This is a genomic window from Halostagnicola bangensis, from assembly GCF_054653435.1.
On the sequence record NZ_BAAIGG010000002.1, the window covers coordinates 1,689,902 to 1,801,978 of the forward strand.

109 protein-coding genes and 3 pseudogenes (1 of these 112 running past the window's edge) are annotated in these 112,077 nt (G+C 61.2%); 55 read left to right on the forward strand and 57 right to left on the reverse strand.

All coding sequences use genetic code 11. From position 1 onward, the window contains the following. Nucleotides 1-461 precede the first annotated feature (461 nt). On the forward strand, nt 462-2,453 hold the full coding sequence (locus ACYQ14_RS10035) for a Cdc6/Cdc18 family protein (protein ID WP_459887645.1): 1,992 nt from the start codon (nt 462-464) through the stop codon (nt 2,451-2,453). 52 nt (nt 2,454-2,505) lie between these two features. Then, on the forward strand, nt 2,506-2,664 hold the full coding sequence (locus ACYQ14_RS10040; protein WP_459887648.1) for a hypothetical protein: 159 nt from the start codon (nt 2,506-2,508) through the stop codon (nt 2,662-2,664). Between the two features lie 42 nt (nt 2,665-2,706). Here the strand turns inward: ACYQ14_RS10040 and ACYQ14_RS10045 are convergent, their stop codons facing one another. Beyond that, entirely contained in the window at nt 2,707-3,807 is a 1,101-nt protein-coding gene (locus tag ACYQ14_RS10045; RefSeq protein ID WP_459887650.1) for a S24/S26 family peptidase, read from the reverse strand. Between the two features lie 105 nt (nt 3,808-3,912). On the opposite strand from ACYQ14_RS10045, the gene ACYQ14_RS10050 reads away from it, so the two are divergent. Further along, the gene (locus ACYQ14_RS10050) at nt 3,913-5,553 is read left to right on the forward strand and encodes a DNA-directed DNA polymerase II small subunit (RefSeq protein ID WP_459887653.1); all 1,641 of its coding nucleotides are present in this window, start codon (nt 3,913-3,915) and stop codon (nt 5,551-5,553) included. A gap of 98 nt (nt 5,554-5,651) precedes the next feature. Here ACYQ14_RS10050 and ACYQ14_RS10055 read toward each other — a convergent pair whose 3' ends face one another. Continuing rightward, the gene (locus ACYQ14_RS10055; RefSeq protein WP_283836584.1) at nt 5,652-6,095 is read right to left on the reverse strand and encodes a hypothetical protein; all 444 of its coding nucleotides are present in this window, start codon (nt 6,093-6,095) and stop codon (nt 5,652-5,654) included. 371 nt (nt 6,096-6,466) lie between these two features. On the opposite strand from ACYQ14_RS10055, the gene ACYQ14_RS10060 reads away from it, so the two are divergent. Continuing rightward, nucleotides 6,467-7,645 (forward strand): aspartate kinase, encoded by a 1,179-nt coding sequence (locus tag ACYQ14_RS10060; protein ID WP_283836583.1) that lies wholly within the window; start codon nt 6,467-6,469, stop codon nt 7,643-7,645. Between the two features lie 115 nt (nt 7,646-7,760). Here the strand turns inward: ACYQ14_RS10060 and ACYQ14_RS10065 are convergent, their stop codons facing one another. Both ACYQ14_RS10065 and ACYQ14_RS10070 read right to left on the reverse strand, forming a co-directional pair. Then, the gene (locus ACYQ14_RS10065) at nt 7,761-7,916 is read right to left on the reverse strand and encodes a hypothetical protein (protein WP_459887657.1); all 156 of its coding nucleotides are present in this window, start codon (nt 7,914-7,916) and stop codon (nt 7,761-7,763) included. 97 nt (nt 7,917-8,013) lie between these two features. Next, nucleotides 8,014-8,775, reverse strand: a complete 762-nt coding sequence (locus ACYQ14_RS10070; RefSeq protein ID WP_459887660.1) for a hypothetical protein — start codon at nt 8,773-8,775, stop codon at nt 8,014-8,016. Nucleotides 8,776-8,928: 153 nt separating this feature from the next. Between ACYQ14_RS10070 and ACYQ14_RS10075 the strand changes: the two genes are divergently transcribed. Then, a complete protein-coding gene (locus ACYQ14_RS10075; protein WP_459887663.1) occupies nt 8,929-9,075 on the forward strand; it encodes a DUF1328 domain-containing protein in 147 nt (48 codons plus the stop codon). A gap of 37 nt (nt 9,076-9,112) precedes the next feature. Here ACYQ14_RS10075 and ACYQ14_RS10080 read toward each other — a convergent pair whose 3' ends face one another. The 4 genes from ACYQ14_RS10080 to ACYQ14_RS10095 form a co-directional block, all read right to left on the reverse strand. Continuing rightward, nucleotides 9,113-9,478: a DUF7521 family protein gene (locus ACYQ14_RS10080; RefSeq protein ID WP_459887666.1), complete on the reverse strand. Its 366-nt coding sequence runs from the start codon at nt 9,476-9,478 to the stop codon at nt 9,113-9,115. Then, the gene (locus ACYQ14_RS10085; RefSeq protein WP_283836576.1) at nt 9,478-9,849 is read right to left on the reverse strand and encodes a winged helix-turn-helix domain-containing protein; all 372 of its coding nucleotides are present in this window, start codon (nt 9,847-9,849) and stop codon (nt 9,478-9,480) included. The genes ACYQ14_RS10080 and ACYQ14_RS10085 overlap by 1 nt, the downstream gene beginning before the upstream one ends. 237 nt (nt 9,850-10,086) lie before the next feature. Next, nucleotides 10,087-10,470, reverse strand: coding sequence for a hypothetical protein (locus ACYQ14_RS10090; protein WP_459887669.1), 384 nt, complete (start codon nt 10,468-10,470; stop codon nt 10,087-10,089). Between the two features lie 77 nt (nt 10,471-10,547). Then, nucleotides 10,548-12,182 carry a long-chain fatty acid--CoA ligase gene (locus ACYQ14_RS10095; protein WP_459887671.1) on the reverse strand — a complete coding sequence of 545 codons (1,635 nt, stop codon included), beginning with the start codon at nt 12,180-12,182 and terminating at the stop codon, nt 10,548-10,550. A gap of 198 nt (nt 12,183-12,380) precedes the next feature. Here ACYQ14_RS10095 and ACYQ14_RS10100 point away from each other — a divergent pair, with 198 nt between their 5' ends. After that, on the forward strand, nt 12,381-13,727 hold the full coding sequence (locus ACYQ14_RS10100; RefSeq protein WP_459887674.1) for a tryptophanase: 1,347 nt from the start codon (nt 12,381-12,383) through the stop codon (nt 13,725-13,727). 110 nt (nt 13,728-13,837) lie between these two features. Here the strand turns inward: ACYQ14_RS10100 and ACYQ14_RS10105 are convergent, their stop codons facing one another. The 3 genes from ACYQ14_RS10105 to ACYQ14_RS10115 all read right to left on the reverse strand — a co-directional run bounded on the left by ACYQ14_RS10105 (nt 13,838) and on the right by ACYQ14_RS10115 (nt 14,842). Next, nucleotides 13,838-14,203 carry a hypothetical protein gene (locus ACYQ14_RS10105; RefSeq protein WP_459887677.1) on the reverse strand — a complete coding sequence of 122 codons (366 nt, stop codon included), beginning with the start codon at nt 14,201-14,203 and terminating at the stop codon, nt 13,838-13,840. Nucleotides 14,204-14,276: 73 nt separating this feature from the next. Further along, on the reverse strand, nt 14,277-14,714 hold the full coding sequence (locus tag ACYQ14_RS10110; RefSeq protein WP_459887680.1) for a GNAT family N-acetyltransferase: 438 nt from the start codon (nt 14,712-14,714) through the stop codon (nt 14,277-14,279). Then, complete coding sequence (locus tag ACYQ14_RS10115; RefSeq protein WP_459887683.1) at nt 14,714-14,842, reverse strand: hypothetical protein; 129 nt, start codon at nt 14,840-14,842, stop codon at nt 14,714-14,716. The genes ACYQ14_RS10110 and ACYQ14_RS10115 overlap by 1 nt, the downstream gene beginning before the upstream one ends. 265 nt (nt 14,843-15,107) lie before the next feature. On the opposite strand from ACYQ14_RS10115, the gene ACYQ14_RS10120 reads away from it, so the two are divergent. Then, on the forward strand, nt 15,108-15,767 hold the full coding sequence (locus tag ACYQ14_RS10120) for a helix-turn-helix domain-containing protein (RefSeq protein WP_459887686.1): 660 nt from the start codon (nt 15,108-15,110) through the stop codon (nt 15,765-15,767). Nucleotides 15,768-16,102: 335 nt separating this feature from the next. Here the strand turns inward: ACYQ14_RS10120 and ACYQ14_RS10125 are convergent, their stop codons facing one another. After that, nucleotides 16,103-16,486 (reverse strand): hypothetical protein, encoded by a 384-nt coding sequence (locus tag ACYQ14_RS10125; protein WP_459887688.1) that lies wholly within the window; start codon nt 16,484-16,486, stop codon nt 16,103-16,105. A 13-nt stretch (nt 16,487-16,499) separates the two neighbouring features. Beyond that, nucleotides 16,500-17,009 (reverse strand): annotated as a pseudogene (locus ACYQ14_RS10130) (SRPBCC family protein); the annotation flags it as partial. Between the two features lie 2 nt (nt 17,010-17,011). Between ACYQ14_RS10130 and ACYQ14_RS10135 the strand changes: the two are divergent. Beyond that, nucleotides 17,012-17,155, forward strand: a pseudogene (locus tag ACYQ14_RS10135) (N-methyl-L-tryptophan oxidase); the annotation flags it as partial. Between the two features lie 47 nt (nt 17,156-17,202). Here the strand turns inward: ACYQ14_RS10135 and ACYQ14_RS10140 are convergent. Then, on the reverse strand, nt 17,203-17,643 hold the full coding sequence (locus tag ACYQ14_RS10140; RefSeq protein ID WP_459887690.1) for a DUF1467 domain-containing protein: 441 nt from the start codon (nt 17,641-17,643) through the stop codon (nt 17,203-17,205). 212 nt (nt 17,644-17,855) lie between these two features. On the opposite strand from ACYQ14_RS10140, the gene ACYQ14_RS10145 reads away from it, so the two are divergent. Next, a complete protein-coding gene (locus ACYQ14_RS10145) occupies nt 17,856-18,281 on the forward strand; it encodes a hypothetical protein (protein WP_459887692.1) in 426 nt (141 codons plus the stop codon). A 6-nt stretch (nt 18,282-18,287) separates the two neighbouring features. Here ACYQ14_RS10145 and ACYQ14_RS10150 read toward each other — a convergent pair whose 3' ends face one another. Further along, on the reverse strand, nt 18,288-19,079 hold the full coding sequence (locus tag ACYQ14_RS10150; protein ID WP_283836563.1) for a mechanosensitive ion channel family protein: 792 nt from the start codon (nt 19,077-19,079) through the stop codon (nt 18,288-18,290). A 586-nt stretch (nt 19,080-19,665) separates the two neighbouring features. Here ACYQ14_RS10150 and ACYQ14_RS10155 point away from each other — a divergent pair. Next, a pseudogene (locus tag ACYQ14_RS10155) lies at nt 19,666-19,887 on the forward strand (RidA family protein); the annotation flags it as partial. Nucleotides 19,888-19,952: 65 nt separating this feature from the next. On the opposite strand, the gene samp2 reads toward ACYQ14_RS10155, so the two are convergent. Both samp2 and ACYQ14_RS10165 read right to left on the reverse strand, forming a co-directional pair. Beyond that, complete coding sequence (samp2, locus tag ACYQ14_RS10160; protein ID WP_283836561.1) at nt 19,953-20,186, reverse strand: ubiquitin-like small modifier protein SAMP2; 234 nt, start codon at nt 20,184-20,186, stop codon at nt 19,953-19,955. 112 nt (nt 20,187-20,298) lie between these two features. Beyond that, a complete protein-coding gene (locus ACYQ14_RS10165; protein WP_283836559.1) occupies nt 20,299-20,496 on the reverse strand; it encodes a hypothetical protein in 198 nt (65 codons plus the stop codon). A gap of 182 nt (nt 20,497-20,678) precedes the next feature. Between ACYQ14_RS10165 and tnpA the strand changes: the two genes are divergently transcribed. Continuing rightward, entirely contained in the window at nt 20,679-21,053 is a 375-nt protein-coding gene (gene tnpA / locus ACYQ14_RS10170) for an IS200/IS605 family transposase (RefSeq protein ID WP_459887697.1), read from the forward strand. After that, nucleotides 21,050-22,324, forward strand: coding sequence for an RNA-guided endonuclease InsQ/TnpB family protein (locus ACYQ14_RS10175; protein WP_459887699.1), 1,275 nt, complete (start codon nt 21,050-21,052; stop codon nt 22,322-22,324). Before tnpA ends, ACYQ14_RS10175 begins: the two co-directional genes overlap by 4 nt. 113 nt (nt 22,325-22,437) lie before the next feature. On the opposite strand, the gene ACYQ14_RS10180 is transcribed toward ACYQ14_RS10175, so the two are convergent. Next, on the reverse strand, nt 22,438-23,616 hold the full coding sequence (locus ACYQ14_RS10180) for a bactofilin family protein (RefSeq protein ID WP_459887702.1): 1,179 nt from the start codon (nt 23,614-23,616) through the stop codon (nt 22,438-22,440). 138 nt (nt 23,617-23,754) lie between these two features. Here ACYQ14_RS10180 and ACYQ14_RS10185 point away from each other — a divergent pair, with 138 nt between their 5' ends. Further along, on the forward strand, nt 23,755-24,747 hold the full coding sequence (locus tag ACYQ14_RS10185) for a replication factor C small subunit (RefSeq protein WP_459887705.1): 993 nt from the start codon (nt 23,755-23,757) through the stop codon (nt 24,745-24,747). 41 nt (nt 24,748-24,788) lie between these two features. Here ACYQ14_RS10185 and ACYQ14_RS10190 read toward each other — a convergent pair whose 3' ends face one another. Then, nucleotides 24,789-25,685, reverse strand: a complete 897-nt coding sequence (locus tag ACYQ14_RS10190; protein ID WP_459887708.1) for a phosphatase PAP2 family protein — start codon at nt 25,683-25,685, stop codon at nt 24,789-24,791. A 322-nt stretch (nt 25,686-26,007) separates the two neighbouring features. Here ACYQ14_RS10190 and alaS point away from each other — a divergent pair, with 322 nt between their 5' ends. Further along, nucleotides 26,008-28,788: an alanine--tRNA ligase gene (alaS, locus tag ACYQ14_RS10195; RefSeq protein WP_459887710.1), complete on the forward strand. Its 2,781-nt coding sequence runs from the start codon at nt 26,008-26,010 to the stop codon at nt 28,786-28,788. A 24-nt stretch (nt 28,789-28,812) separates the two neighbouring features. Here the strand turns inward: alaS and ACYQ14_RS10200 are convergent, their stop codons facing one another. Further along, nucleotides 28,813-29,976: an HD domain-containing protein gene (locus ACYQ14_RS10200; RefSeq protein ID WP_459887713.1), complete on the reverse strand. Its 1,164-nt coding sequence runs from the start codon at nt 29,974-29,976 to the stop codon at nt 28,813-28,815. Nucleotides 29,977-30,128: 152 nt separating this feature from the next. Here ACYQ14_RS10200 and rio1 point away from each other — a divergent pair, with 152 nt between their 5' ends. Next, nucleotides 30,129-30,992 (forward strand): serine/threonine-protein kinase Rio1, encoded by an 864-nt coding sequence (rio1, locus tag ACYQ14_RS10205; protein ID WP_459887715.1) that lies wholly within the window; start codon nt 30,129-30,131, stop codon nt 30,990-30,992. A gap of 61 nt (nt 30,993-31,053) precedes the next feature. Here rio1 and ACYQ14_RS10210 read toward each other — a convergent pair whose 3' ends face one another. Together ACYQ14_RS10210 and ACYQ14_RS10215 are read right to left on the reverse strand one after the other, a co-directional pair. After that, the gene (locus ACYQ14_RS10210; protein ID WP_459887718.1) at nt 31,054-31,350 is read right to left on the reverse strand and encodes a hypothetical protein; all 297 of its coding nucleotides are present in this window, start codon (nt 31,348-31,350) and stop codon (nt 31,054-31,056) included. Continuing rightward, a complete protein-coding gene (locus tag ACYQ14_RS10215; protein ID WP_459887721.1) occupies nt 31,347-32,156 on the reverse strand; it encodes a succinylglutamate desuccinylase/aspartoacylase family protein in 810 nt (269 codons plus the stop codon). The genes ACYQ14_RS10210 and ACYQ14_RS10215 overlap by 4 nt, the downstream gene beginning before the upstream one ends. A 411-nt stretch (nt 32,157-32,567) precedes the next feature. On the opposite strand from ACYQ14_RS10215, the gene ACYQ14_RS10220 reads away from it, so the two are divergent. Further along, the gene (locus ACYQ14_RS10220; protein WP_459887724.1) at nt 32,568-33,776 is read left to right on the forward strand and encodes a tryptophan--tRNA ligase; all 1,209 of its coding nucleotides are present in this window, start codon (nt 32,568-32,570) and stop codon (nt 33,774-33,776) included. A gap of 116 nt (nt 33,777-33,892) precedes the next feature. Here ACYQ14_RS10220 and ACYQ14_RS10225 read toward each other — a convergent pair whose 3' ends face one another. After that, nucleotides 33,893-34,297, reverse strand: a complete 405-nt coding sequence (locus ACYQ14_RS10225) for a hypothetical protein (RefSeq protein ID WP_459887726.1) — start codon at nt 34,295-34,297, stop codon at nt 33,893-33,895. 291 nt (nt 34,298-34,588) lie between these two features. On the opposite strand from ACYQ14_RS10225, the gene ACYQ14_RS10230 reads away from it, so the two are divergent. Both ACYQ14_RS10230 and ACYQ14_RS10235 read left to right on the forward strand, forming a co-directional pair. After that, nucleotides 34,589-35,092, forward strand: a complete 504-nt coding sequence (locus tag ACYQ14_RS10230; protein ID WP_459887729.1) for a metallophosphoesterase family protein — start codon at nt 34,589-34,591, stop codon at nt 35,090-35,092. Nucleotides 35,093-35,178: 86 nt separating this feature from the next. After that, nucleotides 35,179-35,439 (forward strand): bacteriophage holin, encoded by a 261-nt coding sequence (locus tag ACYQ14_RS10235; RefSeq protein WP_459887732.1) that lies wholly within the window; start codon nt 35,179-35,181, stop codon nt 35,437-35,439. A gap of 37 nt (nt 35,440-35,476) precedes the next feature. Here the strand turns inward: ACYQ14_RS10235 and ACYQ14_RS10240 are convergent, their stop codons facing one another. Further along, nucleotides 35,477-36,127 (reverse strand): HAD family hydrolase, encoded by a 651-nt coding sequence (locus ACYQ14_RS10240; protein WP_459887735.1) that lies wholly within the window; start codon nt 36,125-36,127, stop codon nt 35,477-35,479. A gap of 64 nt (nt 36,128-36,191) precedes the next feature. Beyond that, on the reverse strand, nt 36,192-36,800 hold the full coding sequence (locus ACYQ14_RS10245) for a DJ-1/PfpI family protein (protein WP_459887738.1): 609 nt from the start codon (nt 36,798-36,800) through the stop codon (nt 36,192-36,194). A gap of 352 nt (nt 36,801-37,152) precedes the next feature. On the opposite strand from ACYQ14_RS10245, the gene ACYQ14_RS10250 reads away from it, so the two are divergent. After that, entirely contained in the window at nt 37,153-38,607 is a 1,455-nt protein-coding gene (locus tag ACYQ14_RS10250) for a sodium/proline symporter (RefSeq protein ID WP_459887741.1), read from the forward strand. Nucleotides 38,608-38,658: 51 nt separating this feature from the next. On the opposite strand, the gene ACYQ14_RS10255 is transcribed toward ACYQ14_RS10250, so the two are convergent. Further along, nucleotides 38,659-39,396: a helix-turn-helix domain-containing protein gene (locus ACYQ14_RS10255; protein ID WP_459887744.1), complete on the reverse strand. Its 738-nt coding sequence runs from the start codon at nt 39,394-39,396 to the stop codon at nt 38,659-38,661. A gap of 248 nt (nt 39,397-39,644) precedes the next feature. Here ACYQ14_RS10255 and ACYQ14_RS10260 point away from each other — a divergent pair, with 248 nt between their 5' ends. From ACYQ14_RS10260 to ACYQ14_RS10310, 11 genes are all read left to right on the forward strand, one after another. Next, entirely contained in the window at nt 39,645-40,673 is a 1,029-nt protein-coding gene (locus ACYQ14_RS10260; protein ID WP_459890040.1) for a thiamine pyrophosphate-dependent dehydrogenase E1 component subunit alpha, read from the forward strand. Further along, nucleotides 40,673-41,701, forward strand: a complete 1,029-nt coding sequence (locus ACYQ14_RS10265; protein ID WP_459887747.1) for an alpha-ketoacid dehydrogenase subunit beta — start codon at nt 40,673-40,675, stop codon at nt 41,699-41,701. Before ACYQ14_RS10260 ends, ACYQ14_RS10265 begins: the two co-directional genes overlap by 1 nt. A 2-nt stretch (nt 41,702-41,703) precedes the next feature. Beyond that, the gene (locus ACYQ14_RS10270; RefSeq protein ID WP_459887750.1) at nt 41,704-41,964 is read left to right on the forward strand and encodes a lipoyl domain-containing protein; all 261 of its coding nucleotides are present in this window, start codon (nt 41,704-41,706) and stop codon (nt 41,962-41,964) included. A 36-nt stretch (nt 41,965-42,000) separates the two neighbouring features. Continuing rightward, nucleotides 42,001-42,780, forward strand: coding sequence for a 2-oxo acid dehydrogenase subunit E2 (locus ACYQ14_RS10275; protein WP_459887752.1), 780 nt, complete (start codon nt 42,001-42,003; stop codon nt 42,778-42,780). A 75-nt stretch (nt 42,781-42,855) separates the two neighbouring features. Further along, nucleotides 42,856-43,620 (forward strand): DUF91 domain-containing protein, encoded by a 765-nt coding sequence (locus tag ACYQ14_RS10280; protein ID WP_459887755.1) that lies wholly within the window; start codon nt 42,856-42,858, stop codon nt 43,618-43,620. A 99-nt stretch (nt 43,621-43,719) separates the two neighbouring features. Further along, entirely contained in the window at nt 43,720-44,769 is a 1,050-nt protein-coding gene (gene endA / locus ACYQ14_RS10285) for a tRNA-intron lyase (RefSeq protein WP_459887758.1), read from the forward strand. Nucleotides 44,770-45,063: 294 nt separating this feature from the next. Beyond that, nucleotides 45,064-46,668, forward strand: coding sequence for a tryptophan--tRNA ligase (locus tag ACYQ14_RS10290; RefSeq protein ID WP_459887760.1), 1,605 nt, complete (start codon nt 45,064-45,066; stop codon nt 46,666-46,668). Nucleotides 46,669-46,815: 147 nt separating this feature from the next. Continuing rightward, a complete protein-coding gene (locus tag ACYQ14_RS10295) occupies nt 46,816-48,312 on the forward strand; it encodes a hypothetical protein (RefSeq protein WP_459887762.1) in 1,497 nt (498 codons plus the stop codon). Nucleotides 48,313-48,604: 292 nt separating this feature from the next. Next, entirely contained in the window at nt 48,605-50,182 is a 1,578-nt protein-coding gene (gene pheS / locus ACYQ14_RS10300; RefSeq protein WP_459887765.1) for a phenylalanine--tRNA ligase subunit alpha, read from the forward strand. After that, nucleotides 50,182-51,963 carry a phenylalanine--tRNA ligase subunit beta gene (gene pheT, locus ACYQ14_RS10305; RefSeq protein WP_459887768.1) on the forward strand — a complete coding sequence of 594 codons (1,782 nt, stop codon included), beginning with the start codon at nt 50,182-50,184 and terminating at the stop codon, nt 51,961-51,963. Before pheS ends, pheT begins: the two co-directional genes overlap by 1 nt. A 260-nt stretch (nt 51,964-52,223) precedes the next feature. Continuing rightward, a complete protein-coding gene (locus ACYQ14_RS10310; protein ID WP_459887771.1) occupies nt 52,224-53,327 on the forward strand; it encodes an IS630 family transposase in 1,104 nt (367 codons plus the stop codon). Nucleotides 53,328-53,443: 116 nt separating this feature from the next. On the opposite strand, the gene ACYQ14_RS10315 is transcribed toward ACYQ14_RS10310, so the two are convergent. Next, nucleotides 53,444-53,641: a SymE family type I addiction module toxin gene (locus ACYQ14_RS10315; protein WP_459887774.1), complete on the reverse strand. Its 198-nt coding sequence runs from the start codon at nt 53,639-53,641 to the stop codon at nt 53,444-53,446. A gap of 240 nt (nt 53,642-53,881) precedes the next feature. On the opposite strand from ACYQ14_RS10315, the gene ACYQ14_RS10320 reads away from it, so the two are divergent. The 8 genes from ACYQ14_RS10320 to ACYQ14_RS10355 all read left to right on the forward strand — a co-directional run bounded on the left by ACYQ14_RS10320 (nt 53,882) and on the right by ACYQ14_RS10355 (nt 63,183). Beyond that, on the forward strand, nt 53,882-54,190 hold the full coding sequence (locus ACYQ14_RS10320; RefSeq protein ID WP_459887776.1) for a non-histone chromosomal MC1 family protein: 309 nt from the start codon (nt 53,882-53,884) through the stop codon (nt 54,188-54,190). 350 nt (nt 54,191-54,540) lie between these two features. Then, nucleotides 54,541-55,866 carry an MFS transporter gene (locus ACYQ14_RS10325; RefSeq protein WP_459887779.1) on the forward strand — a complete coding sequence of 442 codons (1,326 nt, stop codon included), beginning with the start codon at nt 54,541-54,543 and terminating at the stop codon, nt 55,864-55,866. Between the two features lie 51 nt (nt 55,867-55,917). Then, nucleotides 55,918-56,724: a prephenate dehydratase gene (gene pheA / locus ACYQ14_RS10330; RefSeq protein ID WP_283836516.1), complete on the forward strand. Its 807-nt coding sequence runs from the start codon at nt 55,918-55,920 to the stop codon at nt 56,722-56,724. 54 nt (nt 56,725-56,778) lie between these two features. Then, entirely contained in the window at nt 56,779-57,234 is a 456-nt protein-coding gene (locus tag ACYQ14_RS10335) for a peroxiredoxin (RefSeq protein ID WP_459887782.1), read from the forward strand. Nucleotides 57,235-57,344: 110 nt separating this feature from the next. Next, complete coding sequence (locus ACYQ14_RS10340) at nt 57,345-57,773, forward strand: Hsp20/alpha crystallin family protein (protein WP_459887785.1); 429 nt, start codon at nt 57,345-57,347, stop codon at nt 57,771-57,773. Nucleotides 57,774-57,989: 216 nt separating this feature from the next. After that, entirely contained in the window at nt 57,990-60,689 is a 2,700-nt protein-coding gene (gene leuS / locus ACYQ14_RS10345) for a leucine--tRNA ligase (RefSeq protein ID WP_459887788.1), read from the forward strand. A 128-nt stretch (nt 60,690-60,817) separates the two neighbouring features. Further along, entirely contained in the window at nt 60,818-61,636 is an 819-nt protein-coding gene (locus ACYQ14_RS10350) for a YqjF family protein (protein WP_459887791.1), read from the forward strand. A gap of 104 nt (nt 61,637-61,740) precedes the next feature. After that, a complete protein-coding gene (locus ACYQ14_RS10355) occupies nt 61,741-63,183 on the forward strand; it encodes a sugar porter family MFS transporter (RefSeq protein WP_459887794.1) in 1,443 nt (480 codons plus the stop codon). A 17-nt stretch (nt 63,184-63,200) separates the two neighbouring features. Here the strand turns inward: ACYQ14_RS10355 and ACYQ14_RS10360 are convergent, their stop codons facing one another. Next, nucleotides 63,201-64,217: an ornithine cyclodeaminase family protein gene (locus ACYQ14_RS10360; protein ID WP_459887797.1), complete on the reverse strand. Its 1,017-nt coding sequence runs from the start codon at nt 64,215-64,217 to the stop codon at nt 63,201-63,203. A gap of 149 nt (nt 64,218-64,366) precedes the next feature. Here ACYQ14_RS10360 and ACYQ14_RS10365 point away from each other — a divergent pair, with 149 nt between their 5' ends. Beyond that, nucleotides 64,367-64,849 (forward strand): DoxX family protein, encoded by a 483-nt coding sequence (locus ACYQ14_RS10365; RefSeq protein ID WP_459887799.1) that lies wholly within the window; start codon nt 64,367-64,369, stop codon nt 64,847-64,849. A gap of 354 nt (nt 64,850-65,203) precedes the next feature. Here the strand turns inward: ACYQ14_RS10365 and ACYQ14_RS10370 are convergent, their stop codons facing one another. The 6 genes from ACYQ14_RS10370 to ACYQ14_RS10395 all read right to left on the reverse strand — a co-directional run bounded on the left by ACYQ14_RS10370 (nt 65,204) and on the right by ACYQ14_RS10395 (nt 72,913). Continuing rightward, nucleotides 65,204-65,602 (reverse strand): hypothetical protein, encoded by a 399-nt coding sequence (locus ACYQ14_RS10370; RefSeq protein ID WP_459887802.1) that lies wholly within the window; start codon nt 65,600-65,602, stop codon nt 65,204-65,206. 54 nt (nt 65,603-65,656) lie between these two features. Then, nucleotides 65,657-66,544 carry a hypothetical protein gene (locus ACYQ14_RS10375; RefSeq protein WP_459887805.1) on the reverse strand — a complete coding sequence of 296 codons (888 nt, stop codon included), beginning with the start codon at nt 66,542-66,544 and terminating at the stop codon, nt 65,657-65,659. Nucleotides 66,545-67,105: 561 nt separating this feature from the next. Continuing rightward, nucleotides 67,106-68,785, reverse strand: a complete 1,680-nt coding sequence (gene thsA / locus ACYQ14_RS10380) for a thermosome subunit alpha (RefSeq protein WP_459890042.1) — start codon at nt 68,783-68,785, stop codon at nt 67,106-67,108. A 367-nt stretch (nt 68,786-69,152) separates the two neighbouring features. After that, a complete protein-coding gene (locus ACYQ14_RS10385; protein WP_283836507.1) occupies nt 69,153-69,710 on the reverse strand; it encodes a KH domain-containing protein in 558 nt (185 codons plus the stop codon). 115 nt (nt 69,711-69,825) lie between these two features. Further along, entirely contained in the window at nt 69,826-72,168 is a 2,343-nt protein-coding gene (locus tag ACYQ14_RS10390) for a DEAD/DEAH box helicase (protein ID WP_459887808.1), read from the reverse strand. Between the two features lie 214 nt (nt 72,169-72,382). Then, entirely contained in the window at nt 72,383-72,913 is a 531-nt protein-coding gene (locus ACYQ14_RS10395) for a PH domain-containing protein (RefSeq protein WP_459887811.1), read from the reverse strand. 120 nt (nt 72,914-73,033) lie between these two features. On the opposite strand from ACYQ14_RS10395, the gene larE reads away from it, so the two are divergent. Beyond that, complete coding sequence (gene larE, locus ACYQ14_RS10400) at nt 73,034-73,885, forward strand: ATP-dependent sacrificial sulfur transferase LarE (RefSeq protein ID WP_459887814.1); 852 nt, start codon at nt 73,034-73,036, stop codon at nt 73,883-73,885. Between the two features lie 193 nt (nt 73,886-74,078). Beyond that, nucleotides 74,079-74,435 carry a hypothetical protein gene (locus ACYQ14_RS10405; RefSeq protein WP_459887816.1) on the forward strand — a complete coding sequence of 119 codons (357 nt, stop codon included), beginning with the start codon at nt 74,079-74,081 and terminating at the stop codon, nt 74,433-74,435. Nucleotides 74,436-74,656: 221 nt separating this feature from the next. Here ACYQ14_RS10405 and ACYQ14_RS10410 read toward each other — a convergent pair whose 3' ends face one another. Both ACYQ14_RS10410 and ACYQ14_RS10415 read right to left on the reverse strand, forming a co-directional pair. Next, nucleotides 74,657-74,800, reverse strand: a complete 144-nt coding sequence (locus ACYQ14_RS10410) for a hypothetical protein (protein WP_459887819.1) — start codon at nt 74,798-74,800, stop codon at nt 74,657-74,659. Between the two features lies 1 nt (nt 74,801). Next, nucleotides 74,802-76,562, reverse strand: coding sequence for a nitrite/sulfite reductase (locus ACYQ14_RS10415; RefSeq protein ID WP_459887820.1), 1,761 nt, complete (start codon nt 76,560-76,562; stop codon nt 74,802-74,804). A gap of 465 nt (nt 76,563-77,027) precedes the next feature. Between ACYQ14_RS10415 and ACYQ14_RS10420 the strand changes: the two genes are divergently transcribed. From ACYQ14_RS10420 to hjc, 5 genes are all read left to right on the forward strand, one after another. Continuing rightward, nucleotides 77,028-78,311 carry an adenosylhomocysteinase gene (locus tag ACYQ14_RS10420; RefSeq protein WP_459887823.1) on the forward strand — a complete coding sequence of 428 codons (1,284 nt, stop codon included), beginning with the start codon at nt 77,028-77,030 and terminating at the stop codon, nt 78,309-78,311. A 209-nt stretch (nt 78,312-78,520) separates the two neighbouring features. Further along, nucleotides 78,521-79,054 (forward strand): DoxX family protein, encoded by a 534-nt coding sequence (locus tag ACYQ14_RS10425; RefSeq protein ID WP_459887826.1) that lies wholly within the window; start codon nt 78,521-78,523, stop codon nt 79,052-79,054. Between the two features lie 252 nt (nt 79,055-79,306). Further along, nucleotides 79,307-79,519, forward strand: a complete 213-nt coding sequence (locus ACYQ14_RS10430; RefSeq protein WP_459887828.1) for a DUF7511 domain-containing protein — start codon at nt 79,307-79,309, stop codon at nt 79,517-79,519. Between the two features lie 158 nt (nt 79,520-79,677). After that, entirely contained in the window at nt 79,678-80,487 is an 810-nt protein-coding gene (locus ACYQ14_RS10435; protein WP_459887831.1) for a CPBP family intramembrane glutamic endopeptidase, read from the forward strand. Nucleotides 80,488-80,590: 103 nt separating this feature from the next. Then, nucleotides 80,591-81,115, forward strand: a complete 525-nt coding sequence (gene hjc / locus ACYQ14_RS10440) for a Holliday junction resolvase Hjc (RefSeq protein ID WP_459887834.1) — start codon at nt 80,591-80,593, stop codon at nt 81,113-81,115. 45 nt (nt 81,116-81,160) lie between these two features. On the opposite strand, the gene ACYQ14_RS10445 is transcribed toward hjc, so the two are convergent. The 3 genes from ACYQ14_RS10445 to ACYQ14_RS10455 form a co-directional block, all read right to left on the reverse strand. Continuing rightward, on the reverse strand, nt 81,161-83,044 hold the full coding sequence (locus tag ACYQ14_RS10445; protein ID WP_459887837.1) for an acyl-CoA dehydrogenase family protein: 1,884 nt from the start codon (nt 83,042-83,044) through the stop codon (nt 81,161-81,163). 115 nt (nt 83,045-83,159) lie between these two features. After that, entirely contained in the window at nt 83,160-83,303 is a 144-nt protein-coding gene (locus ACYQ14_RS10450; RefSeq protein ID WP_459887840.1) for a hypothetical protein, read from the reverse strand. Nucleotides 83,304-83,442: 139 nt separating this feature from the next. Beyond that, complete coding sequence (locus ACYQ14_RS10455; protein WP_459887843.1) at nt 83,443-84,075, reverse strand: SWIM zinc finger family protein; 633 nt, start codon at nt 84,073-84,075, stop codon at nt 83,443-83,445. Nucleotides 84,076-84,330: 255 nt separating this feature from the next. Between ACYQ14_RS10455 and ACYQ14_RS10460 the strand changes: the two genes are divergently transcribed. Both ACYQ14_RS10460 and ACYQ14_RS10465 read left to right on the forward strand, forming a co-directional pair. After that, complete coding sequence (locus ACYQ14_RS10460) at nt 84,331-84,588, forward strand: DUF7472 family protein (RefSeq protein WP_283836487.1); 258 nt, start codon at nt 84,331-84,333, stop codon at nt 84,586-84,588. Between the two features lie 82 nt (nt 84,589-84,670). After that, nucleotides 84,671-85,057: a hypothetical protein gene (locus ACYQ14_RS10465; protein WP_459887846.1), complete on the forward strand. Its 387-nt coding sequence runs from the start codon at nt 84,671-84,673 to the stop codon at nt 85,055-85,057. Between the two features lie 261 nt (nt 85,058-85,318). Here the strand turns inward: ACYQ14_RS10465 and priL are convergent, their stop codons facing one another. Next, nucleotides 85,319-86,392: a DNA primase regulatory subunit PriL gene (gene priL / locus ACYQ14_RS10470; protein WP_283836484.1), complete on the reverse strand. Its 1,074-nt coding sequence runs from the start codon at nt 86,390-86,392 to the stop codon at nt 85,319-85,321. A 208-nt stretch (nt 86,393-86,600) separates the two neighbouring features. Between priL and ACYQ14_RS10475 the strand changes: the two genes are divergently transcribed. After that, nucleotides 86,601-87,473, forward strand: a complete 873-nt coding sequence (locus ACYQ14_RS10475; protein WP_459887849.1) for an alpha/beta fold hydrolase — start codon at nt 86,601-86,603, stop codon at nt 87,471-87,473. A 180-nt stretch (nt 87,474-87,653) separates the two neighbouring features. On the opposite strand, the gene ACYQ14_RS10480 is transcribed toward ACYQ14_RS10475, so the two are convergent. Next, nucleotides 87,654-87,968, reverse strand: a complete 315-nt coding sequence (locus ACYQ14_RS10480; RefSeq protein WP_459887852.1) for a HalOD1 output domain-containing protein — start codon at nt 87,966-87,968, stop codon at nt 87,654-87,656. Nucleotides 87,969-88,189: 221 nt separating this feature from the next. After that, nucleotides 88,190-88,933, reverse strand: a complete 744-nt coding sequence (locus ACYQ14_RS10485) for a DNA polymerase sliding clamp (RefSeq protein WP_283836481.1) — start codon at nt 88,931-88,933, stop codon at nt 88,190-88,192. A 187-nt stretch (nt 88,934-89,120) separates the two neighbouring features. On the opposite strand from ACYQ14_RS10485, the gene ACYQ14_RS10490 reads away from it, so the two are divergent. After that, a complete protein-coding gene (locus tag ACYQ14_RS10490) occupies nt 89,121-89,897 on the forward strand; it encodes a 23S rRNA (uridine(2552)-2'-O)-methyltransferase (protein WP_459887856.1) in 777 nt (258 codons plus the stop codon). A gap of 52 nt (nt 89,898-89,949) precedes the next feature. On the opposite strand, the gene ACYQ14_RS10495 is transcribed toward ACYQ14_RS10490, so the two are convergent. From ACYQ14_RS10495 to ACYQ14_RS10505, 3 genes are all read right to left on the reverse strand, one after another. Beyond that, nucleotides 89,950-90,174: a hypothetical protein gene (locus ACYQ14_RS10495; protein ID WP_283836477.1), complete on the reverse strand. Its 225-nt coding sequence runs from the start codon at nt 90,172-90,174 to the stop codon at nt 89,950-89,952. 227 nt (nt 90,175-90,401) lie between these two features. Then, complete coding sequence (locus tag ACYQ14_RS10500; protein WP_459887860.1) at nt 90,402-90,578, reverse strand: ribbon-helix-helix domain-containing protein; 177 nt, start codon at nt 90,576-90,578, stop codon at nt 90,402-90,404. 131 nt (nt 90,579-90,709) lie between these two features. After that, on the reverse strand, nt 90,710-93,058 hold the full coding sequence (locus ACYQ14_RS10505; protein WP_459887863.1) for a twin-arginine translocase subunit TatC: 2,349 nt from the start codon (nt 93,056-93,058) through the stop codon (nt 90,710-90,712). A gap of 257 nt (nt 93,059-93,315) precedes the next feature. Here ACYQ14_RS10505 and tatC point away from each other — a divergent pair, with 257 nt between their 5' ends. Together tatC and nasA are read left to right on the forward strand one after the other, a co-directional pair. Next, nucleotides 93,316-94,233: a twin-arginine translocase subunit TatC gene (tatC, locus tag ACYQ14_RS10510; RefSeq protein ID WP_459887865.1), complete on the forward strand. Its 918-nt coding sequence runs from the start codon at nt 93,316-93,318 to the stop codon at nt 94,231-94,233. A gap of 355 nt (nt 94,234-94,588) precedes the next feature. After that, nucleotides 94,589-96,679, forward strand: a complete 2,091-nt coding sequence (gene nasA / locus ACYQ14_RS10515; RefSeq protein WP_459887867.1) for an assimilatory nitrate reductase NasA — start codon at nt 94,589-94,591, stop codon at nt 96,677-96,679. 563 nt (nt 96,680-97,242) lie between these two features. Here nasA and ACYQ14_RS10520 read toward each other — a convergent pair. Next, entirely contained in the window at nt 97,243-98,541 is a 1,299-nt protein-coding gene (locus tag ACYQ14_RS10520) for an amidohydrolase (RefSeq protein WP_459887871.1), read from the reverse strand. Nucleotides 98,542-98,655: 114 nt separating this feature from the next. Between ACYQ14_RS10520 and ACYQ14_RS10525 the strand changes: the two genes are divergently transcribed. Beyond that, on the forward strand, nt 98,656-99,675 hold the full coding sequence (locus ACYQ14_RS10525) for a stage II sporulation protein M (protein ID WP_459887874.1): 1,020 nt from the start codon (nt 98,656-98,658) through the stop codon (nt 99,673-99,675). Nucleotides 99,676-99,715: 40 nt separating this feature from the next. Here the strand turns inward: ACYQ14_RS10525 and ACYQ14_RS10530 are convergent, their stop codons facing one another. Both ACYQ14_RS10530 and ACYQ14_RS10535 read right to left on the reverse strand, forming a co-directional pair. Then, complete coding sequence (locus ACYQ14_RS10530; RefSeq protein ID WP_459887875.1) at nt 99,716-102,379, reverse strand: heavy metal translocating P-type ATPase; 2,664 nt, start codon at nt 102,377-102,379, stop codon at nt 99,716-99,718. A 137-nt stretch (nt 102,380-102,516) separates the two neighbouring features. Beyond that, complete coding sequence (locus ACYQ14_RS10535) at nt 102,517-103,845, reverse strand: FAD-dependent oxidoreductase (protein ID WP_459887877.1); 1,329 nt, start codon at nt 103,843-103,845, stop codon at nt 102,517-102,519. 160 nt (nt 103,846-104,005) lie between these two features. On the opposite strand from ACYQ14_RS10535, the gene hisG reads away from it, so the two are divergent. Then, nucleotides 104,006-104,860 carry an ATP phosphoribosyltransferase gene (hisG, locus tag ACYQ14_RS10540; RefSeq protein WP_459887879.1) on the forward strand — a complete coding sequence of 285 codons (855 nt, stop codon included), beginning with the start codon at nt 104,006-104,008 and terminating at the stop codon, nt 104,858-104,860. Between the two features lie 22 nt (nt 104,861-104,882). On the opposite strand, the gene ACYQ14_RS10545 is transcribed toward hisG, so the two are convergent. From ACYQ14_RS10545 to ACYQ14_RS10560, 4 genes are all read right to left on the reverse strand, one after another. Further along, nucleotides 104,883-105,491, reverse strand: coding sequence for a hypothetical protein (locus ACYQ14_RS10545; protein WP_459887881.1), 609 nt, complete (start codon nt 105,489-105,491; stop codon nt 104,883-104,885). Between the two features lie 3 nt (nt 105,492-105,494). Next, on the reverse strand, nt 105,495-106,355 hold the full coding sequence (locus ACYQ14_RS10550) for a hypothetical protein (RefSeq protein ID WP_459887882.1): 861 nt from the start codon (nt 106,353-106,355) through the stop codon (nt 105,495-105,497). A 169-nt stretch (nt 106,356-106,524) separates the two neighbouring features. After that, nucleotides 106,525-106,887, reverse strand: coding sequence for a DUF7344 domain-containing protein (locus tag ACYQ14_RS10555; protein WP_459887884.1), 363 nt, complete (start codon nt 106,885-106,887; stop codon nt 106,525-106,527). Between the two features lie 394 nt (nt 106,888-107,281). Continuing rightward, entirely contained in the window at nt 107,282-107,842 is a 561-nt protein-coding gene (locus ACYQ14_RS10560) for a TATA-box-binding protein (RefSeq protein WP_049953801.1), read from the reverse strand. Nucleotides 107,843-108,046: 204 nt separating this feature from the next. Between ACYQ14_RS10560 and ACYQ14_RS10565 the strand changes: the two genes are divergently transcribed. Beyond that, complete coding sequence (locus tag ACYQ14_RS10565) at nt 108,047-109,159, forward strand: methyltransferase domain-containing protein (RefSeq protein ID WP_459887886.1); 1,113 nt, start codon at nt 108,047-108,049, stop codon at nt 109,157-109,159. 48 nt (nt 109,160-109,207) lie between these two features. On the opposite strand, the gene ACYQ14_RS10570 is transcribed toward ACYQ14_RS10565, so the two are convergent. The 5 genes from ACYQ14_RS10570 to ACYQ14_RS10590 all read right to left on the reverse strand — a co-directional run. Further along, nucleotides 109,208-109,507, reverse strand: a complete 300-nt coding sequence (locus ACYQ14_RS10570) for an AbrB/MazE/SpoVT family DNA-binding domain-containing protein (protein WP_459887889.1) — start codon at nt 109,505-109,507, stop codon at nt 109,208-109,210. An 80-nt stretch (nt 109,508-109,587) separates the two neighbouring features. Further along, a complete protein-coding gene (locus ACYQ14_RS10575; protein WP_459887891.1) occupies nt 109,588-110,025 on the reverse strand; it encodes an acyl-CoA thioesterase in 438 nt (145 codons plus the stop codon). Between the two features lie 88 nt (nt 110,026-110,113). Continuing rightward, on the reverse strand, nt 110,114-110,500 hold the full coding sequence (locus tag ACYQ14_RS10580; RefSeq protein WP_459887894.1) for a hypothetical protein: 387 nt from the start codon (nt 110,498-110,500) through the stop codon (nt 110,114-110,116). Beyond that, on the reverse strand, nt 110,493-111,500 hold the full coding sequence (locus ACYQ14_RS10585) for an AAA family ATPase (RefSeq protein WP_283836456.1): 1,008 nt from the start codon (nt 111,498-111,500) through the stop codon (nt 110,493-110,495). The genes ACYQ14_RS10580 and ACYQ14_RS10585 overlap by 8 nt, the downstream gene beginning before the upstream one ends. Before the next feature lie 210 nt (nt 111,501-111,710). After that, nucleotides 111,711-112,077 carry the end of a DUF7282 domain-containing protein gene (locus tag ACYQ14_RS10590; protein ID WP_459887898.1) on the reverse strand. It continues 779 nt past the right edge of the window, so 367 of the gene's 1,146 nt are visible here — the last part of the coding sequence; its start codon lies beyond the right edge, outside the window; it ends in the stop codon at nt 111,711-111,713.

Consider the following 112,077-nt stretch of genomic DNA (forward strand, 5'->3'; position numbering starts at 1 on the left):
GTTCACACTCTTCCGGTTTTTCTGGTCCTTCCTGATCTTTCTCTCTGTAATCATTTCTCTCTGTGGAGTCACTACGGCGGATGAAATCGCTACAGGGATCGGACCACGGCCAATTGTAGTACACCCAAATCACAAGTCGCTACATTCGTGCGGAACTTCCAGCTACTCCGCTCTGATCAGCGATGCTGATTTGGTCCGCCCATCCCCGATTCTGACGACTTATTTCGCTCCATATCCTCACTCCATATATATTATTTATGCGTATAATGTATCTATAATGACCTCTTTAGGGATCCGAAGGGAAGAATTTAATATCTAGGTGTTCCTTTGGTTCGTTTGCATCAACTGGACTCCGATCGCGAACTCGTACGCTTGAATGGGTTCTTTCAGGGCCGTACGAGGCACAATAGATCGCGCTCGGGTTACTTTCCACTCGAAATGATGGGGTGTACGAACGACGAATGTCTGACGATGAATTGGATATGACGGATTCGGATCGGGACGTCGAACTGGGAGGCCCAGACGGGTTCTCCACGGAACTGAAAGGCTCCGATCTCGGCGACGAAGAGCCGAATCAAGGGCTGTTCGACGACCTGTTGAGCGGTGAACCGATCTTCGAAAACAAGGAGGTTCTTCGACCGTCGTACACCCCCCACGAACTTCCCCATCGAAGCGACCAGATCAACAAAATGGCGACGATTCTCGTCGCCGCACTTCGTGGTGAAACGCCCTCGAACATTCTCATCTACGGGAAGACCGGTACCGGGAAAACTGCGAGTGCCAAGTTCGTTAGTAAGGAACTCGAGAGTACATCGACGAAATACAGCGTTCCGTGCGATGTCGAGTACATTAACTGCGAAGTAACCGACACGCAGTATCGAGTACTTGCACAGCTCGCGAACAAGTTTATCGAAGAGAACGAACGTCGAATCGACACCCGACTCGAGGAACTTCGATCACTCGTGGATTCGGTCGAGGAGTTCGACGCGACGAACGAGCGAACCTCGAGTCTCGATCGCGAGCAAGATTCCGCGACAGCCTCGAACTGGAAACAACTTACGGAGGGCCGGTCGAACGACGAGGAAAAGCCGACGACTGAGTCGGGGTCATCGGTGAACAGTGACTCGTCAGGAAATCGTTCTTCGAAGAATCCTGAGACCGACACCGCTGTCGACCAGACCAGTATTACCCCCGTAGAAAGTCCCGATTCGGATTCCGTTGGCTCTTCAGGGGACGAGACGAGCCCACACGCACAAGACACCCGTCCGGATTCTTCTAGCTCCCGTTCGGATTCTTCTGACCCGCACTCAGACGCGACTGGTTCCAACCCTTCGACAACAGACTCACATTCTGAGACGCCTGGCGCTCCAAACTCGCACACCGCAGACTCGGATATCGATCTCACTTCGGGCGATTCTCCAGTCGAAACGAAGGGGTCATCGGACGGCGACGATACGGCGTCGTCAGCAGTCGAACCTCCTTCACATCCGCTCGAGTCGACCCCGTTCGATTCAATCAAGGCTATCGAGGATCGAATAGCGGAGCTTGAGGAGGACAAAGAGTCCTTCGAGGAGGTTCCGATGACAGGGTGGCCGACAGATCGCGTGTACAGCGTCTTCTTCGACGCGGTCGATTACTCCGAGCGGGTCGTTGTCATCATGCTCGACGAAATTGACAAACTCGTCGAGAAAAGCGGCGACGATACGCTCTATAATCTTTCGCGAATGAATTCCGAACTCGAGAACTCGCGCGTCTCGATCATCGGGATTTCGAACGACCTGAAGTTCACCGACTTTCTGGACCCGCGCGTGAAGTCGAGCCTTGGCGAAGAGGAGATCGTGTTTCCGCCCTACGACGCGAATCAGTTACGCGACATCCTTCAGCACCGATCGGAGGTCGCGTTCAAGGGCGGTGCGCTGTCGGGCGACGTGATCCCGCTCTGTGCGGCCTTCGCCGCGCAGGAACACGGGGACGCACGGCGGGCGCTCGATCTCCTTCGGACTGCTGGCGAGCTCGCCGAGCGCTCCCAGTCCGAAACCATCGTCGAGGAACACGTCCGGCAAGCACAGGACAAGATCGAACTCGATCGTGTCGTCGAAGTCGTCCGAACACTCCCGACCCAGAGCAAACTCGTCCTCTTCTCGATCATCTCCCTCGAGAAAAACGGCGTCCAGAGCATCAATACGGGGGAAGTGTTCAACATTTACAAGCGTCTCTGTGAGGAGATCGACGCCGACGTTCTCACCCAACGGCGCGTTACCGATCTCATCAGCGAGCTCGATATGCTCGGAATCGTCAACGCCGTCGTCGTCTCGAAGGGGCGATACGGCCGGACGAAAGAGATCAGTCTCTCGGTTCCACTCGAAGAGACGGAGGCTGTCTTGCTCTCGGACTCACGGCTAAGCGACATTGACGACATTCAACCGTTTGTACAGGCCAGATTCGAGAACTAAGCCGTTCGAACTGCCTAATCGGTGTGTTGTCTTTTTGTTCGAGCTGTTTATAGTGAGCAACGAGACGTCCACGGGTCACCTGCCCCGCGGTTTCACGCCGTGGATTACCGACCACTATCTCGAGTTGTCGGCACTCGAACGGAGGTACGGTCCCCGACTCAAGACCGACTCGAGAGATATCAAGACCGACTCGAGAGATAATTCGTTCTGACGCGCGAACTAACTCGGAGACTGGACGGCGAGGGAAGGCGAGTTAATAACGCTCGAACTGCCGTCTTCCGGCGATTGCAACGGCCCCTCCTGCCCCGCTCGCGCCGATCGAAACTGCGCCGACCGCTTCAGGTGTAATCGGTGACGACCCGCTCGCAATTCCGAGCAGGTAGTCGTCGAACAGCAGACGGATGTTGCCGAGCCACGGAATCCGGAAGGAGGCTTTTCCGGTGACCCATTCGGGGTGGACGATGCTGTCCGATCGCGTTCCGGCGTTTGCCTGCTGATCGTAGCCAGCGTTGTTGTCACCTTTCGTGATGAACCCCTCGTGTTCTGCCGGACATGTTTGAACGTCATCGCAGGTTACGTCTTCGCCGATGATATCCGGATCCGCCTGTGCGACCCAGTCGTCGCCTTCGTCGACCCAGAAGTGCGCCCTGTGTATCACCGGTGTTTCGGTCGTGCTTCCACCCGGTTGGAACACGACGACGTCGCCGTGCATTCCGAACTTGTCGTGTCCGCTTTCCTGCCCGTTCTCGAGCGTGACGACGCCGGTTCCGTCGACCGGATTGTCACCCACGAATCGATCGTCGTCGACGACGAAGACAAGATCTCCTTCCTTCATGTTCGGATCCATGCTTCCGCTCTCGACGGCGACCAGTGGTGGCCAGATACCACTGATACCGAACAGAATGAGTCCGATGATGGCGACGATTGCGACACTCGTCAGAACGTCCCTGACGATCAGGACCGTCCCGTCGTCCGTCTTGAGAAACCAGCGGACGATCCCATCATTCTCGATCGTCACCTGGTTTTCAGATTCGTCTCGAGGGTTCGACTTGTCTCGAGGATTCGATCCATCTCGACCGTTCGAGGACAGCGTCGAATCGCGCGCTGGACGGCGTTCGGAAGGCTCGGATTCGTACTGCGGTCCGGACGTTTTCTGGTCGGACGCAGAATCGTCCTTGTGATCGGTTCGAGCGTCTTCGGCGGTACCCGCTTCAATATTTTCACCCGGCTGTTGATCGTTTTCATCCAGCTGTTGATCGTTTTCACCCGGCTGTAGATCGGTCTCATCTGAGTCGGACGACGAACCGGTTCGGTCTCGGTCGCCGTACGCATCGCTGCCGTCACCATCGCCCATTGAATTTCACTTTGTGAGGACCGTGCATCAACTTTCCCCTCCACATCAACTCCGTTCAACGACCGATTCGTCATCCTTTTCTCACCGCTCGCGAATGCGAATTGTGTGCCACTCGAGGGCCCCGCTCGGATCGTCAGCGAGTTGACCACCCGCGGGTACAACGCAGAACGCGAAGCTGTGACGCTCATTGCGGCCGCAGAACGACCACAGCCGACCCTCGAGCGCGTCGTCGACGAGTTACCCGAGGGGACGCTGGTCGTCCGTTCGGATCACGTTCGATCGGTCCTCGAGGACTCGCAATCTTCTTCGGCCGGTTCGACATCGGAACCTCCCTCGAATAACTCACCACCAGGAACCGCGTCGTCCGATTCCACATCGGAATTCGATACGTCCGATGCCGTCGACACGGATCAGCCCGACCGACAACACCCCTCAGTTTCAACTGGAAACTCGCATCCCGTCTCCTCGCCTCGTGGCGGGAAGTCTCCAGTTGAAACGGAGGGGTCTCCCGGCCGGATAGAACGGTCGGGCGACGTTTCCGAGCGATCGCTCGAGATCGCAAACGACATGACCGGAGAGAGTACCGGTACGGGCGAGTATAAGGACTTCGTCGCCGTTTTTCGGGATCGCCTCGAGCGACTGGGATCGAAACTTCGGGGTCGGTTCAATCACCGGCCCGCCTCCGCGATTCAGAGTATGCCCGGCGGAAGCGAGGCGGCGATGGTTGGTCTCGTCAACGATATTCGTTCGACCGCGAGCGGCCACTGGTTGGTCGAACTCGAGGACGCGACCGGGACGTTTCCGTGGCTGGTGATGAAAGACAGGGAGTACGCCGATCTCGTCGAGGAACTCCTCTGTGACGAGGTGTTGGCGATGGAGGGGACGCTGGCGGACGATTCGGGGATTGCGTTCGTCGATTCGATGTCGTTTCCGGACGTTCCGCGAACGTACGAACCATCTACCGCGGATCGCCACGTTCAGGCGGCGCTCATCAGCGACGTTCACGTGGGGAGCCAGGAGTTCATGCACGATGCGTGGAATCGATTTGCCGACTGGCTTCACACGGAAGAGGCCCAACACGTCGAGTACCTCCTAATCGCCGGAGACATGGTCGAGGGCGTCGGCGTCTATCCCGACCAGGACGAGGAACTCGATGTCGTCGATATCTACGAGCAGTACGAAGTGTTCAACGAGTACCTCAAACAGGTTCCCGGGGACCTCGATATCGTCATGATTCCGGGGAACCACGACGCGGTTCGGCTCGCGGAACCGCAACCCGGTTTCGACGAGAACCTCCGGAATATCATGTCGGCACACGATCCCAGGATCGTGAGCAATCCCTCGACGGTCACGCTCGAGGGCGTTTCAGTCCTGATGTACCACGGTGTCAGCCTCGACGAAGTCATCGCCGAACTTCCCGAGGAGAAGGCGAACTACGACGAGCCGCACAAAGCGATGTATCACCTCCTCAAAAAGCGCCACGTCGCGCCGCAGTTCGGCGGCCACACGAGACTCGCCCCCGAAAAGGAGGATTATCTGATCATCGAAGACGTCCCGGATATTTTCCACACCGGTCACGTTCACAAACTCGGCTTCGGCAAGTATCACAACGTCCTCGCGATCAATTCGGGTTGCTGGCAGTCACAGACGGATTTTCAAAAGAGCGTCAACATCGATCCCGACGCCGGATACGCGCCGATCGTCGATCTCGATACGCTCGACGTGACCGTCCAGAAGTTCAGCTGAGACGCGCTTTGACATCCGCAATCAGCGGGTTTGGTCCAGTCTGCGGGTTTGGCCTAGTCTGTGGGTTTAGTCCAATCAGCGGGTTTGGCCCCCTTTGGCTACGGCTCGAGTTGAAATTTCTGAGTGCGGGAGTTCTCGAAACGAGGACCAGATCCACAGTTTTGAAAGCCGAGCTCGGCGGCGGCGTCTTTCACGCCGTCGGCATCGGGTGCGATGAGGAGCTCGACGGTCATCGATTCGCACTCGGCGAACCGAACCGGTTCGGCCAGCAGTTCGACGCAGGCGTCGTCCGTCCCTCCGATCTGGGTGACATGGACGGTGTCGTCTTTGGCGTCGAAACTCACGAACCCGAGGAGATCCTCCGGATTCGATTCGTTGTACTGTGTCTCGCCGGTCGTAATGTCGGCGTTCGGGTCGTGCGTACTGTCTTCGGCGACGCGTACCGTCCGATCGTGTACGAGGTTTCGCATCACGTCAGTCGGTGAGTCCGCGATGGACGCAAGCGCGTCGGCATCGGCCTCGAGTGCGTCGCGTATGTTCATTGGTATGTGGTAATGATACGCAGTAACATAAATTTCGCCCGTTTGCTGACTGTCTCGAGTCGGTGTGAGTTACTTTCTGTATTACTAAACAGTTTGTTATAAATCATATTTAGTCTCGAAAGATAGTTCATTGTGAGAACATACTTTTCCGCAGAAATCTTCGTCAAGGCAAAGTGTTTGTTCCACCCGAAGACTGCATTGCGGGCGAGAGATGATCCGGGCGAAACGGTTACGAGGAGAGCGAATCTCTGTCCCCGTTTCCGAGCGGAGGTAAAAATGCGCTCGATGGGACACAGTTATTTGCCCGCTCTGGTAATGGACTCGCACATGAGCAGAACCACGGCCACTCACATCGATTGTGGGGTGTCTCTATGCGCGTTGTAGCCAAATTCGGGGGAACGAGTCTCGGTTCGGGAGACCGAATCAACCGGGCCGCCGATTCGGTCGCCGCTGCGGTCGAAGACGGCCACGAAATCGCCGTCGTCGCCAGCGCAATGGGCTCGACGACCGACGATTTACTGGACGACATCACATTCGAGACCGGTGACGAAGACAGAGCCCAGATCGTCAGCATGGGCGAGCGAACGTCCGTTCGAATGCTCAAGGCGGCGCTTTCGGCGCGCGGGATCGACGCCAGATTCCTCGAGCCGGGCGGCGAGGGCTGGCCGATTATTACTGACGAACACGGCGAAGTCGATGTCGAAGAAACACAGCGGCGCGCTTTCGAGGTTGCCGAGTCGCTCGAGGATGAGGTTCCGGTTATCACGGGATTCCTCGCGGAGGGAGCGGACGGTTCGATCACCACCCTCGGTCGGGGCGGAAGCGACACGACGGCCGTCATGCTCGGCAAGTACATGGACGCGGACGAAGTCGTCATCGTAACCGATGTCGAAGGCGTCATGACCGGCGACCCGCGCGTCGTCGAAGGTGCCAGAAACGTCGGCGAAATTTCCGTCGACGAACTCCGAAACCTTTCGTTCCGCGGCGCGGAGGTCGTCGCACCCTCTGCGCTTTCTTACAAGGAAAACACCCTCGACGTTCGCGTCGTTCACTACCAGCACGGGGACCTCTTGAGCGGCGGGACGAGCATCGAAGGCGAGTTCCAGAACCTCGTCGACCTGCGAGAGCGCCCCATCGCTTGCCTGACCGTCGCCGGTCGCGCGATTCGAAACCAGTCCGGCGTCTTCCAGCACCTCTCCGAGGCGCTCGGTGAAAGCGACGTCAACATCGAGGCGGTCGCCAGCGGCGTCGATACGGTGACGTTCTACATCGATGAGGAAGAGGCCGAGCGAGCCGAGAACATCCTCCACCGCGAGGTCATCGCCCGCGAGGAGTTCTCGAGCGTGACCGTCGACTCGCCGATGGCTGTCGTTCGCGTCACCGGCGGCGAACTACCGAACCAGCCGGGAATCATCAGCGATATCGTCAATCCGCTTTCGGAAGCCCGAATCAACCTCCAGGACATCATCACGAGCGCGACCAGCGTCGCGCTGATCGTCGATTGGGACGACCGCGAGGAGACCCTGGAACTGACCCAGGACCTGTTCTAGAGGGGTCGGCGGTTCGGCCACCCGAGGCCTCGCTTCGCTACTATCCTCAACCGAGATTTCGCACGTTACATCGCGTGGACGGGTGCAGATGGACTTCGTACTTGATACGAGTGTCCTATTCTGATGCGATCGACGTATCGCCGGAGCCGACGAAGACGCCGACTATCGAGAGGAAGATACCGAAGTACGCCGCACCCCACGCACCATCCCCAAGCATAATCGCTAGTAGTGTGAAATTGATTCCGAGTAGGACGAGTTTCAGGCCAATCATATACTAAACAACTAATAACAGATGAATATATGTTTCGAATACAGGTTAAAATATTAGTTTAACCTTATTTAATCTTAAAGAGGTGGCGAAAGATAGTCTATTGTGGACGCCCACAGTAATACCCGAGTGAGTCAACAACCTCTTCACCTTCACTGGATACTCCTGGTGCCCAGTATGGGGGATATTGTGATGGACTAGTGTGTCTATCCCACGCTGGATTCACGGTGACGTTAACGACGTGTTTTCCGTCCATTGTATCACAGAATCCAACAGACTCGCCAACACTATAGGATTCGTACTCGATGGTCGTGCGTGAGGCCGTTATCGAAGGTCTAAGTTCGATTTGGTGAGAGACGCGGCCGCTTGAGGTGTCAGACGTGTCTGCGAGGGTATTAGCGGATTGACTGATTGAATAATCAGCACCGATTGTGTCGTTGGTGATACCACCGCCGAAAGTCACCCGTGTTCCGTCATCGATATCGTTTTTCGGGGCAATATCCTCGGAACTGACATTGCTGCCACTGCCCCAGTCTGTAACGATCTCGCACCGCTTATTTCGACGGTCGTTATAGGCTGATTGACAGTACTCTGACTGTCCGCTATTGCACAGGTTCCTGGCCGAATTCATTCGAGCCTTTGCCTTCACGGCGTATACGTTAACTTCACCGGGAACTCTCCGAAGTTCGTGGATTCGCTTTACGTTTCCGTACGGCGACTGTTCGGACCAGACCGATACGTCTCCATCGCTGTCATTAACCCCTGACAGTTCGCTCCAGTCGATATCTCCTCCCGAGTGGGGTGTGACGATCTGTTGACGTTCTTTTCGTTGTTCCAACCGAGAGAGGCTCTCCTCCAACATTTCCTGTATCTTTTCTTCCGGACTTGAAGAGGCCGTAGACTACTGCAGGACTTGTTCTATCACTCGAGACCGTGTTCCGACCGCCGTTCGGCCACCGTCGTGCAGGCACAGTCAGGCACAACTGACTTTGACGTATATCGCACTGTTTGAACCATGCTAGAACTCGCACTCATGTTCTTCGTCATCGCGATTATCGCCGCCGTTCTCGGCTTGTCGGGAATCGCGGGTATCACGATGACGATCGCGAAGTGGCTCGTGCTCATTTTTCTGGTACTGGCGATCCTTTCGATGCTTCTCTAATCGCTCAGCTGCCAAAACTAGCTCCTGAGACCGGCGGTTACTCGGCGTCGATCAGCAGCGAATAGAGGAGACAACCGAGCCCGCTCACTTCGCTGAGTCGACTGAAAAGCGGCAGGTAGTACGATGTTACTCGAGGCTCGAGCGTCGCCATCTGCGCCAGCGAGTCGACGACGACCGCGAGCGAAAACGGGACGACCGTCAACAGGAACAGCCCCAGCGCGAGAAACAGCATTCGTCGGCTCTCGTGGTGGCGGTAGCCGCGGTACGCCTGAAACACGATGAACAGCGATAGTCCGATCGCGATGAGGGTCACCGAGAGGAGCGTGAGATAGTCGAACGAGAGCGTCGTCGACGTTGCGTTACTGGCGATCACTGGAGCCCTTTCACAGTTACTAGCGATCATTAGAGTCCCTCCCACATGTCGGTAAGCCGGTCGGAGAGGCTGTCCGTCGGTTTTTCTTCGATCGTTACGGAGAACCCGTCTTCGTCGAGATCGACCGTGAGGCTGTCGAGTCGCGCCTCGTACACGCTGTAGTGATTGCCCTCTTCCTCAACGATCGTTTGTTCTGCGAGGAGTCCACAGTCGATGAGCCGCTCCGCTCTGCGATAGATCGTCGACAACGAGGCGTTACACGCGTCGCTGAGTTCCTTTGCTGACCGCGTCCCTCCGGTCGTTTCGACGAGGATTCGGCGAGCGTACTCGTCGTCGAGCTGAGCGAACAGCTCGTCGGACCGGGGTCGTTCCTCGCCGTCGTCTCGGTTTGACTCGCTCACGTATCGTTGGTGTGTGGCGGCTTTGAGGCCTGCGTATCGATTCTTCGTGTGAACTCCGTTTCTTCTGCTCTGAAACTCAATTATCACTACTGTCACGGGGGGTACTCGATGTATGTTGTGTCTTCTGTCTCGAGGGTTTGCCCGGTTTTCGTGCGCGTTTCGACGACCGCCCGCGGAGCAGTTTGACTCCGTCCGAGCGAACGCCTCGAGAATAACGTGCCGTACCGGCCATTCTCCTTAGCGGACCCGGGGAAAGATCATTGCGACGCCGTATTGAAAGCAGGCCGTCACGGAGAACGCAACGATTCCTGCGATGTCCTCCGAGAGCAGTTGCAAGCTCATGCCGAACACACCAATAAACAGACCCGCTGTTATGAGTCCTGCGGCGATCGTCCAGAAAACCGCGTACACTGGCGAATACTCCACTGGCCAGTATTCGTCGTATGCGTACGGAATGAAGATCCCGAGCGTACAGAGGAGGAGGAAACGGTTTCCAACGCTCTCCCCGAGCGGTGCGAGGAAAAGTGCGACGAGAGCAATCCCAACGGCGACGATACTAACCGTGAGATTCGCCGTGAGGTCGTCTGCGAGCCGATCGGTGAGCGATCGAGATTCGTTCATCGAGTAATGGTAGGAGTTCGCAGTATAAATCACGCCGCGACCGTTCGCCGAGTCAGCAAAACAGCGGATATGGCGTCTCACTCCTCAGTGAGCAACGTTTCGGTCGCGTGCTCCTCGCGGAGCACCTTCTTGTCGAACTTTCCGGTAGCAGTCTTTGGCACCTCGTCGATGAAGACGACGGCGTCGGGCGTCCACCAGTCGGGGTACTCCGCGCCGACGAAATCCTCGAGTTCGCTTTCGAATTCCTCTTCCTCGAGGTCGGCACCGTCGGCCGGGACCACAAACGCGGCCGGTCGTTCCTGCCAGCGTTCGTGGGGAACGCCGATGACGGTCGCCTCGCTGACCGCGTCGTGGGCCATGATGGCGTTCTCGAGTTCGACCGAGGAGATCCACTCGCCACCGCTTTTGATCACGTCCTTGGCGCGGTCGACGATCTGGATGTAGCCCTCCTCGTCGACGGTGACGATGTCGCCGGTCTTGAGCCACGAGCCCTCGAAGTCGGTTTCGTTCGCGTCGGGGCGTTCGAAGTACGAATCGGTCACCCACGGCCCGCGGACGTAGAGTTCACCGAAATCGTCTCCGTTCCACGGGATTTCCTCGCCGTCGTCATCGACCACCTTGAGCTCGAGACCGGGAACGACCAGCCCCTGTTTGCCGCGTTTGTTGTACTGCTCGTCGGAAGAGAGGCCCTCGAGTCCTTCTTTGATGTGGGCGACGGTCCCGATGGGGGACATCTCGGTCATCCCCCAGGCGTGGACGACATCGACGCCGAGGTCGTCGTACTGCGCGATCAGACTTTTCGGAGCCGCGCTGCCGCCGATGACGATCCGCTCGAGCGAGGAGAGATCCGCGTCGTTTTCCTCGAGGTACTCGAGAATGCCGAGCCACACCGTGGGAACGCCGGCAGAGAGCGTGACGCCTTCGTCTTCGATGAGCGAGACGAGATCCGCCGGATCGGGCGAGGGGCCGGGATAGACGTGCTTTGCGCCAGCCGCGGTGGCCGTAAACGGCAGTCCCCAGGCGTTGACGTGAAACATCGGAACGACGGGCATCACTACGTCTTCGTCGCGAACGCCCAGCCCCTGCGGGGTGAGCGTCGCCATCGTGTGCGACCAGAGCATCCGCTGGGTGTACTCCACGCCCTTCGGTTTGCCCGTCGTTCCGGAGGTGTAACACATCCCCGCCGGCGTTTCTTCGTCGAGTTCGGGCCAGTCGTACTCGGTCGAGTGGCTCCCGATGAACGACTCGTAGTCCGTAACGGGCCCGAGGCTCGTTTCGGGAACGTCCGAACCGATGACCACGTACTGCTCGACGCTCGAGAAGGCCGCTTCGTCGTAGGCTCCCTCGAGCGCCTCGAGCAGCGACGGATCGACGAACAGAATCTCGTCTTCGGCGTTTTCGACGATGTGCTGGATGTGCTCGGGCGGTAACAGGGGATTGATGGTGTGGAGCTGTCCGCCGATGTTGGGCGCGCCGAAGTAGATTTCGGCGTGTCTACTGTGATTCCAGCAGAACGTGCCGACGCGCTCGCCGTTGTCGCTGTTGATTCCGATCTCCTCGAGTGCATTAGCCAACTGGCGGGTTCGGTCGGCGTACTCGCTGTAGGTATGGCGTTCGATTCCCTCGTGCGTTCGCGAAACGACCTCTCGGTCGGGATACAGTCTCTCCGCACGCCACAAGAACGGTTTCAACGTCTGGTCGTACCCTGTCATGTCTCTGCGTTCTGCCCTATTGTTCATAATAGTACGTGTTGGTCTCAACGCCGCGAATCAAACGGTGTGGGACGAACGTTTCCGTCCCGTCGTTTCCGTTCATCACTGTTCGAAGCCGTCGGTTGGGTGCCGACTCGGCACCTCGATGGGCATGTTATATCAGATAGGCTAAACAACCTCGGGGTCTTCATCCGCTTCATGGTTTCCTATAAGTCCAAAGCGGTCGAACGGATCCAGTTGCCCTCGGTCGAGGAACGTGAACGCGCGCTCGAGGAAGCTGGCTACAACGTCTTCAATCTCCCAGCCGACGACGTCTATATCGATCTTCTGACAGACAGCGGAACGGGGGCGATGAGCGACGCCCAGTGGGCCGCGCTCCACCGCGGCGACGAATCTTACGCCGGCTCGCCGAGCTTCGAGCGCCTCGAGTCGGCCGTCGAGGACGTAATGGGATTCCCGTACGTAATTCCGGCCCACCAGGGACGAGGCGCGGAGAACGTCCTCTACGGAACCTTGCTCTCGGAAGGCGATGTCGTTCCCAACAATACCCACTTCGATACGACTCGAGCCCACGTCGCGAATCAGGGCGCGGAAGCCGCCGATTGCCCGACGGAGGCGGCTCACGACCTCTCGAGAGAGGAGCCGTTCAAAGGCAACTTCTCCGTCGAACGCGCCCGCGAAGTCGTTTCGAAGGTCGGCGCGGAGAACGTCCCTGTCGTCATCTCGACGATCACGAACAACTCGACCGCCGGCCAGCCGGTCAGTATCGAGAACACGCGTCGGGTTCGAGCGTTCGCGGACGAAATCGACGCGACGTTCGTCGTCGACGCCTGTCGGTTCGCCGAGAACGCCTACTTCGTTCGCGAACGGGAAGCCGAATACGCCGATGCGACCGTCGCGGATATCGCTCGCGAACAACTCGAGTACGCCGACGCCGTCGTGATGAGCGGGAAGAAAGACGGTCTCGTGAACACGGGTGGGTTCGTCGCGACTCGAGACGAGTCCCTCTTTGAGCGCTGTAAGAGCCGAGCGATCCTCTACGAGGGGTTTCCGACCTACGGCGGAATGGCAGGACGGGATCTCGAGGCGATGGCTGTCGGGCTTCGCGAAGCAGTCGAAGATGCCTACGTCGAGGACCGAATCCGACAGGTCCGAACCCTCGCGTCGATGCTCGAGGAGGCCGGGATTCCGATCTACGAGCCGGCGGGCGGTCACGCGGTATATCTCGACGCGGGATCGTTCTATCCCCACCTTGACTCGAGCGAGTTCCCGGGACAGGTGCTGGTCTGTGAACTCTACCGCGAAGGCGGGGTTCGAGGCGTCGAACTCGGGAGTTTCGCGTTCCCCGACGCCGATCGTCCGGAACTGGTCAGACTCGCGATTCCGCGCCGAACGTACCATCGAGAACACTTCGAACACGTCCTCGAGACGGCCGTCGATGCCTACGAAAACCGCGAAAACGTCGGCGGCCTCCGACTCGCCACCGAGCCCGAAATTCCCGAATTACGGCATTTCACGGCCGAACTCGAGCCGATCTCGAATTGATTCGGCTCACGACCTCACGGCTACGGAGCGAGGATTTTTGGCTTTATCGCGGTCAGCAGTAAGGACTATTAGCTCCGGTGTGAGGACTATTAGCTCCGGTGTGAGGACTATTAGCTCTGCAGAACGCTCCGTGCGCGATCGCCGAGCGTCGGTTCCGGTTCCGCGCTCGTCTCGCTCCCGAGTCGCCGTTTGGCCTTCGTCCGAAGGCCGCCCGAACCACTCGAGGATCCGGACGTGTCGACGATCCAGTTGGGAAGCTGTCCCTCCATCTCCGAGCGCTTTTGCGCTTTCATCTTACTATACTGTCGCAGGAGGAGGCCGATCCCGATGAACATCCCGGCGTCGAGCAGTTCTCGACGAAACCGTGTCGAGTCGTCTCTGACCGCGAGTGCCTTTAACAGCGAAATCACGCCGATTCCGAGATACAGCAACGAGTTCCGCGACGGGTCACCGCTGAGTATCCGTTGTAGGTTCATGCGCACCGACGTACCACGTTATCGCTCATAAAACCGCCCCGGTCTCTCAGCGCTGTCGGTTCAGCCCGCCATTTCAGTCCGTTCGTTCCAGCGAGCCGCGATACCGCTCGGCGTCGATCGGTTCGATCGAGAACTCGAGCGACTCGTAAAACGGACGCACGTCGGCGTCGAAGCGCGCGGTTAGTCGCCGTTCGCGCGCCACGGCTCGTTCGATCAGGTTTCGCCCGATTCCCTTCCCGCGATGTCGTCGACGGACACCGATCGCGCTGACGTGTGCACCCGGATCGTCCCCCTCGACTGCTTCCAGAGGCTTGAGGACGATCGTCCCGAGCACTCGTTCGGTTTGCGCGCTCGAGGGGTTCGAATCCCCGCTCGCTTCCCACCGATCGCCGGCGACGAAGACATCGTCGGCCTCGATACGGGCTTCGACGTTACCGGGCTCGAGCATCGATGCGTCGAGGATTCGCCGGACCTCGAGTGCATCCTCCGGGGTGGCGAGACGAGTGAACATTATCGTACGAGGGCGTCGAGTCCGAACGGCGATCCTTCCGACAGCGATAGCTGGTTCGGACCGCTCGAGCGAGCAGCGATCGGATCGGTCGTGCCCGCGGAGCGGCCGGTGACGTCTGCTTCGGTCATTGGCGAATAGTTCGGCCGAACGGAGAAAACTATCGGCCTTTCAGCGGTGCCCGGATCGCCTAACTGCCCCGGTCTCGTCTGCAAATGTACTAAACGATTAAGGGGAAATAGCCGCCATACAGTAACATATGGGCCATGTGAATACACGACTCGAAATCTTCGTCAATTTCGGTTGGTCGCGGAGCGCCTCTCGTCGGCGACGACACCTCTCGAGACGCCTTTCGAGACGCCACTCGAGACAGCGGTCAGTGCGAGGCGAACGATCGTGAGCCTCATTGCGATCATCGACATCGCCCATCCCGATCTCGCGCTGGCACCGACGGTTCGTGAGTGTCCGGAGACGTCCATCGAAGTCCTTTCGCACACGTCGACGGATCCCGAGACGGGAATGTTCTTCTTCCTCGTCGATGGCGCTGACGAGACGTTCGACGAGGCGCTCGAGCAAGACCATACGGTCGACACGTGGTCTCTCGTGGACGATCTCGAGCGGACGCGTATCTATCGGTTGCAACACACCGAGGGGACGAAACTCATCTCGCCGGCGACGATCGAACTCGGCGGGTTGTTGTTGCGGGCCAAGAGCAACGACCGAGGGTGGACGGTGCGGCTCCACTTACCGGATCGAGAAGCGCTCTCGTCGGTGTGGGAGTACTGCGAACGTGAAGATATTTCATTCGAGCTGTACCGCATGTTCCGTCGAGACGAGTGGACGGACGGAACGTCTCCGAACGTCACCGACGAACAACGCGTCGCACTGGAAACCGCCTACGAGGAAGGATACTTCGAAGAACCTCGTAAAACGTCGCTCGCCGAACTCGCCGACCTGCTTGAGATCTCACCGACGGCCGTCGGCGGCCGCCTTCATCGCGGGACGGGCCAGCTCGTGTCGAACACGCTCCTCGAGGAAGACGAAGAGAACTCTTAGGTCTCCTCAGCAGGCGTCATAGAACAGTTCATGCCCTCTCTCCGACTACTCGACGAACGGTAAGTACAGGCGGAGGTGTTACCGCTGCGGTCGTGACGCAAGCACTGCACCCGCGAGCGACCATCGGGAGCGAGCGGCTTTTTAGCGTAGATTTTTGGAGGAGTGGTGAGCGAGCAACGCGAGCGAACCCGACGAGAAAAAGGTACGTTTGCAGGTCTACTGACCGCGCTATCCTCCGAATGTTTGATCAGAATTTATTCCTTGAGAGCTCTTCTCCTCATACTGTCGGCTGTAACTATGCGACGAGAATCTGGAACGACTTACAGCCGACAGTATCAAACGACGGCGAGGTGATCGGCTCGAGGCTCGTAGAGCGCCCCGGTCATCCGGACCTCGTATATCCGCTCGAGGGTTTCGCCGACGGTCCACCCCTGTTCGCCCATCGCCGTGGCGATGGTCCCGATCGGAACGCCCGCTCGCTCGTACTGTTCGTCGAGTTCGCTGATCACCTGCTCGAGCGTGCCTTCGACTGGGAGTTCGAATCCGAACCGGGCGCGCTCGACGGTGACGTCGTCGCCCGTGTGACGATGATACCGTCGGTAGAACTCGACGATCTCGTTCGCCGAGTAGAGCCCCTTTTCGATGTCGGCTCCCAGGTAGGCGACGCGAAACGGTGCCTCTCGCGTCTCCGGGTTCCGTCGATCGTTGGCTGAGGTCATTAGAATCGAGGGCTCACACCTCGTAGGCTTCCTGTGCGAGGCGGTGGAGTTTGTGGACGGTGTGTTCGTTGGGGCCGAGCTGGGCCTGTGCGATCGCGCCGGATTCGAGCCCGCGTTGTTGGCGCTCGACCAACTCGAAGTCCGCTTCCTGGAGCTGACGGCTCGTTCGAACGAACTCCGTTTCGTCGCTACTCAGCTCGGGGTCTTTGAAGTAGTAGTCCACGACGAGCTAGAATCGCCCCTCGTCGATCGGATTGATGAGGTACGTGCCGTAGCCGTCGGCGGTGCCGTACATGTTGACCGTAAAGTTGTGCCAGAAGTACCAGAACTGGGCTTCGTGTTCGTCGTGAATGCGCATCTCGTCGTCGACGTCCTCGCCGTGTCGGTAGTGGAGGGTCCAGTGGTAGTCGTTGACCTCGAGTTCGGAGTCGAGCAGTTCGAGGTCCCGAACCCAGTTCTGATGGTTCGCCTGGCAGTGATCGCATTCGGAGTAGTTGCCCGCGAAGACCTTCCAGTTGCACTCTCGTCGTCGGGGCGGGATTCTCGGGATACGGGTTCAAGTTCGCGTCCGTGATCGGCGAGATTCTGGCCGACCTCGCGGTCGACGGCGAAACGGATCACCCGATCGAGATGTTCGTCCTCGAGCGGTTCGACGACGGGATGAAATAGTCGCGAGAACCCGTTGTTCAGGAATAGTAGTAACCACTCTCGGTCTGCTAGTCGTCTAAAACGCGCTCTTCGGGTGATGGCCGTCCCGGGTAGATTCCGTATCTCGCGAACCAGTAGAGCACCGTAACCGCGACCGCACAGAGAACCGCGGTCCCGGCGAGCGCCTCGAGTGCGGTGGTCGCGACGGGTCCGGAGAACGAGTTCCCGACCGCTTCGGCCTGCTCGCTCGAGGGTGACGTTGCGAGACCGTATGGGACGAATGCAACGAACGCGAGTGCCCACCACCGTCCCGTCGTGAGTCGAAGGGCGTCGATCGGTCGGTCGTCGACGGCACTGGCGATACCGAAGAGACCGATACCGGTCAGGAAGAGTGCGGGAACCGTGCGGGCGGAGGGAGCAAATCCGTCGTTAATCGCGACGCCGAGCGCGACGACTCCGGCTGAAATTGCGAGGAGGAGCGAGGTTGGTCCGGGGAAGGGCTTGCGCATACTGAACAGCACTACCGGCTGATCGCACAAATGTCTCGCGAACTTCGAAACTATCGTTTTTGGTGAAGAAACGGTTCGCTGACTCCCATCGGCGCACAACAAAGGACGTATTACCGACGCGGACGAGACGAACGTGAGATCAATGCGACAGGACTCGAACGAAATCGCCGTCGAACGAGCGTGCGTCGAACGTCGCGCGAGTACGTAGAATAATGTCGATAGCCAAACAATTGTGGAAGCGATACGTCTCGAACCGCCCGGAGCAGTATCAGGCGTACGTCGCCTTCCCACAGAGAACGGACCAGCCGTCGATCGGCGACGTCCACGACCGGATCGAAGAATTAGAACGCTGTTTCGAAGGCCGACTCGACGTATACGCCAAATCCAACGGTATCGCAGTCGCCACTGACCGCGTCCCGGCCGAACGATTCGACGTGGACGCGTTCGAATCGGTCCTCGAGCGAATCGAGGATGTCTACGCCGCGACGCATCGACTCGCGCAGGTCGAGAAGTGCCGACCGATCGATGGTCGTCTCGTCACGTCCTACGTCGTCGTGCCCGTCAGACCACTCTTTCCGCGCGACGCGACGGCGCGATCGAACCGGCCAACGGAGCGGGTTTCGACGCCACTCGAGTGAGGGTGTTCAGTCGTCTTCAGCACCCGGTCCGGCGCTGGGTTCGGAGCCGGGGTCGCGGTCGCCGCCGCGTGGCCCCTCTCCGGTTTGCGTGTTCTCGGTTGGCGTGACCGTACTCGTCCGTCCCATCCACCGGTCGATGTTTTCGGAGACGTAGTCCTTGCCGCCCCAGCCGAAGGCGACGCCGACGCCGATGGCGACTGCGGCCGCGAGTCCCCACGCGAGCGCTCGAGCGAAGACGTACAGGATGCCCACGTCGATTCCCATCGTATCCAGACCGATGACGATCGCCGTAAAGTAGAGGAACATCCGAGCGCCGTTCGCGAACCAGCTCGCGTAGGCAGTCTGGGCCGCAGCCTGCGTTCGTTCGATGACGTCGCCGATGAAGTCCGCGACGACGAATCCGAGGACGATGACGAGCAGGCCCGCGATGAACGCCGGCAAATAGGAGACGGCCGTTGAGATCCACTCTGAGAGCGTGGGGATCGCGAGGGCGTTCGCAGCCGCGAGGATCGCGAGGGCGTAGACGAACCACTTCGCCAGCTTCCCGAATGCACTGGAAACCGCCCGTTCTGTTCCGCCGAGTATCCGCCCGAGCGGCGTCTCGAGTACCATGCGATCGAGTTCGACGCCATCTGCGAGCCGTCGGACGACCCCGGCCGCGAGGCGACCGATGACCCAGCCGATGAGCAGGATGACTACCGCACCGACCAGTCGCGGAAGGAAGGTGATGAGTTCGGCTACCGGGTCCTGTAACCATTCTGGGACCTGTACCTGTTGTGCGGGTTGGATTTGAACCATGCCCTTTGTAGTTCGGGCTTCTAGTTCTTTGTAATTGTGTGGATATTTTCGAGTGTGTAAAAAACTCACTTGCTGGAACGGTCGACACGACCGATGAATTGTCTGCTACGGCGAATCACACACAATGAGGACTCGTTACAAATCAACATTGACTGGAACTTTCCGTCTACGTATCAACGGAAATGAACGCTGTCAAGACCGTAAGAGGAGGCCACGATAACAGACGATTGAACGGAAACGATGAACACGGAGACAGAACGTAGCGCGAAGCGGACAATTCGAATTGACGACGGTTGACCAGACGTCTCAGTTTCCGTATGTTACTTGATCGAAGACACGACCGGAAGCGTGGGGCGACGCCACTTATTTGGTCCGGCCGCCCTCAAGCGGAACCGATCGCCGATCCGCGGTCGAACGTCGATCGAAGCCGCTCTTCGCCGATCGGACTTCCAGCTATAACGCGGAGAGTTACCTCTCATACGAGACCTGTACGTCCGTTTCGTTCGCGAACGAAGCGTGAGACACTGGATCAGGTACACACTTCTTCGCCAACACGGGTGGTTCGGTAATACCGTATTACTCGGCCTGTCTCGAGAACGTCGAATCGATCCTCGAATCCGACGGTCTCGAGCTAGCAGACATCCTCAAAGTAACGGTCTTTCTCGAGGGTATCGACGACTTCGAGGCGATGAACGAGGCCTACGCCGAGTTCTTCGAAACCGACCCGCCGGCCAGAAGCGCCGTCGAGGTCGGGAACGTGCCCAAGGGTGCGGCTCTGGAGATCGAGGTCGTCGCGGCGACGAACTGACGAGTCAGTCGCTCCATCTCGAGTCGAAATTCCAGGGACGAATTGAAGTGTCGCGCTGACGCCGCTTACCCGCCCTTGATCAGTCGAAGCACTGTAACGTGCTCTGACTCGACCGGCTGATCTTCGGGGACGGGACGACCGTCGACGAGGACGGACACCTCGTGGGGGCTCAGGTCGATTTTGGACAGGAGATCGGCGTAGGTTGGTTGCTCGACCGCGGTTTCGGCCGATTCGGTGGGGACGTCCTCGAGGGCGAACTCGTGGGTTTCCTCGCCTTTGACGTCCACGGTGACGCGCATGGTCGTCGTTGTCGCCGTTCGAACTTGAGGGCGTCGTTGCGCGGTTTGGAAACGTACTCGGACCCGGTGTTCGGTTCGCGAGACCTTCGTTCGGATGCGAGAGACGGAACGCTCACCCGGATGAACGATCGTTCCTGATGAACAACACGGCCGCACACACGAAGAGATAAACCCCTAACAGGAGGTGAAACCAGCCGTCGGGAAGAATTTCCGAAATCCCCACGAAATAGTCCAGCAAAAGCAACGTGCTCACCCAGATGAGTATGGTCACTTCGAGATCGTTCGGAACGTACTGGCCGATATTCGTCATTCGAATGTAGGCTTGTTTACTATCGGTTGACAACTCTAGCTACTTTACGTGAAAACAGGCGCAAAGCCTCGCCCTTCAGGGTGGGGATACGCGCCGTAATTCTCGTTAATCTTCTGCCGTCGAAAGCACTGCCGGGGTTCTGTCGGTGCGGTTAAGTAGCATTCTGGCCATAGTATGCATAGATGGTGAAGAGCACCCGTCACGCGAAATACGAACTCTACTACCACATAGTGTTCATCCCGAAGTACCGGGAGCCGCGTCTGACGGGCGCAACCAAAGAACGTCTCAAAACCATCTTCGTGGAGATATGCGACGACAAAGACCTTGAACTTGTAGAGGCCGAAATCATGCCCGACCACGTTCACCTGTTCGTGGGAAGCCCGCCGCGCAACGAACCGTCGTTGCTCGTCAATTGGCTCAAAGGCATCTCCGCGCGGTACTACAATCAGCGATACGACGACCGTATCAAATGGACACGCTCGTACTACGTCGGAACGGCGGGTAGTGTCTCGAAGGACGCCGTAGAACAGTATATCCGCGAGCAACAAAACGCATGAAGCGCGTCAACACCTTCCGAGTAGCCCCACAGTCCGACGAGGACGAAGAGCTACTTGGGCGGCTGTTGGATGCTTCCGCAAGCCTGTGGAACGAACTGAACTACGAGCGTCGGCAGAACTACTTCGCCGACGACGATTCGAGCGTGTGGGATACCGACGAATACCGAGGACGCTACAACGGTATCGTAGGGTCCGCGACCGTCCAACAGCTCACACGAAAGAACAGCGAAGCATGGCGGTCGTTCTTCTCGCTGAAAGAAAGCGGCGAACGCGCGAACCCACCGGGCTACTGGGGCAACGAAGAGGACGGGCGAACGCTCCGTACCTACATCCGTTGCAATCAGTACACGCTCGAATGGGGCAAGCGTAGTCGTCTCGAAATCCCCGTCGGGCAAGACCTGAAAGAAGAGTACGGTCTTGGCTACCACGACCGCCTTCGCCTCGAAGTGCGAGGGAACCCGAAGTGGGATGGCAAACAGGGCCGTCTCGAAATCACCTACGATGAAACGAGCGATACGTACCGAGCTTTTCAACCTGTCACCGTGCCTGATTCTCGGCAGGATTCACCACTGGCGGATGAAACCGCCGCTCTGGACGTAGGCGCGAACAACATCGTAGCGTGTTCGGTTTCGACCGGCTCGCAGTACCTCTACGAAGGACGCGACCTGTTCGAGCGGTTTCGTGAGACGACGAAGGAAATCGGCCGTCTACAGTCGAAGTTGCCCGAAGGGCGCTACAGTAGCAACCGCATCCGGCGGCTCTACCGACAACGAACGCGCCGACGGGACCACGCGATGAACGCTGTTGCCCGCGACCTCGTAGAACGGCTCTACGACGAGGGCGTTGCGACGGTGTACGTCGGGGACTTAACCGATATTCTCGAATCGAATTGGTCGGTTCGGGCGAACGCGAAAACGCACAACTTCTGGGCGTTCCGCGCGTTCATCAACCGTCTCGCCTGCGTTTGTGAGGAATACGGTATCGTCCTTGAAGCGCGGACGGAAGCGTGGACCTCGCAAGAGTGTCCCGACTGTGGGGAGCGAGAGGGGACTGTGCGCCACGAAGATACGTTGACGTGCCCCTGCGGTTCCGAGGGACACGCGGACCTCACGGCGTCTGAGACGTTCTTAAAACGCGAAGCGAGCGGCGAAGTCGGGCCGATGGCACAGCCTTCACGGTTCAAGTGGGACGACCATTCATGGTCAGCGTCATCACGCGCTTGTCTCAACGAACAACGTGAGAACCCGCAAGTTGCCTCCGTGGGTCGGTAGCCGAACCCCCAACGGAGGAATCTCGCCCCTTTAGGGGCGGGAGGATGTCAACCTCTTCAGGTCCATCGATCAACGAAGGGAACACGACGAGGTCGGTCGGTCAATCGACCGAATCAGTCGGCGGCCGGTCCCTCGCGACTCGTCGGCGTCGGCGACTCGCGACTCTGCCGTCGCTGACCGTACAGCGCCATCGAGAGCGCGCCGAGGCCGAGCAGGAATATCAGGAAATTGACCAGGCCGCCGACGATGGGGACCTGCGTGAGTATCGCGCCGCCGACCATGCCCACGACGAGCGCGAGCCAGCGATTGCCGACGCCCAGAAGCGACAGGAACCAGGCGGCCACGGCGAACCGCCCGTAGACGACCCCGACCCAGACGAACAATGCGAAGAGGAACCCGCCGACGATCGAGAGCGGAATTCCGATTATCGTGATCGCGATCGCAACCAGAGCGATCGGGATTCCGACGAGGAGCAAGAGCCCGACCAGCCCGGCCCGGACGGGAGCGGTTGCAACCCGTTCGGCGACGTCGTCCGAAAACCGAGGGAAGAGTGCGAGCAGTGCCGCTCCCAACAACAGGTTCAACGTGAGCGTGTACAGCGCGAACAGCCACGAGACGATCGGCTCGAGCGCCGGTTCGAATCCGACACCGAGCGACGAATCCTGACTGACTTCGCCCGCGACGACGCCGGTGTCGCCCTCTAAGCTACCGTTGTACTCGAGGTCGCCTGCGATGGCGGCTGTCTCGCCGAGTTCGATCGTGTCGGCGGCGATCGCCGCGTCGCCGTTTATCGTTCCGTCGACAACGACGGTTCCGGCTCCGACCTGAAACTCGCCTTCGACCGTTCCGTCCTCGCCGAGGATGACGTTTCCGCCGGCCGCGCTCACGTCGCCCGCGACGGTGCCGTCGATCTCGAGGTTACCCGAGACGCTCGAGACGTCGCCGCCGACTTCGCCGTTGACGTAGACGTTCCCGGCGACCGAACTCACGTCGCCCGTGACGGTGCCGTCGACGATGACGTTACCCGCGAACGCCTCGACGCTGTCGACGGTTTCGCCCTCCTCGACAGTGACGGTCCCGCCGACGCCGTCGGAGCCGTCGATCGATTGGGCGGCGGCGAGCCCGGGTGTGGTCCCGAGGATGAGGGCAGCGATCAGGATGAAGACAGCGACTCGAGTGAGTGCGTCGCTCGTCCGTTTTTTCGAAGCGTCATCCGCAGGGCGCTCCGAACCGTCACCCGTTGATCGTTTCGAAGCGTCGCTCTCCGATGTCGTCGTGGTTCCTGGTGACATATCATCAGTACGGCCTCATGGGCGATAAAATGATGTCTGTGGTGACACATTTCCGAATCGTTCGAACGAGTGATTCGTGGGGTCTGTTGATGCTCTCGCTTCGGTCGTTTTATCTTCGACCCTCCCCTTTCGGCCTGTATGAGCGAGGCCGACGCCGAGACCGCGGAGTCGACGCCGGGCCGGACCGAAGTCTGGATCGAGAAGTATCGCCCGGAGCGCCTTGACGAGATCAAGGGCCACGAGGACATCATCCCGCGGCTCTCCCAGTACGTCGAGCAAGACGACCTGCCGCACCTTATGCTGGGGGGTCCGGCCGGTACGGGAAAAACGACAGCTTCACAGGCTGTCGCGCGCGAAATCTACGGAAGCGACTGGCGAGATAATTTCCTCGAGTTGAACGCCTCCGACCAGCGCGGGATCGACGTCGTCCGAGACCGGATCAAGAACTTCGCCCGCTCGAGTTTCGGCGGCTACGACTATCGGATCATCTTCCTTGACGAGGCCGACGCGCTGACCTCCGACGCCCAGTCCGCGCTTCGCCGGACGATGGAGCAGTTTTCTCACAACACGCGATTCATCCTCTCGTGTAACTACTCGAGTCAGATCATCGATCCTATCCAGTCCCGGTGTGCGGTGTTTCGCTTCACCGAACTCTCCGAACCGGCGATCGAGGAGCAAGTGCGGGAGATCGCCGAAAACGAGGATATCGAGGTAACCGACGACGGCGTCGACGCGCTGGTCTACGCCGCGGCCGGCGACATGCGAAAGGCGATCAACGGCCTGCAGGCCGCCGCGGTGATGGGCGATATCGTCGACGAGGATGGCGTCTTCGCGATCACGGCCACGGCCCGACCCGAGGAGGTCGAGGAGATGGTCGAGCAGGCCATCGACGGCGACTTCACGGCCGCTCGCTCGACCCTCGAGACCCTCCTGATGGACCGAGGGCTCGCCGGTGGCGACGTTATCGACCAGCTTCACCGCTCAGCCTGGGAGTTCGACCTCTCGGAGAAAGCGACCGTTCGACTGCTCGAGCGACTCGGCGAGGTCGATTACCGCATCACGGAGGGCGCGAACGAGCGACTACAACTCGAGGCGATGCTGGCGGCGCTGGCGCTTGAGGGCGAATCCTAATCCGAAGGCGGTTGCGACGGTTGTTTCTGTGTTTGTCGGCTCTATCCAGTGAGTCTCGACGCCGTTGCCGACCACTCCTCGCGGCTCGGGGTGACCCACGGAACGAGGACGACCGCCGCGAGGAACAGTGCCGACCAGGCCACGATGAAGGCGTCGTTGCCGATTCCCAGGTCGGTCACGAACCAGGTTCCGAGGACGACCAGAACCCCTGCGACCGGGAGGACGTACTTCAGGACGGTGTCCCGAATCAGGTCGGCGATGGCCGGTGCGAACTGCCACGCGAGCAACGCGCCGACGCCGCCGCCGAAGACGATATGCGAGTTTCGGCTCCCGACCAGTACGACGGCGGCTATCCCGAACGCCGTGCCGACTGCGAGGGCGGCTCTCGTCTCGTCGGTCGAGTAGTGTCGAACCAGGTAGTATATTGCCAGGAAGGCGAGCCCGTAGGCGATGCCGCCGGCGACGTCACCCGGGTAGTGAACCGCGAGGCCCACTCGAGTCAGCCCGACCCACAGCATGACTGCGGTTCCGACGACCGCTCGCTTTGCGAGCGTGCTGACGGGGAGGTCGACCACGAGCATGCCGACGATGACCGTCGCCGCCATTGCGTGGCCGCTCGGGAAACTCGCCGTGGAAATGTGGGCGGCGTGTTCGTACCACGGGACGAACCAGTTGGGGAACGATTCGGCACCCACCGGCGGGCCGACGGTCGGTCGGGTCGCCGTGTGATAGGACTTGGTCAGTGACATCAGGCCGTAGTAGCCGATGACGCCGCCGAGCCACGGCGCGACGAGGTCGCGCTTTCGCCAGTAAGCGGCGATCATCGCGGGAGCGATCAGGTAGACGCTCCCCAGGTACGAGAGGACGACCATGAGGACGCCGAGCCAGGTGGGGATCGCATCGCGGACGGCTTCGACAACTGCTGGATCGAACCACATCGCAGAGTGATCGGAGACGACAATTTGTATTACTTTCGCTTTGGATAACACTTCCTCGCTTCCTCCACTACGCTACTTATATACTGGTTCGATTGCCGTTGGTGTAATTTCTGGTATAGTGATAGCTTATTCGATATGTAAACCTCGACAAAATCAAAACCAACGGTATAATGGCTGTATCCTCTTATAAATCTATTTCAATCCTCGGATAATTGATGATGATTTCCACCCAAAATTCTGATGGGAGTTATCGTCTTGCGATTATTTCTCCAATACACGTTGCGGAACTGTTTTAGGGTTTCCAGAGCCAAACACACGTAGAATGAGCGAACTGGAGGAAGAATACCGCCTCGAGTACTTCGAGGAGGAAGGCTTCGAGCGGAAGGCGTGCTCGGAGTGTGGCGCGCACTTCTGGACGCGCGATCACGACCGGGAGACCTGCGGGGAGCCCCCGTGTGCCGAGTACGACTTCATCGAGAGCCCTGGGTTCGACCGGGAATACACCCTCGAGGAGATGCGCGAGGCGTTTCTGTCCTTTTTCGAGGAGAACGATCACGAACGCATCGAGCCGTACCCGGTCGCGGCGAACCGCTGGCGCGACGACGTGTTGTTGACCCAGGCATCGATCTACGACTTCCAGCCGCTGGTCACCAGCGGCCAGACGCCGCCGCCGGCGAACCCGCTGACGATTTCACAGCCCTGTATTCGGATGCAGGATATCGACAACGTCGGGAAGACCGGTCGTCACACGATGGCCTTCGAGATGATGGCCCACCACGCGTTCAACGCGCGCGAAGATATCGACGACCCCGACCAGTACGCCTACCAGGGCGAGGTCTACTGGAAGGATCAAACTGTCCAATATTGCGACGAACTGCTCGAGTCGATGGGCGCGGACATCGAGGACGTCACCTACATCGAGGATCCCTGGGTCGGCGGCGGCAACGCCGGGCCCGCAATCGAGGTCATCTACCGCGGTCTCGAGCTGGCGACGCTGGTCTTCATGTGCATGGAGCAAGACCCCGACGGCGAGTACGAGCTCAAAGACGGGAACCGCTACTCCTACATGGACACCTACGTCGTCGATACGGGCTACGGCCTCGAACGCTGGACCTGGATGAGCCAGGGGACCCCGACCGTCTACCAGTCGATCTACCCCGAGATGATCGACTTCCTGAAGGAGAATGCAGGGCTCGAACACTCCGAGCGCGAGGAGGAGATTATCTCCCGCGCCTCGCGGCTCTCGGGCCAACTCGACATTGACGATGTCGACGACGTCGAAGCGGCCAGAGACGACATCGCCGAGGCACTCGACATTCCGACCGAGGAGCTTCGAGACCTCCTAGAGCCCCTCGAGTCGATCTACGCCATCGCCGACCACTGTCGGACACTCGCGTACATGCTTGGCGACGGCATCGTCCCCTCGAACGTCGGCACGGGCTATCTTACTCGGATGGTGCTTCGCCGAACGAAGCGGCTCTGTGACACCGTCGGCGTCGACGCGCCGCTGGACGAACTCGTCGACATGCAGGCAGAACGCCTCGAGTACGAAAACCGCGACATTATCCGCGACATCGTCCGTACTGAAGTCGAAAAGTACCGCGAAACCTTAGAGCGCGGCGGTCGTCGCGTCGAAACGCTCGCCGAGGAGTACGCGAAGAAAGGCGAGCCGATCCCGACAGAGGAACTCATCGAACTCTACGATTCCCACGGCATCCAGCCCGACATGGTCGAGGAGATCGCCGAGGAAGCCGGAGCCGAGGTCGACGTGCCGGACGACTTCTACAGCCTCGTCGCGGACCGCCACGACACCGTCGAGGCGCTCGAGGAGGGTGGCGACGACGAGGATGCCCGCTCCGGGGATCTCCCGGAGACGGAGAAACTTTACTACGACGACCAGGAGCGGACCCAGTTCGAGGCCGTCGTACTGGACGTCTTCGAGCGCGAGGAGGGCTATGATGTCGTGCTCGACCAGACGATGTTTTACCCCGAGGGCGGCGGACAGCCGGCCGATACGGGGACGATTTCGACCGAGGACGCCACCGTCGAGGTACGAGACGTGCAGGTCGAAGACGGCGTCATCTTCCACCGGACCGACGAGCGGCCCGGCAAAGGCGAGTTCGTCAACGGTCAGGTAGACGGTCCCCGTCGGCGACAGCTCATGCGCCAGCACACGGCGACCCACATCGTCGTCCACGCCGCCAGACGGGTACTCGGCGAGCACATCCGCCAGGCGGGTGCCCAGAAAGGCGTCGACTCCTCCCGGATCGACGTTCGTCACTACGACCGAATCGGTCGCGAGGAGGTCAAACGGATCGAACACCTCGCGAACGAGATGGTGATGGACAATCTTCCGGTCACCCAGGAGTGGCCCCACCGAAACGAGGCCGAGGCCGAACACGGCTTCGACCTCTACCAGGGCGGCATTCCGCCGGGAACGAATATCCGCCTGATTCAGGTCGGCGAAGACATTCAGGCCTGCGGCGGAACCCACGTCGCCAGAACCGGTGATATCGGGACGATCAAAGTTCTCAACACCGAGCGAGTTCAGGACGGCGTCGAACGACTCGTCTTCGCCGCTGGCGAGGCGGCGATCGACTCGACCCAACGGAAAGAGGACGCGCTCTACGAAGCGGCCGAAACGCTCGACGTGACTCCACAGAATGTTCCCGATACCGCAGCACGGTTCTTCACGGAATGGAAAGATCGCGGCAAACAGATCGAGGACTTAACAGAGCAGTTAGCCGCGGCCCGCGCCGGCGGCGGTGGCGGCGGCGAGGAAGTCGAAATCGGCGAGACGACGGCGGTCGTCCAGCGCATCGACGCGGACATGGACGAACTCCGGGCCACGGCGAACGCCCTCGTCGAGGACGGGACGGTCGCCGTCCTCGGATCGGGTGCGAGCGGGGCGCAGTTCGTTGTCGCCGTTCCCGACGACACCGAGGTCAACGCCGGCGAAGTCGTCGGCGAGCTCGCAAGCAAAGTCGGCGGTGGCGGCGGCGGTCCGCCCGACTTCGCACAGGGAGGGGGACCAAACGAAGACGATCTCGACGACGCGCTCGAGGACGCGCCGGACGTCCTGCGGCAAGTGCTCAACGCCTGAGGTCCGATTCTTCTCGTCGCTGTGTTATTCTGCCAACTCGAGCAGGTCCGTCGCCGCGTCCTGAACCGTATCAGCGTGCGCTTCGGGCGTGTAGACGCCGAGTCGCCACTGGGCGCGCTGGGCCGCCTGCAGTCCTTGCACCAGCGGCGACTGTTCGTGGAGCCGCCGAACGTCGCCGTTGACGACCACACGCGAGTGGGTCTCGGGCATGCTCGGCCGGCCGGGGCAGTCGATGATGACGTCGCCTTCTTCGAGATCGAGGGCATCTTCGAGGTCGGCCTCGAGCTCCCTGCGCTCCTCGTGATCGGCCCCGAGCACCCATTCGGGCACCTCCTCGAGTTCCGTCCAGACGGCGCGTTTGTACAGTCTGCGTTCGGCGAGCCGAGCCGCCACTGGCGCGGTCGTCTCGAACTCCCGGAGCGCCGCCAGCAGTTGGGCGTCAGTCATCCGGGCGAACTCCTCGACGCCGACGTCGGTGCCGTCGAGTAGCTGTTCGCTCGCGCGCTCGAGAAGCGAGCCGGCGATGCGGGAGACGTGGTGGCGGTAGACGGTCGCGTTCATCAGCGCGCGGGCGACGAGCAGACTCTCGGCGGTGGCGACGTTGCCCTCCGCCAGCGCGAGGTCGCCGTCGACGAACTGGAGGACGCGGACGAGCCGACCGGGATCGACGGTGCCGTAGGGAACGCCCGTGTGGTGGGCATCGCGCACGAGGTAGTCCATTCGATCAACGTCGAGATCGCTCGAGACGAGCTGGCCGAGTTTCCCCTCGCCGGCGATCAGATCGGCGACCATGCCAGTGTCGAGGCCGTGAGACTCGAGCACGCTCGCGAGTTCACCGTCGGCCAGCAAGTGGTCGATGTCGTCGTGGTGGCGACCGAGTCGGCGCTCGATGATCCGCTCGGTCTGGTGGCCGTAGGGGCCGTGACCGACGTCGTGGAGCAAGGCCGCCGCGCGGACGGCCTCCGCGCGAGCGCCAGTGATCTCGAGGTGCTCGAGGGCCTGTCGCGCGAGGTGGTAGACGCCGAGACTGTGCTCGAACCGGGTGTGGTTCGCGGAGGGGTAGACGAGCCTGACCGTCGAGAGCTGTTTGACGTGTCGGAGTCGCTGCATCGCCGTCGTGTCCAGGAGGTCGCGGGCGACGCCGTCGACCTCGATGTAGTCGTGGACGGCGTCTTTGATCGCGTTCATACTCGTTCTATCCGGTGGGTGTGTCAAAACCGATACGGTGTCGTGCTCGTCGTCTCGAGGAAAAATCGCGTTCGTCGCGTGACAGGTTACCTGAGAGTCGCCGGTGAACGATACCCGGTACTTTACCCGCGTGGGCGACAATCACACAGTAGATGGAAACGGAGTACGGATTGGTAGACAGCGAGGCCGTCGAGACACCGGGGGACGAGTGGGAGGAGATCGATGTCTCGGACACCGAAGCCGATCGAATCGCCCGAAAGCGCGACCGCGAGTTCGAGCAGTTCGAAGAGCGGATCAAGGACGCCGACCAGTTCAAGGTCGAGCAGTCGGTGTTCGACGACGCGACGTTCGCGGCCCTGTACAAACTCGTCCAGGACAGTCACGTCGAAGCCTTCGGCGGCCCGCTCTCGACCGGCAAGGAGGCGAACGTCTACCACGCGCTGGGAGACGACCGCGAAGTCGCGGTGAAGATCTATCGCATCAACTCGTCGAATTTCAGACAGATGCGCGAGTACCTTGAGGGCGACCCGCGATTTGAGGGTCTGGGCGGGAAGAAAAAGGACGTCGTCCTCGCGTGGGTCAAAAAGGAGTACGCGAACCTAATGCGGGCCCAGAAGGCGGGTATTAGAGTTCCCGAACCGATCGCGACCGAACGGAACGTCCTCGTGATGGAGTACATCGGCGACGAGGATGGCCGGGCCAAGCGACTGGGCGAGGTTCAGATCGAGAACCCCCAGACGGCCTACGAAGTGGTTCGCGAGTACATGCGCCGACTCTACTCGGCGGGGCTGATCCACGGCGACCTGAGTGAGTACAACATCGTCTTCGACGAGGGCCAACTCGTCGTCATCGACCTCGGACAGGCGGTCACGGTCCACCACCCTAACAGTCGGACCTTTCTGGAACGCGATTGCCGAAACATCGCGAACTACTTCTCCAGAGAAGGGTTCGAGGTCACCGAGGACGAGGTCCTCGAGTTCGTGACCGACCCCGACCCCGATCCCTCGAGAAGCTGATCTCGGCGATTCTCGAGTGCGGATACCATACCGAACTCACTGTTCTCACCCGGTACTTTGCCTACCCTTCGTTCGACCGTTCGTCCTGCCACGCTTCGTAGCCGTAGCCGACGACGGTCGCGAGTCCGAAACTCCCCGCGAGGAACGGTGCCCAGTAGACCCAGAACTCGTAGCGCGGAGCGATGGCGTTGCCGATCACCGTTCCGATTACGAAGATCAGATATCCCGGAAGTGCGAGCGGTGACATCCACGACGAGCGAAGCCATCCCAGCGCGAACGGCACTACAAGAAACGCGTACGTTGCCAGCGTCACAGGACTGGCGAGGACACGTCGAATCGGCGGACGCGGAACGGTCATTCGTCACCCTCCGTCTCGAGCAGGCCGTGTAACTCGAGGACTTTCGCGGCCCCGAACCGAGTGTGGCGGTTCATCGCGTCCTCGTCGAGCACGAACGAGGTCGACTCGAGCAGGTAACTCGTCGAGCCGAGCTCGCGGTTGGCGGCCTGGAAGAGAAGCGGCCCGTTGATGTCGCTCGTAGTGGACCGGAATCGGTGGAGCGGCATGTACCAGGGAATCACCTCATCGTTGAGCGCGTCTGCGAGGGCGGAGCCACGAGCGTCCGGCGAGTGAAAGACGATCTGCCCGACGTACTGGTGGTGGACGCCGTAGATGCCGAGCGACCGGTGGAGATCGAGGACGACGTCGGGATCGTAGCGCTCGAGGGCGTTCCAGACGCCGCGCGCGAGTTCGCTTTGGGGTTCGCCTCCCGGCGGAAAGTGCCGATTCAGATCGCCGTCGATCCCCTCCCGCTCTCCGTTCTCGACCGCAACGCGGTCCGTTTCGGGGACGACGACGAGCGTGCCCGCGTCCGGTTGCCAGTCAGTCATCTCGTGGGCGACGCTGATCCCGTTTTGCTCGTCGCCGTGAATTCCGCCGAAAACCATCGCTGTGGGTCCGCTTTCGGGCGCGTCGATCTCGTACAGCGTGGTCTCGTGGACCGTTTCCTCGAGAATCCGCACCGAGCGCCGATCGGTGTCACCCGGCTCGTCGGTTCGGCGCGCTGTTGCAACCGTCTCGCCGCCGGTACTCGGCCGGGAGAGGGTGCCAGTGGCGATCGCACCGGCGGTGACACAGCCTGTGGCGAGGACGTTTCGTCGCTTCATCATTTGATGTCTCCATGTTCCCCGTTATGCACCTTACTATCGAGCGATAGAGTCTGGAATGATTGACAGGATGGTGCGACTCGGCGGTGCCCGATCCGAAACGGCGTGGTACGGGGGCGGTCTCTCGGCTCGCTCGGCTTGGTATCCCGGTTCGCTCGGCTTGGTATTCTCGGCTCACTCGAGGCACTCGTCGTCGAACCCCCGAAACGCTCTTTGCGGTGTCGCGGATAGAAGCAGTCGATGATCGCCGCTCTCGTCTGGCGCTGGCACTCGTCCTCGAGAGCGCATAGTCTCGCCGTTCCCGGCGACGCGGCCTAACCCGTCTCCGGGGCGACGGTCGCTCCCTCCGCTCGTTCTGTCCTTGTCCCGACTCGAGCCACCGCCAAACGCCACTGTGATACCCAGTAACGAATGCCGAATCCAAACGACGCTACAGACGAACGCACCGACGAAGAATCGACCGAACGCGACGAGTTCACCGTCACGCCCTACGCCGTCGAGGGCGAGATCGACTACGAGAAGCTCCTCGAGCGCTTCGGAGCCGACCCGTTGACGGACGAACAGATTGCCCGGCTTCCGGATCACCCGATGTTGCGACGCCGGACGTTCTACGCCGGCCGAGACGTCGACCGATACCTCGAGGCGGTCGAATCAGGCGGATCGCACTCGATCGTCACGGGGAGGGGACCGTCGGGTCCGATGCACCTTGGACACGTCCTCCCGCTGTATCTTGCGAAACGCTTCCAGCAAGAGACCGGAGCGACGGTCTACATCCCGCTTTCGGACGACGAGAAGTTCCTTACGAAGGACCAATCGTTCGACGAAATTGGCGAGCACACCCGCGCGAACCTCCGTGACGTTCTCGCCGTCGGCTTCGATCCGGATCGAACGAGAATCATCGTAGATACCGCCGAGGCCGACGTGATCTACCCGATTGCGGTTCGGCTCGCGAAACACCTCACGCCGGCGACGGTCGAAGCCGTCTACGGCGAACAGGAAACCGTCGGCTTGCAGTTTTACCCTGCCGTCCAGGCGACCCATCTTCTACTGCCCCAACTCGTCGCGGGACGCCAGCCGACGCTCGTTCCGATCGCGATCGATCAGGATCCACACGTTCGGGTCTGTCGAGACGTGGCGGCCAAGGAAGCGTTGCCCGTCGACAAACCAGGGGCGTTGCTCGGGCGCTTCCTCCCGAGCCTCGAGGGACCGGGGAAGATGAGTTCCTCCGGCGACGCACCGTCGATCGAGCTCACGGCCGATGCCGAAACGGTCGCCGAGACGATCCGGACGCACGCCTACACCGGCGGCCAACCGTCGCTCGAGGAACACCGCGAGCGCGGCGGCGATCCGTCCGTCGACGTCCCGTTCCAGTACCTGCGATTCTTCTTCGAAGCCGCCGACGAGGAACTCGAGCGCATTGCACGCCAGTATCGCGACGGCGAGTTACTCAGCGGTGAACTCAAAGAGATCGCGATCGATCGGATCACCGACTTCCTGGCCGCCCACCAGCGCCGGCGCTCGGAACTGGGTTCGCTTGCTGGCGAACTCGAGCCTTACCGGCTCACGCAGGCAGAGCGAACGCGAGCGCTCGAGGCGGCCGGCGTTCCACATCTCCCCTAGATTTCGCCTCGAGTCGACTTCGAGTTATTTTGATCGTTCCCGCTGCCCGCTACTGGTCGGTGACAGTCACGGCGAAGAACGTGGGACGGCCGTGCAAGCGAGTAACTTGGCTTTATTCATTCGGGCATCATCAGCGTGTGTTCGTCGTTCGACTGTATGTGAACGGACGCCTCGTCGATCTGTTGCTCGTGGTACTCTTCCATCTGATCCATCGCGTAGCACGCCGTGCTCGAGGCGGCCCAGCCCGACGCGACCACCTTGGTGGATATCGGGATGCCGTCCTCCATCGACGCGGCGGTCAGGATCGGGAACACGACCTGGTTCGTGAACTCGCAGGCGGGGCCGCTCCGTCCGACAGTCTCCGAATACTGGTAACCCTCCTCCGCTTGGCACTGCCAGTCGCGCTCACCACAGGTATCGTTCCCCGAACACTGCCAGTCGCGTTCACCGCAGGTGTCCCGTGCGGTGGTGGTTCCAACAAACGTGAGCGATGCTACGCCCGCACCGAGCGATGTTAGCATGCGTCGCCGTCTCATTGCAGTACAATATATCTCTTCCTAGAATATAATTTTTACCTCTATGAGCGGATGCGAGAAAATATAGTTATGAAGTACATGCTAGCCTTTACGGAACGATGTCCGGCTCTGGAGGAACCATGGATGGCTTTGAAGGTACGATATCCGCCCGGGGACGAAGGTACCACAGAAACGTGACGAGTGCATTCTCGATTCGTCACAAAACAGCAGACGATGTCGAAACAAGCGGTTGAGCATTCCCGAATCGATTAGTTCCTCGCACTCCCGTGATCACGTATGCACGTTGGGATCATCGCGGATACCCACGACAACGTTCCGGCGGTCGAACGAGCGACCGAACTATTCGAGGAGGAGGGCGTCGAAATCGTGGTCCACTGCGGGGATTTCGTCGCCCCGCTCGTTCCCCCGTACTTTTCGGAATTCGAACTGCACGGCGTTCTCGGGAACAACGACGGCGACGCTGCGAATCTACAGTCGGTCTTTGACTCCCTGGGCGGCGAGAGCGAACTGCACGGCCGCTTTGCCTCCCTCGAGTTCGACGGCCTCTCGCTGGCGGTGCTCCACGGAGAGTCACTCGAGGAAGTTCGTGCCGTCGCGAGCGCTGAGACCTACGATTACGTTTGCTATGGCCACCACCACGCTCGAGAACACTCGGAAGAAGGCCGTACGACGGTGATAAACCCCGGTGCTCACTTCCCGCCGACGCCCGACGACGACCGGACGGTGGCGATTTTGGACACGCGCTCGGAGTCGGTTCGATTTCGGTCGGTCCTCGAGTAGCGTGCTGGTGAATCGTCTTTGAGGTGACCACTGTTACGCACAGGCAAGTGAAACCGATAAGGACCGCATCGAGGTAGCCGCCGCCGATGACAGCGCGCTCATCGAAACGACTGGATCCGGTCGCGCTCGGATTCGCGGTCGCAACGCTCTGGTCGATCACCGTCGCGGGCCTCGGGCTCACGTCCCAGGTCGGCTACGGCCAACGCTGGCGAACGCTTCTGGGCGAAATCTATCCCGGCTTCGAGCCCGACGAAGGCGGACTCGGTGCCGGAATCGTCTGGGGAACCCTCGACGGATTGTTCGTGGGAGTGGTGCTGGGCTGGCTTTACAACCTGTTCAGGCGCTAACTAGTCGAATGTGGCGGTCGTCGAAGAGACCGAAATCTCACTCGAGGTGCTCGAGTACCGTCTTTCGAAGCCCCTCCGGCGTCTCGACGATCGCGTCGGCGGGCGAGAGATCGAGTCCCGTGTGGGCGTCGATCCGGTAGGCGATAGTGGTTGTTCCGGCTCGAGAAGCCGACCGGACGCCGTTTTCGGAGTCTTCGACGGCGACGCAGTGTTCGGGTTCGTGGCCGACCTCATCCGCTGCCTGCTCGAAGATGTACGGATGCGGTTTGCCGGGTCCCTCGATATCCTCGCCGCTGACGATTTCGTCGAACCGGCCCTCGAGGTCGAACCGTTCGAAGACGATTTCGATCCAGTCGTGGGGCGAAGAGGTGACCAGTGCGACGGTCGCGCCGCGGTCGTGAAGCTCGTCGAGATGGTCGTGAAAGCCCGGCAGGAGCGAGACGTGTTCGTTGTAGATCTCTTGAGCCGTCTCTGCGAAGATGTCGATGAACCGCTCTCGAGAAATCGCGGTCTCGTAGTTCGACTCGAGGTACTCGTAGGTTTCCCGGTAGTTCATTCCCGAGATCTCGGCGACCGGCACGTCCTCGTCCGGAACGGTCGTCGGAAGAATGTGTTCTCGTTGTCGTTCGACCCAGTAATCCTCCGAATCGATAATAACGCCGTCCATGTCGAAGAGTACAGCAGCCATTTGGAGTCGTCTCGAGGTTCGCCCGCCGGACGGATAGCCGTTATCCCATTAGCTGATTGCGCGTCTATCGATTTTCCGGCTCTCGGTGCACTGTTCCCTGTCGCTCGTGTTCTAGGACCTCGGCCGCCGAGTCGGCAACGTCCTCGCCGAACTCCCGCTCGAGGAGCCACAGCGCCAGATCGATCCCCGACGTGACGCCGCCGGCCGTGAGGATATCGCCGTCGTCGACGACCCGCGAATCGACCGCGTCGGCGTACTCGGCGAGGTCGTCGAGTGCGGTGTGATGGGTCGTCGCGGGTCGGTCCTCGAGAATTCCCGCCTCAGCGAGGACCATCGCGCCCGTACAGACGGAGGCTATCGTCGTTCCGTCCGCGTGCAGTTCGGTGACGGCGTCCGGGAGCCGACCCTCGTCGACGACCCGTCTGACGCCTCCGTCCTCGCTCGACCAACCGCCGCCGGGGACGACGAGCAAGTCGGGTTCGTCGAGCACTCCGTCGGGTTCGACGCGCATGCCGTGGCTCGCCCGAACGTGATCTGTTTGCTCGAGCGTGACGAAACTGGTCTCGAGGGGTGCACCTGCTTGCCGGCCGTAATCGAACACCTCGTAGGGGCCGACGGCGTCGAGTTCGTCGAAGCCGTCGAAGAGAGGGATTTCGACGGTAGTCGTGGTCATGGTGTAATTTAGGTAGGTGTTATTGTCAACGTTGGTATTTGGAACCCATACCGGATCGAAGTAGACAACCGCGTACTTCTTTGGTTCTCTCTGATGAGTTCGTGAACCGTTCGACCCAACGGGTGATACAGTGTGGATGTCCCCGCCCATGACAGGGAAAACAGTTATACCGTACGACTTACCATTGAAAGTGAAGGTTGTCTACGATTCACAATGACAGAGACATCATTACCGATCGGAACGGTGGTAGCGCTCGCGGTCATGGTTGGCGTTCCACTCGTCTCGTACGTACTGTATCGAATTGATAAGCGACGAGGGGACGGTCACGTAACCGTCCTGGGGCGTCGATAGCATGGTTTCGACGATCCAACTGACGTTCGGGGCGTATCTCCTCGTTCTGATCGCGATCGGACTCTATTTTTTCCTCACGACGGAGACCAAGCGGCTATCGGACTATCTTCTCGCAGGACGGGATGTCGGGACGTGGCCGATCGCCATTTCGGAGGTCGCTTCCGTCGCGAGCGGCTGGACGTTCTTCGCGTGGGTCGGCGTCGGATTCACGACCGGCATTAGCGGGCTCTGGTTCTCGCTCACGATGATCCTGCTCGTGTTGTTTATGTACCGGTACGTCGCGTCCCCGTTCCGACGACACTCGGAGCAACTCGAGAGCTACACCGTGGTCGACCACATTTCAGTGTATTTCGAAGACGACCGGCTGGGTCCGGCGATTCGAATCGTCGCGACGCTCGCGGTCGTCGTCTTCATGGTGTCGTACGTCGGTTCCCAAATCATTGCCGTCGGCGAAGCGATGGACACCGGGATCGGCATCGACTACGGTTGGGCGGTTCTCCTCGGTGGAATCGCAGTTGGCCTTTATACGATTCTCGGCGGATTCAACGCCTCGATCTGGACCGACGTCTTTCAGGGGGTGTTGATCTTCGTCGCAGCGGTGGCACTTCCCATCCTCATGGTGCTGGAGGTCGGTGGCTGGAGTGCGTTCCTCACCGAAGCCAACGCGACCGATCCGAACCTGCTCTCGATGACTGCCGGCGATGCGGGGACCGGACTCGCGATCGCCGTTCTCGCCTGGGTTACATTCGCGATGGGGACGCTCGGGCAACCCCAATCGCTGATGCGGTATCAGGCGATTCGATCCGAACGGATCGTCAGCGCGGCGTCGGTGATCGCCATCACCTTCCAGGCGTTGCGCCTTACCGTCCCGCTCATCATCGGTATCGCCGGCCGGATTCTCTACGACGGACTCGAGGCCGGAGAAGCAGAGAACGTCGCGATGATCGCTATCGTCGACCTGTTCCCTGCCTTGATCGCCGGTATCTTGCTCGCTGCGATCGTCTCAGCGATCCTCTCGACATCGGATTCGATGTTGATCGTGACCTCCTCCGACGTCACTCGGTTCTACGAGAAGTATGTCAACCCTGGAGCGACCGATCGCGAACTGATCCTCTTCGGACGCGGTGTCGTCGCCGTCGTCGCAGTGTTCGGCGTCGTACTGGCGTACGTTCGTCCGGGAACTATCTTCGAGATAATCGAGTTCGCCTACGTCGGACTCGGCGTTACCTTCGGACTCCCGCTGGTCTTCATCCTCTTCTGGAAGAAGACCACGCCGGAAGCGGCCCTCGCCGGGCTTCTCGTCGGACTCGGTAGTTCGATCGGAAACCTCTATCTCGCACCGGATCTGTTTCCGATCTTTCCGTGGCCGCTGACGATCGCAGCGATCGTCGCCGTCGGATATGCGACGGCTGAAGCGACGACTACCACACCCGTCGCCGCGGAAGAACCGTCGTAGACAGCGCTCTCGTTTTCCCGAGTGAGGTAGCCGAGTGACCCCGAAGACTGGTCAGGGATCGAGCAGTTTCGACTCCGCCTTGCGCAAGTGCTCGAGCAGTGTCGATTTTGAGATACCGAGGTCGGCCGCGAGCTCGCGGGTCGTCGCTTCCCGGGGCCACTCGTAGTAGCCGACTTCGCGAGCGTGTTCGAACACCTCGCGCTGGGTCGTCGTCAGCGTGTCCAGTCGCCGACTACGAGGTGATTTTTGGGGGCCGTCCGAAGACGTGATCGACGCGACGCTCACCTCGGCGCCCGCCTGTTCGCGAACGCCGTCGAGCGAGGCTTCGACCTCCGAGCGATCGCCGGCGAAACAAACCTGCCACTGTTCGCGTCCGTTTTGGATGCAAACCGGGGCACTGTGAACGAACCCGTTCTCGAGAAGCACCGGACAGACCATTTCGGCTGGATCGTACTCGAGGAAAAATTCCTGAACGACGGTTCCAGGGGTATCTCGTGTGCGACCGAACCGCTGTTGCAGTTCGAAGAGCCTTCCTGCGTGATCCGAATCTCGGATCGCCTCGAGCAGGTCGTCGACTTCACCGCTCGTCTCGCCGAACGCCGTATACAGCGCCTTGACAGTCCCTGGGTTGCCACCATCGGCTCTCGGCGAATTGTAGATCGCGTGGCCCAAAACACCGCCGTCCGTCCGGTCGGTAGCCGCGATCGCCCAGCAGTTCGGGTGCCAGAGGTCGAGTGTCAGTCGTATTCCTGACGGTTCGTTTCGGTCGTTTATGCCCGCAGCGCTCATGAATACCTCTCTTTAGGCCCGTCACACAAGCTGACAGCCGCCCATGGTCGGGGTGGCCGGGCGCTGGTTGCTCGATCCGATGTATCCGTGGTGATCTTCCAACTATCGCTGGAGTGTGCTACTGACACGAGGCAGGCAATCATCGTCCCCGTATTTGGAGCGGAGCGAACCCGTGGCATAGTTATATACTTTCTCGTGTGGACGGTGACGATGGGTTTTCCATGGTGGCAGTTAGCAAGTTACAAACCATGTTCACCGACATGGTCACGGCTCGATACTATGAAGAGCGCCTTCAAGAGGAGTACCTCGAGGGAAAACAGCCGGCCTTCGACATCTCGGCCGGGCCGATCCCCGGCGAGTTACACCTCGCGGCGGGTCACGAGGCCTCGGCAGCAGGGGTCTGTCAGCACCTGCGGGATGACGACACGGTCACGGCACCGCACCGACCCCACCACATCGCCATCGCCAAGGGGGTCGATCTGAACCGGATGACGGCGGAGATTTTCGGCCGCGAAACAGGGCTCAGCAAGGGGAAAGGCGGCCACATGCACCTGTTCGACCCGGAGGTCAACTTCGCGTGTAGCGGCATCATCGCCGAGGGCTGTCCGCCCGCTGTCGGGGCCGGGCTCGCCGCAAAAAAACGCAACGAGGACAGCGTCGCGGTCGCGTTCATCGGTGAGGGCGCGGTCAGTCAGGGAGCCTTCCTCGAGTCGCTGAACCTCGCCGCGGTCCAGAACCTGCCGGTCGTCTTCGTCATCGAGGACAACGACTGGGCGATCAGCATGCCCAAAGATCGCGTGACGGACGTAGCGGACGCCTCCCAACGCGCGGGCGGCTTCGATATGCCGGGCGAGCGGGTCGACTCCGACGACGCGACTGCCATCTACGACGCCGCCAAGGAAGCGGTCGGACGGGCTCGAGACGGTAACGGTCCGACGCTACTGGAGGTGCAGGTTCACCGGCGGATGGGCCACTTTATGGGCGACCCCGAGAGCTACCGCCCCGAGGAGGACTCGGAGGCCGCGCAAAATCGCGATTCGATCGAACGGCTCGCCTCGGAGTTGCGCGCGGCGGGGGTCGAGGACGAGGAACTTGACGAACTCCGCGAGAACGCCCACGAGCGCGTCGACAACGCGATCGAGTGGGCAAAAGAACAGCCACAACCCGACCCCGAGGACGCCTACGGGGACGTCTTCGTTGGCCCGGAATCCGGCGTCACGACGACCGAGCCGACCCACAAGCTGGCAGACGAGACTCGAGCGGGAGGTGAGGACTGATGGCACAACAGGAGTCCGCACAAACGATCGACCGCGAACTAACGATGAGCAGGGCGATGGTCGAGGCGATCGCCGACGAGATGCGGGCCGACGAGGAGGTCTTCTATATGGGCGAGGACGTCGCCGACTACGGCGGCATCTTCGACAGCACGCAGGGGCTCCTCGAGGAGTTCGGCCACGACCGCATCATGGATGTGCCGATCAGCGAGACGGCCTACCTCGGTGCGGCCGTCGGGGCCGCACAAGCCGGTATGCGCCCGATAGCGGAGCTCATGTTCGCCGATTTCTTCGGCGTCGCGATGGACCAGATATACAATCAGATGGCCAAGAACACGTACATGAGCGGCTCGAGCGTGAATGTCCCGATGGTGCTGACCGCGGCCGTCGGCGGGACGTACAACGACGCCGCCCAGCACTCCCAGACGCTGTACGGTACCTTTGCGCACCTTCCGGGGATGAAAGTCGTCGTTCCCTCGACGGCCTACGACGCGAAGGGGCTGATGCACAACGCGATCCGTGACGACGATCCGGTCGTCTACATGTTCCACAAGCGACTCATGGGAATCGGTTGGATGCCCGCTCCCGACGGTCCCAAGACGCCCGTTCCCGAGGAGGAGTACACCATCCCCTTCGGGAGCGCCGATGTCAAACGCGAGGGCGAGGACGTCACCGTCGTCACGCTCGGCCTGCACGTCCACCGGGCACTCGAGGCCGCCGAAGACCTTGCAGAGGACGGCATCGACGCCGAAGTCGTTGATCTTCGAACGCTCGCTCCCGTAGACACCGAGACGATCCTCGAGTCGGTCGAGAAGACCGGCCGACTGGTCGTCGTCGACGAGGATTACCGCTCCTACGGCGTCACAAGCGAGATTGTCGCCCGCGTCGCCGAGGAGGACCTGGCCTCGCTCGAGGCCGTCGAACGGCTCGCGGTTCCGGACGTTCCGATTCCCTACGCGCGGCCGCTCGAGAACGAGGTGATTCCGGCCGCGGAGGATATCAAAGACGCCGTTCGGTCGGTCAGTTCCTAACCATGTCCGGGAACGATCGCCTCGAGATCAACACAGAAGACGTCTGGCCCGAGGACGCGGATGAAGACGAAGGGGTCGTCACCAACTGGTTTACGAGCGAGGGGAGCCGGGTCGAGGAAGGCGATACGCTCTGTGAGATTCAAGTCGAGAAGGTCAGCGTCGACGTGCCGGCACCCGTGGCGGGGACGCTCTCCGAAATCGTCCGCGACGAGGACGACGAGTTCGAGCGCGGCGAGATCTTGGCGGTGCTCAAGGCGTCCTGATCGATCACCGTGACGTTTCACCAGGCCATCAACCATATGACATCATCCACCGAAAACGGCGACTCGAGCGATACTGCGGACGATACCGGCGGTTCACAGAGCGATCCGTCGGACGGCGACCGCGCCGTCCTCGAGGAGCGCACGCTCACCGGGATGCGCCGAACGATCGCGAACCGACTCCAGGAGAGTTCACAGAACGCGGCCCACGTGACGGCGAATCGCGAAGTTGACGCCGAAGCGCTCTCGAGGGCGGCGGTGCTGGCGAGCGAGGAATCCGACGCCAACGTCTCGGTGATCGACGTCATCCTCCGCGCACTCTCGGAAACGCTCGCGGAACATCCCGGATTCAACGCGACGCTCGAGGACGGCGTCCACCGGCTATACGAGACCCAAAACGTGGGAATCGCGGTCGATATCGACGCCGGACTGGTCGCGCCCGTCCTCGACAACCTCGAGTCGAAATCGCTCGAAGAGATTGCGCTCGAGCGCCGGGAACTGACAGAAGCAGTACAGTCAGGCGATTACTCGATGTCCGACCTCCAGGGTGGGACGTTTACGGTCACGAACCTCGGCGTGCTGGGTGTCGACTCGTTCACGCCGATTATCAACCCGCCCGAGGTGGCGATTCTCGGCGTCAACCGCATTCGAGAACGGGCCCGACCGGGCGACGACGGCGTAGAATTTCGCAAGCGGATCTCGTTCGACCTGAGCTTCGACCACCGGGTCGTCGACGGTGCGGATGCGGCGCGATTCCTCGAGACGTTGTGTACGACTGTCGATGCTGCGGAGGGGTTCGTCGACGAAAAGAGTGGCTAGGCGGGTGGCTGGCGGAACGGCGCGACTGACCCTCAAGGACGAGAATTTATATACGAACCCGCGGCCAGACCGCCCATGATCGACGACGCAATCCGCGTGCTCGCGGGCGACTGTACCGTAATCACCGATGGAACGGCTCGAGAGGAGTACCGCGGCCGCGTGACCACGCTCGTCAAACCCGACAACACCGTCCTCGTCCACGATATCGACGGCTATCAGCCCGTTGCGTGGCTCACCCGCGCCGACAGCGTCTCGAGCGACCGCTCGGACGGCTTCACGCTCGTGGCGAAAAAGGACACCCAGACACTCCGAATCGCGGCTCACGAACAGGACGCATTCGCCCACTACCCGGCTTCGTCGGCTGGAACGCCGGTCGGGAGCTGTCCCGACTGCGGCGGTGCGCTCGTCCGCTCGAGCGGCGTTAACTGCGTGGACTGTGGAACCCGCTACGGCGTCCCCTCGGACGCGACCATCCGCGAGGACACCTGCGACTGCGGACTCCCCAAAATGCGGGTCGAACGCGGGCTGGCGTTCAACGTTTGCATCGATCGCCAGTGTGAGTCCCTGGACGACGCCGTTAAGGAAGCCTTCGACCGCGAGTGGGACTGTCCCGAAGCGGGCTGTGACGGGGACCTCCGAATCCTCAGACGCGGCGGCTTGCTAGCGGGCTGTGAGCACTATTCCGACTGTGACACCGGATTTCGGGTCCCCGCGGGCGTCATCGACGGCGAGTGCCGGTGCGGCCTTCCAACCTTCGGCACCGCCAGCGGAACCCGGTGTCTCGACGCGACCTGCGAGGGGATGCTTGAGCACGCACCGAAGGCCACGAGCGGCGACTAACTACCGACGACTCCCGTCTAACTAGCTCGTCGTACGGATCGCTCGGATAGCCCACCCCGGATCCACAGCCCCTTTGTGCTGGGCGGCAAAATCGCGACCATGACACTCGAGGGGCGATACGACGAGGATGCGGGCGTCGTCCGCGTCGGCGCGGACGCGCGCCAACGCTATCACGACGCGCGGGGCTACGGCTACCCGCTCGAGGGCAACGAGATCGCACTCGCGCCCGTCGAAGCGGCGCACCTGCTCTATCGCGGGGATCTCGAGGCGGTCGTCGACGACGGTCAGCGACTCGAGTTCAGGGACGTGCTCGCCCGCGAGCCCGGGACGGATTTCGGGGTTCGGTTTCTGGTCTACGCCGACCTGCGCTCTCGGGGCTTTTACCTCTCACCCGCCGAGGAGCCGTGGGTGACCGACCCGCCGGCAAGCGATTTTGCGGTATTCCCTCGCGGCAAGGGACCGAACGACGGCGAGATCGCCTACGCGCTGCAGGTGATCGGCGAGCGGACCGACATTCCGGCGGGAGCGCTCGAGGAGAGCGTCCTCGCGGTCGTCGACGAGGAGAGTGAGATCACCTACTTCGACGTGAACCCGCGAAATCCGACGGGGAGTTCCGCGACGGCCGAGCCGGACCGCGAGATCGCCGCCGACCTGCTGGCTGATCGGGTCGTTGTCTGGGAGCCCCCGGGCGACCTCTACGAACGGACGTTCTACGGCCAGCCCCTCGAGGGACGGGAGTACGACCGGCCGACGCTGCAGTGTTCCCTGCTCGAGGCCGCACACCTCGCGGATCGGGGGATTTTGGACCTCGAGCCGTCGGTCGTTCGCGAGCGGGGTCGTGAGGTCGAAGGCGAGCGCTTCGAGCGACGGCTCCGGGTGTACAAAACGCTCCGCGAGGACGGCGTGGTTCCGAAGACGGGCTACAAGTTCGGCGCGGACTTTCGGACCTACGCTGAGGTGGAGTCTGTCGACGACCTGGGCCACTCCGAACTACTGGTTCGCGTGCTTTCCGACGATCACGTCTTCGAGCCTCGAGACCTCGCATTGGACGTTCGGCTCGCCCACGGCGTCCGGAAGACGATGGTGTTCGCGCTTGTCGGCGATGATGGGAACGTAGAGTGGTGGTCGCTCGAGCGACTTACACCGTAACAATGTGCTGTAACAGACTCTCTAACTCAGGAACAGTCATCGTGCTGGCAACACTGATTTCCACATCCTCCCCAGCCGACTCGTTCGCTCGCTTGGCTCACGGCTTCGCCGTTCGCTGTTCCGCGACGCTTCGCGTCGCGCTCCGCTCATTCGTCCCTCGCACGGCTGTCGATCGCGGTTCGCAACGCGGCGAACCGCGATCGGGCGCGCGCCACTGCTAGTGTCTGGTCGATCACGCCGAGTCCTCCCGCGAAGCCGAAGCCTTTTGCGCGCTGGCGCGCCAACACGGTGATAATGACCGGAGACGATCCACTCGAGGAGCCCGGGGAACCGAGAACAGACGGCGGTGAGCGATCCTTGTCGGAGCTCCGCTCCGACGGTGGAGCCGTCGACGACGTTGCGCTGGACCCGTGGGGTTCCTCGAGCGTCTCCGACTACCGGAACCTCTTCGAGGAGTTCGGGATCGAGGAGTTCGACGAGATTCTTTCCGAAGTACCGGATCCGCACTACCTGTTGCGTCGGGGCGTTATCTTCGGCCACCGGGATTACCGGCCCGTCGCCGAGGCGATGCGAAACGACGAGCCCTTTGCGGCGCTTTCGGGATTTATGCCGACCGGCGACCCTCACATCGGGCACAAGCTGGTGTTCGACGAGATCATCTGGCACCAACAACAGGGGGCGGACGCGTTTGGGCTCATCGCGGATCTCGAGGCCCACTCCGCGCGCGGGTTGACCTGGGATGAGATCGACGAGCACAGCCGGAACTACCTCCTCTCCTTGCTCGCGCTCGGCTTCGATCCCGAGGAGGGCGAACTCTACCGTCAGTCGACCAACCGAGAGGTGCAGGACCTTGCGTTCGAACTCGGCGCGGAGGCCAACTTCTCCGAGTTCGAGGCCATCTACGGCTTCGACGGCGAAACCGACGTCTCGCACATGCAAAGCGTCGTCACCCAGATGGCCGATATCCTCTACCCGCAACTCGAGGAGCCAAAGCCGACCGTCATCCCCGTCGGCCCGGACCAGGACCCACACGTCAGGCTCGCGCGGGATCTCGCCGAACGAATGCGGTTTTTCAAGGTCTCGAAGGCCTACGCGAGCTTCGAACTCGACGACGAGGAACGCGAACTGGTTGCCGACTTCTACGACCGCCTCGAGCCCGAGGAGTTCGACGACGATACGCTTCGCTGCGTTCACGTCGCCGAGTTCCTCGAGCGGACGCCGCTCGAGGAACTCGACGTTCCGGCCGACACCCTCGGCTCGGTCGTCCAAAAGCTGACCGAGGCCGGAAAGGAACCGATCCGGCCGCGAACGCGGTTTTTCAACCGTCGGGCGACCGAAGACGCCTTCGAGGCGCTCATCGAGGCTATCGAGGGCGAAAAGCGGGTCTACGAGAGTCATATCGACGCCTTCGATCTCGATCTCGAGGAAGCGAAAGCCCTCGCCACGGAGGTCGAAGTCGACAACGGCGGCTACGGCTTCCTGCCGCCGTCGTCGATCTACCACCGATTCATGACGGGCTTGACGGGCGGGAAGATGTCCTCGTCGATCGAGGCCTCCCACATTTCCCTGCTCGACGATCCAGAGGAGGGCTACGATAAGGTCAAATCGGCGACGACGGGTGGCCGCGAGACGGCCGAAAAACAGCGCGAACTTGGCGGGAAAGCCGACGAGTGTCCCGTTTACGAGCTGTACGCATACCTGCTCGCGGGCGACGACGACGAGTTCGCAAAGGAAGTTTACGACGAGTGCGTCGGCGGCGAGCGACTCTGTGGCGGCTGCAAGGAACAGGCCGCCGAACTGATGCGGGAGTTCCTCGCGGACCATCAGGAAAAACGCGAGGAAGTCGAAGACTTGCTCGAGGAGGCCGACATTGAACTCGATTCGCCGCGGCGCGGATAGATGTCGGATCGTCGGTGACGGGGATCTCATCGATCGGCAGTCTCTTCGTTCTCGGTTGCTCTCTCCCGGACTCTTTTCACTAGTTTCTGAGAATTATTTTGATGTCTGACGTAGATACAAACGGTTGGATACCGAACCGAGAAGACGATGGACCGTCGCCCGCCTCGAGACCCGAGCGAGGACGCACTCGTCTGTGCTGACGTACTCGGCGCGTTCGGCATCTCTGCAGGGGATATCGAGCGCCAAACGACGGGGGATGGTGATCGCCGGTCGACTGACGAATCCGCCCTCGAGGAGACGCTAACCGATGCGCTGGAGGATGCGCGGGATCGAACGGCGTTTCTCCGCCGAACGATTTGTGGTACGGCTCGTGGAATCGACTGTTCGGCTCGCTACTCGAGTCGGGATCTCGAAAGCGAATTGGGCGGCGTCTTCGCGTCGCTGGGCTGGTCGGTCGACCTGTTTGCAGATCGGTCGGGACTCGAACTCTCCGTGAGCGGGTTGCAGGACCGAACACGCGAACTTGCTGTCGAGTACCCCGAGACGCCACTGGGGTCAGACAACCTGCCCGCCGTCCTTTCGTCGCTCAACGAACGCCTTCTGTCGGGAGTCGACGCTCGATTCGTCCTCCTCTCGGCGGGCGTCGACCGCTGGCGCGCCGCGCTGATCGAGAGCGACGAACTCGAGCGTCTCCGCGAGCGCTACGGAGATCGGATCGAGGCGTTCGAGCGGCCGCTCCGGCTCGAACACGACTGTGAGTCCTACGACTCCGACGATCCGTCCGAACCGTGGCCGGAGTGGGCGAGCGAGCGAACGCGAAAGCAAACCGGGCGCACAGCGGGAGGTGAACCGAACTCGAGGAGCGGCGACGGATCCTCGTTTATCACGGAGGCTGAGCCAAGCCGTTCGGCGGACTCGGATCGTTCGGAGCACTCCGATCAGTCCGCGCCGTCTCCGAACGGTTCCGGCGGCCCGGACGTTTCGTCGCCCTCGAGCGATTCGCAGGACAAAGCACGTACGGAACCTTCGCGAGACGAACGCACAGCGTCTCGAGAGGACCCGAGCGACTCGAACGGCGAGTACGATGGTTTCGAACTCGCCGGCGGTTCGCCGACCGTCACCCGATCCGGCGGATCTGTCTCGAGCGAGACAGTTGCGAGCGATACAGACCCCGACTTCGGCGGCGTTTCCGACCGAGACGATCGAAATTCGGACGGACGACAACCCGAAAAATCTTCGAGCTCGGCCGCGAAGCCGATTTCGGCGAGGTCTTGTCTGGACCTCGAGACGGGTTCGGACGACGACTCGGAATCGGGCTTCGGAACGCTATCTGGTTCGCCGACGACGACCCGCGTCTCGAGCGACTCCTTCGACACGGCCGATGAGACGCAGACGGACGAGGAACGGTACCGGGCGTTGGGAGCGGCACTCGGGACGGGCGAGGACGTCTCGGTGACGGGACTGCTCGAGGACGACGAGTTTCTTCCCGAACTCCCGGCCGTCGAACCGAACGAGACGCGTCTCACGTTCGACGATCCGTTCGAACCCGGCGCGATCGAAGCGGCCAGAGCCCGGTCCGAACAGTCCGGATTCGAGTGGGTCGACTCCGGGTCGCTCGAGACGACGCGGATCTCGAACGGATAGATTCGACTGCAGTCGGAGCTACCCTCATCGGGGAACACGGGACAGTCAGGCGTGCGACCGTCCCGCAAGATTTTTGCTCGAACCGGATCATTTTCCGGGTATGGCAACCGAATCCCACGTTCGTGCCAGCGTCACTCGCAAGCCACAGCGGTCGGTTTCGGGATTCGGCTTCGCTTTTTTCCGGTGAGCGTCGGTGGACGTCCGCGTGGCTCTACCGGGCCCCGCGGGTCGAAACCGACCGCACCGAGTCGGAACCGCTAACTGACCGACCCACAGCCATTGAAGTAAGCGAATGAAACTTCCACACGCACAGGCCGCGGTCGTCGAGACCGCGAGCGCAGACGAGGCACAGTCCGTCGACGCCCTCGCTGCGGCCACCGACCTCCCTACCGAGACCGTCACCGGCGCGGCCTTCGAACTCGAGGAGGAGGGGCTGGTCGCCGTCGAGGAACGGGTCGACGAAACGGTATCGATCACCGAAGAGGGCCGCGAGTACGTCAACCAGGGGCTTCCCGAGATTCGACTCTACGAGGCCGCACTCGAGGCCGGCGCGGCCGACGACCCCATTTCGATGGGGCAAGTCATCGGCGCGTCCGGGCTCGAGGGTCAGGCGGTCGACATCGCGCTCTCGAACTACGCCCGGAAAGGGTACGGTTCGATCGACAGCGGCGAGATCACCGCCGATTCCGACGCCAATCCAGGCTCGGATTCGGAGGCAAACGCGCTCGAAGAGATCGCGGCAGCGACGGAAGCCGACGACGGAGCAACGGGAGCCGACGACGCCGCGGGCGGCGCTGGATCGTCACCCGCCGACGCACTCGGTATCGACGAGGAAACGCTCGAATCGCTCGAGCGGCGAGACCTGCTCGAGCGGAGCGAAACCACCGTTCGATTCGTCACGCTGACCGAACTCGGCGTCACGGAGCTAATGGGTGGAGTCGAGACCACAGAGACTGTCGGACAGGTTACGCCCGACCTGCTCACGAGTGGTGACTGGGAAGACGCCGAGTTCGCCGAGTACAACGTCGAAGCCGACGCGGAGCCGGTACAGGGCGGGAAGGTCCACATTCTGCGACAGACCGCAGATCGCGTGAAAGACGTTCTCGTCGGGATGGGCTTTCAGGAGATGGAAGGCCCGCACGTCGACGCGGACTTCTGGATCAACGACTGTCTGTTCATGCCACAGGACCACCCGGCGCGGACCCACTGGGATCGGTTTGCCCTCGAGCAACCGACTCATATCGAGGACTTACCGGCGGATCTTGTTGACCGCGTCGAACGCGCCCATCGCGAGGGCGTCGGCGACGACGGCGAGGGGTATCACTCGCCGTGGGACGAGGACTTCGCGCGGGCGCTCGCACTACGCGGACACACGACATCGCTCTCGGCGCGCTATCTCTCCGGCGAGGAGATCGGACGATTAGAGCCGCCACAGCGTTTCTTCAGCGTCGAGAAGGTGTACCGAAACGACACCCTCGATCCCACGCATCTCCTCGAGTTCTTCCAGATCGAGGGCTGGGTGATGGCCGAGGATCTTTCCGTGCGCGATCTGATGGGCACCTTCGAGGAGTTCTACGCCCAGTTCGGGATCACGGACATCGAGTTCAAGCCACACTATAATCCGTACACGGAACCGAGCTTCGAGCTGTTCGGAACCCATCCGACGACGGGCGAACTCGTCGAGATCGGCAACTCCGGGCTCTTCCGCGAGGAGATGCTCGAACCGCTCGGCGTCGAGTGTGACGTGATGGCGTGGGGGCTCGCCCTCGAACGCCTGCTCATGTTGATGTACGGTTTCGAGGACATTCGCGACATCCACGGCACGCTGTGTGATCTGGAACTGCTGCGAGAGACGGAGGTGACCTACTAATGCCCACGGTCGAAATCGATCCCAACGAACTGCGCGAGTTGACTAACGCCGACGAAAAGAGCGACGACGACTTAATCGACGATATGTTCGCGCTCGGTCTCGAATTCGAGGGCCGAACAGAGGACGACGAGTTCGAACTCGAGTTCGCGCCCGACCGGCTCGACCGGCTCTCGGTCGAGGGCGTCGCCCGCTCGCTTCGCTACCAGTATGGCGACGACCGGGGCGTCTACGTGCCGAATACGAACTCCGCGGAGTGGACGATCACCGTCGACGAAGCGGTAGCCGAGGAGCGGCCCTACGTCACGGGCGCGGTTGTCCGCGGCGTAAACTTGGACGAGGATGCGCTTGACTCGCTCATTCAGTTGCAAGAAAAGCTCCACGCGACGATGGGCCGAAAGCGCGCGAAAGGAGCGATCGGGATTCACGACCTCACCATGCTCAAGGGGAGTTCGGTCGGGGACGCCGACTCGAGCGTTCGCTACACTGGCGTCGCCCCCGAGGAAGACAGTTTCGTTCCCCTGGATGCGGATCGGGAAATGACGCCCGCGGACGTTCTCGAGGAGCATCCGACCGGGGAAACCTACGCCGATCTCGTTCGGGATACAGACCGGTACCCGGCGATCTACGACGAACTGGGGCTGTTCTCGTTCCCGCCAGTGATCAACGGGCGGCGCACGGAGGTCACGACGGGCTCTCGGAACCTATTCGTCGAGTTGACCGGCACCGACCAGTGGACGATCGACAAGATGTGCGCCATCATCTGCTACGCGCTGAGCGCCCGCGGGGGCACCATCGAGGAGGTCACTGTCGAGTATCCAGACCACGACCTGATTCGCCCCGATATCTCGACGGAGACCAAGACGGTTGCCCACGAACGCATCGAGACGATCCTTGGCATCGACCTCGATCCCGAGGAGGTCATCGATCTGGCCGAACGGGCGGGACTCGAGGCCGAGACGGCAGAAGCCGACGGAGGTCGGAGCGTCGAGCGAGCCGAACGCGACGACCACGACCGCGAGGATCTCGTCTACGAGATAACGATCCCGCCCTACCGCGTCGACGTGCTTCACCCGATGGACCTGATCGACGACCTCGGCCGGGCCTACGGCTTCAACGAACTCGAGCCGCGCTACCCCGACGTGGGAACCGTCGGCGGTCGCCACGAGCGGAGTCGCCTCGAGGATGCGACACGCCGCAATCTGGTCGGATTAGGGTTCGAGGATCTCCTGAACTTCCACATGATCAACGAGGAGGAAAACTTCGATCGCATGGTGCTTCCCGCTGACGGCGCCGACGGCGAGCGTGCTGAAGGCGAGGCCGTCTACGGCGCCGGCGAGCCCGCGACGATCAAGGAACCCTACAGCGAGGACTATACCATGCTCCGGACGTGGGTGCTCCCCTCGCTCGTGATGGTCCTCGAGCGAAACACCCACCGCGCGTATCCGCAGGACCTCGCCGAGATCGGCTTCGCCGCGGAGGTCGACGAGTCCGAAAACACCGGCGTCACCGAACGTCGAAGCGTCGGTGCCGTGCTCGCTCGCCACGACGCAGCCTACGAGGACGCGAAGGGACGACTCCAGACGCTCGTGGGTGATTTCGGCGGCAAACTCGAGACGCCCCCGACCGAACACCCGTCGTTCATCGACGGGCGAACCGCCGCGGTCGTCATCGACGGCGAGGAAGTCGGCGTCATCGGCGAACTCCATCCGAAGGTGCTCGTCGAACACGACCTCGAGGTACCCGTGGCGGCGTTCGAGTTCGATCTCGAGGCGCTGAACTGAGTAGGATCTCTGTTGATTGGATGCAGTACGGCTATGATATTTTACCGCGAGCGAACGAAGTGAGCGAGCGGGCCGACGACTGACTCGGAGTGAGCAACGCGAACGGAGAGGAGTGTCTTCGTGAGTGGAACGAACGAAGGCTCGGAAGTCGCAGCCCGCGAACGGAGTGAGCTGGACCGTCTTCCGGTGCTTTTAATCGAAGCTAAGCGGGAGCTTAATGAGTGACGGAAGTTATGGGCATGGGCTGAGATGGGCGAGTAATGGGAGGAGACCGGCGAGGCGATCTCGTTCGTCATCTGAGTGAGGGGGAGTTGGATCGTCTGCTGGACGAAGCAGACGATCCAAAGATAATCAAACGGCTCACCTTTGTCAAACGTCTCTACAAGGGTGCAACGTACGAGGAAGCAGCCGACGACGTTGGTAAATCTGCGTCGACTGGAAGTCGCTGGGCACGTCGATGGAACGATGGCGGACTAGGTCAGTTGACACCGAACTTCGGGGGCGGAAGGCCCCCGAAGGTCGGTGACAAGGAACAAGAGCGTCTTCTAGAACTTCTCCGGGAGGGACAGCCCTGGAAAGCACAGGAAGTTCATCAGCTTCTGGACGAAGAGTTCGATGTTGAGTACCATCCGGATTATCTCGGTCGATTCCTCCGGAACCTTGGACTATCCTACGCGAAACCACGTCCAAAACGCCCCTCTCGGCCAGAGAACGCCGATGAAATCCTCGAAGAACGCGTCGCAGACGCGTTCGACGAGGAACCAGAGACAGCACATAACAAGCGTCCTGATGATGAGGACGAAGGCTGGGTTCTCGACGACGATATCTGTACAGATGGGGGAACTGTCGTCGGTTTTTGTGACGCTTCGCATCCGCAACCATACGACAATTCGCATCGACTGTGGTACGTCGATGATCCGACACTGGAACGACCGCTGGTGAAGCTTGACGAACCAGCGGTCGGGTGCTATACGCTTAACGGTGAAAGTGTCCTAACGTTTCCTGAAGATCAATCGAAAGAGAACATCTGTGCCCTATTGGAGGAGGTCCGCGAGCAGAATCCGGGAACGCGGATTCTGCTCGTCTTGGACAACTTCTCGTCTCACATCTGTGAACACACGCGCAAGCGCGCACATCAACTTGGTATCGATCTCGTTTTTCTTCCGGTCGGCTCACCGCATCTCAATCCAATCGAGCAGGTCTGGAAAGTGCTCAAACGGAACGCTTCACCAATTGTCGTGGCGAGCGAGAGCGCGTTCCGCACTCTCGCTCGCCGTCTCTTCAACACCCTTACGAATCGACTTGGATTCGCCAAGTCCTGGATCGACCAGTTCCTCAGTCCATATTTGCAAAAGTTATCTTGATCATTACGCTCCCGCGAGGTTGTCGGCGCTCTTTTGAGGATTTTGCCGAGGGACACCGCGTTCACACCAGCTATGTCTGGCATGAACTCGGTAGACCACAGCGCAAAACTTCGTCTCTAGAACTCGTGTTCGACTTCCTCCTCGTCGGCTTTCTGGATGATGATTTTTCCGTCTCGAACACGGACGAATACCTCATCACCGATATCCATGCCCGCCACCTCGAGTTCGTCTTCGTGTAGATTGAGGTGGACGTTGTGGTAGTTTCCGTCCTCGTCTTTGGCGCCGCTTGGACTCAACTTCTTTTTCCGGACCATCGCGGGGTTCTAACTCGAACTTCACTGCAGGATATACTTAAGTGTTTTCTACGCAATATCGATGTACTATGTCTCGTATGCTGTACGTATGTGAATATATGCGACGACTTTCACGCTCACAATCAATTGGTGGAAGGTGGTGGCGTGTCGAGTTCACTTAAAGATACCGGCGCAGTCGGTCGGTTTTGGGGGATATCTTTATGTCGGACCGTGTGCTGAATTGACATGGAGGGAAAAACCATGGTACGTGAAGATGGTAAGCGAAACTTTGCACTGCGCGCGACGAACGGCAACGAGGAGAGCGTCTTCTCTGGAAACACACCTCGGCAGGCTGCACTCAAGGCAGCACGGCGACTCGAGCCCGGCTCGAGCGAGGACGCCGCCGAGCGAGTCGAACTCCGACTTCGAGAGAAAGGAACCGATAAAGTCCACATCTACGACGGCTGGGCCTGGGAGGAAACTGCGCCAGACGACAAGCCGGACTGGATGCCGGACGAGATCACGGAAGCGAACGTGGCCAAACAAGGAATCGACCACCTCGAAGAATAATCGGTTGTCGGAGATTCTCGATAGGCTACTTCTCGAGTGACAACTAGCAGAAGACGGGAGTACTCGCCCGAAATCGTCCGATGTCTGGTCTCAATTAGTTTGGTAGTTGGTGTAAGATTGTGACCGCGTGTCCAGTTTTGTAACATCATAATACGACCTAGTGCTATGGCTATCTCGTAGTATTGTTATGCCTGACTAAGAAGCACGTTTATGAGTGAGAGACTGGCCATTATTGAATAGAATATGGGCCTGATCGTTCACCAAACTTGCAGTAAAGAAGATGATTGTTCAGTATGGTGTTGGTCCGTCCGCTTATCGACTTCGTCGGACGGGTCATGTGAGGTGGGCGTATGATCGCTCCGAAGTGGAAGAACCTGCTACTCGCGACGGCGATGTTCAATCTCGGGTTCGTGATCTGGTTTTCGTTCGCGCCGTTCACTGGCGATATTGCCGACGAGTTCGGACTCTCGGTGGCCCAGATCGGCATCGTCTCGAGTGCGGCCGTCATCGCCGTTCCGCTCGGACGGATCCTCGTCGGTCCGTTCACCGATCGATTCGGTGCACCGATGATTGCCGGGATCACTCTCGTGGTCGTCGGCATCTTCTCGATTATTAGCGCGTTCTCACAGACCTATGAGGTGTTCGTCGGTTCGCGTATCATCGCCTCGCTGGCCGGGATCACGTTCGTCATCGGAATCCAACACGTTTCACAGTGGTTCGAGGAGGAGAACCTCGGACTGGCTGAAGGGATCTTCGCCGGCATCGGCAACGCCGGTGCGGGACTGGGCGCGTACTTTACCCTCCCGCGAATCTTCGGCGAGAACTACGTTGGGCCGCTTTTTTCCTCGAACTGGCGAGCGGCGTTTTTCTACACGGGTGTTATCGCGATCGTCCTCGGAATCGTTTACTTCATCTTCGGTGGCGCTGCCAAGACCGAAGAGCGACGCCTAGCGGCGAAAAACGGCGTCAACAGACAACAGTGGCTGTACATCGCGACTCGCCACGGTGCCGTCGTTCTCTCCGCGGCCTACGTGATGACCTTCGGCCTCGAGGTCGCGATGAACGGCTGGCTGGGGACCTACTACCGTGAAGGGTTCGGGCAGGGAGATATCGTGATCGCCGCGACGTTCGCCGCGACGTTCTCAATCGCGGCCGGACTCCTTCGTCCGATCGGCGGCTACACCAGCGACGTGGTCGCTCGCAGGGAGATATCGGTCCTCCCGTGGTTCGAGGGTCGATACCGGGAACAGTGGACCTTCCTGACGCTCGCCTTCGTCGTCCTGACGATGTTCGGGATGACCGCTGCCGGATTGAGCGGGAGCATCTATCTCGCGGTGACCGCCGGCTTCTTCGTCGGCGTCGGCTGTGCGTTCTCCGAAGGGGCGATTTTCGCGCAGGTACCGGCGATGTTCCCGAACAACTCCGGCACCGTTGCGGGGGTCGTCGGGGGTCTCGGAACCATTGGTGGTACGGTCTACCCGCTCGTGTTTTCCGCTCCGTTCCTTCCGAATCTCCACGTTGGCTACGCGATCGTCGGCGCAACGATGATTCCAATTTTGGTCCTCTGTGCGTGGGTGTTCCAGCCGGAGATCGCCGAGAACGCGACCGAGGACGGCTGGTTCGTCACCGGCGACGGATCTACCGGAACCGGTTCTGCCACCGCTACCGACGACTGATCGGACGAAATTCCCGATGGGCTTTTCCTTGCCACCCATAAACAACGGGTGATGACCGTAGTTACCCTCGGACCCGAAGGAACGTACTCACACCGGGCGGCCCAGGCGGTCGACGACGATATCGACTTTCGTCAGTCCGTGACGGCGATCGTCGACGCGGTCGCGAGCGGAGAGTACGATCGGGGTATCATCCCGATCGAAAACAGCATCGAAGGAAGCGTTACGGAGAGTCTCGACGCGATCGCGGAGTACGAAATCGCGATCGTCAGCGAGATCGTTACGCCCATCAATCACGCTCTGCTCGCCCAGTCCGACGATTTCGACACGATCGCGAGCCACTCGCAGGCGCTTGCCCAGTGTCGGTCCTACCTCGAGAGCACATATCCGGACGCGACCCTCGAGGCCGTCGCGAGCACGGCCCAGAGCGTCGAGTACGCCCGGGAGGATCCCTCGGTGGCCGGTGTCGCCCACCCGGATAACGCGGGCGACGGCATCGAGGTCATCGCCGACGACATTCAGGAGCAGTCCTCGAACGCGACCCGATTCTTCGCGGTCGCGCCGGCGGCGGACCGCTCGCCTGGCGGCGGTAAAACCTCGATCGTCGCCTACCCCGACGTCGACTATCCCGGACTGTTGCTGGAGCTACTCGAGCCATTCGCCAACCGGAACATCAACTTGACGCGACTCGAGTCCCGCCCGAGCGGCGAGCGGCTGGGAGACTACGTGTTCCACATCGACATCGAAGCCGGGCTCTACGAGTCCCGAACCGAGGAGGCTCTCGCCGACCTCGAGGAGCTCGCAGAGAACGGCTGGGTCCGCCGGTTGGGATCGTACGACACCCAACACGTCGTCGAGTAGCGCGATCGACGGGGTACCGCAAACTGTTTTCCGCGCCTCCGAGTAGGATCGAACATGCCACTTTCGGAGGGAACAGCAGTTCAGGCCGTGAGCGCGACCGATCAAAACGGCGACGAGCGCCGCCTCGAGTTCGCCGAGCCGACGGTACTGTACTTTTACCCGCGTGATGCGACACCGGGCTGTACGACGGAGGCGCGACAGTTCGATCGCGAACTCGAGAGCTATCGCGACGCTGGCGTCACCGTTTACGGCGTCTCGACCGACGACGTTGACTCCCACCAGGAATTCTGCGAGGCGGAGGGCCTCGGGTTCGACCTGTTGGCGGATCCCGAGGGTGAACTGACGGACGCTTTCGACGTCGACCGCAGCGGCGGGGCGGCGGCGCGGACGACGTATTTCCTGGACGACGGCGAGGTGAAGACGGTCTACGAGAACGTCGATCCGGATGGCCACGCTCGAGCGGTCTTGGGCGACGCGCTCGAGGCCGGTCACGTGACGCTTTCCGAGTAGGGTTGCGCGTTGTCGGGTACCGTCACCGTTCTCGATGGTAGCGGCGGCTGTCTCGTTCTGTCGCCAATTGACGGGCAGAATTTATTCTACTCGAGCGCGTACGGTGACCTATGCGACAAAACCCGTTCGACGACCTCGAGGAAATGATCGACCGAATCAGCAAGCAGGTCGAAGAGGGGATGATCAGCGGCGGCGGTGGCGGCTTCCAGATCCCTGGCTCAGTCGCCGTCGACGTCGCCGACCGGGGCGAGGAGTTCGTCGTTACCGCGGATCTGCCGGGCTACGAAACCGACGATATCGAGCTCACGCTCTCGGACGGCTCGCTTCGACTCGAGGCGGCCCGCGAGGACGAAACGGCGTTCGAAGAGGGCGAGTACGTCCGTCGCGAGCGGACGAGCCAGTCAGCAAGTCGGCGAATCCGTCTGCCGGAACCGGTCGACGAGGAAGCGGTTTCGGCGACCTTCACCAACGGCGTGTTGACCGTGGCACTGCCGAAGGTGAGCGGAGACGACGAGTCGAAACAGATCGACATCGAGTAACGAATCAAGCGTCGGCAGGCTCGAGGACGACCGAGCCGACGAACCGTTCGGAAGGGCTCCGAACGAAACCGTTGAGTTTTGGAGCAGCGTTTTGCGTGAAGCGATCGACCAACGACAGGAGAGACCAACAGTGACAGCATACAGACAGCGACGAACGCGAGCCAACGATTGGATGGAAAGGTATAGGGCGGCGTCCCGAACACACGTAAACAAGAGATGAGCGAAGAGGGATACGACCACGTAGCGGTCGAACGGCGCTGGCAGGAGGCCTGGGACGAGGGTGAGGCGTACCGAACGCCCGACGACATCGAGGATCCGACGTACGTACTTGGGATGTACCCATATCCGTCCGGGAAGCTTCACATGGGCCACGTCCGAAACTACACGATTACGGACGCCTACGCCCGATACCGTCGAATGAGCGGCGACGATGTGCTTCACCCGATGGGATGGGACGCGTTCGGCTTGCCCGCCGAAAACGCGGCCAAAGAACGCGATACGAACCCACGCGACTGGACGATTGACTGCATCGATACGATGCGCGAGCAGATGGCCTCGATGGGCTTTGGCTACGACTGGGACCGAGAGATCGCGACCTGTGAGCCGGAGTACTACCAGTGGAATCAGTGGCTGTTCTCCCGATTCCACGACGAAGGGCTGGTCGAACGACGCGACGCCGAGGTCAACTGGTGTCCCGAGTGCGAAACCGTCCTCGCCGACGAGCAGGTCGAAGGCGAGGCCGAACTCTGCTGGCGGTGTGACACCCCCGTCGAACAACGGGAACTCGAGCAGTGGTTCCTGAAGATCACCGAGTACGCCGACGAACTGCTCGAGGACATCGACGACCTCGAGGGCTGGCCCAACTCGGTGCGCCAGATGCAACGCAACTGGATCGGCAGGCAGTACGGGACTGAACTCGAGTTCTCGATAGCGGGCCACGGCTCCGTCGAGGCCTTCACCACTCGCGTCGACACCATCCACGGGGCGACCTTCTTCGCGCTCGCGCCGGATCACCCGATCAGCGAGGACGTAGCCGCGGAGGACGAGAAAGTCCGTCACTTCATCGAGCACGAGGCCGACCCCGAGGGCGATGAGCCAAACGGCGTCGAAACCGGCCTGACCGCGACCAATCCCGTCACCGGTGACGAGATTCCGGTCTACGTCGCGGACTTCGTCCTCTCGGACGTCGGGACTGGTGCGCTGATGGCCGTTCCGGGTCACGACGAGCGCGACCACGCCTTCGCACAGAAGATGGACGAGGAGATCGTTCCCGTCATCGCCCCCGAACCGGACGATTGGGACGGCGAGACGGACCCCGACGCGCCCGATGTCAGCGAGGAGGCGTTCACCGACGATGGCATCCTCGTGAACTCGGGCGAGTACTCCGGCCTCGAGAGCGAGGCGGCCCGCGAGCGACTTACCGACGATATCGACAGCGCCGAAGAGGCGACCCAGTACCAGCTTCGCGACTGGGGGATCTCCCGCCAGCGCTACTGGGGAACACCGATTCCAGTCGTCAAGTGCGACACCTGTGGACCCGTGGTCGTTCCCGACGAGGAACTGCCGGTCGAACTCCCCGAATTCATCAACACCACCGGCAACCCGCTCGACGAAGCCGAGGAGTGGAAGCGGACGACCTGTCCGGAGTGTGGCGGCGAGGCCACTCGAGAGACGGACACGATGGACACCTTCGTCGACTCCTCGTGGTACTTCCTGCGGTACGTCTCGCCGGATCTCGAGGATGCACCGTTCGATCTCGAGCGGGCCAACGACTGGATGCCCGTCGACCAATACGTCGGCGGTATCGAACATGCCGTGATGCACCTGCTTTACTCGCGATTCTTCACGAAGGTGCTCGCCGATCACGAGGGTCTCGAGCACCGCGAGCCCTTTACGAACCTGCTCGCACAGGGAATGGTCCAGCTCGAGGGCGAGAAGATGTCCAAATCCGTCGGTAACGTCGTCTCGCCCCAGCGGATCGTCGAGGAGTACGGCGCGGACACGGCCCGGCTGTTCATGATGCAGGCCGCCCAGCCCGAGCGCGACTTCGACTGGAGCGAGGAAGGCGTCAGATCGACCTACGCGTTCTTGACTCGACTCAAGAGGATGGTCGAAGAGTACGCGGCACAATGCGCCACAGAAGATGCGAGCGGGGACCACCCACGAGCTGAGGCACCCGACGGCGACGACGACGCCATCGCGAGCTACGTCGAGAGCGAGATCGACGCGGCGATCGCGATCGCCAGCGACGAGTACGACGACCTGACGTTCAACGCCGCGGTTCGCGAAAGTCAGGAGCTGGTTCGGACGCTTCGTCAGTACGCCGACTACGCCGACCCACACACGGAAACCTACGAGCGCGGGCTCTCGGCGGTCGTTCGACTGCTGGCTCCGGTCGCGCCCCATCTCACCGAGGAGCTGTACGACGCCCTCGGTCACGACGAGTTCGTCGTCGACGCCCCGTGGCCGACCGCGACGGTTGACCGCGAGCACATTGACAAGCGGCGCAGTCTGGTCGAGAACACCCGCGAGGACATCCGTCAGATCATCGACGTCGCCGGCATCGAGGATCCGAAATCGATCGACGTCGTCGTCGCTCCGGAGTGGAAGTACGACGCCTTGGAGATCGCCATCGAGAGCGACGCCGACAACCTGATCGGCGAACTCATGCAGAACCAGGAGATCCGAGAGCAGGGCGACGCGGCGGCCAGCTACGGACAGGATCTGCAGGTCGAGCGAGAGGCGCTCACCCGAACGCTCGAGGCCGAGGCCGAACACGCCGCCCTCGAGTCGGCCGCGTGGTTGATCGAGCGGGAGTTCGACGTGCCGGTTCACGTCGTTCGCGCAACTGAAGTCAGCGACGACGTGCTTCGAAACGCCGAACCCGGTCGGCCCGCAATCGAGATCGAAGACTGACTTCAGCGCGATTGGGCGCGATCGATTGGAAGAGGCCACGCTAACCTGCTGTCTTGAGTACCCGGCAACGCACCCGCGTTCTTTTATCCGCTCGTTCCCCGTACGAACGTCCACTCCGTCGGATCGCGATGAACTCCGAACAGACTTCCACGAACGTCGATAGAACTGACCGATCGCGTCGCGGTCGCCGCCGCAGGCGAGATCGGCCGCGGACGCCCCACGTCGCCTCGATGACCTGGCGGGACGGGCTGTTCGTCCACTGGCCGATAGATCACGATGCGCTTCGACCGCACGTCCCGGATTCGCTCCGTCTCGAGACCCGAGACGGTTCGGCCTGGATCAGCGTTCTTCCCTTCGTCCTGTCGAACGCCGGGATTCGCGGGTCGCCCGAACTCACCCGGTTCGCATTTCCCGAAATAAACGTGCGGACGTACGTTCAGTACCGCGGCGAACCGGGTCTGTTCTTTTTCAGTATCGACGTCGGGAACCCGCTCGTCGCAACCGCTGTCGGCAGAACAACCCGTCTTCCGGTCTACAACTCTCGAATGCACGTCGGCAGGGCCGACGATCGCGTCTCGTTCTCGAGCGAACGAACGACCGATCGCTGGCAGACCGATTTGTTCTCGGACGGCAGGCCGACGACCGACGGTCGAGGACGATTTTCGGCCAGCTACGAGCCGGACGGTGCCGTTTATACGGCCGAACCGGGATCGCTCGAGTACTGGCTCACCGCTCGAAAACGGTTTTACGCGCCCGAGAGCCGCGGCGTTATGACCGGCGAGATCGCCCACGAACCGTGGCCGCTTCGGCCGGTGACGGCGACGATCCACGAAAACGACCTCTTTCGATCGAACGGCTTACCGGAGCCGAACGCGGACCCCATCGTTTCCTACTGTGAACGGCTCGAGATGACCGGATCGATACTCCGTCGAATCCGTCAGGATTGACCTCCGGATGGGTGTTTTTCTCATTCGCGACTACCGTTGACAACGGCACCTGATACCGATGAGTTTGTTAACTCCGGTCTGAAAGAATCTTTCACACACTATCAATGTCGTCTACTCAGACAGGCGCGGCAACCGGCGATCGGAACTCGTTCGTGTACGTCGTTGCGGGTCTGGCAGCTCTCAACGGCTTACTGTTCGGATTCGATACCGGCGTGATCTCCGGCGCGATGCTCTACATCCGACAGACGTTCGAGCTGACGACGCTTCTTGGGTTCTCGGTGAATCCCTCCTACGTCGAAGGGGTGATCGTCAGCGGCGCGATGATCGGCGCGATTTTCGGGGCCGCACTCGGCGGTCGACTCGCGGATCGGCTCGGCCGTCGTCGGCTCATTCTCGTCGGCGCGGTGATCTTTTTCATCGGCTCGCTTATCATGGCGGTCGCACCGACGGTGGAGATACTTATCCTCGGCCGGATCATCGACGGCGTCGGCGTCGGCTTCGCGTCCGTCGTCGGGCCGCTGTACATCTCCGAAATCTCGCCGCCGAAGATCCGCGGTTCGCTGGTCTCGCTCAATCAACTGACGATCACGAGCGGCATCCTCATCGCGTACCTGGTGAATCTCGCCTTCTCGAGTGGCGGCGAGTGGCGCTGGATGCTCGGGCTCGGAATGGTCCCCGCGGCGATCCTCTTTGCTGGAATGCTCTTCATGCCCGAAAGTCCGCGATGGCTCTACGAGCAGGGCCGCGAGGCGGATGCGCGCGAGGTGCTTTCTCGAACCCGCACGGAGGGGCGAGTTAGCGACGAACTCGAGGAGATAAAAGAGACGATCCGGACCGAGTCCGGCACCCTTCGGGATCTGCTCTCGCAGTGGGTTCGTCCGATGCTGATCGTCGGCGTCGGTCTGGCGGCGTTCCAGCAGGTTACCGGGATCAATACGGTGATGTACTACGCCCCGACGATCCTCGAGTCGACCGGCTTCGAGGATACCGCGTCGATTCTCGCAACCGTCGGAATCGGTGCGATCAACGTCGTCATGACCGTGGTCGCCGTCTTGCTAATCGACCGAACCGGTCGTCGACCGCTGTTGCTGACGGGGCTCGCGGGGATGACCGGAATGCTCGCGGTCCTCGGTGCGGTGTTCTATCTGCCCGGTCTTTCGGGTGTTATCGGTTGGGTCGCGACGGGAAGCCTGATGCTGTACGTCGCCTTCTTCGCGATCGGCCTCGGACCGGTGTTCTGGTTGATGATCTCCGAAATCTATCCGATGGAGGTTCGGGGAACCGCGATGGGCGTCGTTACGGTCGTCAACTGGGCCGGCAACCTAATCGTCTCGCTGACGTTTCTCCGACTCGTCGACGTCTTCGGCCAGTCCGGAACGTTCTGGCTCTACGGCGCGTTTTCGCTACTTGCGCTCGTCTTCTGTTACAAACTCGTTCCCGAAACGAAGGGCCGGTCGTTAGAGGAGATCGAAGAAGACCTGCGCGAGACGGCGGTCGGAAACGGTCTCGAGGACCGCTCCTCGAAAGCGACGAAAACCGACGACTGATCGCAGATCGGCGCGAGCTATATTCCGGTGTCGATCATTCCGAACTCGTCGCCGTCGCCCCGTTCTCGAGCGTTCTCGTAGACGACGTGAGCCGCCGCCACGTCCTGAATCGCGAGCCCGGTCGAATCGAAGACCGTGACGCCTGTCTCGTCGGTTCGGCCCGGCTTCTGCCCGACGACGAGTTCGCCGATCTCGCCGTGGATATCCGAGTCCGTCAGGGCACCGGTGCCATAGGGGACGTTGATCTCGCCCGAATGAGTACACTGCTCGTGGTCGTCGATGACGACCGTGGCCGACTGCAGGAGAGCATCCGTCAGTTCGTGTTTGCCCGCCGCGTCGGCCCCGATCGCGTTAATGTGGGTGTGGTCGCCAACGTCTTCGGTGCTGACGACGGGATCTTCGACGGGCGTCACCGTCGAGAGCACGTCGCAGTGGCCCGCTTCCGAAATCGAGCCGCTCCGGATGTCGAACTCATCCTCGAACGTTTCGATGAACCGCTCGAGGCGCGCCTCGTCGAGGTCCGAGACGACGACCTCTTCGATCGACCGGACGGCCGCGATGGCCTCGAGTTGCGTGTACGATTGGACGCCAGCACCGACGATTCCCAGGCTCGAGGCGTCCTCGAGGGCCAGATAGTCCGTCGCGACGGCCGCGGCCGCGCCGGTCCGTTTCATCGTCAGCTCGGCTCCGTCCATGATCGCCAGCGGGAACGCCGTCTCGGGATCGGAGTAGATCATCGTTCCGAGGACGGTCGGCAGATCGTGATCCGCCGGGTTGTCGGGGTGGACGTTGACCCATTTCAGCCCGGCGGCGTCCCACCCGTCGGAAGCAGTAGAATCACTTTCTCGAACCTCGAGGTAGGCCGGCATCGAGCGGAAGTCGCCGTTGTACTGTGGCAGATCGATGTAGGATTTGGCTGGCATCTGCGCGTCGCCGCGTTCGTAGGCCCCAAAGGCGTCTTCGACCGCTCGAACCATGTCCGTCATTCGAGCGTTTTCGTCGACGGCTTCGCTATTCAGAAGGAGTGTATGCATGCGTGCAAATATTGCGCGATGCTATTTAGTTTGTGTCAAATGGTTCGCGTTCGGTCGTCCGGACGATCAACTCTCGAGCGACCGGCGTTATTTCTGACATTGAACCCTGTGGAGTCAAGCATATATGCGCGGGAAGGGAACACACGGATATGGTTGATGGTAATTCAATCGAACGAATCGGAACGCAGTGGAGTCCCGTAATTCTTCGACTGGCGCTCGGAATTGTCTTCGTCGTCGCGGGTGCCGGAAAGGTTCTCGAGGTCGGTCCGAAGGCGAGCGGAATCGCTGGCTTCACCGACACCCTCGCCGGGCTTGGCGTTCCCTTTCCGACGCTGTTCGCCTGGTCCGTCGGTCTGCTCGAGTTGGTCGGCGGACTCTTGCTCCTAATCGGACTACTCACCAGATACACCGCGGCCATCCTCGCCGTCATCATGGCCGTCGCGACCGTCCTCGTCCATCTTCCCGAGGGGTTCGTCGCCGGCGAGGGCGGTATCGAGTACACCCTCGTGCTGACGCTCACCTCGCTCTCTCTCGCGCTGAGCGGGCCGGGAGCGGCGTCGCTCGAGCGACACCTCTTCGATGAAGAACTGTTCGTTCCGACGGACTCGAGTCGCGGCCAACGGACCGGCTGATCGTCGGTTCGGCGTTGCTACTCGAGGTCGGTGAGAACGCAAAATGAGGAACAGTTAGACGTGGATCCCGGTTCTTGAATTGTTCCTCAAGTGCGGGCCGTGCTCGATCGATCGCCCCGGTTCGCAGTACCGGGGCAAAATCGCCTTCGTCATTGCCTGTGCCGGAAAGGTACTCGAGGTCGACCCGAAGGCGAGCGGAATCGCCGGTTTCAGCGAACAGCTCGCCGGAGTGTCCTCCGATTTGTACCGTGAGGGCCGCGGCCCGAACGGGCCGACGACTGATGTGGAAGCCGTGGCGTGTAGCGCCGCGGCGAGGCGAACGGCGATCGGTGTCTCGCCGCCGAGTTCGACCCACTACCCTTGTTCGTACACCAGGCCGTCCTCCGTCGTGTACGAGAACCACAGTTTCCTTGGCGGTGTCGAGTCGTCGGTGGGATCCGTCGGTATCTCGACCATGCCGCGATCGTCGGCCAGTTCGTACTCGAGGGTTCGTGCGTCGTCGTCGAACGGGTCCGTTCGGTACCCCTTCCCAGCCTCGATATGAAGACGATCGTCGTACAACACCTCCGCAGCCGATCCGCGAACGTCGACATGGAGTGCCACGTCGTCGTCAGTAAGGTTGTTCACGACGAGAACGGCAGTGTCCTCGCGTTCGTCCTCGTATAGGGGAAGTGACTCGACACACCCCTGTAACGAGATGAGACCGACGACGACGATAGTTCGGAGGATTTGCCTCCGAGAACGCGAGTACATGTGCAACGAGTGGTTTTCATCACTATAAGTAATTGTTCGTTCCTCCAACACCAGCTACATCACGTCTTCAGCTTTGATATGGAAGGTATCGCCCTCCGGCGTGTGCTGGAAGGCCTCCGACTCGTTGTACGAACTCGATGAAAACGAGATCTGTGCGGGATACGAAACTGACACTTCAGGCTCGGTTCCCTCCCAGGCGTACTCGTAGATGCCTCTGAAGGACGTATCGGGTCTGAAATCGACGCCCTCCTCGAGGAAGACTCCTGACGTTACCAGTTGACTCCAATCCGTTTCGTCAACGCCGGTATAGCCTGAATCGACCGACGCTTGATACCCATCGACGAGAATGCCGAGACCGGAGCCCGTCCAACTTCCTTCATCGAATTGCGTATAGTCGTCCGTGATCACCGACTCGTGAACCCTGCGATGGTCCCGTACTTCCACTTGATCTTCCTGCCACGTGAGTCCGAGCGTATCTACCGGATCTTCGGGTCCGGCGTAGATAGTACCCCACGGATACGATGGATCGGGGGCGTACCCGTAGTGAAATTGGATGAAGTACGAATAATGAAACTCTTCGGCCCGCGGTTGGTAACTCAGCGAAAACTGGACATCGATATCGGCGTCACATTCCAGCGGATCGACGCAGATAGGCGCTTCGTGACTTTCGACCTGAAGCACATCGTCGTCCGATTCGAAATTCGGTACAGACAATTGGGCACTCTGTTCCTTGTGCGAAATACCGCTCTCATCAAGATACGTCCGTCGTTCGTCCAACCCATCTTCTTTGGCGATTCGATTCGCCTCGGCGATCTGTTTCGTGAACTCTTCGCTTGGATCCGTCTCGTCGTCCGCAACAACAGTATTCGCTGTTGAGAGTCCAACTACCGCCGCACCAGCCGATTTCAGAACTAATCTCCGCGCCATATTTTTATTGGTCATTGCGATAGACAATTCAACCGTCCAATAATAAATAACTTTCTATATTTTCACGTCCGAGGAAAAGAGGTAGCTTGATACGAATACTCCTTCCCTACCGATTTTCGGAGTGATTTGACCGGCAATAGGTCCTGATCGCCTTGTTCACGGTACGCACCATAGTTCGATACGGTCGCGATTACCGACAAGTATCATCGGTCTTGGGCGACTCCATCAATGTTTGCACTCGACCCATGCCGGTTTTCGCTCGGAGTCCGCTCTGTCGGAACCGAGCCATCAACGACGGATTCGACACCTAGCATGACCGTTCAGTCGATAGAAATAGAGAGAGCCAAACAAATAGTGATTGAACAAATTACTTTGCGTGATCGCTGAGAAGCGGCTCGAAGAAACGAACGAAGTTCACTGCGAGTGGGCCGACAACTGACTTGGAACGAGTGAAGCGAGCGAGAACCTCACCTTTCCGCGGAATCTTCGATTTCGCACCCCTTATGATGTTCTCGCTCCTTGCTCGCGGCTTTCGCCGCTCGCTTTTCGGAGGTCTTCGCGCTACTCAGACCTCCCTCACATCATGCCGCCCATGCCACCGCCCATGCCGCCCATGCCGCCGCCCATTCCGCCTGGGCCGCCTGGGCCGCCTGCTGGCATGTCGTCGCCGTCGTCGTCGTCCGGTGCGCCGCCTTTCAGCTCGCCGGCGGCGATGACGTCGTCGATGCGAAGCAGCATGACTGCGGCTTCGGTTGCCGATTCGATCGCCTGGCTCTTCACGCGAAGCGGCTCGTAGACACCCTCGGCGTCCATGTCGATGGTGTCGCCGGTGTAGGCGTCGAGTCCGGCGGCCGTGTCGCCGCCGTCGTGGGCGCTTCGAAGTTCGACGAGCGAGTCGATGGGGTCGAGTCCAGCGTTTTCGGCCAGCGTACGTGGGATGACCTCGAGGGCGTCCGCGAAGGCTTCGATAGCCAGCTGTTCGCGGCCGCCGACGGAGTCGGCGTGGTCGCGCAGTGCCAGCGAGAGTTCGATTTCGGGTGCGCCACCGCCGGCGACGACCTGTCCGTCTTCGACGGTCGTTCGGACGACGCCGAGCGAGTCTTCGATCGCGCGGTCGACTTCGTCGATGACGTGTTCGGTGCCACCGCGGAGAATCAGGGTGACAGCTTTGGCGTCTTCGACGTCCTCGACGAAGATGCGCTGGTCGCCGGCGATGTCTTTCTGTGCGACGCTGCCGGCGAAGCCGAGGTCGTCCTCGGTGATGTCGTCGACTGTCGAAACCGGGCGAGCGCCCGTCGATCGGGCGAGTCGGCTCGCGTCACTGGATTTGACGCGACGGACGGCGATGATGCCCTCCTGTGCGAGGTAATGCTGGGCCATGTCGTCGATGCCGCCGTCGACGAAGACGACGTCCGCGCCGACGTCTGCCAGCTTGTCTGCCATCTCCTGGAGCTGGGCCTCCTCTTGTTCCATGAACTCCTGGAGCTGGTCGGGATCGGTGACGTTGACTTCGGCGTCGATCTCGGTCTCTTTGACCTCGAGGGCACCGTTGACGATCGCGACGTTGGCGTCCTCTGCGAAGTACGGCATGTTCTCGGAGACGCGCTCCTTGTCGACGATGACGCCCTCGACGAGCTCGGAGTTCTCGATCGAGCCGCCGACGACCTTCTCGACTTTGATGTTGTCCGTGTCGATTCCGTCGTCGTCGGCGACCGTCTGGACTGCTCGGACGACGAGTTCGGAGAGCAGCTCTCGAGCGTTCTCCGCACCTTTGCCGGTCATCGCCGTCGAGGCGATCTGCTCGAGGACCTCGGTGTCGTCCTCGTCGACTTCGATGGCGATGTCCTCGAGGGCGTCCGTGGCGACCTCGGCGGCCTGTCGGTATCCCTGTGCGAGTGTGGTCGCGTGGATATCCTGGTCGAGGAGTTCCTCGGCACGCTTGAGGAGTTCACCGGAGACGACGACGGCGGAGGTGGTGCCGTCGCCGACTTCGTCTTCCTGCGTCTGGGCGACCTCGACGATCATGTTGGCCGCCGGGTGGTCGATTTCCATCTCCGAGAGGATGGTGACGCCGTCGTTCGTGACGACGACCGAGCCCGTCGAGTCGACGAGCATCTTGTCCATTCCTTTCGGGCCGAGCGTCGTCCGGACCGATTCCGCGACGGCTTTTCCGGCCGTGATGTTCATCGATTGTGCGTCTTTCCCGGAGGTTCGCTGGCTGTCCTCGGAAAGTACGATGAGGGGCTGATTGCCCATTTGCTGTTGTGCCATAGTCAAACGAAGGATTGTTTGCTATTCTATATAAACCTTTCCCTATTGGACAAATGGCTTCCCCCAATATAGCTTGAGTCGGGTGTTTTCGTGATATCGGCTGGATGGGTATTTATAATACGTTTGTAGTGCGTGAGAACGCACGGGTTGCTACGACGGTGGATGTTTCCATTGGCTAACGCCCTGTCCAACGGTCAGTTGCATCGGTCCGGGTGAATCGAGACCCGTGACAAAAGGAGTTGTGCAACGAACCGGCAGCAAGAATCGAACCGCGAATCCGGTGGAGCGAGTTAGCGTTGATAGGCCACGTTCGATATCCGATGGCCTCCTCTAAAACCGGTGAACGACCCCCTTAGGATTTACCGCCGGGATACTCGTGATACTGCATTCCCTGGTGTTTCATCTCGTTGTGTCGCTCCTCGAGGAACGAGTAGACCGCGCCGTGGGGTGCGCCATCGAGTAGCATCTCGGCTGCGGTCCTGACGGCGTCGACTTCCGGCGGTGTACCGATGATACCCAGCGTCGAGCCGTAGATCACGACCGAAGCCCCCGAGAGTTCTTCCATCAGCTCTCGAGTTCGGCCGCCTTCGCCGATCAGCCGCCCCTTCTTGCGTTTCATATCGTTTTTGTTACGCGAGGCGGTGTCGATGTCGACGATGTCGAACAGCATCATCTCGTTGTCGAGCAATCGAAGTGCGTCTTCTGGCGGGAACCCGCGCCCGATCGCGCGAACGATTTCCGGTCCTTTGAGTCCCTTGACCGGATCGCCGACGGTTTCGACGGCGACCGAGCCGTTCTCGGAGTCGATATCCAGTCGCACTTCGGCCTCCGCTTCGATTCGTCGCATCGTCTCGCCTCCCTCTCCGATGAGAACGCCGATACGGTCCTGCGGAATCTTCACGTGCTGCATATGTGCCAATACTGGCCGAGACAGCAAAAGGGCTTGGACCGCGTGCGCAGGTCGTCCCCACGCTTCTCGAGACGCCATCTAACGGAATCAAAAACGGGTACCGAACGACGGTGACCTACACGATATCGACAGTCTTCGTCTGCTCCTGTGGCACGAGCGGGAGTTCAGGAAACGCCACGCTGACGGCAAATTCGAGTTCGTCCGCGTTCGCACCGAAGACCCCGACCGGGACCGCTTTCTCGCCTCGGAGATACGTGCTCGTACTCGTCATCTCGACCCCGTTGACGGTGACGCGAATACCCGCCTGTGCGGGCTCGCCGACGTTTCGAACCGTCACTTCGTGGGCCTCGTTCTCGCCGGTCGCGATTTCGTCGGGGAACCGTCCCCACTCGAGTTCGACCGCGGGGAGCGACTGGGCCCCCTCATAGACCCGTTCGGCGACGCCCTCCGAGAGGCCGGCAGAAACGAGTCCGTCGGTTCCGCTTTCGACGATGTCGCCGGGCGTCGATTTGCCCTCCTTGGCGAGTTTGCTCGCGCGGCCGGGGCCAACGCCGTCGATGGCCGTCAGCCCGACCGCGTCCTCGGCGACCCCGTTTTCGATCCGGGCCTCGACCTGTTTCGCCAGGTTTGCCTCGTGTGGGCCGGAAAACCGCTCGAGGAACGCTTGCAGAGCCGAAATCAATCTTGTCGCGTTTCGGCGGATGACCCAGGCGTCGCTCCGTAGCTCGCTCGGCGTGCTTCCGGTCGCGGCCCCCCGCAAAATTGCGAGCACCTTGCGCTGGCCCGCCTCGAGATCGTCGGTTTGCTGGCCGACCAACACGGCGTTGATCGCGTCGCGTTCGGACTGGCGAGCCGAGACCGAATCGAACTCGACGGCACCGGCGACGGTCTCGAGGATATCCGCGGTCTCGATTTCCTCGCGCTCGGTCAGCGAGGCGAACCTGGCCGCCGTCTCGAGTCGCAGGTAGTACTTCGAGGCGAGCACGCCCCGCGCCGTCGCCTCGATCGAGAGGTCCTCGCCCGTCTCGACGAACCCGCGCTCGACCAGCCGCTCGAGGCAGTCCCGAACGCGCTGTCGAAGGTTTGGAAAGTCGTACGCCTCGGGTCTGGACTGGCCCCGAACGTAGTAAAACGTCGTCTCGAGCCAGTCCATCACGTCCTCGAGATCCGTGATCGTCCCCATCGCGATCTCGGCGTTGAGGTGGGTCTCGAGGCTTTCGGCGAGTCTGGATTCGATCTCCTTGCCGTCTTTGAGGAGCTGTCTGTACTTGTCGGCCTCCGACGCGTCACAGACGACCCAGCCGTACCCCACGTCGTCGTAGCCCGGCCGACCCGCGCGTCCGAGCATCTGGAGCACGTCGAGCGGGCTCATATCGACCTCGCCCTCGAGCGGATCGTGGAGTTTCGTGTCCCGAATCACGACGCAACGTGCGGGCAGGTTCACGCCCCAGGCGAGCGTCGAGGTTGAGAACAGCAGTTCGACGATCCCCTCTTTGAACCATTCCTCGACCAGATCGCGGTCGTTCTTCGAGAGCCCTGCGTGGTGAAACGCAACGCCGTCGAGGACGGATTTTCTGAGCGTGTCGTTCTCGAGTTCCTGTGCGTCAGTGTGAAAATCGTAGTTCCCGCGGGCCCCCATTGGCACGTCGCGCTCGGCGATTTCGTCCCTGGCTTTTTCGGCCGCTCGAACCGTGTCCTGACGGGAGGAGACGAATACCAACGCCTGGCCGTCTTCCCGAAGGTGGGGTTCAGCGAGGTCGAGCGCCCGGTACAGCCGTCGGTACTTGTCCGCGAAGGCGTTCTCGCCGTGCGTGTAGGTTTTGACCCCTGCGTTGAGGTCGACGGGACGGTACTCCTCGTCGAACTCGAACGTCGTCTCCGCGCTCGCGTCGAGCCACGCCGCCACGTCGTCGACGTTCGGCATCGTCGCCGAAAGCGCGACGATTCGAGGATCACAGAGCCGACGGAGTCGTGAAATCGTCACCTCGAGCACCGACCCCCGTCTGTCGGCGTCGAGCAGGTGAACTTCGTCGATCACACAGACGTCGATGTCCGTGACGAAGTCATAGCGCCGGGAGTCGTGTTTCCGGGTCGCCGAGTCGAGCTTCTCCGGCGTCATCACGAGGATGTCCGCGCGACGTGCGCGACGCGGGTTCAGATCCCGCTCGCCGGTGACGACGTAGACGGAGTAATCTAACTCCTCGAACCGGTCCCAGTCGTCTTCCTTTTCGTTCGTCAGCGCTCGCATCGGGGCGATAAACAGTGCCGTGCCGCCGTCGGCGAGCGATTTACAGATTGCCAGTTCCGCGAGCGCGGTCTTGCCCGACGCGGTCGGCGCGCTCGCAACCACGTTCTCCTCGCGCTCGAGCAACGCGGGAAGGGCCTCGCGTTGCATCCGGTTGAACTCCTCGAACGCGAAGGCGTCGGCGAACTCCGGCAGAACCTCGGCGACCTCCATCGTTCGAAAACGGGAAGTGGTGGGTGAAAGGCGTTTCCTTCGCGGCCTCGGAATTTCTCCTCCGTTCTCGGTGCTCCGTTACTCGAGACAAACACGTACGGGGTCGATAATGTGACCATATCGTAGCTCTCCGTCTCCTCGACGCCAACCGTGCACGATTCGAAACCAGTTCTCACGAAGTGACGGAAGCGACGGTCGGGTCGGCAGGTGCCGCTCAAACGCGATCCTGGCGGTTCGACGCCTCTCGTCCGGAGACGTTCTCGAGCTGGTCGCTCAACAGGCTGCTGGCCTGTTCGGGTCTAGGGACGCGTTCGAACGTGAGCTCCGGATCCCCCGAGCCGGCGGTGTAGACCGTCAAGTTTCCGTACCCTAGCACCCGCCCGACGGCGTCTTGCTCGAGGCTGGTGTTTTGGACCCGATTGAGTCGAAACTGGGTCACGTCTCTCGAGACGACGCCGTGTTTCTTGTAGAGTTCGGCGGTGGTGATCACGTATCGGGTGTTCGTCCAGACAAGGTATCGAACGAGGACGAGCGAGATCCCCGCGAGTGCGAACACGAATCCGACCGCCAGGAAGATGGTATTCTCGGTCGTCGTACTCCACCCGACGATGAGGATTCCGACGAGCGTGACGATGACGCCGACCGGAAGGCCGGTCCCCATCGCGATCGGATGCGGTCGGCTCTCCCAGACGATGTCGTGGTCGTCGCTCAAGTGAAACCAGTCCGGCGTGGAGCCGAAGGCCATTGCGCTCTCGTTATTCCGTTCGTCCCCGTAAAGCTATCGTAGGAATGGTGTGATTACTGGGTGTCGGGTCGGGACAGGAGTGACAACGTCCTTTTGCCTATCCGGGACGAACGGCCGAGCATGACAACGGTCGAGGCCAAACTCGAGGCCGCTCGCGCCGACCTCGCGACCCGCGACGGCGTGTTGGTCGCGTTTTCCGGCGGCGTGGACTCGAGCGCCGTGGCAGCCATCGCTCACGACGCCCTCGGCGAGGACGCCGTCGCCTGCACCGCAAAGAGCGAGACGCTTCCGGAGGCGGAACTCGAGGATGCGAGACGGGTCGCCGAGGAGATCGGTATCCGCCACGAAACCGTCTCCTTCTCCGAACTCGAAAGCGACGAGTTCGTCGAGAACGACGGCGATCGGTGCTATCACTGCCGGACGATGCGACTCGGCGAGATGCTCGAGACGGCAAAACGCCTCGACATCGAGACGGTCTGTGACGGAACCAACGCGGACGATCCGGGCGCAGGCCACCGACCCGGACTGCAGGCGGTCGACGAACTCGACGTCGCCTCGCCGCTATTGGCCCACGATATCACGAAGTCGGAGGTCCGAGAGATAGCCGAGCGCTACGACCTCTCGGTCGCCGACAAGCCCTCGATGGCCTGTCTCTCTTCTCGCATCCCGACGGGGCTGTCCGTGACCGAAGAGCGCCTCACCCGTGTTGAACAGGCCGAGGCGCTCCTCCGGGACTGGGGCTTTGAACAGTTCCGCGTGCGCGATCACGACGGTCTCGCGCGCATCGAAGTCGCTCCCGACGAACTCGAGACCGCACTCGAGCGACCGTTCGTCGAGGCCGCTCGAGACGCGCTTTCCAATCTCGGGTTCGATCACGTAACGCTCGACTTACACGGCTACAGAACCGGAAGCGTGAGTCCCGAAAACGACGACTCGGTCGCCGAGGACGCTCCCTCGAGTGCCGAGGAGTGATCCGGCCGAAGCGGGCTCTTTCTCCGATCGGATACGCGCATTCTTCGACTTCGCCGATATTTGGGGGACGTTCGTCCAAAATATAAACTGGTTCGAACAGCAAAACCACTCATAGGTTCGATTATCCTACTAACGTCCGGGAATATTGCGTAATACGACACGAACGTATCCCTTCCGGTAATAGAGACACCTAATGGAGATCGAGGTTCCCCCAAACTGGAACGAAGACGAACACAGGAGCTACACGCCGGCGGACACCGACCGAGAAATGCAGTACCGAACGTACCTCCACGAATCGGGCGACCTCCGTCTCAAAGTTGCCCCGGCGTCGCTCGACGGCGAGGATCATCCGGGGTATACGCTCACGACGACCAGCTATCCGGGACTCGAGTTTTCGGAGACTGAGACGGTTAGAACCGTCCTTACCTTCGAACGCTGCGGGAAGATTGCACGGCGGTTTATGGAACTCTTTTCTGCGAGCTACGACGGGCCGGGTTCGCTCGAGGACGCCGTCGAGTACGCCCACGAGCGGACGTGCGAGCACCGATAGGATATCCCCACTCTCGGATTTTTTGCATCCAGCGGCTTTCATCGGTAGCTGTTGCCTTCTCGACATGCCGTTTCGAACACAATCCCCGTCCGTTTACGCGGGGAGGATGTCAAACGCTGGCGCTAACCGTTCCCATTCAGAACTGTCCTCTCGAATGTATATTGGCGTTCGTTCAAAATTAGCTCGTGCGACTAGCAAACATCTCCTCGATCAGGAACGGCCTACTCGAACAGTTCGGGAGCTGCGTCGATCGAAACGTGTTGTTGGCGTGAGCCACACCCTCGCCGCTCCTCGTCGTGTGTGGCGCGCTCTGTCTGCTCGAGCACGTCCATCGACAGTTCGGGGTGGCGACGGTCTCGAGTCATCTCAGTCGTCCGACGGCGCGGCGGAGCTTTCGCTCTCCGAATCGGCCACGCCGTCCGCGAATGGATACCACGCCTGTTTGCCATCGCCCATGTACGGCGCGTCGAAGTCCGATTCGGCCGGCTCGCAGAACTCGACGAGCGCTTCGGTGCCGGTCGCCTCGACCCACTGACGGAACGTCTGTCCCTCTGATCGGTGGGCCGCGAAGGCCTCGAGGAGTCGCTTGATCGCCATCGGCGCTTCGTCCGCGGGGACCCGTTGTTGGATCCACTCGACGAACGAGGGATCCTCGCCGACGCCGCCGCCGACGCCGATGTCGAAGGCTTCGACCATTTCTCCGTCCTTGCGGGCACGCATGCCCTGCAGGCCGATATCCGCGGTCATCGCCTGTCCGCAGTCGGCCGTACAGCCCGAGTAGTGCATGTGGATGTGCTCGACGTCGTCGGGAAGCTCGACGTTGGCGTTGAGCCAGCGGAGCATCTTGGCCATCCGCGCTTTCGTCTCGGTCAGCGCGATCGAGCAGAACTCGGTGCCGGTACAGGCCATCGCGCCGCGGTCGAAGACGCTCGGTTCCGGCGGGTACTTCGAGACCAACGGCTCCTCGAGCAACGCCTCGAGGTCGTCGTCGGGAACGTCCGTGATGATACAGTTCTGTCGGCGGGTGAGCCGCACTTCGCCGGAGCCGTACTCGTCGGCCAGATCGGCGATCCCAATTGCGTCCTCCGCAGGAAGGCGTCCGACGGGAACGGTCAGTCCGACGTAGTTCTTCCCGTCGGATTGGTCGCCGACGCCGACGTAGTCCACGCGGCCATCGTCCGAGGGACGACCCGCGTTGTAGGTGTACTCCCCGCGGAAGTCCTCCCCGGCGGTCTTCAGTTCGAAGTCGACGTACTCCTCTTGGAGCGTCTCGCGGATCTTCTCCTCGCCCCAGTCCTCGACGAAGAATCGGGAGCGGTTCTTCGCTCGAGTGGTCCGGTTGCCGTAGTCGTGATAGAGTTGAACGAACCCGCGGCCGACCTCGTAGGCGTTCTCGGGCGTAACGAAGATATCGAGGGGCGTCGCCGCGCGGGGCTTGCGACCACCGAGGCCGCCGCCGACGCGGACGTTGAACCCCTTGATCGTCTCCCCATCGATCTCCTTGCGCGCCGCCTCGAAACCAATGTCGTTGAGCGAATCCTGGGCGCTCCCGTCTTTCGACCCCGTCGCGCTGATGTTGAACTTCCGGGGCATGTTCGCTAGCGCGTCGTCACCGCGACAGTTCTCTTGGAACTCCTCGAGCAGCGACAGCGAGTCGACGTACTCGTCGATCTTGCCCGCGAGCGCGCCGCCGGAGATGTTTCGCATCGTGTCGCCGCCGGCGGATCGGCTCGAGACGCCTGCGGCCTCGAGGTGATCCCAGACGTCAGGAACCTCCTCTAAGTCGATCCAGTGGAGCTGGACCGACTGTCGGGTCGTCAGGTCGAGAAAGCCGTTGCCGAACTCCGGGTTCTCGATCGGGCCGGTCGCGTAGTCGCGAGCGACCTCGCCGATCGCTCGGAGTTGGCCGGGTTCGAGAACGCCACTCGCGTTCGTTAACCGCATCATGAAGTACGATTCCTGCCCGTCGCGCTGGTGGAACAGCCCCCAGAACTTGAACCGGGTGAACCACTTGTCGTACTCGTCTTCGGGAATCGACTCGAACCCCTGCTCGGCAAACTCGAGGATGTGCTCTCGAACCTCGTCCCCGTAGCAGTCTTCCTTGTACTCCTCTTTTTTATGAGCCATCGGTGGACACCCCGACTGAACGTCCGTCTTCTAAATTAGCAGATTTCAATTGGATCATTGCTCAATGTACGGTTCATAGCCATGGTAGTGAACAATATAATGCTAATCGTTTACAAATAGCCATATTTGAGCGTATTCTCGGACGAGTACTCGATGTACAATGGAATATGGTTTGTATTAGGACGTTGATTGACAGTATTCGACGCCGATATTCTGCTGTTTTTTCATTGTTGGCTACCCGAATACCAACTCCATTCCAGTTGATCGTTTCACCGAGTACCGATCGTGTCGAACTCGGCGCTACGTGGCGCTTCGACCCCGCACTCGAACCGATGAAACGCAATGGGTATCCTGATTCACTGCACCTATCCAAAATCCCCCCCCCGACGACCCGCTCTGCGTTTCGACCGCCGAGCGCCGCGGCGCTTCGGTAGCGTTTTCCCCTCGCTCGCACTCTGTTTAGCCATGACAGCGTATCCGCCGATCAGCGAGCAGTTAGACGATCTCGAGGACGCGCAAGTTGCGGGTCGTCGGAAGATGGACTGGGCAGCCCAGCACATGCCCATCATGGAGGCCGTCGGCGAGGAGTTCGAGGCGAACCAACCCTTCGAGGGCGAGCGAATCGCGATGGCGATGCACGTCGAAGCCAAGACGGCGATTCTGGTCGAATCTCTCGCCGACGGGGGCGCCGAGGTCGCCGTTACGGGTTGCAATCCCCTCTCGACGCACGACGACGTAAGCGCGGCGCTCGATACCCACGAGAACATTACGAGCTACGCGAAACGCGGCGTCGACGACGACGAGTATTACGAAGCGATCGAAGCCGTCATCGCCCACGAGCCGACCGTAACGGTCGACGACGGGATGGATCTCGTCGCCGCGATCCACGAGGATTACCCCGAACTCATCGACGGCATCGTCGGCGGAGCCGAGGAGACGACGACGGGCGTCCACCGACTGCGCGCAATGGACGAGGACGGCGCACTCGAGTACCCGGTCTTCGCGGTCAACGACACGCCGATGAAACGCCTGTTCGACAACGTTCATGGCACCGGCGAGTCCTCGCTGGCCTCCATCGCCATGACCACGAACCTCTCGTGGGCCGGGAAAAACGTCGTTGTCGCGGGCTACGGCTACTGCGGCAAGGGCGTCGCGAAGAAGGCCGCCGGCCAGAACGCGAACGTCATCGTCACCGAAGTCGAGCCACGGCGCGCGCTCGAGGCACACATGGAGGGCTACGAGGTCATGCCGATGGCCGAGGCCGCCGAAGTCGGCGACGTCTTCCTCACGACGACGGGCAACCGCGACGTCGTCGTCGAAGATCACTTCGAGAAGATGAAAGACGGCGTCTTGCTCGCAAACGCCGGCCACTTCGACATCGAAATCGACCTCGAGGCGCTCGACGATCTGGCCGTCGACCGGTACGAAGCGCGCGACGGCGTCGAGGCGTACGAACTCGAGGACGGCCGTCGGCTCAACGTCATCGCCGAAGGTCGACTCGTGAACCTCGCGGCACCGGTTTCGCTGGGCCATCCCGTCGAAGTGATGGACCAGAGCTTCGGTATTCAGGCCGTCTGCGTGCGTGAAATGCTAGAACATAGCGACGAATACGGAGCGGGCGTCCACGACGTTCCCGACGAACTGGACAAGGAAATCGCCGAGATCAAACTCGAGGCCGAAGGCGTCGACTTCGACTCCCTGACCGACGTCCAGCGCGAGTACATGGGCTCGTGGGATCACGGAACATAACGTCTCGTCTTGGAGCCTCGTAACGCCTTCATACCGAATTGTTTTCTTGCGCGATTTAATGCGCATTGATAAAACTAAAGACTAGGTAGGCACACTGAGGTTGGCAGTAAACTACCGTTCTACAACAAACTATTTCCCACCCGATAGGAAGTCCCCTCCTCCTACATGTGGGTATACGACAAACGATTACCTGTAAGAGGTGTCCGACAATGACTGAAACTTCGGTAAATCGGTTGGAAAGTACGTTTGGGGGAGTGACGCTCGAGGGACGTCCGCATCAACTCTCCGCGTGGGCGATCGTCGGTCTTCGAGTCCTGATGGGGTGGGTCATGCTGACGGCGGGCTGGGGGAAAATCACTGACGGGTTCAGTGCCCACGGCTATCTCGCGAACGTCGATCCGGCGAGCCCGGCCAGCGCGGCCTTCGGGATGATGGCCGAAAGTGCCGCGATGATGGCTGCGGTCGACGTGATCGTTCCCTGGACCCAGCTCCTGATCGGAGTGGCGTTGATCGCCGGGGTCTTCGTCCGATTAGTCGCACTCGGAGCAGCCACCCAGATGGTGCTGTTCTACTTCGGGAGCTGGGACGTCGCCGGCGGGCTGGTCAACGACCAGCTTGTCTACGCGGCGGTCTTCCTCGCGCTTGGAGCGTTCGCCGCTGGACGGATCCTCGGGGTCGATCGGTACCTCGAGGAACACCCGATCGTCGAACGCTTTCCGAAGCTTCGCTACCTCCTCGGTTAGGCGGCGGCGCTCACTGGTTGCTATCCATTATTCCCCCTCGCCGGGGAGTTCCTCCCACCCTTCTCGAGAATTCGAAAAAACTCGCTATTGTGGACGATTATCCGATCCATGGGGATATGTGTTCGATATGCTTTGGAATGTTCAACTAACTCTGCCATCTAGTTACGTATGTCTTCGAAAATCCGATAACTGAACACAATCAAAACACATATCCCTCCTCTCGACAAGATGTGGATACGGAAACGATCCACAATGTCCAACATTTCACGTCCAGACGTCCCGGTCGACGGGACGCTCGAGACGGAGTCCGAATCGGCCGCAGCGCTCGAACACGTAACTGCGGAGTACGACGACGGCCCGAGTGCCTGTACGATGTACCCTCGGAACTGTACCGATCACGAGATTGCGACCCACTGGATCACGGCCGAAAAGGGATCGTACGTCGATCTTTCCGAAATGCGGTAACAGGTTGGATTACTTCTCACTGGCAATTTTCACGGCGACGATTTTCTCGAGTGTATCGGATAACGACGAGGATCTGAGGCTGTCGTTCGGTTGATTCCAATCTGAACCCCACTTCCGGAAAAGGAACGCCCAAGGGACTCGTCGATGTACCGTTCCGCATGGCCTCCCCCACTCCCTCCGAGAGCCCAACACGATCCATTCTCGTCGGGCTTGGTCTCGCCGTTTTCGCGTACGTCGTCGCGAACGTTCTCGTGGCACCGCTCGGGTTCGTTGATCCAGCAATTGCCGATCCGGATCAACAGGCCGAACGAGGAACGACCATCGCGATGATGGTCCTGAACTTCGCCGGATTCTTCGTCGCCGGCGGAATCTATCTCGCCTACACCGGCCGGGGCTGGTCGTACGTCGATCTTCGTATTCCGTCGCTCCGTGACTGGCTGTGGATCGTCGTCACGACAGTCGGGAGTATCGCCTTTATCATCGCGTTCGGCGTTCTCGTCCAGCTTCTCGAGTTACCACAGACGCCCAACGACGTCGTCACAATGATCGGCGACGATCAGGTCCTGTTGCTCGCGATGTTCGCTATCGTGCTCTTTGCCAACGCTCCGGCCGAGGAATTTCTGTTTCGGAACATCATTCAGAAACGCCTCTACGACTCGTTCAGCAGAGCCGGTGCAATCGTGGTCGCGAGCCTGATCTTCGCGGCCGTCCATCTCCCGGTGTATCTCGTCGGCGGTCCGCTGTTCGGGACGCTCGTCTCGCTGTTCGCCGTCTTCTGTGGCTCGTTGATCTTCGGTTACGCCTACGCTAAAACGGACAACCTCCTGGTTCCGACGGCCGCCCACGCGGGGTTCAATCTCTTCCAGTTCGGAATCCTTTATCTTCAACTCGAGTACGGCGATCCAGAGGAGCTCGAGGAACTGCAATCCATGCTCTTCGAAACTGTGGTCGTTCTGATACCGCTCTGAGTGACCGACACACCGTGATCGGTCTCGGACCCCGCCGTCGCCACACTTCGGTGCCGTATTGCGGTCCGCCCAGTTTAAGAGGGGCGACACGTGAGTGAGAGATATGTCTCAGGCGAAAGGCGATCGCCGCGAGCGTGAACTCGTCAATTTGCTCGACGAGTCGGGCTTTGCGGTGATGCGTGCACCAGCGAGCGGATCGGCGACGGAGCGGGAACTGCCGGACGTGCTCGCTGGCGACGGCGACACCTTCTATGCGATCGAAGCCAAATCGAGCTCCGGCGATCCGATCTATCTCACCGGCGAAGAGGTCGAGGCGCTCACCTACTTCGCACAGAACTTCGGCGCGAAACCGCGGATCGGCGTCAGGTTCGATCGCGAGGACTGGTACTTCTTCCATCCCGGCGACCTCCACGTCACCGACGGCGGAAACTACCGCGTCAAAAGCGAGACGGCCATCGCCGACGGCACCGACTTCTCGGAGTTCGTCGGCGAATCCGAGAAGGTCACGCTCGAGGAGATCGACGAGGACGGCGTCGACACCGGCCCTAACCCCGAAATCGTCCGGGTTCTCAACGCGGTCGAACAGGGCGTGATGGACGTCGAGGAAGCCGCGACGTTGCTCGAGTAGGGTAGTCGTTTGCTGTCGATCCGGTGCCGGCGTGCTATTCTTCGTTTAATCGTCCGCCGGCACCGACTCCGATAGCTGTTCGGGCTCGATCGACCCGTACCGAACGATGGCATCGAACTGTTCGAGGGGCAATCGTTCGCCGTCGGTGATTCCCCGCGCGTCTCGGTCCTCGAGTTCGTTCGCCACGAATCGCTTTGCGACGAGCGCCGTTCGCCCGTTTCCGTCCTCGAGACCCATCTGGGCCTGCTCGAGCAAGAGTGTGGCCGTAAAGACGTCGAAGATGTAGTGGGCGAGTCGTTTGGCCGACAACTGTGCGTAGTCGGCGTCTTCGCCGGCGAGCGTCGCCATCGCGGTCGCGAGGTCGTTGCACTCCGATTCGACGATTTCTACAGTCTCCTCGAGTGCGGAGTGGTCCACGCCGTCCAGTCGCTCTCGGACGGCCTCGAGGAACGGTTCATGGGCCTCCTCGCGCTCGAGCGCCCGGAGCACGTCGAGCGAGAGGATGTTCTCAGTTCCCTCCCAGATCGGGAGGACCTGGGCGTCCCGAAGCAGACGATTGGTGACGAAGTCGTTAACGTAGCCGTTGCCGCCGTGGACCTCCATAGCGTAGGAGGCGGTATCGACGGCCATCCGTGCAGTTCGTGCCTTCGCGATAGGGATCAGGAGCCGCATCAGTCGGTAAGCGTCCTCGGCGGCGTCGTCGGGGTTGGGCTCGACGGCGTCGTCGGCCGTTCCGCTCTCGCGTTCTCCGCGCTCGAGTCGCTCTCGTTCGGAGAACAGCCGCGCGACCTCGAACGTGAACGCCGTCGCGGCCTCGTGGTCGACGGTCATGTCGACCAGATCCGCCTTCATCAACGGGTACTGGTCGATCGTTTCGCCGAACGCCTCCCGATTCGCGGCGTAGATTCGGCTCTCGAGCAGCGCCCGACCCATGATTCCACACGACGCTGCGGCGTTCGAGAGCCGTTCGATGTTGAGCATCTCGGCCATCTGCGTGAAGCCGTTTTCCTCCTCGCCGATGAGGATTGCTTTCGCACCCGTGAACTCGACTTCGCCGGTGGGAACGGAGATCGTTCCGAGTTTGTCCTTCAGACGGCGATAGTACTGCTCGTTGAGTTCGTCAGGTGCCAGTCCACCATTCGCGCTCGACTTCTCGAGGCGATCACGTTTGGTCGTCACGCCGCCGTCCGGGTCCGTGTGGGGAACGAGAAACAGCGAGAGTCCGGCCGTCCCTTCGGGTGCGCCCTCGGTGCGCGCGAGCGCGAGCGTCCCTTCTGCGTCGATGTTCGAACAGAACCACTTCTCGCCCTCGAGTCGCCAGTAGCCCGATTCCTCATCGTAGCTCGCGCTGGTTTCGTTGGCTCCGACGTCGCTTCCGCCCTGTTTTTCGGTGAGAAACATCGCGCCCTCGACGAGGTCGTCGTAGTCGCGACTCGTGAGTGCCCAATAGTACGGCTCGAGTTCCTCGTCACCGAACTTCTCGAGGACGAGCGCCGCACCCGTGGTCATCGCGACGGGGCAATCGAAGCCGGGGTCGGCGTAGCAGAGTAGGTACTGCATCGCGAGGTTGTGACTGAACGGCATCGGCTCCTCGCGACCCGGTGGTGCGTGAAACGAATCCGCGACAATACCTGCCTCGTAGGCGAGTTGCTCGTCCTCGTGTTGCTCAGCGGGATAACGAACGTAATTTTGTATCTCTCCGTGTTTGTCGTGGGACTCGAGCACCGGTCCGTTGTCGTCGATGTAATCCGCGTTGTCGGCGATCGTGTGGCCGACGGTCCGGCCGAACGACGAGAGCCTGGACTCGGCCCACTCGAACTCGGAACTGGTGTAGATCCGCTCGAGTTCGCGCTGAAGGGCACGATCGAGCTCCCAGTAGTTGACGCCCCGTCCCTCGTCGAACTCGCCGAAATCGATCCCCTGGCCCATATGTGCGAATAGTTCACGTCTGGCAATAAAACGGCAGTATCTCAACCCGTTCTCGGTTCACGAGTGTTGTCTGCGGCGCTCTCGAGCGGTGGGACGTTCGGAGCGTCTCGTCCTCTTACGCGCTTTCGTCTGTCCGCCTCTCGTCGAAGAACTGGTTCAGCGCCGCTCTCGTTCCGAGGTACGACGCCGCTCCGATTGCGAGGAGAAACGCTACGGCACCGAGTACGGTGTAGCTGAACAGGATTTCTAGCGATACCATGGTGGTGCTTGCACGCACCTCTCAAAAATAGTGTCGGCTATCTAACGTCTCGAGTGAGCGGCGAGTCTCGAGGCGGATTCGGTACTGCTTTCCTCTACCCGTCGCCGTTCCGTCTCTACTCGTTCCCGTCTTGGCGGCTTCAATCGGCGTCGGTGACTCGTTCGAGGCGCGTTCGTGGGAACACGTACACCTTCAGCGAGTCGGGGACGACGCCGTTTCGGGCAACGGTCGCGTGCGGATAGACCGCACCGACAACCGGCGTATCGGGGTCGTACTCCTCGTTCGTGCCGTACTCGGCGACGGTACTGCCCGCGTCCGGAATGCGGACGTAATCCGCTCGGAGATTCGAAACGCCGACGACTGTCAGCCGATCGTTCGTTTCGCGGTCCCGAACCGTCACGCCGGGGTAGATTCGATGGCGTTCGCAGTAGAACGGACCGCCCTCGTCCTCGTCGACGAAGATCGACTCGCCGCAGTCCGTACACTCGACGGCGATCTGGCCGAGCGGCGGGACGCGCCCCGCCGTGATTTCGATGGCGACGCGACGAATGTGCTTACACCGGACGTTCCGAAACACGTGGTCCGGACACGTACACCGGCCCGCCTTGAGGTCGATGAGATACGTGTTTTCGCTCTCGGATTCGACCTCGTAGAGGCCGTCGCCGAGCGCGAGGACGGACATCGCTTCCGTGCGCGCTCGGAGCGATCGCTCCTCGAGTCGTCTATCGGTCGGTACTGGAAGGCTCGTTTTCGGTGACGCGGTTGTTATCATGGGTGCGTCTGGGGGTCACAGGCGGTCGGCTAGCTATTCGAACACCCTAGGTTCTCGGCGATAATAACGGCAACGCCTGCGAACTAAACGGCCGAAAGATGCTCTCTTCGTCCTCATTTCGGCCGATTGGCTATTTCCACCGTTTCGTTCGACCCGCTCGATAATTTCGTGCTCGATCGCTATTCTGAGGCCGATCTTTTCGCGTGGACGACGCCTTCGATACGTTTTTCAGCGATCCGGCGAAATCACCAGTCAATGCTCGAGCGTGAGCGAATCATCGAAATCATCGTAGCCGTTTTCTCGGTCGCCGTTATGATCGGGACCATGGTTCACATCGGGTCTACCTACAGCGGGACCAATAACGCGCTTTCTCCCGAAGGTGGGGAAATGCTCGTTGCAGCCATCGTCGGCTTCGTGTTCTTGCTCGTCGCCGTTGGAATCGTCCTCGCGTACGTCCTGAACGACCCCGAAGACGGTCTCGAGGACGAACCCGAGGCCCAGAGTTCGATATAGGCCGATTCGACGCCCGTCGAACGTTTTCTGCCATACCGATACCCGAACAACTTATTTCTGGTAGGAGGAACAACATTTCCGTATGAGCAATCTGACCGTCCCGACGTGGGTTCAGCGGATCGTGATCGGCCTCATGCTCATCTTGTTGGTCTCCGGCGCTGTCGCCGAGGTTGGCGAACGCTGGGTCGGTGTTTTCCTCGGACTGGCCCTCGCCGTTCTCCTCGTTTCGTGGCTCGTTTCCGCTCGCTCGAGTTCGGACGGAGCAACCGAACCCGGGGCTACTGGGGACGACGGCGGTGGAGAGTCCGTTGATTCGGACGGTAACTCCGTCTGGAACGCGATCCCGTCTCGACAGTATACGGGCCGCCACGTCGAATCGGGCGGGCTCGCTCGAGACGATCAGGAGAAAGCGCTGGCGGAAATAGAGGAGGAAGCCAGAAAGCAAGCACCCGAAGAGTTTCGCGATTGAGCCGACACCGGCTGTGAGTCACAGTCTTTCTCGCGTCCGCTTTGCTCCGCTCGAGGAGCCTCGATCGCTTCAGAGAGTCGTTCGTAATTCTCTCCCGGCGTAGAGACTCCGTCGGCGGTTTCGTTCCCCGAACCTCGTTCTCTGCTCAGGCTGGCTGGAAAGATAGTAACCACTGAAAGCCAGTGCACATCCAATCGCACGACAGCTATGCGATTCGTGTGTAAACAGTTTCAGTTGTTACGATAGTTGCGAACGACCCTATCAGGCGTCGCCTTCGGCCGTGGCCTCTCGCCAGTCCTCGAGTTCGTCGTCGTCGGCGTCGTCGATGCGATTTTCGTAGTAGGCCATCGGGTGTGGAATCTCCTCGCAGAGGTCGTCTTTGTTCACGCAGTCGCCGTAGGACTGCATCGTCGCACACGAGGGCGGCGAGTACTCGGTCGGGGAGGTATCGCCCCGGATGTGATCCGTCTGGTATCTCGTCATCTCCTCACCGAACGAGGAGTTGACGCGGTAGAGATCGACGATATCGTCGGTTTCCATCCCGATGCTCGCGAGAAACGCCGTGATCGCAAAGCGGGAGTGATGGGGCAGGTGTTCGCCCTTTTGAATCTGATCGAGAAGCGCCTTCATACACGGCGGGAAGAGATCCGGAACGACGGTATCGATCTCTCGAGTCAGGTCCATTTCCGACAGTACTTCGCGGATCTCTTCGGCCTCGTCTTCGAGTTCTGCGCCGATAGCGTCGGGAACGTCGAACGGAAGCCCGTCCTCGATCCGCTCGCGGACGGCCTCCCGAAGCAGCGTCAGCAACTCCGTCTCGTCGACCGGCACGTCGCCATCGCCGAGGGGTTGGTTGACGAGTCGCCACTCGTCCTCCCAGAGATCGCCGGCGAGGGGGAGGTACGTTCCGACGTCGATTCGATACTCGCCTCCACCAGTCGTCCGAACCGACTCGTCGAGGTCGAACTCCGAGAAGAGGTCCTCGAGGTCGAGCCCCGTCGTCTCGACGCTCTTTAGCTCCGTCGTATCCTCGAGATCGTCCGTAAACCGATCGAAGGCCGTTTCGGCTTCGGCTCGAGCGTACTTGCGAACCAGTATTGACTCGTTAACCAGCGAAACGAGCACCCGTGCGACGGGATAGGACAGCAGTTCCACGCGGGGCTCCCGGTGGCCCTCGCCCGTCGTCCCCTCCTCGAGGGAGGCGACGACGCGCTCGCGGGCGCGATCGACGACGTCCCGGTCCTGCTCGACCACGGTGGCCAGATCGACGGCCTCCGTGGCGACCGAGTCGCGGGCTGCCTCGAGGAAGGGGTATCGGGCGTGCAGTCGCTGCATCGATAAGACGATATTACTGGTGCAGGTTAAACGCGCTGATTGTCGGCGACCGGGCGACTTGGAAGTGGCTGTTCGGTCTACCCGCGAGTCACTCGCGGGCCGGCGTCGGTGTCCTGTCTCGACGTACAACTGTCCGGGTCCGTCCCACCGTTCAGTCATCGGTTCGCGGATGATCGATTTCAAGACCGTTCGACACGTTGATCGACGTATGCCACGGGTCACTCGAGACGGCGTGTCGATCTACTACGAGCGAGACGGGAGCGAGGGCGGGACGACGAGCGACCCAGTCGTCTTCGTTCAGGGCCTCGGCTACGGCCGATGGATGTGGCGCTGGCAACGCGAAGGAATCTCGGAGAAGTTCGACGTGATCGCCCCCGACAACCGCGGAACCGGTCGGTCGGATGCCGGGCTCCCCCCGGGCGTTTCGAAGCTCCCGGGAAGGGTTCGCTCACCGCTCCTCCTGAAGCCCCTGAGCTACTCGATCGAGGGACTTGCCGGGGACCTCGAGGCCGTTCTCGAGGATGCCGGCATCTTCAACGCTCATCTCGTTGGAGCCAGCATGGGCGGGATGATCGCCCTACAGTACGCCCTCGAGTACTCGCGAGCGAAGTCGCTCACGCTGTGTTGTACGACCCACGGCGGAACGGACGCGGTTCCGATTCCCGAGGAAACCCAGGAGCACCTCTTCTCGACGCCCGACGGCGCGAGCGAACGAGAGAAACTCCGTCATCGAATGCGACCGGCGTTTACCGAGCGATTCACCAACCGGAACCCCCATCTGATGGACCGGATCATCGAGTGGCGACTCGAGCAGGACGCACCCGAACCCGCACGCGAAGCGCAAGCTGGCGCGGCGCTGGATTTCGACGTCGGCGACCGACTGGACCAGATTCGAGCGCCGACGCTCGTCCTTCACGGAACCGCGGACCGAGTCGTTCCCGTCGAAAACGCTCGGTTGCTCGAGAAGAAAATCCCGGAGACGCGCCTCGAGACCATCGACGGCGGCTCACACTGCTTTTTTATCGAGGAAAGCGACGAAGCAACCGAGTGCGTGCGTTCGTTCCTGCACGAACAGGATTGAGCCCCTCGCTCCCGAAATGGGACCGGCTCCGTTAGGACTCGAGACGCTCGCGTCTTCTCATCACGAGGGGGAGCCATTCCTCGAACGCTACCGAGAGCTCCCATCGCCACGGCGTTGCATCGCGACCCGTTCTTGCGGAGGTTCGCGGGCGGTTCGCCCCGTTCGGGCCACCGGCGTCGATCAGCTGTTTTGCTGTCCGTTCGGCGAGCCCGGCTCGAGTCGAATCCGCCCGTCGAACCCAACACGGACTTCGTACCCCACGTAGGGGAACGTTATCTGGTGATCGCTCGAGGAGCTTCCGTTGTGCTCTCGAACGTGTTCGTAGAGCGAATCGAGGGCCTCGGGGTCGACCACGTCGTACAGCGGCGGCAACGATGTGGGTTCCGTTCCCGCGAGCGTTGCGACTGCGGAGATGAGGGCTTCGCTCGGTTGTCGCCCGCCGACCGAGATAACGTGACTCGACGGAGAACCTGCAGAATCGTCGGGAGAGACCATATTCTCTCTAGCGGTTTGGGGACGGTAACTCCTCCCCTTTCCATGTGTTCCCCTTACATACTCCCCCATTTGACGGTCACTCGCTTGTTGCAGTCACTCCGGTTGGATCTTCACTTGCGAAAGTCAGCTCCCTCGATCGACGAGACCCGTGGCCGCCCCGTCGCTGTCGCTTCGAACCGGTTCGAAGACTCCAGAATCAGTAGTGTCCGCCGATCGGTTCGCTAGTCGCTCTGAATCCGCGGTGCGAGCATGTACGTGACCTGCCCGTCCCCTTCGGCAAACCCGAAGTACATCTTGATCGGGAACTCCTCGCCGAGCGCGAGAGTCACTTCGGTGTCGGAGGGGATCGCCTTGTTCATGTCCTTTAGATAGTCGAGCGAGAACAGCGAGCGCGCCGGACCGACCTGCAGATCGATCAGATCGTCTCGAGTCAACTCGAGGTGAACGTCGTCGGTGTCTCCCTCCGCGTTGACGTAGAAGAACTCGTCGGTTTCGTCGACGCCCAGCGCGATGTGATCCGACACCATGTCGGCGGCTGTAACCGATCTGTTGAGGTCCTTGCCCTCGAGAACGACCTCCGCGGGAAGGTCGAGATCAGGAATGTCGGGCTCCTGCCGGATCGAATCCGGATCGATGAGCGCGAGCGTGTACTCGAGTCCGTCGATCTGGATGTGGAGCTTTCGCGTCTCTTCGTCGAGTTCGAACTGGATGAGCTGGCCGGATTCAGCCATGCCCGCGATATCCTCGAGTCGCGAGAGATCGACGCCGATCAGTCCGCCGTCCGCTTCGTACGATTCGAACGCGGCTGCATCGAGCGAGAGGTCGACCATCCCGACGTTTGCGGGGTCGACGGCCCGAATCTCGAGGCCTTCTTCCTCGAGGTGAATCTTGCACTCGTCGACCAACACACTGATCGAGTCGAGCGTGCTGGTGAGTGTTTCCGCGCTCACGATGGCCTTGAACATATGTGACGGGCTACGGACGGTCCGCATAAAAAGCCACCTTTTGCGGTCGATCGGAGTCGTCGCCGGTCGTCGCCGATCGACGGGGACCGCAGGTGCGTCACGCCTATCAGCGTCGACGGCGTCGTTCGTGTATGAACCGGATTCGTTTGGCTCTCGCGGACACATCACTGAATCTGGCGAGGAACGTATGACTGGTAAAGACCACTACTATAACAAATCCAAGCAGGAGGGGTATCGCTCTCGAGCGGCCTACAAGCTCAAACAGCTCGCCGACCTCGAGAACGTCATCGACCAGGGGGACACCGTCGTCGACCTCGGGGCCGCGCCGGGCGGCTGGCTTCAGGTCGCCGCCGAGCGCGTCGGTCCGCAGGGAACCGTCATCGGGGTCGACCTCCAGCGGATCAAACCGCTCGAGGACCACGACAATATCGAGACCGTTCGCGGTGACATGACCGAGGACCGGACCCGTGACCGAGTCACCGATACGGCCGATGGAGTCGTCGACGTGGTCGTTTCGGACATGGCACCGAACATGACCGGCGAGTACCACCTCGATCAGGCTCGCTCGCTCCACCTCGCTCGACAGGCGTTCGAGACGTCGCTGGAACTGCTCGACACCGGCGGGGACTTCATCGTGAAGGTGTTCGAGGGACCGGACGTCGACGCGTTCCGCGAGGACGTCGAAGCGGAGTTCCAGTATGTCCGCGCGACGAGTCCGAAGGCGTCGCGCAAGGAGTCCTCGGAGATCTATCTCATCGGCAAGGGGCGGCTCACCTCCCCGGTCAGGACGGGGGACGAACTCGAGGTCGAGATCGTCGACGTCGGCGAGGAGGGCGACGGAATCGCCTCCGTCGAAGGCTATCGACTGTTCGTTCCCGGCGCCGAGGAGGGCCAAACGGTGACAGTGAAAGTCGAAGACGTCAAGCCGAACTTCGGCTTCGCACAGCGCCTGGACCGAGACTGACTGCCGCGGTTCGCCCTCGCGTCGCTCGCCGAACCGTGCGCTCGAGTCCGTGTTAGCTCGAGGACGACTCCTCTTCGAGTTCGTAGCTGATCTCGACGCTCGCCAACGATCGCTCGGCGGTCGCGATGTACAACTCCTCGACTGAGTCGAAGACCGCCGTCGGAATCTGTTCGTCCTGTAAATTCGCCTCCGCGAGCGCATCGTAGAGGTGTCCGGTCGCCTCGTGGAGGGCACACTGCGTAACGTCGGTTGCGGGTATTTCGGTCGTTCGTTCCATCAGGATATCACCACAGTGATTCGTCGGACCACAGTGATTCGTCGGGTTCCACTGGGTGCAGTGGCAAACGAATAGGTGATAGTAACTGGATATCACTGCTGGCGGGTAAGATAGTGCTTGAATGTTAAGGCCGTTTATTACAGATGAATTCTGTTTCGGTTACTGGTGCTATCTGGCGCGGAATTCATTGCCGCTTGAGTCGTCATCCGGCTTCCCCGGTTTCACGTTCATTCGTCAGTCTCGAGGCGGTCGTGTCGGTCGTCGATTTCGTCAAGGATGTCGAGGTTTTTGCGGATCGACGATCGGATCGCGTCGCTTCGGTTGACGAATTTTCCGTCGTCGCCGACGTGGGCATCGAGGTCGTCGAGGAGTTCCTGTGGGATTTCGACGCTGATTTTGGGCATACGAGGCGGTTTGTAGTGTTATCCCTTAACGTTTCCATCCGAGTCTTCGATGCTACCGAGAGAGCGGTGACGGCTGAAAATGAACAATCGGGAAACGTATCGTCGACCGCGGGAACTCGCCGTTCCGCCGATCATTCGGCGGCGGCACCGGTCTCCGGTTCGGGCTCCCCGCCCCCGCCGCTGCCACCGAAGAGCCGCCCGCCGGCTGTGAGCACGTACAGGACGACCAGTCCGAAAACGTAGGTGAGCGCGATCGGCGTCGCGAGCGCGATCATCGTCAGGATTCCTTTCGGACTCGCGAAGGCCGCGATCACGAAGACACCGACGACGACCGGCCGCCACTGCTCGAGCATCGTCCGGTAGTTGACGACGCCGCCGATGTGGAACATCGCCATCGTGACGATGATGTTAAAGAGGAAGCCGACGCCCAGCGTCGTGTAAATCACGAGCCAGGAGAAGCTGTTGATCCGGTAGGTGACGTCCATCCCGTTGTTGACGGCGTCGGTGATGAGATAGGAGATGACCGCCGGGGCGATCCAGTAGAATCCCAGCAGGAGCCCGACGGCGAAGCCGACGAGCATCGTCACGCCCCAGATCAGCGCAACTCGTGCGTTGCCCGAGACGAGTCCGCGCTCCTTGAGGGCCGGCCAGGCCCAGTACAGGACCAGCGGGAGGATGGAGATGATCGCCAGGATCGTACTCACCTTGACCATGAAGATCAGGACCTCCACGGGATCGAGAGCGATGACGAACCCGGCGTCGCGGATCAGCTCCGTTGTCGTTTCGTCGCCAACCAGTTCGGCGTCGTTCGCCTCTGCGACCTCCACGAGGACGTCCTCGGGAACCCGGTCGACGAACTGGGCCAGGATGATGGTGAACCCGCCCTGGTACAGCGCGAAGAACGTCCCGCCGAGGACGGCCATGAAGACCCCGACGATGTAGAACACCTTCGAGGTCAGGCTGTTGAGGATGAACGCGATATCGTAGGCGTAGCCGCCGATGTCGTCTTCGGTCGTCTCGTCCTCCGTGAACGGATCGAGCATCCCCGCGGCGGTACTCGAGAAGAGCCCTTCTTCTTCGCTTTCGCCGGCTCCGGAATCGCCGTCCGTCGCTCCGCCGGCACCTGTTCCGGATCCGTCTTCGCTACCGCCCGCGCCCCCAGACTGGCCCTGTTGGGCCTGGATCGAATCGAACCGGTTGAGAACTTTCTCGGCTTTCGCCTTGTTTTCGTCGTACATCGCTTGCCGAGAGATCTCGAGGGCTTGCTCTTCGTCCATCTGGAGGAAGACCTGCGCCGATACGTCCTCGACGTCTTCGGTCTCGAGGGTCTCGAAGTCGATGTCGTCGGGGCTGTCGGCGTTTCGAATGTCTCCCGCCCGCGGGTAGACCGGCGACCGGAGGACGATGAGTGTGTAGCCGATGAGGATGAGAAAGCCGACGCCGAGTCCGATCAGGATACCGACCGCCGCCTCGCCGGCCAGTCCGTACTCGATCGCCATCGACTCGAGAGCGGTCGGTCCGCCGGGCTCTAGGCCCGACGGGAGGAGCGGATACACCGACTCCTCGAGGTAATCGAACCCGCCCTGGTTCACGAAGGCGGCCGCCGCGACGCTGATTGCAATCAAGAGCCCCGAAAACTGGAGAAGACGTCGCTTCATGAATCCGGTTCCCGTGTCGAGTTCGGCCGCGCCGCGTCGCCGAATGTTTGTCACGACCTTCGCGAGGCCGAGACTGAACATGTAGAGCGCGAAAAGCGGCAGTGCCCACATGATCAGCGTGAACGGGTCCGGCGGGGAGAACATCGCCCCGAAAACCGTGATGGCGACGAGGGCATGGCGCCATTTGGCCCGGAACGTCTCATACGAGATAATTTCCGTATAGGAAAGGACGCTCATCAGGAGCGGCAGCTGGGCCGCAAGACCGAACGAAATGGTCAACAGAGCCATAAACTCCGTAAATTCGGTGATCCCCCAGCTCGGATCGACGCCGGCCTCGTAGGCGACGATCGCGAGGAAGTCAAACGCGTAGGGGAAGAAGATCGCGTACGCGTAGAACAGGCCGATCCAGAACAGGGTAAACGAGGTCAGCGCGAAGCCGACCATGTACCGTTTCGAGACGGGGACGACCGATTTGAGCCCGCGCTGGCGAAGGGCGTCTCGAGAGTAGTAAATGACAGCCGGAATCGCGACGATGATCCCGACCACCATCCCGATTTTCGCCTGCAGGAGGATTACTTCGAACGGCGTCCGGGTAATGATGTTCGTCGCCTCGGAGACGTTCGCGCTCATCTCCGCTCGCGCCGTCGCCTCGAGGAAGTCCCAGATAAAGACACGAAGGGCGTAAAACGAGCCGACGAACCCGATGACGAAGACCATAAACACCTTCTGAAGGTTCGCCTGGGCGCCTGAGAGAACGGCGCCGATGGTTTCCCTGCCGGTGTTGATAGCTCGGGCGGTGTCTTCGCTGACCGCAGAACTCATTGCTGTCAGTGGATAACTTACATCCAGTTATCAACCTTTCGAGTACGGAAGTGTGAAACGAGTCGTGGTGCGTGCGGGCCCTCTCCTGTGTCGGGTACCCACTGTGCCGTGTCGGAAACCCGCCGTACCGGGGAGCGTGCCACCGTATTCGACAGATATCCCGTTTGGAGAGTGAAACTTTCACTGTCTTCGCTCGTCCTCGTCGAGTGCTCGTAAGAAAAAGGCCTATAACCAGTGGCGGGTCTATGTCATCATAGATGCCGGACGAGTCGGCTGGCGGTGGGGACGACGAGCGGACCGATGAGTCCACGACGGGCTCCGAGGAGCCATTGCCATCCGATGACGATGAGAAACCGGAGGCAAAGACCGACGGCGAGGGGTACGTCGGTGATCAGCCGGAACAGGACGAAGAGGAGGAGTATCCCGATCCCGACGACGATATCGGCGGTATCTCGACGCCGCCGGACGATGAGGAGATGCCGCTCGCCGACCACATCGAAGAGATGGTTCTGCGGCTCGCGGTCGTCTTTCTGTTCGGTGCCGCAGGGACCGCGATCGGAATCTTGTGGGCTTCGGATGCGATCGCGTTCATCTGGTCCGATGTCGTTCCGCAGGCCTCCGAACGACCGCCCCACATTTACCATCCCCTCGAGCTGTGGCTGACCCGGATCAAACTCTCGGCGTTGCTGGGGATCATGATCGCGCTGCCGATGCTCGTCTATCAGTGTTACCTGTTCATGCGGCCAGGGCTGTACCCGAACGAGCGCAAGTACTACCTCGCCGCGGTTCCGACCAGTGTCGTCCTCGGCGGACTGGGGATGATCTTTTCGTACCTGGTCGTCCTCCCGATTCTCTTCTCGTACTTTACGTTCTATTCTGAAGGGAGCGCGGACATCGCCTACGCGCTCGGTGAAACCTTCGACCTCGTCATCACGCTGACCGGTTTCCTCGCGATCGTCTTCCAGATACCGCTCTTTATCATGCTCGCGATCATGCTCGGCGTGACCACTCGAGAGTGGCTCGCGGAGAAACGACTCTACTTCTGGACGGCATTCGCGGGACTCTCGTTTATGTTCACGATGGATCCGACGTTCATGGCCCCGATCTTCGTGGCCATTACGATGATCCTCCTGTTCGAAGGGACGCTTCTGGTCGTGAAGTGGACCGGTCGGTGAGACGGTAGCCGTTCGGAGTCGAGTCGGCGCGTTCGTTGACCGCGAGCGCGTGTCCCCTCTCGAAATTTGGTTCTCGCCCGAGGTATCCAACCGATACTATCGCTGTCAGCGACCGTCTATTCTTGACGGCCATAGCCGGATCATATCCCCTTATATTCTCCTTATGCGTTCCTACATTGAGCGAACCGGCACGAAGAACGCCAAAAACTGTGGTAGTTAAACGATTATGGTTTAGTAGCTGGAAAGCTTTTCTAATCTCGTGAAATTGTGAAATGGTTTCGGACGAATCTCCAGGGTTGTGGTATGTATGTAAACCCCACGAGAGTCTTTCTTCGAACGGAGGGAGGGGTCGAATATGACTGATCACGTTCCCACCACGTGTATGCGATGTGCAGTCGGCTGTGGCCACGTTCAACGAGCCGTCGAGACCGGGTACGGGCTGGACATCGTCAGGGGCGACGCCGCCCATCCCGTCAATCAGGGGCTGGCCTGTCAGCGCGGCGTGAGCGAGACGGCAGATCCCGATGGCGAGTGGCTCACGCGTCCGCTCGTCCGACGGGACGGGGAACTCGTTCCGACGACATGGGATAACGCCCTCGAGCGCGCCGCCGAAGGGCTCGATACGGCCCTCGAGAAGGGGTCGAACCGCGTCGCGGTGTTGGGAAGCGGCCAGCAGACCAACGAGGCGGCTTATGCACTGGGTAAACTCGCTCGCGGCGGGTTCGGCACGCGATACTATGACGCGAATACCACCCTTTGCATGGCGAGTGCGGTCACCGCCTACTACGATGCCTTCGGAAGCGACGCGCCCCCGCCGACCTACGACGATATCCCCGAAGCCGAAACCCACCTCGTCTGGGGAGCGAACCCTGCCGCCGCACACCCGGTGATGTTCCGGTGGATTCGCCAGTCCGCCGCCGATGAGGACTGCGAACTGATCGTCGTCGACCCCGTCGAAAGCGAAACGGCCGAGGTCGCAGACTCACACGTTACACCCGATCCGGGCGGTGACCTCGCGCTCGCTCGAGCAGTCCTCGCTCGGGTCGTCGAAACCGACCGGGTCGACGACTCGTTCGTCGCCGAGGCAACGACTGGTTTTGACGCGCTTCGAGACCGACTTCCCGACGCCGCCACCGCGGCGAACGAAGCGGGCGTTCCCCTCGAGACCGTCGACGAACTCGCCGCGGCGCTCGAGAACGACACCCTCCTCTACTGGGGAATGGGCGTCAATCAGAGCGTCGACGGGACGCCGACTGCGGCCGCCCTGATCGACCTCTGTCTCTCGACGGGCAACCTCGGCCCCGGAACCGGACCGTTCTCGCTGACGGGACAGGCGAACTCGATGGGAACCCGCGTCTGCTCTTCGAAAGGAACTTGGCCAGGTCACCGAGCGTTCGATGATCCGGCCCACCGTAATGAGATTGCGGACGAATGGGGCGTTCCGGTCGAAACCTTGCCCGACGATCCGGGGCCCGGCCCCGTCGGTATCGTCGACGCCACCGAAGACGAGGTCGAGGCCGTCTACGCGGTTGCGACCAATCCTGCTGTGGGGATGCCCGACGCGAAACGTGTTCGAGAGCGACTCGAGGATACCTTCCTCGTCGTGCAGGACGCCTTCCACAGCGAGACCGTCGAGTGTGCGGACGTGGTGCTCCCGGCGGCAACGTGGGGCGAATCGGAGGGGACCGCAATGAACATGGAACGAACCGTCTCGCGGGTTCGCTCGGCGACGGAAACGCCTTCGGGTGTCAAATCCGATCTCGAGTTGATCGGCGAACTGGCGATCCGCCTCGCGCCGGGGTTGTTCGAGACGACCCCGGAACCGGCCTCGATTTTCGACGAGTTCGTCGGCCTCACCGAGGGCACCCTCGCGGACTGTTCGGGGATCAGCTACGACCGTCTCGAGGACGAGCGCGCGGTTCGCTGGCCAGCCCCGACTCGCGAGGACGCCGGAGGATATCGATACTACGACGCATCCGCGAGCGAACGCTGGTCATTCCCGACGCCGAGCGGTCGCGCACAGTTTTCCGATGGCGAGGGAACCGGCCTCCCTGAGCCACCGGACGAGTCCTACCCGCTGACGCTGACCACCGCACGCGAACCGGGCGCGTACAACACCGGCGTTCGCACTCGAGAAGACGAACCGGTTACGGCTCGAGTGAGCGGCGCAACCGCCTCGGCGCTGTCGACCGAACTCGAGGGACCGGACGACGAGCGGTACGCTCGCGTCACGTCTCGACGAGCGTCAATACTCGCACGGATCGAAATCGACGAGGCCATCCCCGACGGCGTCGTCTGGCTGCCGATTCACCACCCGGACGTGAACGACCTCACGATTTCGGCCGTCGACCCGCGTTCGAAAGAACCAAACTTCAAACAGTGTGCCGTACGCCTCGAGGCACCGGCCGACGCCGCAGCGAGTACACTCGAAGAAGTCACTGCGTAATAGGGTTGGCTGTCAGTCATTTCCAGCCATTCGCCACCCCGCTCTGGAGACGAACCGGTAAACGGGTACAACCGACCCTATGAGTTGGTCTCAAAACGCCGAAGAACGGACGCCAATGAGGCCGAATAGTAGGACGATCCGATGCGCCCGCCTCGAGACGGGCGCGAACCCAGTTCCTCGGTCGACGGATGACGGTGCCTCTGACACCTGTTTCCGTTCGGAGACGGATGGATTCCGTCGGTTCGATGGGACGGATCAGTTGGTGTGGCAGGCCAGTCCCCCACGAGTACCCTGCAGGTATACTGTTGGCTGTACGTCGTTCACAATTCTCGTCGCCCGGGAGTGCGAGAATCTTCACATAGGTACAGCCGACAGTATATTCACACCCACTCACGATATCAAAGCAAATTTAAATAAACCCTCGTGTCAGTTCAGCTATTAAATAAGAAGATAACACGGAAACAGATCTCTCTCGAGCGTTTATCATCAGCTCTAACAGTTTAGATTCAATTTTGGTCTCCCGATCTGTGACTATTCACCCGCGATCGGTTTGCGTTGTGATCTCACTGCTCAACCCGAGCGGAAAGCGAGTCGGCGCGCTCCTGCGCTCGCTCGAGAACGCCTGTCTCGTCGACCGTGAGAACCTCTCTATCGCGCATTAACACCGATCCGTCACAGACCGTGTGCCGAACGTCGCTTGCTTCGGCCGCGTAGGCGAGATGGCTCACGAGGTCATGTCCCGGCGTCAAGTGTGGTTTCTCGAGGTCGATCACGGCGAAGTCCGCCGGTGCACCGGTCTCGATGCGGCCCGACTCGAGGCCCATCGCGTCAGCGCTTCCGGCCGTGAGCATCTCGACGACGGACTCGGCCGCGACGGCGCTGGCGTCCGACGCGGCGAGTTTGCCGATCATGGCCGCATCGCGGGCTTCATCGAGCATCGAGAGGTCGTTGTTCGAGGCCGCGCCGTCGGTTCCGAGGCCAACGGTGACGCCCGACTCGAGCAGTCGCTGGACGGGTGCCATCCCGCTGGCGAGTTTCATGTTCGAGGCAGGACAGTGGATTACGCTCGTCCCGGCCTCCGCGAGCAGGTCGATTTCGGTTTCATCGACGTGAACGCCGTGGGCGACGAAGTCCTGAGGCTCGAGCAGACCGTGTTCGTCGGCGTACTCGAGCGGCCGGATCCCGTGTTCGTCGACGATCGGCGCGACTTCGTCCTCGGTTTCGTTCGCGTGGTAGTGTACCGGGATTCCGGCGTCGCGGGCTTTCGGAACGTACTCCTCGAGGTACTCCGCACCGACGGTCGTCAGCGAGTGCGGGGCGAACACCGTCGAGATCCGGCCGTCGGCGGCTCCGTCGAACTCCCCGGCCACGGCGAGGCTCTCGGCGGCGTCTTCGTGTGCTCCCTCGTCGTCTTTGGCCACCGTGACGATCCCGTGCCCGAGCGTGGCTCGAACGCCCGTCTGCTCGACCGCCGCGACGATTTCGGGGACCTCGAAGTACATGTCCGCAAAGGCCGTCGTTCCCCCTTTGATCATCTCAAGGATGCCCAGTTCCGCGCCGACGCGGATGTCCTCGGCCGTCATTGCACCCTCGGCGGGCCAGATGTCCTCCTGCAGCCACGCATCCAGCGGTTTGTCGTCCGCGTACCCACGCAGGAGCGTCATCGCGACGTGCGTGTGTCCGTTGACAAACCCCGGCGTCACGAGCGAGTTCGACGCGTCGAGCGTCTCGTCGGCCGTTCTCTCGAGATCGAGACCGATCTCGAGGATCGTTCCCGCATCCTTATCGACCAGTACGTCGGCGCGTTCGACCGTTGCGTCGGGTAACAGCACCTGCCCGCCGGAGATCTCGAGCGTCGTCATTGTCCTGCCTTTCTCGTCCGGGAATGTCAGGCTGTCGATCAGCCGTCCGCTCGAGTAGCGGCGAAGCCAACGCCAGTCGGCGGGTTTAACAGTCGTTTTCCCCAACAGAGGTTCATGAACGGTCCCGAACGCGACGACGACGCCGACGACCGTTGGGGCGATGCCGATGGCACGGACGGAGCCAACGACCAGACAGCCGACGGCTGGGAATTCGATGATTCCTCGCCGAAGTCGGCTAACCCGGCGGAGCAGGGCGACTCGGACGAGCCGGGCAACCCGCCAGCCCAAGACGACGGATCGATGTTTCCGAACGCTGGTCCCGACGCGGTCCGAAACTGGACGGCGCTTCTGGCGACCCTTGCGGTCGTCTCGTTCGTCTCCGCGGTAACGACGCTCGTCGTCTACGACGCGATGATGGCTACGCTCGGGGCGGCGATCCTCGGATCCGGGCTGGTCCTCGCCGCGGTCGTCTCCAGATCCGTTTTTCCACAGATCCTCCACGCGCTTTCGGACGCGTGGGCCGAACACCGGCGGTACGTCTCGTTCTCGGGTGGTCTATTCGCGCTCGGAATCGCTTCTGGCGTCGCACTCGCCGCGGCGGGCGTCGACCTGACCGAACTGTTCATGGAACTCATCCTCGAAGAGTTCGGCGAGGAGGAACTCAACGGAGTCGGCGGTGAACCGAGCGGACTCGAGGGCGAGGGAAAAATAGAGCTCTCCGCGATGTTCTTCATCCTCAACAATACGCCGCCGTACCTCGCTTCGATCCTCGGCGCGCTGACGCTAGGCCTGTTTACCTTCTTCATTATGACGTTCAACGGCCTGATCGTCGGGAATATCGCCGTTGCAATCGGTGCGGAGGTCGGCTACGGCCTGATCATCGCGTTGCTCGTCCCACACGGAATCTTCGAGCTGACGGCGCTGTTCATCGCCGCCGGCGTCGGATTCCGGTTCCTCTACCGTGCGGGTGAACGCATTACCGGGAAACGTTCGGCGCTGTTCACGAAGCCCTACCTCGCCCGGACGACGTTGCTGGTGATCTTCGGTTGGCTCATGCTCGTGGTCGCGGCGTTCGTCGAGGCTTATCTGACGATTCCGATCGCCGAACTCTTCTTCCCCGGGCAGGCGGAGTAGTCGTCCGCGCGGTTTCCGCTTTGGCGACCCGGATTGTTGCTCAGATCCGCTCACGAATCCAATCTATCGGTCGCAGTACGAACAGCCGGTAGTCCTCGTGGGGGTCGTACGTCGCGAACGTCAGACTGTTCGCCATCACACTCACGCTCGAGGTGGCCATCGCGAGCCCGGCCAGCGCGGGATTGAGCAGACCGAGCGACGCGATGGGGACGAGCGTCGTGTTGTAGATGAACGCCCAGAAGAGGTTCTGGCGGACCTTCGATATCGTCGCCTCGGAGATGCGGACGGCCTTCAGGACGTCCGCGGGGTCGTCTCGCATCAGCGTGACATCAGCGGATTCGATCGCCACGTCGGTTCCCGAACCGATGGCCACGCCGACCTGCGCGGTGGTCAGGGCAGGGGCGTCGTTCACGCCGTCGCCGACCATCATCACCCGCGCACCGGTCCCGTCGTCGCCGTCCTGTAGCGCGTCGACGTGATCCGCCTTGTCCTCGGGCAACACGCCCGCGCGGACGTTCTCCGTATCGATCCCGACGTCTTTCGCGACTGCTCGAGCCGTCCGCTCGTTGTCTCCCGTGAGCATCACGACCTCGGTCCCGCGCTCTCGGAGCGCTGCGACGGTCTCTCGTGCACTCTCGCGAACCTCGTCTGCGACCGCAAGCACGCCGACGAGTTCGCCATCCACGGCGACCGGTATGGCCGTCTTCCCCTCGCGCTCGAGGCGCTCGAGGGTTTCCTCGGCGGGATCGGGATCGATCCCCTCGTCTGCGAGCAACTTCCGTCGGCCGACGAGGACGCTCCCGCGGACGGTTTCGGCACGGATGCCGTGGCCGGGGACGTTCTCGAACTCGCTGACTTCGCCGACTTCGACGCCGCGGTCGGAAGCACCCTCGACGATCGCCTTTGCGATCGGGTGCTCGGAGCCGGATTCGGCCGCGGCCGCCGCGCCGAGGACGAACGACTCGAGATCCTCCTCGCGTTCGACGAGCGTGCCGCCGTCCGGGGCGGTCTCGGAGTCGCCATCAGCCGACCGAGATTCACCACCGTCGGGTACCGCGTCGCCGACGAGTTCGATGTCAGTCAGCACCATCTCGCCGTGGGTTAACGTGCCCGTTTTGTCGAAGACGATGGTGTCGATACCCCGGACCTGCTCGAGCACGTCGCCGCCCTTGAACAGAACGCCGTTGGTCGCCGACAGCGTCGAGCCGACCATCGTCGCGGCGGGCGTCGCCAGTCCTAGCGCGCAGGGACAGGCGATCAGCAGGGCCGAGGCGAGTACGATCACAGAAAACTCGAGGACCGGGACACCGCCCGCGACGGGGCCGCCGCCGACGGGCTCGAGGACCGGAATCCAGGAGCCAAGCGCCGCTGAGACGTCGTACAACAACTCGGGGAAGGCGAGCCAGACGACCGCCCAGAAGATCGCGTTGACGATCACCGCAGGGACGAAGTACGCGCTCACGGTGTCGACGAGGCGCTGAATCTCGGGTTGGCGAGACTGGGCTTCCTTGACCCGGTCGACGATCTGCTGAATCGCCGTCTCGGAGCCGACTTTCGTCGTTTCGACCCGCAAGACGCCGTTTTGGTTGACCGTCGAGCCGACGACCTCGTCGCCCTCGTCCTTTTCGACGGGCATACTTTCGCCGGTGAGCATCGACTCGTCGACCGCACTTTGTCCGTCGACGACGACGCCATCGGTCGGGATCTTCTCGCCCGGACGGACTTTCAACACATCGCCGACCTGAACGTCCTCAAGCGGGATCTGTACTTCCTCGCCGTCCCGAATCACCGTCGCCTCGTCGGCTTCCATCTCGAGGAGTTCCCGAAGGGCGCTTCCCGCGCGGGCTTTCGAGCGCACCTCGAGCCAGTTGCCGAGCGTGATAAACCAGAGGATAAAGGCGACCGCTTCGAAGTAGAGGTTTCCGGTGAGCGCACCGCCGACGACGGCCGTGCTGTAGACGTACCCCGCGGAGGTGCCGACGGCGACGAGCGTGTCCATGTTCGCGCGTCGGTTGTTCGAAAAGGCGCGCCACGCGCCGACGAGAAACTCCTTGCCGAGCGTCGCCATGAGGATCGTCGCGAGGACGAACTCGAGGCCGTTGATCCAGACTTCCTCGACGCCGAGAAGTTCGTGGGGCATCGGAACGAGCCCGAGCATGGCGAGCATGATCGGGACGAACGGCAGGGTCAGGAGTCCGCCGGCGATCACGAGCCTGCGCTGTCGGCGAAGCTCCTTCTCGACGGCGCGTTCGCGCTGGCTCGAGCCCTGCGTTTCCCCAATTTCTTCGCGGACGGGGTCGTAGCCCGCATCTTCGATGGCCGCGTAAATCTCTCCCAGCGAGACGTCGGTCGGGTTGTACCGGACGCGTGCCTCATCCGAGGCGAAGTTCACGTCGGCTCTGATTACGCCAGGCAGGGTCTCGGCCGCCTCGCTAACGGTTTCCGAACACGTCGAACACGACATTCCCATGACCGCGATCGTTTCGGTCGCCGAGGCCGCCTCGTAGCCGCTCTGTTCGATCGCGTCGTAGATCTCGGCTAGCGAGACGGTCTCCGGATCGTACTCGACGGTCCCCTCGTCCGTCGCGTAGTTCGCGCTCGCCGAGACGACGCCCTCGAGGTCCGAAACGACGTCTTCGACGGTTCCCGAACACGTCGAACAGGACATTCCCGTGATCTCGAGGTGCGCTCGTCTGGTTGTCATATGAATACATACGTGGTGTAGTTTCAAGCGAATTGCGCTTTCGGAAGTGGTGGTTTAATCCGTCGATATTTTAGAATCCAAAGCACCGGCCCGGTTGATCCGGTGACTCCCATGGAAGGTCATCCTCTGTTGGTTTCTCAAGAGCGATCGTCGATGACAGCTTTGGCCGCCGCTCGACCGCTCTCCATCGCTCCCTGTATCGACGACCAGCGGGTGTACTCGCCGGCGAGGTAGATGCCGTCTCCCGCGTCCCGAACGCGAGGAAGCGTTTCGTGGATACCCGGCGGTTGGGCGAACTGTGCGAACCGAATTCGCTCCGTGTGGATCGGCTCGAGCCGGCCGAAACGGCGGCTTGGGTACCACGTCTCGAGGCTCTGTCCGGTCCGTTCGGCGAGCTCGTCGTCGCTTTCCTCGCGCTCGCCGAGATAAGTTGCACTCACGAGTGTTGCGTCCTCGGGTGCGTACTCCGGCGCGACGGCGCTGTGAGGGACGACGTGGTTCGGTCCCCGTTCTCGAGTGTTCAACATCAGGCGCTGGCCCGTCTCGAGGTCAACACTCGCGGGGAGCCGGTAATACTGTGTGACGCAGGCCCTCGCCTCGATCGGAATCGACTCGAGACCGGTTAGGTCGCGGGCGGCCTTCGGATCGGCGGCGACGACGACGGCGTCGGCTGACCGCTCGCTTTCGCCCTCGAGTTCGACCGCGACGGGAGCGTTCCGGTCGGTCGCGTCACTTCGATTGCCGGATCTGCTACACTGATCGGTCTCGACGCTCGTTGCGTCCGTCTCCGTTTCTATCGTCGCGCCTGCACGACGCGCGTTCGAGGCGAGCTGTGCAGTTACGTCTCCCATGCCTCCCGCGGGCACGGCGATATCGCCCGCCGCGAGCGCCGCGAACGTGTACTCGAAGACGCGCTTCGAGGTCGAGAGCGATCGGTCGAGCGTGATACCGCCGTAGAACGGGCCGGCGAAGTTCTCGAGGAATCGTTCGGAGAAGCCGCGATCGCGGAGGTATTCCGTGATCGTCTCGTCTTCGCCGCCCGCGAACACGGTCTCGAAATCCATCGAGGTCTGTGCCAGCGCGGCACGGAGCCGGAGCACCCGAAGTTTATCGCGGAGCGTCACCTCTGAATTCCGAATCGTTGCGGGTAACGCCGCCGGATCTCGAATTGGATCTGCGAGCGTCGATCGGCCGTCGGGCCCCGCAAGTACGGCTCCGGGCGCGAACCGTCTGAGTTCGAGCGCCTCGATGTCGAGTTCGCGTTGGACGGCCGGGTAGCCGGTGAACAGCACCTGGAACCCCCGATCGAGTCGGAACCCGTCTTTCGTGGCGGTTCGAACGCGGCCGCCGACGGTCTCCCGGCGCTCGAGGCAGGTCACGTCCGCTCCGGCGGCCGCGAGGTGTCGCGAGGCGACGAGTCCGGCGAGTCCGGCACCGACGACGATGACGCGAGGCGGATTCGACATGCCGGCTTCGACGAGATGCCCGCACAAAGGTTCACAGCCTACGTGAAAAAGAGCCTCCGAGAGTCATAGCCATGCTGATAAGTTCTCTCGCCCGCCGCGTTCGCCGCGCCCATCGCCCGAAAGGAAAGACAATTCCCGCGGGGCCGCTAATACCCGTCAAATGCGTATCGCCGTTCCCAACAAGGGCCGCCTGCACGAGCCGACGATCGATCTCCTAGAGCGGGCGGGGCTCCACATCGAAAACGGTGCCGACCGCAAGCTCTACGCCGAGACGGTCGACCCGGAGGTCACGATTCTGTTCGCCCGCGCCGCCGATATCCCCGAGTACGTTTCCGACGGTGCGGCCGACCTGGGCATCACGGGTCTCGATCAAGTTCGCGAAGCACAGACGGATCGCGTCGAGGAATTGCTTGACCTTGAGTTCGGCCGCTGTCGACTCGTCCTCGCCTCGCCCGAAGACGGCGATATCGACGCCGTCTCGGATCTGGCCGGCAAGACCGTCGCCACCGAGTTTCCGAACGTCACCCGAAACTTCTTCGACGACGCCGGGATCGAGCCCGATATCGTCGAGGTCAGCGGCGCGACGGAACTCACGCCCCACGTCGAGATGGCCGACGCCATCGTCGACATCACGAGCACCGGGACGACGCTGAAGATGAACCGTCTCGGCGTGGTCGAGGAGGTTCTCTCGAGTTCGGTCTTCCTCTTCGCTCGAGACGACGTGGTCGACGACCCGAAAGTCCAGGAGATCAAAACCGCGCTCTCGTCCGTTCTCTCCGCGGACGGCAAACGATACCTGATGATGAACGTGCCCCGAGACCAGCTCGAGGACGTTCGCGAGGTCATCCCCGGACTCGGCGGCCCGACCGTCATGGACGTCGCCAACGGCGAAGGCGAGAAGGTCGCGGTCCACGCGGTCGTCGACGAACGAGACGTGTTCGAAACGATCACGGACGTGAAGAATGCCGGCGCGAGCGGTATTCTGGTGACGGAAATCGAGCGACTTGTCGAGTAACGGGTTCCCGACTGTCAGATCACTATCCTGCGGTCGCTTCTTCGCCGACGAGCGCCCCGTTACCGCCCGTAGTGATCGACGTGTCGCCGTCGGATTCGTCGTCTCCGCTCCCTTCGTCGCTGTCGCTATCACCGTCGTCGGATCGCCGCGACCGAACGGTGAACTCGTCGACGACATCCTTCTCGAACAGTAGGCAAACGTCCCCGGCACGCGGCGGGACGAACTCGAGGTCGTACACGCGTCGTGTCCCCTCCGGGAGCGTTCCGGAGAGAGGTTCGTCTCCGCCGAGGAGGCCGTCTTCGTGCTCGAGTCGAAGCCGATAGTCGTAGCGTCCGACTCCCGTCCCCTCGTTCGTAGCGGCGAACTCGACCGCGATGGGCTCGCCGACTCGCGGCCGGTTCGATCGATCGACGCCGATTTCGGTTGCGATCGTGGCTGATTTCGAGCCGTCCGCGTTCCCTGCCGAATCGGGTAATTCTGCACCCTCACCCGGTGTGCTGTCGGGGACGCCGTCCATCCCGTTGCCGTCTGAGGGCGATAGCCCATCCCCGTCCAGGAAGCTCCAGCAGCCGGCCAGAAGGACAGCGATGCCACAGACGCTGCCGGCGACGACCTGACGGCGAGTTCTCATTCCTCATGTCTCCTCTTCGACGCTATTGATACCGACAAATTCGTCGTCTTCTCTGTCGGTGTCGGTCCGTGATTGCGAACCGACGTCCCCGCTTGGGAGTAGCGGAGACATCACCTCTTTTTTCTCGCCAGCCTCGAGCGCGTGTGTCGTATCATCGGAGATGTCCCACTCAGCAGTCGCCACGACAGGGTAGGAATTCGTATTCGTGAGTTTGACGGTGAAGCGATTAATTCCCGTCCAGGCTTCGACGCCGTCCATCGTTTCGATCGGGCCGTACTCCGTCCCCTCTTCTTCGTCGCCGTCGATCTCGCCTTCTCCGCCGACGCTCACGTCGGCACCGAGGTTCGTGATGCCGACGTTCGAATCGCCGGTGACCGACTCCTCGACCTCGTTTCCGCCGACATCGGTGACGGTCGTGGTGAGCGTGAACTCGACGTCGAAGTGTTCCGTGGCGTCTTCCTCGTAGGCGTTATCCCCGTCGACTTCGAACGTCTCCTGACCGAAGATATCCACGAGATCGACGGCGTCGATTGAACTGCTCGACGTTTCTCCCTCGTACTCGTCGGGTTCGTCGAATTCGACAGTTGCCGAACCGAGCGGTTCGAAGCCGTTTCCGCCGACGGTGGCCTCGAGTTCCCACTCGACCGCTTCGACCGGGTGTTCGAACCCTTCCCATTCGGAAAAAACCCTGATTTCCGCGATTTCAAGGCGTTCCATGCGCCCGCTGTTCGTATCGAAGTGTTCGTTCTCGACGCTGAACAGTCCGGTATCGACTTCCGCGGCCGCAGAACTCGTCAGCACCAGACCGCCAATTGCTACTGCGCCGATCCCCCCTGCACCGATCATGAACGTCCGTCGATTCATTGCAAATTTCAAGAAAGTCAGGAATACATTAGTTATACACTAGCTGATTTATCTTCGAATATAGTAATTAGTGTTTACACGTTGTATACGCTCTCTACTCCGGGCCGGCGTGTCGAGAAAATCGATGCAACGGCCCGAAAACTCCTGAGAAATGGAGTGCCAAAAAGCGTCAGGGGGACTGTTTGCCGGCTGTTGCGCTCCCGACGTACGGTTCGAGTGTTAGCAGGTGCGCCGCTGGTGAGACGCGACCGGCTCCGCGTTCGTACTCGACGATGCCGTACTCCTCGAGTTTCGGCAGGTGGGTCTGGGAAAGCGAGTCGTGCACTCGCTGACACCGCTCGAGGAAGGTCGTCTCGAAGGTCGGATCGTTTTCCGATTCCGAGAGCGCTCGGACGAGCTGCTTGACGGTGACGGAGTCGTCGGCCGCGAGCACGTACCGGATAATCGCGCGCCGGCGCCGACTGCTCAGGACACTTCGGAGGGCTTCCAGTGTGAGTTCCTCGAGTCCTGTCTCCGCGCTGGAGGGCGACACTCGATTCGTCGTGTCTGTCGGGTGCGGAATCTTCATCGGCAACTGATGCTCCTGTTCTGGGACCTGTTAAACGGGGCCGGTCGTTCGTCGGATTACGGTGATTCGCGGTCGATTCACACTCTTTCGAACCGTTCGCCGCCGAATGAACGATTCCAGTTCGCCGAAAGCGACGATATCTGAGTATAACCGATCTGGCGATGCATTAATTGGATATTAGTCGCCGAGAAACTCACTGAAACAGTCTTTTAAGCTGGACACTCCGTATTTCGTTACAATCGTGTTCGTCCGTGGGGCTCGCTGTTGAGTCGACGCCGTCGCCGAGAAATGATTAAATAACAGAACGGAACTGCAGCCGAACGGATATCGTCCGCTCGAAACGAAAGGAAAAGTTGAATTACTCGAGCAGGCCGAGGTCCTCGAGACGGGAGACGATTTTGTCGACGGCGTGTTCGGCGTCGACCGGCTGTTTCCCGCCGGTAATAACGAGTTTCCCGGAGCCAAACAGGAGTGCGACGACGTCCGGATCGTCGAGTCGGTAGACGAGTCCCGGGAACTGTTCGGGTTCGTACTCGATGTTCTCGAGACCAAGTCCGATTGCGATCGCATTCAGGTTCAGGTTCCGGCCGAGGTCGGCCGAGGTGACGATGTTCTGGACAACGATCTCCGGATCTTCGTTGACCTGAATCTGGAGTTCACGGAGTTTGTCGAAGACGATACGGAGACTCTCGTGAACGTCGTCGGTGCTTTTCGCGCCGGTACAGACGATCTTTCCCGAACGGAAGATCAACGCGGCGGATTTTGGATTCTGGGTACGGTAGACGAGACCGGGGAACTGCTCGGGGTCGTAGTCGGCCCCCTCGAGGTCCATCGCGACACTCTGGAGGTCGAGTTCTTGCCCGATGCCGGTCGACGCCACCACGTTTTCGATGTTGATGGTGTCCTTCGGATCCGTCATAAGTCGCTTAAAAAGACGTATTTAAGGTTTATAAAGATTGGTACCGACACCTGTTCTCTCCGGTTTGTGGGACAGCTGTCAGTTCGATTTAAATCGGGGTGACCGTCGCCTCGGCGACTGCAGCCGCGTAATCGCCATTCGTCGTTCGCTAAACGAGTCGTCGAAAGCGGTAGGCTCATGCCCGGCCCGCGGCGACGAACGTGCGTGTACTTCCTCGAGTTGGGCGGAGAGGACGATCGGTTCGCGAGGCGGGAAGCGGCGAGTTCGGCGGCCGACGTCCGAACCGTCGCCCCTGGAATCGCTATCGTGCGCAGTATCGTCCCGGAGCGGGTCCGCGGACTCGCCTACACCCATCGCGCCAGCGAACTGCTCGGTCGAACCGACGCAACCCTCGAGAGCGCTCGGGCGCTCCTCGAGACAGCGTCGATCGATCGCGACGGGTCGGTCGCCGTGCGAGCCACGGATATTCACGGCTCGAGCGGCGTCTCCGCGCCAGCGGTCGAGCGAACGCTTGGACAGGTGCTCGTCGACCGCGGCTTTTCGGTGGACCTCGACGACCCGGACCACGTTCTCCGCGCGGCGTTTTCGGTCGGCGAGATCGATGACGTGGACGATCTCGAGCCGATACTGGCCTCGGATTCGCAAGCGGATTCGACGAGTGTCCCCGCTCACGATGCCGGCGCGACCGCGCGGGGCGAACAGGTCTCGATCTGTGCACTCGGCTGGCTTACCGCCGAAAGCGTCCGGGACTTCGGCTCGCGTGCGCCCACGGACAAACCCTTCTTCCAGCCCGGAAGCATGGACCCGCTTCTCGCTCGAGCCGTCGCGAACATCGCCGGCGCTCACGAGGGTCGTCGGATTCTCGACCCGATGTGCGGAACCGGTGGCGTCCTCGTCGAAGCGGGGCTCGTCGGCGCGGACGTCGTGGGAACCGACGCCCAGGAGAAGATGGTCCGGGGGGCACGCCAAAATCTCGAGCACTTTCTGGACGACCCCACTGAGTCGCCGACCGGCGCGACTCGAGGCTCGTGGCACGTCGGCCGCGGCGACGCGACCAGACTGCCGCTCGCCGAGGACTCGATCGACGGCGTCGTCTTCGACGCCCCCTACGGCCGCCAGTCGAAGATCGAAACCCACCGGCTCGAGGACCTCGTCTCGGGGGCGCTCTCGGAGGCTCGCCGAGTCGCCTCGAGAGCCGTCGTTGTCGCCGACCGCTCGTGGGCGAGCGAGGCGCGGGCGTCCGGGTGGGAACTCGAGGCGGCCTTTGAACGGCGGGTGCACCGATCGCTGACGCGGTACGTGCTGGTTCTCGAGTGACACTTTCAGCAAGTAAAAAGCGGGGGAAGTTCGTCTCGGTCTGCTCGACTAGTTCCCCGGATCGCCAGTACGTTGCTCGTCTCGAGCTCGCAACTCACGAAGAACCGCCGTCGCCGGTCGGTCGTCATCCCCGGTCCGTTCGAGTCCCCGGAACTCGCGCATCGAGCCGACCGGTCGAACGACGAGTTCTCCGTCCTCGTTTTCGACGAACGCTACTCGCCCCGGCACAGAGATCCCGTGTCTTTCCCGGAGGCGATCAGGAATCGTCACCTGTCCGTTTTCAGTGACGGAGACGATTTCCTCTCCACCCGTGGAGTTGTTGTTCGAGGTCACAGTGGACTTCTGCAATAGACAGATTAGTTTTGTCCCTGACGAGGCGCTTACCGTTCCTGTCATCGAGGGCTCGAGTATCGGTATTCGGAGAGCACTTACTCGGTCGCAGACATCGCCCGCTCGCGAAGGCGCTCACCTTCGTCACTCTCGACGGTAAGCTCCGGCACCGAAATCGGCGTTCCGTTCTCATCGATCGCGACGAACGTGAACGTCGACTCGGTCGTCAGTTCCGTTTCGCCCGATCGCGGCTCCTCGCGCCACGCCCGCAACGCGACGTTGACGCTCGTCTTCCCGGCGTCGTAGACGTAGGCCTCGATGAGCGCCGTTTCCCCGAGGGGGACCGGCCGAACGAAATCGAGTTCGTCGACTCGAGCGGTGACGCAGGACTCGCCGGCGAACCGGATGGCGGCCATACCGCCGACCTCGTCGAGCCACTTCATCAGGTTCCCGCCGTGGAGGGTGCCGTTATTGTTCGCGTGATTCGGTTGGACGGGAAATCGGTTTTCGATATAGGTCTCGAGCAGTGCAGGCATACCAAAGGCTTCTCGAGAGAGGTAGATAACGGTGTGGCTCCCGCAGGGTGTCGTTTCGTGTACCGTTCCTGGCGCCGCCGACGACTCGCTACTCGAGTCGCCGGCGTGTCGCTACGGCGACCACGAGCGCGCTACAGGTCAGCAAGACCGCGTACGCGGGCCGCTGGATCGCTTCGGGCTCGAGATCGACCATCGGTGCGGTCGTGAGCACCACCAGTGCGCCGCCGACCAGGACGAAGACGCCGTACCAGAGCGGATCGACGATCGCGGGACCGACGGCTCGAAGCAGGAGTTCCGAGAGAAAGACAGCCAGCGCGAGCCCCAGAACGAGCGAAAGCGCGGAGTCGAGCGGGTTTCCGACGACCCCGCTCGTCTCGAGGGTGACGCTCACGAGCGGAAAGAGCGGGAATATCGTCCAAAGACGGGTTCCGAAGGGAATGCCGGTAAACCCCGGTTCGGCCCCTCGCTCAGTCATTCCGCCCTAACTCCGCGAGCACGTGTGAGACGTGGATCCGATCGCTCGAGCCCTCCTGCATCTCGAACTCGGTATCTGCCACGAGCCGGTGCATCCGAGCGAGTTCGTCGCCGTGATACCGCTTCCGTGCAATCGCGAGTATCTCCTCGAGCACCTCTCCGCCGTCGAGGCCCTCGTCCACGAGCAGGTCGTCGAGAGTTTTTCTGGCGTCCGTAAACTCCCCCGCCTCCGCGTCGTCGACCATCGACTCTATTTCCTCGGCCAGGCCGACCTCGCCGATGGTCTCGTAGGCTCCGGTCATAGTGAGCTCGCCCTCGTCCTCGACGGTCGTCTGGGCGGCCAGGATCGCTTTTCGAAGGTTTCCGTTCGCGTAGCCGGCGACGAACTCGAGACCGTCCTCGTCGTACTCGACACCCTCGCTCTCGACGATCCGTTCGAGGACGGCGACGGTTTCCTCGCTCGAGGGCGCCCGAAACGAGACGGGGAAACACCGCGAGCGGATCGGCGGGATGAGTTTTGTCGGCTGGCGCGTGGCGATAACGAACTGCGTCGTTCGGTGGTGTTTCTCCATGATGCGTCGCAGGGCCTGCTGGAAGTCCTCGCGAATCGCTTCGGCGTTGTCGAGCAAGATTGTCTTGTACTCGCCCGAAACGGGGGCGTAGCTTGCGGATTCTTTGAGGACGTGGTTGATCATGTCCCGTTTGGACATCGACGATCGCCCGACGAGAAAACTCTTGAACCGGGGATCGTTCTTGATCTCTGTCTTCGTTCGACCGAAGAAATCGGCGACGTTGATCTCGATCAGGTCGTTGTCCACGTCGTCGCCGTAGACGTCGCGAGCCAGCGCGCGCGCGGCCGCCGTCTTGCCGCTTCCAGGCGGCCCCTGGAGGATCAGGTTGATCGGCTCCTCGGACGCCCGCTCGAGGTACCTGCGGGCGTCGTCCTGTGGTAACTCCTCGAGAGTCGGGGCGTACGTCTCGGTCCACAGCGGCGCATCCATCGCCAGTCGGTACGAACGGGATGGGTAAGAATCGGTCGATTACTCTCGAGTGGCCGCCCTCCCGTTGTTGTCGCCCGCGTGGTCGTCCCGTTGCCGTGGCCTGCGTTTCCCGTTGCCGTGGCCTGCGTTCGCGCCGCGTCCCATTGCCGAGGCCCGCGTTGACACCGCCGCTCAGTCGTCGTCCGTCTCGCCGTCTATTGTCATCGCCGTTCATTCGTTGTCCGTCTCGCCGTCCAGTTCCTCGAGCGTGAACTCGGCCTCGACGGCCTCCCCGTCTTCGGTCCCGATCTGCGTTGCGCCGGCGACATCGTCCGGATCGCCTTCGTAGAGGACCAACAGTAGTTCGTCGTCTTCACTGATCGAGTCCTCGAGGTCGATAGTGACGTTCTCGTACTCGCCGGGCGAGAGGTCCTCGCTCGTTCCGAGTGTCTGGGTGTCGTCGCTCGCACCGTTCGGACTCGGACCGTTTGCGTCGTCGGTATCGGCGTGTTCGACAGCAACGAATCCGTCCGCGGGTGTTGTCACGTCCGCCGCGATGCTCGTTTCGTTTCCATCGACCGGTTCGACGGCTGGAGTG

Bases quoted from the DNA above. Each gene is read 5' to 3' on its own strand.
- ACYQ14_RS10105 (WP_459887677.1), bottom strand. From the start codon at position 14,203: ATGAACCTACAACGGATACTCAGCGGTGACCCGTCGCGGAACTCGTTG.
- ACYQ14_RS10055 (WP_283836584.1), bottom strand. From the start codon at position 6,095: ATGAACATACGCGACGCACTCGAGGCCGATGCCGACGCGCTTGCGTCC.
- ACYQ14_RS10165 (WP_283836559.1), bottom strand. From the start codon at position 20,496: ATGACGAATATCGGCCAGTACGTTCCGAACGATCTCGAAGTGACCATA.
- ACYQ14_RS10295 (WP_459887762.1), top strand. From the start codon at position 46,816: ATGGACCGTCGCCCGCCTCGAGACCCGAGCGAGGACGCACTCGTCTGT.
- ACYQ14_RS10145 (WP_459887692.1), top strand. From the start codon at position 17,856: ATGTCGATAGCCAAACAATTGTGGAAGCGATACGTCTCGAACCGCCCG.
- ACYQ14_RS10140 (WP_459887690.1), bottom strand. From the start codon at position 17,643: ATGCGCAAGCCCTTCCCCGGACCAACCTCGCTCCTCCTCGCAATTTCA.
- ACYQ14_RS10080 (WP_459887666.1), bottom strand. From the start codon at position 9,478: ATGATCGCTAGTAACTGTGAAAGGGCTCCAGTGATCGCCAGTAACGCA.
- ACYQ14_RS10110 (WP_459887680.1), bottom strand. From the start codon at position 14,714: ATGTTCACTCGTCTCGCCACCCCGGAGGATGCACTCGAGGTCCGGCGA.
- ACYQ14_RS10415 (WP_459887820.1), bottom strand. From the start codon at position 76,562: ATGGCTCATAAAAAAGAGGAGTACAAGGAAGACTGCTACGGGGACGAG.
- ACYQ14_RS10190 (WP_459887708.1), bottom strand. From the start codon at position 25,685: ATGTGGTTCGATCCAGCAGTTGTCGAAGCCGTCCGCGATGCGATCCCC.
- ACYQ14_RS10115 (WP_459887683.1), bottom strand. From the start codon at position 14,842: ATGACCGAAGCAGACGTCACCGGCCGCTCCGCGGGCACGACCGATCCG.
- ACYQ14_RS10090 (WP_459887669.1), bottom strand. From the start codon at position 10,470: ATGAACGAATCTCGATCGCTCACCGATCGGCTCGCAGACGACCTCACG.
- ACYQ14_RS10310 (WP_459887771.1), top strand. From the start codon at position 52,224: ATGGGAGGAGACCGGCGAGGCGATCTCGTTCGTCATCTGAGTGAGGGG.
- ACYQ14_RS10370 (WP_459887802.1), bottom strand. From the start codon at position 65,602: ATGTACTCGCGTTCTCGGAGGCAAATCCTCCGAACTATCGTCGTCGTC.
- ACYQ14_RS10185 (WP_459887705.1), top strand. From the start codon at position 23,755: ATGAGCGAGGCCGACGCCGAGACCGCGGAGTCGACGCCGGGCCGGACC.
- ACYQ14_RS10125 (WP_459887688.1), bottom strand. From the start codon at position 16,486: ATGACCTCAGCCAACGATCGACGGAACCCGGAGACGCGAGAGGCACCG.
- ACYQ14_RS10455 (WP_459887843.1), bottom strand. From the start codon at position 84,075: ATGATAACAACCGCGTCACCGAAAACGAGCCTTCCAGTACCGACCGAT.
- pheT (WP_459887768.1), top strand. From the start codon at position 50,182: ATGCCCACGGTCGAAATCGATCCCAACGAACTGCGCGAGTTGACTAAC.
- ACYQ14_RS10280 (WP_459887755.1), top strand. From the start codon at position 42,856: ATGATCGACGACGCAATCCGCGTGCTCGCGGGCGACTGTACCGTAATC.
- ACYQ14_RS10550 (WP_459887882.1), bottom strand. From the start codon at position 106,355: ATGAATCGACGGACGTTCATGATCGGTGCAGGGGGGATCGGCGCAGTA.
- ACYQ14_RS10525 (WP_459887874.1), top strand. From the start codon at position 98,656: ATGAACGGTCCCGAACGCGACGACGACGCCGACGACCGTTGGGGCGAT.
- nasA (WP_459887867.1), top strand. From the start codon at position 94,589: ATGACTGATCACGTTCCCACCACGTGTATGCGATGTGCAGTCGGCTGT.
- ACYQ14_RS10350 (WP_459887791.1), top strand. From the start codon at position 60,818: ATGAACTCCGAACAGACTTCCACGAACGTCGATAGAACTGACCGATCG.
- ACYQ14_RS10450 (WP_459887840.1), bottom strand. From the start codon at position 83,303: ATGGTATCGCTAGAAATCCTGTTCAGCTACACCGTACTCGGTGCCGTA.
- ACYQ14_RS10335 (WP_459887782.1), top strand. From the start codon at position 56,779: ATGCCACTTTCGGAGGGAACAGCAGTTCAGGCCGTGAGCGCGACCGAT.
- hjc (WP_459887834.1), top strand. From the start codon at position 80,591: ATGTCTCAGGCGAAAGGCGATCGCCGCGAGCGTGAACTCGTCAATTTG.
- ACYQ14_RS10390 (WP_459887808.1), bottom strand. From the start codon at position 72,168: ATGGAGGTCGCCGAGGTTCTGCCGGAGTTCGCCGACGCCTTCGCGTTC.
- ACYQ14_RS10500 (WP_459887860.1), bottom strand. From the start codon at position 90,578: ATGCCCAAAATCAGCGTCGAAATCCCACAGGAACTCCTCGACGACCTC.
- ACYQ14_RS10255 (WP_459887744.1), bottom strand. From the start codon at position 39,396: ATGAGCGCTGCGGGCATAAACGACCGAAACGAACCGTCAGGAATACGA.
- ACYQ14_RS10475 (WP_459887849.1), top strand. From the start codon at position 86,601: ATGCCACGGGTCACTCGAGACGGCGTGTCGATCTACTACGAGCGAGAC.
- ACYQ14_RS10585 (WP_283836456.1), bottom strand. From the start codon at position 111,500: ATGGATGCGCCGCTGTGGACCGAGACGTACGCCCCGACTCTCGAGGAG.
- ACYQ14_RS10230 (WP_459887729.1), top strand. From the start codon at position 34,589: ATGCACGTTGGGATCATCGCGGATACCCACGACAACGTTCCGGCGGTC.
- ACYQ14_RS10235 (WP_459887732.1), top strand. From the start codon at position 35,179: ATGACAGCGCGCTCATCGAAACGACTGGATCCGGTCGCGCTCGGATTC.
- ACYQ14_RS10445 (WP_459887837.1), bottom strand. From the start codon at position 83,044: ATGGGCCAGGGGATCGATTTCGGCGAGTTCGACGAGGGACGGGGCGTC.
- pheS (WP_459887765.1), top strand. From the start codon at position 48,605: ATGAAACTTCCACACGCACAGGCCGCGGTCGTCGAGACCGCGAGCGCA.
- ACYQ14_RS10150 (WP_283836563.1), bottom strand. From the start codon at position 19,079: ATGGTTCAAATCCAACCCGCACAACAGGTACAGGTCCCAGAATGGTTA.
- ACYQ14_RS10530 (WP_459887875.1), bottom strand. From the start codon at position 102,379: ATGACAACCAGACGAGCGCACCTCGAGATCACGGGAATGTCCTGTTCG.
- ACYQ14_RS10260 (WP_459890040.1), top strand. From the start codon at position 39,645: ATGTTCACCGACATGGTCACGGCTCGATACTATGAAGAGCGCCTTCAA.
- priL (WP_283836484.1), bottom strand. From the start codon at position 86,392: ATGCAGCGACTGCACGCCCGATACCCCTTCCTCGAGGCAGCCCGCGAC.
- ACYQ14_RS10275 (WP_459887752.1), top strand. From the start codon at position 42,001: ATGACATCATCCACCGAAAACGGCGACTCGAGCGATACTGCGGACGAT.
- ACYQ14_RS10395 (WP_459887811.1), bottom strand. From the start codon at position 72,913: ATGGCCTTCGGCTCCACGCCGGACTGGTTTCACTTGAGCGACGACCAC.
- ACYQ14_RS10060 (WP_283836583.1), top strand. From the start codon at position 6,467: ATGCGCGTTGTAGCCAAATTCGGGGGAACGAGTCTCGGTTCGGGAGAC.
- ACYQ14_RS10375 (WP_459887805.1), bottom strand. From the start codon at position 66,544: ATGACCAATAAAAATATGGCGCGGAGATTAGTTCTGAAATCGGCTGGT.
- ACYQ14_RS10215 (WP_459887721.1), bottom strand. From the start codon at position 32,156: ATGAAGCGACGAAACGTCCTCGCCACAGGCTGTGTCACCGCCGGTGCG.
- ACYQ14_RS10460 (WP_283836487.1), top strand. From the start codon at position 84,331: ATGCTCGAGCGTGAGCGAATCATCGAAATCATCGTAGCCGTTTTCTCG.
- ACYQ14_RS10360 (WP_459887797.1), bottom strand. From the start codon at position 64,217: ATGCATACACTCCTTCTGAATAGCGAAGCCGTCGACGAAAACGCTCGA.
- pheA (WP_283836516.1), top strand. From the start codon at position 55,918: ATGACCGTAGTTACCCTCGGACCCGAAGGAACGTACTCACACCGGGCG.
- ACYQ14_RS10210 (WP_459887718.1), bottom strand. From the start codon at position 31,350: ATGACCGTTCCGCGTCCGCCGATTCGACGTGTCCTCGCCAGTCCTGTG.
- ACYQ14_RS10410 (WP_459887819.1), bottom strand. From the start codon at position 74,800: ATGACTCGAGACCGTCGCCACCCCGAACTGTCGATGGACGTGCTCGAG.
- ACYQ14_RS10045 (WP_459887650.1), bottom strand. From the start codon at position 3,807: ATGGGCGATGGTGACGGCAGCGATGCGTACGGCGACCGAGACCGAACC.
- ACYQ14_RS10575 (WP_459887891.1), bottom strand. From the start codon at position 110,025: ATGCCTGCACTGCTCGAGACCTATATCGAAAACCGATTTCCCGTCCAA.
- alaS (WP_459887710.1), top strand. From the start codon at position 26,008: ATGAGCGAACTGGAGGAAGAATACCGCCTCGAGTACTTCGAGGAGGAA.
- ACYQ14_RS10520 (WP_459887871.1), bottom strand. From the start codon at position 98,541: ATGACGACGCTCGAGATCTCCGGCGGGCAGGTGCTGTTACCCGACGCA.
- ACYQ14_RS10065 (WP_459887657.1), bottom strand. From the start codon at position 7,916: ATGATTGGCCTGAAACTCGTCCTACTCGGAATCAATTTCACACTACTA.
- ACYQ14_RS10535 (WP_459887877.1), bottom strand. From the start codon at position 103,845: ATGTCGAATCCGCCTCGCGTCATCGTCGTCGGTGCCGGACTCGCCGGA.
- ACYQ14_RS10315 (WP_459887774.1), bottom strand. From the start codon at position 53,641: ATGGTCCGGAAAAAGAAGTTGAGTCCAAGCGGCGCCAAAGACGAGGAC.
- ACYQ14_RS10425 (WP_459887826.1), top strand. From the start codon at position 78,521: ATGACTGAAACTTCGGTAAATCGGTTGGAAAGTACGTTTGGGGGAGTG.
- ACYQ14_RS10270 (WP_459887750.1), top strand. From the start codon at position 41,704: ATGTCCGGGAACGATCGCCTCGAGATCAACACAGAAGACGTCTGGCCC.
- ACYQ14_RS10200 (WP_459887713.1), bottom strand. From the start codon at position 29,976: ATGAACGCGATCAAAGACGCCGTCCACGACTACATCGAGGTCGACGGC.
- thsA (WP_459890042.1), bottom strand. From the start codon at position 68,785: ATGGGCAATCAGCCCCTCATCGTACTTTCCGAGGACAGCCAGCGAACC.
- leuS (WP_459887788.1), top strand. From the start codon at position 57,990: ATGAGCGAAGAGGGATACGACCACGTAGCGGTCGAACGGCGCTGGCAG.
- ACYQ14_RS10035 (WP_459887645.1), top strand. From the start codon at position 462: ATGTCTGACGATGAATTGGATATGACGGATTCGGATCGGGACGTCGAA.
- ACYQ14_RS10290 (WP_459887760.1), top strand. From the start codon at position 45,064: ATGACCGGAGACGATCCACTCGAGGAGCCCGGGGAACCGAGAACAGAC.
- larE (WP_459887814.1), top strand. From the start codon at position 73,034: ATGACAACGGTCGAGGCCAAACTCGAGGCCGCTCGCGCCGACCTCGCG.
- ACYQ14_RS10580 (WP_459887894.1), bottom strand. From the start codon at position 110,500: ATGACTGAGCGAGGGGCCGAACCGGGGTTTACCGGCATTCCCTTCGGA.
- ACYQ14_RS10220 (WP_459887724.1), top strand. From the start codon at position 32,568: ATGCCGAATCCAAACGACGCTACAGACGAACGCACCGACGAAGAATCG.
- tatC (WP_459887865.1), top strand. From the start codon at position 93,316: ATGCCGGACGAGTCGGCTGGCGGTGGGGACGACGAGCGGACCGATGAG.
- ACYQ14_RS10490 (WP_459887856.1), top strand. From the start codon at position 89,121: ATGACTGGTAAAGACCACTACTATAACAAATCCAAGCAGGAGGGGTAT.
- ACYQ14_RS10250 (WP_459887741.1), top strand. From the start codon at position 37,153: ATGGTTTCGACGATCCAACTGACGTTCGGGGCGTATCTCCTCGTTCTG.
- ACYQ14_RS10465 (WP_459887846.1), top strand. From the start codon at position 84,671: ATGAGCAATCTGACCGTCCCGACGTGGGTTCAGCGGATCGTGATCGGC.
- ACYQ14_RS10485 (WP_283836481.1), bottom strand. From the start codon at position 88,933: ATGTTCAAGGCCATCGTGAGCGCGGAAACACTCACCAGCACGCTCGAC.
- ACYQ14_RS10480 (WP_459887852.1), bottom strand. From the start codon at position 87,968: ATGGTCTCTCCCGACGATTCTGCAGGTTCTCCGTCGAGTCACGTTATC.
- ACYQ14_RS10245 (WP_459887738.1), bottom strand. From the start codon at position 36,800: ATGACCACGACTACCGTCGAAATCCCTCTCTTCGACGGCTTCGACGAA.
- rio1 (WP_459887715.1), top strand. From the start codon at position 30,129: ATGGAAACGGAGTACGGATTGGTAGACAGCGAGGCCGTCGAGACACCG.
- ACYQ14_RS10545 (WP_459887881.1), bottom strand. From the start codon at position 105,491: ATGAGAACTCGCCGTCAGGTCGTCGCCGGCAGCGTCTGTGGCATCGCT.
- ACYQ14_RS10095 (WP_459887671.1), bottom strand. From the start codon at position 12,182: ATGACAGGGTACGACCAGACGTTGAAACCGTTCTTGTGGCGTGCGGAG.
- ACYQ14_RS10240 (WP_459887735.1), bottom strand. From the start codon at position 36,127: ATGGCTGCTGTACTCTTCGACATGGACGGCGTTATTATCGATTCGGAG.
- hisG (WP_459887879.1), top strand. From the start codon at position 104,006: ATGCGTATCGCCGTTCCCAACAAGGGCCGCCTGCACGAGCCGACGATC.
- ACYQ14_RS10075 (WP_459887663.1), top strand. From the start codon at position 8,929: ATGCTAGAACTCGCACTCATGTTCTTCGTCATCGCGATTATCGCCGCC.
- ACYQ14_RS10385 (WP_283836507.1), bottom strand. From the start codon at position 69,710: ATGCAGCACGTGAAGATTCCGCAGGACCGTATCGGCGTTCTCATCGGA.
- ACYQ14_RS10430 (WP_459887828.1), top strand. From the start codon at position 79,307: ATGTCCAACATTTCACGTCCAGACGTCCCGGTCGACGGGACGCTCGAG.
- ACYQ14_RS10340 (WP_459887785.1), top strand. From the start codon at position 57,345: ATGCGACAAAACCCGTTCGACGACCTCGAGGAAATGATCGACCGAATC.
- ACYQ14_RS10405 (WP_459887816.1), top strand. From the start codon at position 74,079: ATGGAGATCGAGGTTCCCCCAAACTGGAACGAAGACGAACACAGGAGC.
- tnpA (WP_459887697.1), top strand. From the start codon at position 20,679: ATGGTGAAGAGCACCCGTCACGCGAAATACGAACTCTACTACCACATA.
- ACYQ14_RS10175 (WP_459887699.1), top strand. From the start codon at position 21,050: ATGAAGCGCGTCAACACCTTCCGAGTAGCCCCACAGTCCGACGAGGAC.
- ACYQ14_RS10100 (WP_459887674.1), top strand. From the start codon at position 12,381: ATGGTTTCCTATAAGTCCAAAGCGGTCGAACGGATCCAGTTGCCCTCG.
- ACYQ14_RS10365 (WP_459887799.1), top strand. From the start codon at position 64,367: ATGGTTGATGGTAATTCAATCGAACGAATCGGAACGCAGTGGAGTCCC.
- samp2 (WP_283836561.1), bottom strand. From the start codon at position 20,186: ATGCGCGTCACCGTGGACGTCAAAGGCGAGGAAACCCACGAGTTCGCC.
- ACYQ14_RS10070 (WP_459887660.1), bottom strand. From the start codon at position 8,775: ATGTTGGAGGAGAGCCTCTCTCGGTTGGAACAACGAAAAGAACGTCAA.
- ACYQ14_RS10355 (WP_459887794.1), top strand. From the start codon at position 61,741: ATGTCGTCTACTCAGACAGGCGCGGCAACCGGCGATCGGAACTCGTTC.
- ACYQ14_RS10320 (WP_459887776.1), top strand. From the start codon at position 53,882: ATGGTACGTGAAGATGGTAAGCGAAACTTTGCACTGCGCGCGACGAAC.
- endA (WP_459887758.1), top strand. From the start codon at position 43,720: ATGACACTCGAGGGGCGATACGACGAGGATGCGGGCGTCGTCCGCGTC.
- ACYQ14_RS10560 (WP_049953801.1), bottom strand. From the start codon at position 107,842: ATGACGGATCCGAAGGACACCATCAACATCGAAAACGTGGTGGCGTCG.
- ACYQ14_RS10265 (WP_459887747.1), top strand. From the start codon at position 40,673: ATGGCACAACAGGAGTCCGCACAAACGATCGACCGCGAACTAACGATG.
- ACYQ14_RS10325 (WP_459887779.1), top strand. From the start codon at position 54,541: ATGATCGCTCCGAAGTGGAAGAACCTGCTACTCGCGACGGCGATGTTC.
- ACYQ14_RS10505 (WP_459887863.1), bottom strand. From the start codon at position 93,058: ATGAGTTCTGCGGTCAGCGAAGACACCGCCCGAGCTATCAACACCGGC.
- ACYQ14_RS10420 (WP_459887823.1), top strand. From the start codon at position 77,028: ATGACAGCGTATCCGCCGATCAGCGAGCAGTTAGACGATCTCGAGGAC.
- ACYQ14_RS10435 (WP_459887831.1), top strand. From the start codon at position 79,678: ATGGCCTCCCCCACTCCCTCCGAGAGCCCAACACGATCCATTCTCGTC.
- ACYQ14_RS10495 (WP_283836477.1), bottom strand. From the start codon at position 90,174: ATGGAACGAACGACCGAAATACCCGCAACCGACGTTACGCAGTGTGCC.
- ACYQ14_RS10180 (WP_459887702.1), bottom strand. From the start codon at position 23,616: ATGTCACCAGGAACCACGACGACATCGGAGAGCGACGCTTCGAAACGA.
- ACYQ14_RS10225 (WP_459887726.1), bottom strand. From the start codon at position 34,297: ATGCTAACATCGCTCGGTGCGGGCGTAGCATCGCTCACGTTTGTTGGA.